This is a genomic window from Telluria sp. LT1R51-2, assembly GCF_059685775.1.
Map to the genome: position 1 here is coordinate 514,395 of NZ_JCASIM010000002.1, position 115,343 is coordinate 629,737.

At 63.9% G+C, this 115,343-nt stretch carries 92 protein-coding genes and 2 tRNA genes (2 of these 94 cut by a window edge); 45 read left to right on the forward strand and 49 right to left on the reverse strand.

Features of this window, described 5'->3' with window-relative positions; all coding sequences use genetic code 11:
• Together AC56LH_RS20500 and AC56LH_RS20505 are read left to right on the forward strand one after the other, a co-directional pair.
• Nucleotides 1-43: the 3' portion of a ClpXP protease specificity-enhancing factor gene (locus AC56LH_RS20500; RefSeq protein ID WP_332531908.1), read on the forward strand. Its footprint begins 464 nt before the window's first position; only the last 43 of its 507 coding nucleotides appear in the window; its start codon lies beyond the left edge, outside the window; the stop codon is at nt 41-43.
• 26 nt (nt 44-69) lie between these two features.
• A tRNA-Thr gene (locus AC56LH_RS20505) sits at nt 70-145 on the forward strand.
• A gap of 22 nt (nt 146-167) precedes the next feature.
• On the opposite strand, the gene AC56LH_RS20510 is transcribed toward AC56LH_RS20505, so the two are convergent.
• Nucleotides 168-1,199, reverse strand: coding sequence for a response regulator (locus AC56LH_RS20510; RefSeq protein WP_499649199.1), 1,032 nt, complete (start codon nt 1,197-1,199; stop codon nt 168-170).
• A 359-nt stretch (nt 1,200-1,558) separates the two neighbouring features.
• Between AC56LH_RS20510 and AC56LH_RS20515 the strand changes: the two genes are divergently transcribed.
• From AC56LH_RS20515 to AC56LH_RS20555, 9 genes are all read left to right on the forward strand, one after another.
• Nucleotides 1,559-2,821: an ABC transporter substrate-binding protein gene (locus AC56LH_RS20515; RefSeq protein WP_499649201.1), complete on the forward strand. Its 1,263-nt coding sequence runs from the start codon at nt 1,559-1,561 to the stop codon at nt 2,819-2,821.
• Between the two features lie 4 nt (nt 2,822-2,825).
• Nucleotides 2,826-3,719, forward strand: coding sequence for a carbohydrate ABC transporter permease (locus AC56LH_RS20520; RefSeq protein WP_499649203.1), 894 nt, complete (start codon nt 2,826-2,828; stop codon nt 3,717-3,719).
• Nucleotides 3,716-4,546: a carbohydrate ABC transporter permease gene (locus AC56LH_RS20525; RefSeq protein WP_183554619.1), complete on the forward strand. Its 831-nt coding sequence runs from the start codon at nt 3,716-3,718 to the stop codon at nt 4,544-4,546. The genes AC56LH_RS20520 and AC56LH_RS20525 overlap by 4 nt, the downstream gene beginning before the upstream one ends.
• Before the next feature lie 5 nt (nt 4,547-4,551).
• Nucleotides 4,552-5,613, forward strand: coding sequence for an ABC transporter ATP-binding protein (locus AC56LH_RS20530; protein WP_499649205.1), 1,062 nt, complete (start codon nt 4,552-4,554; stop codon nt 5,611-5,613).
• Between the two features lie 60 nt (nt 5,614-5,673).
• A complete protein-coding gene (locus tag AC56LH_RS20535; protein WP_499649207.1) occupies nt 5,674-6,732 on the forward strand; it encodes a LacI family DNA-binding transcriptional regulator in 1,059 nt (352 codons plus the stop codon).
• A 132-nt stretch (nt 6,733-6,864) separates the two neighbouring features.
• Nucleotides 6,865-8,229 (forward strand): GH1 family beta-glucosidase, encoded by a 1,365-nt coding sequence (locus AC56LH_RS20540; protein WP_499649209.1) that lies wholly within the window; start codon nt 6,865-6,867, stop codon nt 8,227-8,229.
• A gap of 59 nt (nt 8,230-8,288) precedes the next feature.
• Nucleotides 8,289-10,808: a glycoside hydrolase family 3 protein gene (locus AC56LH_RS20545; RefSeq protein WP_499649211.1), complete on the forward strand. Its 2,520-nt coding sequence runs from the start codon at nt 8,289-8,291 to the stop codon at nt 10,806-10,808.
• The gene (locus AC56LH_RS20550) at nt 10,805-11,788 is read left to right on the forward strand and encodes a glucokinase (protein WP_499649213.1); all 984 of its coding nucleotides are present in this window, start codon (nt 10,805-10,807) and stop codon (nt 11,786-11,788) included. Before AC56LH_RS20545 ends, AC56LH_RS20550 begins: the two co-directional genes overlap by 4 nt.
• A 10-nt stretch (nt 11,789-11,798) precedes the next feature.
• The gene (locus AC56LH_RS20555; RefSeq protein ID WP_499649215.1) at nt 11,799-13,106 is read left to right on the forward strand and encodes a sugar MFS transporter; all 1,308 of its coding nucleotides are present in this window, start codon (nt 11,799-11,801) and stop codon (nt 13,104-13,106) included.
• Nucleotides 13,107-13,440: 334 nt separating this feature from the next.
• Here the strand turns inward: AC56LH_RS20555 and AC56LH_RS20560 are convergent, their stop codons facing one another.
• The 3 genes from AC56LH_RS20560 to AC56LH_RS20570 form a co-directional block, all read right to left on the reverse strand.
• Nucleotides 13,441-14,454, reverse strand: a complete 1,014-nt coding sequence (locus AC56LH_RS20560; protein WP_499649217.1) for a cupin-like domain-containing protein — start codon at nt 14,452-14,454, stop codon at nt 13,441-13,443.
• A complete protein-coding gene (locus AC56LH_RS20565; protein ID WP_499649219.1) occupies nt 14,438-15,148 on the reverse strand; it encodes a SapC family protein in 711 nt (236 codons plus the stop codon). The genes AC56LH_RS20560 and AC56LH_RS20565 overlap by 17 nt, the downstream gene beginning before the upstream one ends.
• A gap of 140 nt (nt 15,149-15,288) precedes the next feature.
• The gene (locus AC56LH_RS20570) at nt 15,289-18,321 is read right to left on the reverse strand and encodes a TonB-dependent receptor (protein WP_499649221.1); all 3,033 of its coding nucleotides are present in this window, start codon (nt 18,319-18,321) and stop codon (nt 15,289-15,291) included.
• Between the two features lie 503 nt (nt 18,322-18,824).
• Between AC56LH_RS20570 and AC56LH_RS20575 the strand changes: the two genes are divergently transcribed.
• A complete protein-coding gene (locus AC56LH_RS20575) occupies nt 18,825-20,411 on the forward strand; it encodes a family 16 glycosylhydrolase (RefSeq protein ID WP_499649223.1) in 1,587 nt (528 codons plus the stop codon).
• Here the strand turns inward: AC56LH_RS20575 and AC56LH_RS20580 are convergent.
• From AC56LH_RS20580 to AC56LH_RS20630, 11 genes are all read right to left on the reverse strand, one after another.
• The gene (locus tag AC56LH_RS20580) at nt 20,394-21,284 is read right to left on the reverse strand and encodes a tetratricopeptide repeat protein (RefSeq protein WP_499649225.1); all 891 of its coding nucleotides are present in this window, start codon (nt 21,282-21,284) and stop codon (nt 20,394-20,396) included. The genes AC56LH_RS20575 and AC56LH_RS20580 overlap by 18 nt on opposite strands.
• Before the next feature lie 16 nt (nt 21,285-21,300).
• Entirely contained in the window at nt 21,301-22,245 is a 945-nt protein-coding gene (locus AC56LH_RS20585; RefSeq protein ID WP_499649813.1) for a type II secretion system F family protein, read from the reverse strand.
• Between the two features lie 7 nt (nt 22,246-22,252).
• Nucleotides 22,253-23,233 (reverse strand): type II secretion system F family protein, encoded by a 981-nt coding sequence (locus AC56LH_RS20590; protein WP_499649227.1) that lies wholly within the window; start codon nt 23,231-23,233, stop codon nt 22,253-22,255.
• Between the two features lie 10 nt (nt 23,234-23,243).
• Nucleotides 23,244-24,590, reverse strand: a complete 1,347-nt coding sequence (locus tag AC56LH_RS20595; protein WP_499649229.1) for a TadA family conjugal transfer-associated ATPase — start codon at nt 24,588-24,590, stop codon at nt 23,244-23,246.
• Between the two features lie 37 nt (nt 24,591-24,627).
• On the reverse strand, nt 24,628-25,803 hold the full coding sequence (locus AC56LH_RS20600) for a CpaE/TadZ family protein (protein WP_499649231.1): 1,176 nt from the start codon (nt 25,801-25,803) through the stop codon (nt 24,628-24,630).
• A gap of 30 nt (nt 25,804-25,833) precedes the next feature.
• Entirely contained in the window at nt 25,834-26,106 is a 273-nt protein-coding gene (locus tag AC56LH_RS20605) for a hypothetical protein (protein ID WP_499649233.1), read from the reverse strand.
• A 14-nt stretch (nt 26,107-26,120) separates the two neighbouring features.
• Nucleotides 26,121-27,650, reverse strand: a complete 1,530-nt coding sequence (locus tag AC56LH_RS20610; RefSeq protein ID WP_499649235.1) for a type II and III secretion system protein family protein — start codon at nt 27,648-27,650, stop codon at nt 26,121-26,123.
• A gap of 20 nt (nt 27,651-27,670) precedes the next feature.
• A complete protein-coding gene (cpaB, locus tag AC56LH_RS20615) occupies nt 27,671-28,522 on the reverse strand; it encodes a Flp pilus assembly protein CpaB (RefSeq protein ID WP_499649237.1) in 852 nt (283 codons plus the stop codon).
• Nucleotides 28,519-29,883, reverse strand: a complete 1,365-nt coding sequence (locus AC56LH_RS20620) for a DUF8689 domain-containing protein (protein WP_499649239.1) — start codon at nt 29,881-29,883, stop codon at nt 28,519-28,521. The genes cpaB and AC56LH_RS20620 overlap by 4 nt, the downstream gene beginning before the upstream one ends.
• A gap of 100 nt (nt 29,884-29,983) precedes the next feature.
• Nucleotides 29,984-30,529: an A24 family peptidase gene (locus AC56LH_RS20625; protein ID WP_499649241.1), complete on the reverse strand. Its 546-nt coding sequence runs from the start codon at nt 30,527-30,529 to the stop codon at nt 29,984-29,986.
• A gap of 57 nt (nt 30,530-30,586) precedes the next feature.
• On the reverse strand, nt 30,587-30,781 hold the full coding sequence (locus AC56LH_RS20630) for a Flp family type IVb pilin (RefSeq protein WP_499649243.1): 195 nt from the start codon (nt 30,779-30,781) through the stop codon (nt 30,587-30,589).
• Nucleotides 30,782-31,143: 362 nt separating this feature from the next.
• Between AC56LH_RS20630 and AC56LH_RS20635 the strand changes: the two genes are divergently transcribed.
• Entirely contained in the window at nt 31,144-32,178 is a 1,035-nt protein-coding gene (locus AC56LH_RS20635) for a GGDEF domain-containing protein (RefSeq protein WP_499649244.1), read from the forward strand.
• Between the two features lie 17 nt (nt 32,179-32,195).
• On the opposite strand, the gene AC56LH_RS20640 is transcribed toward AC56LH_RS20635, so the two are convergent.
• Nucleotides 32,196-33,413, reverse strand: a complete 1,218-nt coding sequence (locus AC56LH_RS20640) for a cyclic di-GMP phosphodiesterase (protein ID WP_499649246.1) — start codon at nt 33,411-33,413, stop codon at nt 32,196-32,198.
• A 201-nt stretch (nt 33,414-33,614) separates the two neighbouring features.
• On the opposite strand from AC56LH_RS20640, the gene icmF reads away from it, so the two are divergent.
• From icmF to AC56LH_RS20665, 5 genes are all read left to right on the forward strand, one after another.
• A complete protein-coding gene (gene icmF, locus AC56LH_RS20645) occupies nt 33,615-36,920 on the forward strand; it encodes a fused isobutyryl-CoA mutase/GTPase IcmF (RefSeq protein WP_499649248.1) in 3,306 nt (1,101 codons plus the stop codon).
• Between the two features lie 54 nt (nt 36,921-36,974).
• Nucleotides 36,975-37,295 carry a hypothetical protein gene (locus tag AC56LH_RS20650; RefSeq protein WP_499649251.1) on the forward strand — a complete coding sequence of 107 codons (321 nt, stop codon included), beginning with the start codon at nt 36,975-36,977 and terminating at the stop codon, nt 37,293-37,295.
• 190 nt (nt 37,296-37,485) lie between these two features.
• Nucleotides 37,486-40,260 (forward strand): XrtA/PEP-CTERM system TPR-repeat protein PrsT, encoded by a 2,775-nt coding sequence (prsT, locus tag AC56LH_RS20655; protein ID WP_499649253.1) that lies wholly within the window; start codon nt 37,486-37,488, stop codon nt 40,258-40,260.
• A 143-nt stretch (nt 40,261-40,403) separates the two neighbouring features.
• Nucleotides 40,404-41,075 (forward strand): GNAT family N-acetyltransferase, encoded by a 672-nt coding sequence (locus AC56LH_RS20660; protein ID WP_258837016.1) that lies wholly within the window; start codon nt 40,404-40,406, stop codon nt 41,073-41,075.
• 77 nt (nt 41,076-41,152) lie between these two features.
• Nucleotides 41,153-42,031, forward strand: a complete 879-nt coding sequence (locus AC56LH_RS20665; protein WP_499649255.1) for a ThiF family adenylyltransferase — start codon at nt 41,153-41,155, stop codon at nt 42,029-42,031.
• A 118-nt stretch (nt 42,032-42,149) separates the two neighbouring features.
• Here the strand turns inward: AC56LH_RS20665 and pepA are convergent, their stop codons facing one another.
• The 9 genes from pepA to AC56LH_RS20710 all read right to left on the reverse strand — a co-directional run bounded on the left by pepA (nt 42,150) and on the right by AC56LH_RS20710 (nt 49,425).
• The gene (pepA, locus tag AC56LH_RS20670; protein WP_499649257.1) at nt 42,150-42,932 is read right to left on the reverse strand and encodes a flocculation-associated PEP-CTERM protein PepA; all 783 of its coding nucleotides are present in this window, start codon (nt 42,930-42,932) and stop codon (nt 42,150-42,152) included.
• Between the two features lie 183 nt (nt 42,933-43,115).
• Complete coding sequence (locus AC56LH_RS20675) at nt 43,116-43,781, reverse strand: class I SAM-dependent methyltransferase (RefSeq protein WP_499649259.1); 666 nt, start codon at nt 43,779-43,781, stop codon at nt 43,116-43,118.
• A 112-nt stretch (nt 43,782-43,893) separates the two neighbouring features.
• Nucleotides 43,894-44,625 carry a GNAT family N-acetyltransferase gene (locus AC56LH_RS20680; protein ID WP_499649261.1) on the reverse strand — a complete coding sequence of 244 codons (732 nt, stop codon included), beginning with the start codon at nt 44,623-44,625 and terminating at the stop codon, nt 43,894-43,896.
• Between the two features lie 152 nt (nt 44,626-44,777).
• Nucleotides 44,778-45,878: a nucleotidyltransferase domain-containing protein gene (locus AC56LH_RS20685; protein ID WP_499649263.1), complete on the reverse strand. Its 1,101-nt coding sequence runs from the start codon at nt 45,876-45,878 to the stop codon at nt 44,778-44,780.
• Nucleotides 45,875-46,792: an HprK-related kinase A gene (locus AC56LH_RS20690; protein WP_499649265.1), complete on the reverse strand. Its 918-nt coding sequence runs from the start codon at nt 46,790-46,792 to the stop codon at nt 45,875-45,877. The genes AC56LH_RS20685 and AC56LH_RS20690 overlap by 4 nt, the downstream gene beginning before the upstream one ends.
• The gene (locus AC56LH_RS20695) at nt 46,780-47,085 is read right to left on the reverse strand and encodes an HPr-rel-A system PqqD family peptide chaperone (RefSeq protein WP_499649267.1); all 306 of its coding nucleotides are present in this window, start codon (nt 47,083-47,085) and stop codon (nt 46,780-46,782) included. Before AC56LH_RS20695 ends, AC56LH_RS20690 begins: the two co-directional genes overlap by 13 nt.
• On the reverse strand, nt 47,063-47,656 hold the full coding sequence (locus AC56LH_RS20700) for a hypothetical protein (protein WP_499649269.1): 594 nt from the start codon (nt 47,654-47,656) through the stop codon (nt 47,063-47,065). Before AC56LH_RS20700 ends, AC56LH_RS20695 begins: the two co-directional genes overlap by 23 nt.
• A 172-nt stretch (nt 47,657-47,828) precedes the next feature.
• Entirely contained in the window at nt 47,829-48,446 is a 618-nt protein-coding gene (locus AC56LH_RS20705; protein WP_499649815.1) for an XrtA/PEP-CTERM system exopolysaccharide export protein, read from the reverse strand.
• A 196-nt stretch (nt 48,447-48,642) separates the two neighbouring features.
• A complete protein-coding gene (locus AC56LH_RS20710) occupies nt 48,643-49,425 on the reverse strand; it encodes a S1 family peptidase (RefSeq protein ID WP_499649271.1) in 783 nt (260 codons plus the stop codon).
• A 396-nt stretch (nt 49,426-49,821) separates the two neighbouring features.
• On the opposite strand from AC56LH_RS20710, the gene AC56LH_RS20715 reads away from it, so the two are divergent.
• The 10 genes from AC56LH_RS20715 to AC56LH_RS20760 are packed head-to-tail and all read left to right on the forward strand — an operon-like array spanning nt 49,822 to nt 62,881.
• Complete coding sequence (locus AC56LH_RS20715) at nt 49,822-51,357, forward strand: XrtA system polysaccharide chain length determinant (RefSeq protein ID WP_499649273.1); 1,536 nt, start codon at nt 49,822-49,824, stop codon at nt 51,355-51,357.
• A gap of 26 nt (nt 51,358-51,383) precedes the next feature.
• Entirely contained in the window at nt 51,384-52,340 is a 957-nt protein-coding gene (locus tag AC56LH_RS20720; RefSeq protein WP_499649275.1) for an XrtA-associated tyrosine autokinase, read from the forward strand.
• Nucleotides 52,333-53,943, forward strand: coding sequence for a TIGR03016 family PEP-CTERM system-associated outer membrane protein (locus tag AC56LH_RS20725; RefSeq protein WP_499649277.1), 1,611 nt, complete (start codon nt 52,333-52,335; stop codon nt 53,941-53,943). Before AC56LH_RS20720 ends, AC56LH_RS20725 begins: the two co-directional genes overlap by 8 nt.
• 17 nt (nt 53,944-53,960) lie before the next feature.
• Nucleotides 53,961-55,004, forward strand: coding sequence for an XrtA/PEP-CTERM system-associated ATPase (locus tag AC56LH_RS20730; protein ID WP_499649279.1), 1,044 nt, complete (start codon nt 53,961-53,963; stop codon nt 55,002-55,004).
• A 5-nt stretch (nt 55,005-55,009) separates the two neighbouring features.
• The gene (locus AC56LH_RS20735) at nt 55,010-55,894 is read left to right on the forward strand and encodes an XrtA system polysaccharide deacetylase (protein WP_183554692.1); all 885 of its coding nucleotides are present in this window, start codon (nt 55,010-55,012) and stop codon (nt 55,892-55,894) included.
• Nucleotides 55,891-56,991, forward strand: a complete 1,101-nt coding sequence (locus tag AC56LH_RS20740; protein WP_499649281.1) for a FemAB family XrtA/PEP-CTERM system-associated protein — start codon at nt 55,891-55,893, stop codon at nt 56,989-56,991. The genes AC56LH_RS20735 and AC56LH_RS20740 overlap by 4 nt, the downstream gene beginning before the upstream one ends.
• A gap of 4 nt (nt 56,992-56,995) precedes the next feature.
• Complete coding sequence (locus tag AC56LH_RS20745; protein WP_499649283.1) at nt 56,996-58,198, forward strand: TIGR03087 family PEP-CTERM/XrtA system glycosyltransferase; 1,203 nt, start codon at nt 56,996-56,998, stop codon at nt 58,196-58,198.
• Entirely contained in the window at nt 58,189-59,763 is a 1,575-nt protein-coding gene (gene xrtA, locus AC56LH_RS20750; protein ID WP_499649285.1) for an exosortase A, read from the forward strand. The genes AC56LH_RS20745 and xrtA overlap by 10 nt, the downstream gene beginning before the upstream one ends.
• Nucleotides 59,764-59,780: 17 nt before the next feature.
• On the forward strand, nt 59,781-60,965 hold the full coding sequence (locus AC56LH_RS20755; RefSeq protein WP_499649287.1) for a TIGR03088 family PEP-CTERM/XrtA system glycosyltransferase: 1,185 nt from the start codon (nt 59,781-59,783) through the stop codon (nt 60,963-60,965).
• Nucleotides 60,966-60,985: 20 nt separating this feature from the next.
• The gene (locus AC56LH_RS20760; RefSeq protein WP_499649289.1) at nt 60,986-62,881 is read left to right on the forward strand and encodes an XrtA/PEP-CTERM system amidotransferase; all 1,896 of its coding nucleotides are present in this window, start codon (nt 60,986-60,988) and stop codon (nt 62,879-62,881) included.
• Nucleotides 62,882-62,921: 40 nt separating this feature from the next.
• Here the strand turns inward: AC56LH_RS20760 and AC56LH_RS20765 are convergent, their stop codons facing one another.
• On the reverse strand, nt 62,922-63,803 hold the full coding sequence (locus tag AC56LH_RS20765; protein ID WP_499649291.1) for a glycosyltransferase family 32 protein: 882 nt from the start codon (nt 63,801-63,803) through the stop codon (nt 62,922-62,924).
• Between the two features lie 201 nt (nt 63,804-64,004).
• Between AC56LH_RS20765 and AC56LH_RS20770 the strand changes: the two genes are divergently transcribed.
• On the forward strand, nt 64,005-65,048 hold the full coding sequence (locus AC56LH_RS20770) for a glycosyltransferase family 2 protein (protein ID WP_499649293.1): 1,044 nt from the start codon (nt 64,005-64,007) through the stop codon (nt 65,046-65,048).
• A 39-nt stretch (nt 65,049-65,087) separates the two neighbouring features.
• Nucleotides 65,088-66,215 carry a glycosyltransferase WbsX family protein gene (locus tag AC56LH_RS20775; RefSeq protein ID WP_499649295.1) on the forward strand — a complete coding sequence of 376 codons (1,128 nt, stop codon included), beginning with the start codon at nt 65,088-65,090 and terminating at the stop codon, nt 66,213-66,215.
• Nucleotides 66,216-66,244: 29 nt separating this feature from the next.
• On the opposite strand, the gene AC56LH_RS20780 is transcribed toward AC56LH_RS20775, so the two are convergent.
• Both AC56LH_RS20780 and AC56LH_RS20785 read right to left on the reverse strand, forming a co-directional pair.
• Entirely contained in the window at nt 66,245-67,234 is a 990-nt protein-coding gene (locus AC56LH_RS20780; RefSeq protein WP_499649297.1) for an NAD-dependent epimerase/dehydratase family protein, read from the reverse strand.
• Nucleotides 67,234-68,598, reverse strand: coding sequence for a UDP-glucose dehydrogenase family protein (locus AC56LH_RS20785; protein WP_499649299.1), 1,365 nt, complete (start codon nt 68,596-68,598; stop codon nt 67,234-67,236). The genes AC56LH_RS20780 and AC56LH_RS20785 overlap by 1 nt, the downstream gene beginning before the upstream one ends.
• A 280-nt stretch (nt 68,599-68,878) precedes the next feature.
• On the opposite strand from AC56LH_RS20785, the gene AC56LH_RS20790 reads away from it, so the two are divergent.
• From AC56LH_RS20790 to AC56LH_RS20800, 3 genes are read left to right on the forward strand one after another with little or no spacing between them, the layout of a single operon-like run.
• Complete coding sequence (locus tag AC56LH_RS20790; RefSeq protein WP_499649301.1) at nt 68,879-70,063, forward strand: glycosyltransferase family 4 protein; 1,185 nt, start codon at nt 68,879-68,881, stop codon at nt 70,061-70,063.
• Nucleotides 70,060-71,217, forward strand: a complete 1,158-nt coding sequence (locus AC56LH_RS20795) for a glycosyltransferase family 4 protein (RefSeq protein ID WP_499582623.1) — start codon at nt 70,060-70,062, stop codon at nt 71,215-71,217. The genes AC56LH_RS20790 and AC56LH_RS20795 overlap by 4 nt, the downstream gene beginning before the upstream one ends.
• Nucleotides 71,210-72,553, forward strand: coding sequence for a putative O-glycosylation ligase, exosortase A system-associated (locus AC56LH_RS20800; RefSeq protein ID WP_499649303.1), 1,344 nt, complete (start codon nt 71,210-71,212; stop codon nt 72,551-72,553). The genes AC56LH_RS20795 and AC56LH_RS20800 overlap by 8 nt, the downstream gene beginning before the upstream one ends.
• A gap of 36 nt (nt 72,554-72,589) precedes the next feature.
• Here the strand turns inward: AC56LH_RS20800 and AC56LH_RS20805 are convergent, their stop codons facing one another.
• Together AC56LH_RS20805 and AC56LH_RS20810 are read right to left on the reverse strand one after the other, a co-directional pair.
• Complete coding sequence (locus AC56LH_RS20805; protein WP_499649305.1) at nt 72,590-73,837, reverse strand: pyridoxal-dependent decarboxylase, exosortase A system-associated; 1,248 nt, start codon at nt 73,835-73,837, stop codon at nt 72,590-72,592.
• A 36-nt stretch (nt 73,838-73,873) separates the two neighbouring features.
• Nucleotides 73,874-75,433 (reverse strand): acyl-CoA ligase (AMP-forming), exosortase A system-associated, encoded by a 1,560-nt coding sequence (locus tag AC56LH_RS20810; protein ID WP_499649307.1) that lies wholly within the window; start codon nt 75,431-75,433, stop codon nt 73,874-73,876.
• 136 nt (nt 75,434-75,569) lie between these two features.
• Between AC56LH_RS20810 and AC56LH_RS20815 the strand changes: the two genes are divergently transcribed.
• On the forward strand, nt 75,570-76,814 hold the full coding sequence (locus tag AC56LH_RS20815) for an aminotransferase class I/II-fold pyridoxal phosphate-dependent enzyme (RefSeq protein WP_499649309.1): 1,245 nt from the start codon (nt 75,570-75,572) through the stop codon (nt 76,812-76,814).
• Nucleotides 76,811-77,845, forward strand: a complete 1,035-nt coding sequence (locus tag AC56LH_RS20820) for a GNAT family N-acetyltransferase (RefSeq protein WP_499649310.1) — start codon at nt 76,811-76,813, stop codon at nt 77,843-77,845. Before AC56LH_RS20815 ends, AC56LH_RS20820 begins: the two co-directional genes overlap by 4 nt.
• Before the next feature lie 15 nt (nt 77,846-77,860).
• On the opposite strand, the gene AC56LH_RS20825 is transcribed toward AC56LH_RS20820, so the two are convergent.
• From AC56LH_RS20825 to AC56LH_RS20845, 5 genes are all read right to left on the reverse strand, one after another.
• Nucleotides 77,861-78,964: an acyltransferase family protein gene (locus AC56LH_RS20825; protein ID WP_499649312.1), complete on the reverse strand. Its 1,104-nt coding sequence runs from the start codon at nt 78,962-78,964 to the stop codon at nt 77,861-77,863.
• A 147-nt stretch (nt 78,965-79,111) separates the two neighbouring features.
• Complete coding sequence (locus AC56LH_RS20830; RefSeq protein WP_499649314.1) at nt 79,112-79,408, reverse strand: hypothetical protein; 297 nt, start codon at nt 79,406-79,408, stop codon at nt 79,112-79,114.
• Between the two features lie 140 nt (nt 79,409-79,548).
• On the reverse strand, nt 79,549-80,553 hold the full coding sequence (locus AC56LH_RS20835; protein WP_499649316.1) for a polysaccharide deacetylase family protein: 1,005 nt from the start codon (nt 80,551-80,553) through the stop codon (nt 79,549-79,551).
• Nucleotides 80,547-82,283: an arsenate reductase/protein-tyrosine-phosphatase family protein gene (locus AC56LH_RS20840; protein WP_499649318.1), complete on the reverse strand. Its 1,737-nt coding sequence runs from the start codon at nt 82,281-82,283 to the stop codon at nt 80,547-80,549. The genes AC56LH_RS20835 and AC56LH_RS20840 overlap by 7 nt, the downstream gene beginning before the upstream one ends.
• Nucleotides 82,280-83,326 (reverse strand): glycosyltransferase family 2 protein, encoded by a 1,047-nt coding sequence (locus tag AC56LH_RS20845; RefSeq protein WP_499649320.1) that lies wholly within the window; start codon nt 83,324-83,326, stop codon nt 82,280-82,282. Before AC56LH_RS20845 ends, AC56LH_RS20840 begins: the two co-directional genes overlap by 4 nt.
• Before the next feature lie 713 nt (nt 83,327-84,039).
• Between AC56LH_RS20845 and AC56LH_RS20850 the strand changes: the two genes are divergently transcribed.
• From AC56LH_RS20850 to AC56LH_RS20875, 6 genes are all read left to right on the forward strand, one after another.
• Entirely contained in the window at nt 84,040-86,379 is a 2,340-nt protein-coding gene (locus tag AC56LH_RS20850; RefSeq protein WP_499649322.1) for a hypothetical protein, read from the forward strand.
• Nucleotides 86,380-86,639: 260 nt separating this feature from the next.
• On the forward strand, nt 86,640-87,563 hold the full coding sequence (locus tag AC56LH_RS20855) for a hypothetical protein (RefSeq protein ID WP_499649324.1): 924 nt from the start codon (nt 86,640-86,642) through the stop codon (nt 87,561-87,563).
• Between the two features lie 27 nt (nt 87,564-87,590).
• On the forward strand, nt 87,591-89,051 hold the full coding sequence (locus tag AC56LH_RS20860) for an oligosaccharide flippase family protein (protein ID WP_499649326.1): 1,461 nt from the start codon (nt 87,591-87,593) through the stop codon (nt 89,049-89,051).
• A 35-nt stretch (nt 89,052-89,086) separates the two neighbouring features.
• Nucleotides 89,087-89,335, forward strand: a complete 249-nt coding sequence (locus AC56LH_RS20865; protein WP_343026025.1) for an acyl carrier protein — start codon at nt 89,087-89,089, stop codon at nt 89,333-89,335.
• A complete protein-coding gene (locus AC56LH_RS20870; RefSeq protein WP_499649328.1) occupies nt 89,332-90,195 on the forward strand; it encodes a hydrolase 2, exosortase A system-associated in 864 nt (287 codons plus the stop codon). Before AC56LH_RS20865 ends, AC56LH_RS20870 begins: the two co-directional genes overlap by 4 nt.
• On the forward strand, nt 90,185-91,024 hold the full coding sequence (locus AC56LH_RS20875; protein ID WP_499649330.1) for a hydrolase 1, exosortase A system-associated: 840 nt from the start codon (nt 90,185-90,187) through the stop codon (nt 91,022-91,024). The genes AC56LH_RS20870 and AC56LH_RS20875 overlap by 11 nt, the downstream gene beginning before the upstream one ends.
• Before the next feature lie 43 nt (nt 91,025-91,067).
• Here AC56LH_RS20875 and AC56LH_RS20880 read toward each other — a convergent pair whose 3' ends face one another.
• From AC56LH_RS20880 to AC56LH_RS20900, 5 genes are all read right to left on the reverse strand, one after another.
• Entirely contained in the window at nt 91,068-92,486 is a 1,419-nt protein-coding gene (locus AC56LH_RS20880; RefSeq protein WP_499649332.1) for a right-handed parallel beta-helix repeat-containing protein, read from the reverse strand.
• Nucleotides 92,483-93,847, reverse strand: a complete 1,365-nt coding sequence (gene prsR / locus AC56LH_RS20885) for a PEP-CTERM-box response regulator transcription factor (protein WP_499649334.1) — start codon at nt 93,845-93,847, stop codon at nt 92,483-92,485. The genes AC56LH_RS20880 and prsR overlap by 4 nt, the downstream gene beginning before the upstream one ends.
• Nucleotides 93,848-93,860: 13 nt before the next feature.
• Nucleotides 93,861-95,933, reverse strand: a complete 2,073-nt coding sequence (prsK, locus tag AC56LH_RS20890; protein WP_499649336.1) for an XrtA/PEP-CTERM system histidine kinase PrsK — start codon at nt 95,931-95,933, stop codon at nt 93,861-93,863.
• Nucleotides 95,934-96,030: 97 nt separating this feature from the next.
• Nucleotides 96,031-97,434: a TIGR03013 family XrtA/PEP-CTERM system glycosyltransferase gene (locus AC56LH_RS20895; RefSeq protein WP_499649338.1), complete on the reverse strand. Its 1,404-nt coding sequence runs from the start codon at nt 97,432-97,434 to the stop codon at nt 96,031-96,033.
• Nucleotides 97,435-98,129: 695 nt separating this feature from the next.
• A tRNA-Arg gene (locus tag AC56LH_RS20900) sits at nt 98,130-98,205 on the reverse strand.
• A gap of 177 nt (nt 98,206-98,382) precedes the next feature.
• Between AC56LH_RS20900 and AC56LH_RS20905 the strand changes: the two genes are divergently transcribed.
• Nucleotides 98,383-99,294: a c-type cytochrome gene (locus AC56LH_RS20905; RefSeq protein ID WP_499649340.1), complete on the forward strand. Its 912-nt coding sequence runs from the start codon at nt 98,383-98,385 to the stop codon at nt 99,292-99,294.
• A gap of 284 nt (nt 99,295-99,578) precedes the next feature.
• Complete coding sequence (locus AC56LH_RS20910; protein WP_499649342.1) at nt 99,579-101,210, forward strand: hypothetical protein; 1,632 nt, start codon at nt 99,579-99,581, stop codon at nt 101,208-101,210.
• 78 nt (nt 101,211-101,288) lie between these two features.
• Here AC56LH_RS20910 and AC56LH_RS20915 read toward each other — a convergent pair whose 3' ends face one another.
• The gene (locus AC56LH_RS20915; RefSeq protein ID WP_499649344.1) at nt 101,289-103,355 is read right to left on the reverse strand and encodes a M13 family metallopeptidase; all 2,067 of its coding nucleotides are present in this window, start codon (nt 103,353-103,355) and stop codon (nt 101,289-101,291) included.
• A gap of 76 nt (nt 103,356-103,431) precedes the next feature.
• Nucleotides 103,432-105,519, reverse strand: coding sequence for a M13 family metallopeptidase (locus AC56LH_RS20920; protein WP_499649346.1), 2,088 nt, complete (start codon nt 105,517-105,519; stop codon nt 103,432-103,434).
• Nucleotides 105,520-106,046: 527 nt separating this feature from the next.
• On the opposite strand from AC56LH_RS20920, the gene AC56LH_RS20925 reads away from it, so the two are divergent.
• Both AC56LH_RS20925 and AC56LH_RS20930 read left to right on the forward strand, forming a co-directional pair.
• Nucleotides 106,047-107,471: a S41 family peptidase gene (locus tag AC56LH_RS20925; protein WP_499649348.1), complete on the forward strand. Its 1,425-nt coding sequence runs from the start codon at nt 106,047-106,049 to the stop codon at nt 107,469-107,471.
• 136 nt (nt 107,472-107,607) lie between these two features.
• Entirely contained in the window at nt 107,608-108,729 is a 1,122-nt protein-coding gene (locus AC56LH_RS20930) for a beta-ketoacyl-ACP synthase III (RefSeq protein WP_332531817.1), read from the forward strand.
• 9 nt (nt 108,730-108,738) lie between these two features.
• Here the strand turns inward: AC56LH_RS20930 and AC56LH_RS20935 are convergent, their stop codons facing one another.
• The 7 genes from AC56LH_RS20935 to AC56LH_RS20965 form a co-directional block, all read right to left on the reverse strand.
• A complete protein-coding gene (locus AC56LH_RS20935; RefSeq protein WP_499649350.1) occupies nt 108,739-110,796 on the reverse strand; it encodes a 2,4-dienoyl-CoA reductase FMN-binding domain-containing protein in 2,058 nt (685 codons plus the stop codon).
• A 56-nt stretch (nt 110,797-110,852) separates the two neighbouring features.
• Entirely contained in the window at nt 110,853-111,308 is a 456-nt protein-coding gene (locus AC56LH_RS20940; protein WP_183554756.1) for a hypothetical protein, read from the reverse strand.
• Between the two features lie 25 nt (nt 111,309-111,333).
• The gene (locus tag AC56LH_RS20945; protein WP_183554758.1) at nt 111,334-111,795 is read right to left on the reverse strand and encodes a DUF2721 domain-containing protein; all 462 of its coding nucleotides are present in this window, start codon (nt 111,793-111,795) and stop codon (nt 111,334-111,336) included.
• 53 nt (nt 111,796-111,848) lie between these two features.
• Nucleotides 111,849-112,805 (reverse strand): prolyl aminopeptidase, encoded by a 957-nt coding sequence (gene pip, locus AC56LH_RS20950; RefSeq protein ID WP_499649352.1) that lies wholly within the window; start codon nt 112,803-112,805, stop codon nt 111,849-111,851.
• Nucleotides 112,806-112,880: 75 nt separating this feature from the next.
• A complete protein-coding gene (locus tag AC56LH_RS20955) occupies nt 112,881-113,831 on the reverse strand; it encodes a hypothetical protein (RefSeq protein ID WP_499649354.1) in 951 nt (316 codons plus the stop codon).
• A gap of 58 nt (nt 113,832-113,889) precedes the next feature.
• Complete coding sequence (phbB, locus tag AC56LH_RS20960) at nt 113,890-114,630, reverse strand: acetoacetyl-CoA reductase (RefSeq protein ID WP_343025740.1); 741 nt, start codon at nt 114,628-114,630, stop codon at nt 113,890-113,892.
• Between the two features lie 102 nt (nt 114,631-114,732).
• Nucleotides 114,733-115,343, reverse strand: the 3' portion of a protein-coding gene (locus AC56LH_RS20965; RefSeq protein WP_183554764.1) for an acetyl-CoA C-acetyltransferase. The gene runs 568 nt beyond the window's last position; only the last 611 of its 1,179 coding nucleotides appear in the window; its start codon lies off the right edge, out of view; it ends in the stop codon at nt 114,733-114,735.

Here is a 115,343-nt window from a genome sequence, read left to right on the forward strand (position 1 = left end):
ACCGAAGAAGGGTGGACGACCGACCCTCACGCGGATCAAATAGCGTATAATTCTTGCTCTAAAGATCACGCCGGCTTAGCTCATTTGGTAGAGCAGTTGATTTGTAATCATCAGGTGGCCAGTTCGAAACCGGCAGCCGGCACCAGCTTTCAAAAAAGCCCATCCTTTCAGGTTGGGCTTTTTTTCTGGACTATCCCCGACGCCTGACCCAGTTCACCATCCCGCGCATCCCACGTCTGCTGTATATCAAGCAACTCCGGCAGCGTCCTGTGAAACACGTCCACCAGCGCCGGATCGAAATCCGTTCCTGAGCGGCCATCCACGTAGGCCACGATTTTGTCGACAGGCCAGGCTTCCTTGTACGGGCGCTGCATGCTCAGGGCGTCGAACACGTCGGCGAGCGCCACCAGGCGCGCTGATTGGGGAATGGCTTCGCCGGCCAGACCGGCCGGATAGCCGCTGCCGTCCCACTTCTCATGGTGATACAACGCTACCTCGGCGGCGAGCTGGAACACATGCGCCGCGCTTTTGCTCAGAATGTCGTAACCGATCTGCGGATGGGTCTTCATGATGGCCCACTCGGCATCGTCCAGTGGACCGGGTTTGCGCAGGATGGACTGGGGAATTCCTATTTTGCCGGTGTCATGCATCGGCGCGGCCAGTTCGAGCTGCTCGCTGTCTTCGGCGCTCCACCCTGCTCCTTTGGCAAGCGCCTTTGCATAGGCGGCCATGCGCCAGATATGCGCACCGGTATCGGTATCGTTGAAATGCCCCGCCTGGCCCAGCATCGAGATGGCCTCGCGGTAACTCCTGGCCAGCAATTCCGCGCGCACCTGGGATAAATGGCTGGCGACGCGCGCGCGCACGATGGGCGGCGAAACAGGCTTCGTGATGTAGTCGACCCCGCCAGCAAAAAACCCTGCGGCTTCGTTCACGGGGTCGGCGTACGCCGTTACGAAAATGACCTGGATGGTCCCGGTCGTATCGCTTTGCTTGATTTTAAGACAGAGATCGTAGCCATTGATGTCTGGCAGGCCGATGTCCAGCAATACCATGGCCGGCCGGTACTTGTGCAGCGCCGCCATCGTTTCAGCCCCGTTGCGGGCAAACACCAGCGTGTAGTCATCGCTGAGCACCTTGCGCATCATGGCCAGGTTGGCGGGCTCATCGTCGACAAGTAAAATGGTCGGGCGACTCATGGGTTGCTGCCATGCGCGATGGTCAGCGCAGTTGAGGTTGCGCCGGCGGGTCGACCCAACAGACCTGCTCGATCAACATGGATGCCGGGGTGTCGTTCACGTGGAAATATTCCTGAATTTCTCAACCTGCCTCCGAAGCGCCGTGCAACCGCCAGGTGCGGCAACCACCTTTTCCGCCGCTTGAAATATTAACTATTACTCTACACGAGGAAGAAAACCATGTGCGTTTTTTCCGCTTCGATCGCTGCCCCAATCCGCAAGTTTAGTTTGACCGTCAATTGACCCGATGCTATAGTCGGGCAAAGCCAATGGTAACGTTTCCAACGTGCCAAAAAAACATGGCACTGAACGGAGACAAGATGGTCAAATCCCGCAACCTGGCAGCAGCCTGCGCATGGTTGTGCGCCGCTGCAGGTGCGCTGAGTATCGTGCTCGGTAGCGCGCCAGCCAGTGCGGCTGCACCGAAAGCAGAAGTCATCCACTGGTGGACCTCCGGCGGCGAATCGAACGCCGTCAAGCAGGTCGCCCAGGCGTTTCGCAATGCCGGCGGCGTGTGGGTCGACAGCGCCATCGCGGGCGGCGACCAGTCGCGCGCCGTCACCATCAATCGCATCATCGGCGGCAATCCGCCGACCGCTGCGCAGTTCAACACGTCCAGGCAGTTCACCGATGTCATCGAGCAGAATATGCTCAACAACGTCGACGCCGTCGCGAAGGCCCAGGACTGGGACCGCATCCTGCCCGAGCCGCTGATCGACGTCATCAAGCACGATGGCCACTACTACGCGGTGCCGCTCAATATCCACATGCAGACGTGGATCTGGTACTCCAAAGCCGCCTTCAAGAAAGCCGGCATCACGCGCGAACCGGCGAGCATGCCCGAACTTTTCGCTGCGCTCGACAAACTGAAGGCCGCGGGTCTCATCCCGCTGGCCCACGGTGGCCAGTCGTGGCAGGAGACCGTGCTGTTCTCGGCTTTACTCGCCAATATCGGCGGGCGCGATCTGTACCTGAAAGTGATCCGCGACCGCGACCAGGCCACGATCCTCTCGCCTGCCTTTCGCGACGTGCTGCTGGCCTTCAAGCGCATGAAGTCGTACGTCGATCCCGGCGCGCCGGGCCGCAACTGGAATGACGCCACCGCGCTGGTCATCAGTGGCCGTGCGGGCTTTCAGGTGATGGGCGACTGGGCCAAGGGCGAATTCACCAACGCCGGCCAGCTACCCGGCCAGCACTATGGTTGCATCGCCGGCCTCAAGCCCGACACGCCGTACCTGATGCAGGGCGACGTCTTTGTTTTCCCGCGCACCGACAAGCCGGACGCCATCAAGGCCCAGCAACTGCTGGCGCAAGTCGTCTCGCAGCCCGCATTGCAGATCGCCTTCAGCAAGCTGAAAGGCTCGATCCCCGTGCGCCTGGATGCCCAGTCCAATGAGCTCGACCTGTGCGCGCAAAAGGGCGTGGCCATCATCAAGGACCGCACGCGCCAGGTCGGCGTGACCGAGGTCTATCTGACGCCCGACCAGAACGGCGCGATGCAGGACATCCTGACCGCGTACTGGAATATGGACACGCGCGTCGAGAAGGTCCAGCGCAGTATTGCCCGCGCCTTGAAGTACTGACGCCATGCACGCATCCCGACTCTCCCGACACCTCAGTCCCCATATCGCCCTGCTGCCGATGGCGCTGACGGTGCTGCTGGCCTACGTCGGCGGCGCGCTGTGGACTCTGCGCACGTCGTTCACCGCGTCGCGCACCTTCCCGTCCGAGAAATTCATCGGCGTGGCGCAGTACGTGCGCCTGTTCGACAACGAGCGCTGGCTACTGTCGCTCCATAACCTGGCCATCTACGGCGCGGTATTCATCGTCGCCTGCATGGTCATCGGTTTTTTGCTGGCCGTGTTCATCGACCAGAACGTCAAGGGTGAAGGCCTGCTGCGCACCGTGTTCCTGTATCCGTATGCGATGTCGTTCATTGCCACGGGCCTCGTGTGGCAATGGCTGCTGGCGCCCGGCAGCGGCATCGAAGGCGCCGTGCGCCAGCTGGGCTTCCCCGGATTTTCGTTCGACTGGATCGTGCACCAGGACCTGGTGATCTACACCGTCGTCATCGCCACCGTGTGGCAGGCCTCGGGCCTAGTGATGGCGCTGATGCTGGCGGGCCTGCGCGGCATCGATCCCGAGATTTACAAGGCCGCGCGGCTCGATGGCATTCCGGCCTGGCGCGTGTATCTGCAGATCGTGCTGCCGATGCTGGGCCCCACCGTGGCAACCGTATTCCTGCTGCTCTCGACCGCCGTCGTCAAGCTGTTCGACGCCGTCGTCGCGATGACGCAGGGCGGGCCCGGCATCGCCAGCGAAGTGCCGGCCAAGTTCATCATGGACCACCTGTTCCTGCGCTCGAACATCGGCCTGGCATCGGCCGGCGCGGTGACGCTGCTGGTGCCGGTGCTGGCCCTGCTCGCACCGTATGCGTATGCGCGCAGCCGCCGCGCGCGCCTGAGCGGAGGCCACGCATGACAGCGCGCCTTTCGCCTGCCCGCATCGGCATCTACGCTTTTCTGCTCAGCGCCGCGCTGTTCTTTTTGCTGCCGCTGTACGTCATGGTCATCACGTCGTTCAAGCCAATGGCCGAGATCAGGATGGGCAATGTGTTCGCCCTGCCCGGCGTGGCCACGCTGGACCCGTGGCGCGCAGCCTGGGGCGCGGTCAGCCAGGGCTTCTGGAATTCGGTGGCGATCGCCGTGCCCAGCACCGTGATCCCGATCCTGCTTGGCGCGATCAATGGCTATGCGCTGTCGTTCTGGCGCCCGCGTGGCGCCAACCTGCTGTTTGGCGTGCTGCTGGCCGGCGCCTTCATTCCGGTACAGGTGATGATTTATCCGCTGGTGTGGATGATGGCGCATGCCGGCGTCTTCGGCTCGCTGCCGGCGATCGTCGTCGTGCACGTCATCTTCGGCATGCCGCTGATGACGCTGCTGTTCCGCAATTACTATGCGTCGGTGCCGCACGAGTTGTTCCAGGCCGCGCGCATCGATGGCGGCGGCTTCTGGCGCATCTTTTTGCAGGTGATGCTGCCGATGTCGCTGCCGATCATCGTGGTCGCTGCAATCATGCAGGTCACGGGTGTCTGGAACGATTACATCCTGGGCCTGGTGTTCGCTGGCCGCGAGAACCTGCCGATGACGGTGCAGCTCAATAACGTGATCAACACCACCACCGGCACCCGCATGTACAACGTGAACATGGCCGCCACCATCCTGACGGCCGCCGTGCCGCTGGTGATCTACTTCATCTCCGGACGCTGGTTCGTGCGCGGTATCGCCGCCGGCGCCGTGAAAGGCTGACCCTCATGTCGAATGTCCATCTGCGCAAACTGTGCATCACCCGCGGCAATAACGAGATCATCCGCGACCTCGATCTGGAAATCGCACCGGGCGAATTCCTGGTGCTGCTCGGCCCATCGGGCTGCGGCAAGTCCACGCTCTTGCACAGCATCGCGGGCCTGATCGACGTCTCGGGTGGCGCCATCGAAATCGGCGGGCGCGACATGAGCCACGCCGATCCGAGCGAGCGCGGGATCGGCATGGTGTTTCAGTCGTACGCGCTGTATCCGACAATGACGGTCGAGAAGAACATGTCGTTCGGCCTGCGCATCGCGGGCACGCCGAAGGCGGAAGTGACGCGCCGCGTGCGCCACACGGCCGAGATGCTGCAGCTGGGCGCCCTGCTGGATCGCAAGCCGGCGCAGCTCTCCGGTGGCCAGCGCCAGCGCGTCGCGATCGGGCGCGCGCTCGTGCGCGAAGCAGGCGTGTATCTGTTCGACGAGCCGCTGTCGAACCTGGACGCCAAGCTGCGCGCCGAACTGCGGCGCGAACTCAAGCTGCTGCACCAGCGCCTTGGCTCGACGATGATCTACGTGACGCACGACCAGGCCGAGGCGATGACGCTGGCCACGCGCATCGTCGTGATGCAGGGTGGCCGCATCCAGCAGATCGGTACCCCGGCGGAGGTGTACGAGACGCCGGCAAACCGCTTCGTGGCCGGCTTTCTCGGTTCGCCGTCGATGAATTTCATTGACGGCAGCATCGATGGGACCGGGCGTTTCAGCGCTGGTGCGGTCACGCTGCAGCTGGCGCGCCCCGTCGCGGCGGGCGCCGTGACGCTGGCCGCGCGTCCCGAACATCTCCGCATCGACGAAGATGGCCCGCTGCAGGCCAGCGTCACGCTGGTCGAACCGATGGGCAATCACCAGGTGGTGTGGCTCGATTGCGCCGGCCAGGCTTTGTCTGCCATCGTGCACGATGCGCGGCCGCTGGCAGCCGGTCAATCGGTGCGCTTTGCGATCGATGCGCAGCGGGTGTCGTTGTTCGACGGGGCGACCGGCAATCGGCTGCAATCAGGGATGCCATAGTCAGATGAATACAGTATGCTTGGCGGTTATTTTGATCCACTCATCGAACAGGAATCGCACGTGGCGACAATCAAGGACGTAGCGCGGCTGGCCGGCGTCGGTCTCGGCACCGCCTCGCGCGTGGTCAGCGGCAAAGGCTCGGTCTCGCCCGCCACGCTCGAGCGCGTGCGCAAGGCGATCGACGAGCTGGGTTTTCGCCCGTCGCACGCGGCGCGCGCCCTGCTGTCGGGCACCAGCCGGATGGTCGGCGTCTACATCCCGGTGTTGTCGGGCACCTTCTACACGCCGATCCTGCAGATCATCGATACCGAACTGCGCGCGGCCGGCCTGCACATGGTGGTGGCGTTTGGCGTGGGCCTGGGCGACGCGCGCAACCAGGCCATCGAGGGCATCGAATTTCTCATCGAGCGCGGCTGCGATGGCCTGATCATGATGAGCAGTGCGCTGACCGATGACGACATCGCCGCGCTGGGCGCCAAGCGCCGCACGATCGTCTCGCTGAACCACGATTTCACCGACCTGCCCGGCCAGTGCTTCACGGTCGACCATGCGCTGGGCGGGCGCCTTGCGGCGCGCGCGCTGCTCGACCATGGCCACCGCGACATCGCCGTCATCGCCGGCCCGAATGCACTGGTCGACAACGTGGCGCGTGTCGATGGCTTCATGCACGAACTGCTGGCCGAAGGCCTCGATACCGACAAGGTCTGGATCGCCGAAAGCGACTTCTCGCCGCAGGGCGGCTGGCTGGCGGCCAAGGCGCTGGTCGAATCGAAGACGCCGTGCACGGCGCTGTTCTGCGCCAACGACGAGATGGCGGTCGGCGCGCTGTCTTACTTCCAGGAAGCCGGCATCAGCGTGCCACGCGACCTGTCGGTGATCGGCTACGACGACACGCCCAGTGCCGAATTCGCGGCGCCGCGCCTGACGTCGGTGCACATGCCGTGGCGCGAGATGACGCTGGCCGGCATCAACGCCCTGCTCAATCGCTGCTATGAGCTGGGGCGCCCGGTGGCGCGCACGTTCCCCGTCAGCGTGACGATGCGTGCATCGCTGGCCAGGGCCGCAGGCAGCAAGGCCAAACCCAAAGCCAAAGCCAAACACGAAGGCAAGAAAACATGACATCGCTGGCGCAGCCAGCACCGGCCGCGCGCGGCCATTTTTTTGGACACGAACTGGAAAGCTTTCCAAATGACTTGGATGTTTTCCCGAACATTTTCATTCAGACCTTATTGACCAGATAGAGCGAAACCCATGACCACTGCCAACCGCCCCGAGCCACAAGCGCCGCAGCGCAGCGATTTTGCCCGCGATTTTTTGTGGGGCTGCGCCACATCGTCCTACCAGATCGAAGGCGCCGGCCGCGACGACGGCCGCGTGGAATCGATCTGGGACCGCTTTGCCGCCACGCCCGGCACCATCCGCGACGGCTCCAACGGCCTGGTCGCGTGCGACCATTACCACCGCTGGCCAGAAGACTTCGATATCGCGCGCAGCATGGGCCTGAATGCCTACCGCTTCTCGATCGCCTGGCCGCGCATATTCAGCGAAGGCGGCGGCGCGCCGAACCAGAAGGGCCTGGATTTCTATTCGCGTCTGGTCGACGGCATGCTCGAACGGGGCCTGCAGCCATGGGCCACGCTGTACCACTGGGACTTGCCGCAAACGCTGCAGGATGCGGGTGGCTGGGAAGACCGGGCGACAATCGATGCCTTCCTTGACTACACCGACGCCATGACGCGCACGCTGGGCGATCGCGTCAAGCACTGGATCACCCACAACGAGCCATGGTGCACGGCGATCATCGGCAACTTCGAAGGCTGGCATGCGCCCGGCAAAACCGACCTGAAGGCCGCGCTGCAGGTCGCGCACAATGTGCTCGTCTCGCACGGCAAGGCAGTGCCGCTGATCCGCGCGAATGTGCCGGATGCGCAGGTCGGCATGGCCGTCAGCCTGCACCCGCTGCGCGCGGCGAGCGACAGCGCCGAGGACAGCGCGGCCAAGGAGCGCCACGACGGCCTGCGCTACCGCTGGTTCCTCGATCCGCTGTTCGGCCGTGGCTATCCTGAAGCCACGCTCGCGCAGGTCGGCGCTGCAGCGCCCGACGTCGCGCCGGGCGACATGGAGGCCATCGCGGTCAAGACCGATTTCATGGGCGTGAATTACTACTTCCCCGAAACCGTCGCGCATGCCGCCGGCCACGCGCCGCTGGACACCAAGGTGCTGCCGCCCACCGAAGGCGAGATCACCGCGATGGGCTGGCCCGTGGTGCCCGAGGGCCTGGCCGAACTCCTGCTGCGCATCGAGAACGACTACCACCCGGGCCCGATGTACGTGACCGAAAACGGTTCAGCCTTTGACGACGTGGTGGGCGCCGACGGCGAGATCGACGATGTGCAGCGCCGCCATTACCTGATGCGCCACCTGGCCTCGCTCAAGGCTGCGATCGACGGCGGCGCGCCAGTCAAGGGCTACTTCGCCTGGAGCCTGCTCGACAACTTCGAGTGGGCCGAAGGCTATCTGAAGCGCTTCGGCCTCGTGCACATCGATTACGCTACGCAGCAACGCCGCCTCAAGAGCAGCGGCAAATGGTACGGCGCCTTCCTGCGCCAGGCATGAATCCCTATGCATGAATCCCAATGCATGAATCCATACAACGACAACGAACGAGACAAACCATGACAGCCACGCTTCGCCCTTCCCTCCTCGCCCTTGCGATCGCCCTCGCCTTGCCTGCCTTCGCGCATGCCGCTCCAGTCGACACCAACCTGGCCGACTGGCCGCGCGTGACCAGCGCGATCAAGAAGGATGCCGCGCTCGAGAAGCGCGTCCAGGAGATCGTCAGCAAGATGACGCTGGCACAGAAGATCGGCCAGATGACGCAGCCCGAGATCAAGACGGCCACGCCGGCCGACGTGACCAAGTACTACCTTGGCTCGGTGCTCAATGGCGGCGGCAGCTGGCCGAACGGGAACAAGGCAGCGAGCGCGAAGGAATGGCTGGCACTGGCGCAGGCGTACCACGACGCGTCGATGAAGACCGACATGGCGATCAAGGTGCCGGTCGTGTGGGGCACCGACGCGGTCCATGGCCACAACAACGTGCCGGGCGCCACGCTGTTCCCGCACAATATCGGACTGGGCGCGGCGCGTAACCCAAAGCTGATGCGCGAGATCGGCGCGGCCACCGCGAAAGCCGTGCGCGCGACCGGCATCGCCTGGGTGTTCGGTCCGACGCTGGCCGTCGTGCGCGACGATCGCTGGGGCCGCACCTATGAAAGCTATGCCGAGCATCCGGAAGTCGTGCGCAGCTACGCGGGCGAATACGTCAAAGGCATGCAGGGCGCGTTCAAGGATGACGCCAACACCATTGCGACGGCCAAGCACTTCATCGGCGACGGTGGCACGAAGAACGGCAAGGACCGCGGCGTGACCGAGGCCAGCGCCGTTGACCTGATCAACATCCATGGCGCCGGCTACGTCCCGGCACTGACGGCGGGCGCACAGACCGTGATGTCGTCGTTTAACAGCTGGACCGACACGGCGGCCGGCGTCGAGCATGGCAAGCTGCATGGCAGCAAAGTGGCGCTCACCGACATCCTCAAGAACAAGATGGGCTTCGATGGCTTTGTCGTCACCGACTGGAACGGCATCGGCGAAGTGAAAGGCTGCCGCAACGACAGCTGCGCCCAGGCGGTCAACGCCGGCAACGACATGTTCATGGTGCCGGACGACTGGAAGGCCTTCATCGCCAACACGATCAAGCAGGTCGAGTCGGGCGAGATCCCGATGGCGCGCATCGACGATGCCGTGACCCGCATCATCCGCGTCAAGCTGCGCGCCGGCCTGTTCGACAAGAGCCCGGCCCAGAATGCGTATGCGGGCAAGGACGATGCGATGCAGGCACGCGCGCTGGCGCGCCAGGCCGTGCGCGAGTCGCTCGTGCTGCTCAAGAACGAAGGCCCGGCCCTGCCCCTGAAGCGCGGTCAGAAAATCCTCGTCGTGGGCAAGAGCGCCGACGAGCTGTCGAACCAGAGCGGCGGCTGGTCGATCACGTGGCAGGGCACCGCCACCACGAATGCCGATTTCAAGAACGCCGACACCATCCTGACGGGTATTCGCGAAGCTGCAGGCAGCGAGAACGTGCGCTTCAGCGTCGATGCGAAAGACGTCGACGTGACGCAGTTCGACGCCGTCATTGCCGTGATTGGCGAGCGCCCGTATGCGGAAGGCGATGGCGACATCCACCCATCCGGGACGCTGCGCCACAGCAGCCGCTATCCGGAAGACCTGGCCGTGCTGCAAGCGGTGGCTGGCAAGGGCAAACCCGTCATCACCGTGATGGTCACGGGCCGGCCGGTGTACGGCAACGACCTGCTCAATCTGTCGGACACCTTCATCTCGGCCTGGCTGCCGGGTTCCGAGGGCAAGGGCGTGTCGGACTTGCTCATCGCAGGCGGCAAGCGTTACGACTTCCGCGGCACGCTGCCGTTCTCGTGGCCGAAGTCGGCCTGCCAGGTCAAGCTCAACGTCGGCGACAAGGAGTACGCACCGCTGTTCGCCTACGGCTACGGCCTGAAGGCGGGCACGCGCTCGAAGCTCGGCAAGCTCGATGAAACGATCCCGCAAGGCGGCTGCAGCGCCGGCAATACGTTCCCCGTGTTCAGCCAGGCCGACCGCACCAGCTTCCCGCTGGCGATCCGCAGCGGCGGGCAAACCACGGTGCTGGGCGCCGACCTGAATGCGAGCTTCACGCTGCCGGGCATCGTCGTGACGACTGCCCAGGTCAACACCCAGCAGGATGCCAAGATGGGCGCCTGGACCGGCCCGGCCACGCTGGAAGCACGCGGCGCGCGCGCCATGGTGGTGCCGGCAGCGGCAGCGAAGGATGGCGCGCTGCGCTTTGACACCATGGTCGCCAAGGCGCCCACCGGTAAGGTGATGCTCGCGATGCGCGAGGGCGCGAACGACACGGCGCTCGATGCCACGAGCCTGTTCAAGCGCCTGGCCGACGGCGGCAAGCACACGGTTTCGATCCCGCTGGCCTGCTTCCAGGCCAAGGGGCTGGACCTGGCCAAGGTCGATACGCCGTTCAGCGTGACCAGCGATGGCCCGTTCACCGCGGCCTTTGCGAACATCGAGATCGCCGGTGGCGCTGCGAAAGAGGCCGATGCCGTGCGCTGCGAGGACCTGAAATGACGGCAGAGGTGACCCACGGCCTGCGGCTGCTGGCCGACATCGGCGGCACCAATGCGCGCTTCGCGCTGCAGTCCGATCCGGCTGGCGGCTTCGATGATGTGGAGGTGCTGACCGGCGCCAGCTACCCGACGCTGGGCGACGCGATCCGCGCCTACCTCGACGGCGCCCGTGCGCGCGGGATGGCGGTCGACAGCGTGCGCCATGCGGCGCTGGCGATTGCCAATCCGGTCGAGGGCGACGAGATCCGGATGACCAACCACCACTGGGCTTTCTCGATCGAGGCGCTGCGGCAGGAACTGGGCTTGACCACGCTGTTGATGGTCAACGACTTCGCAGCGCTGGCGATGGCGCTGCCACACCTGCCGCCGGCCGGGCGCCAGCGCATCGGCGGCGGCATCGAACTACCCAACCGGACCATCGGCCTGGTCGGCCCGGGCACGGGCCTGGGTGTCTCGGGCGTGGTCCCGGCCGGCGGGCGCTGGATTGCGCTGTCGGGTGAAGGGGGGCACGTGAGTTTCGCCCCCGTCAACCGCGACGAGGTGGCGATCCTGGAGGCGCTGTGGAGCGAGTACGGCCACGTCTCGGCCGAGCGCCTGCTGTCGGGCATGGGACTGGAGCTGATCCACTGGGCGCGCACCAGCCGGCGCCTGAAGGCGGCCGACATCACCACGGCGGCCCTCGACGGTTCGTGCCTCGAGTGTCAGGGCTCGGTACGGGTGTTCTGCGCGATCCTGGGCAGCGTGGCCGGCAATGTCGCGCTCACGCTCGGGGCGACCGGCGGCATGTATGTCGGCGGCGGCATCGTGCCGCGCCTGGGCGTGCTGTTCGAGCAATCGGCGTTTCGCGCGCGCTTCGAAGACAAGGGCCGCCTGGGCGATTATCTGGCGCGCATACCGACCTACTTGATTACTGAACAATATCCCGCCTTGCGCGGCGTTTCGGCTATGCTGTCGGATCAAATTTTTAGTCTGCACCAATAACGGAGAGACCATGCAGAATCCCATCCAGACCCCGACCGTGGCCAGTGCAGCGACGGACGGCGAACGCAATACGCATACCGGGGCGCTGTTCATCGTCACCATCCTGTTCTTCATGTGGGGCCTGATCACGTCACTCAACGACGTCCTGATCCCGCACCTGAAATCGATCTACACCCTCACCTACATGCAGGCGATGCTGGTGCAGCTGTGCTTCTTCGGCGCCTATGTCGTCGTCTCGCTGCCGGCCGGCGCGCTGATTCGTCGCCTCGGTTACCAGAACGGCGCCGTCGCCGGCCTGCTGGTCGCGGCCACCGGCTGCGCGCTGTTCTATCCGGCGTCGAACGGCGGCTACGGCCTGTTCCTGTTCGCGCTGTTCGTGCTGGCCAGCGGGATCACGATCCTGCAGGTCGCCGCCAACCCGTACGTCACCGTGCTTGGCCCTGCGCGTACCGCCGCCAGCCGCCTGACGCTCACGCAAGCCTTCAATTCGCTCGGCACCACGGTGGCGCCGACGCTGGGGGGCTTTTTGATCCTGTCGACGGTGGCGCTGTCGGCCGACCAGCTGGCGCTGCTGCCGGAAGCCGAGCGTATGGCGCACCGCGCCGCCGAAGCGGCTGCCGTGCAGGGCCCGTACCTGGGCCTGGCCGCAGCGCTCGCGCTGCTGGCCGTGCTGTTCGCACTGGCGCGCCTGCCGAAGATTGAGTTCCAGGACACCACCACCGCTGCCGTCGACGGCAAGGGCGGCGCGATGGCGTACCGCCACCTGGTGCTCGGCGCGCTGGGCATCTTCCTGTACGTGGGTGCTGAAGTCAGTATCGGCAGCTTCCTGATCAACTTCATCGGCGAGCCGCACATTGCCGGGCTGTCGCATGCCGACGCGGCCCGCTACGTCAGCCTGTACTGGGGCGGCGCGCTGGTGGGCCGCTTCATCGGCTTTGCGGTGATGCGCTACGTCAGCCCGGGCAAGTCGCTGGCCGTGACCGCACTCGGTTCGATGGCGCTGGTGCTCACCGCGATCTTCACCGATGGCAGCCTGGCGATGTGGGCAATCATCGCCGTCGGCCTGTGCAACTCGATCATGTTCCCGACCATCTTCAGCATGGCGCTGCACGGCCTGGGCAAGTTCACGGGCCAGGGTTCGGGCATCCTGTGCATGGCCATCGTCGGTGGCGCGATCGTCCCGTTCATCCAGGGCATCCTGGCCGACTCCATCGGCCTGCAGATCTCGTTCCTGGTACCGGCAGCGTGCTACCTGTTCATCCTGTACTACGGCGTCAAGTACGCCGATCTGCACAAGCAGAAGGTGGTGACGGAATAAACGTCGCCGTCATGATCAACAATGCCCGCACGTGATGCGGGCATTTTTTTGGGCACAGCCGGGGTCAGGTCTGACATTCGGACACGACCTCAGCCTTAGTCACTTCCTGGTGGGCACAGCCGGGGTCAGGTCTGACATTTGGACACGACCTCAGCCTTAGTCACTTCTAATGGCCGATGGCGTCTTGACCAGTATCCGTATGGCCAAGTGCAGCTAGTCCAGAAGAGCGATTGTCCAGGTCGTGTCCAAATGTCAGACCTGACCCCCGCTTTCGACTAGCTCACTGTAGAGATCGTGTCCGAATGTCAGACCTGACCCCGGCTTTTGGTGGATGCTAGCGGTTCAGGCGCTTGAGCAGTTGGGCGCGCATCATGCGCGAGGCGTTGTCGGTCATCGGGTTGAGCAGGCCGCGTGCGCCTGGCGGGATATGCGCTGCTGTCTCGCCGTCGGCTTCGAACACGTAGTGCCGGAACAGCTCGGCCCAGGCCGCGCGCTGCGCCGGCGGCAGGTCGCGCACCGTCATCAGGGCGTGCATCAGCGCGTTGTTGGGCGTGTCCATCCAGTCCGGCGACTGGCGCCACCAGTAATTGACCAGCACATTGACATCGTCCAGCGCCTCGACATGGTGCCACCACATGCTGGGGATGAACAGCGCGTCGCCCGGCCCCAGTTCGGCGCTCTGCGCCTGCGCGAGCGCGTCGGCAAAGCGTGGAAAACGTTCGGGATCGGGCTGTGCGAAATCGACCAGGCTGATGGGCTGGCCGGCCGGCGTCAGGTCGATCGGGCCGATGTACAGGTTGTGCTGCTGCCCTGGCGGGAACAACGTGAAGCGGCGCCGGCCGGCCGCGATGCAGGCCAGGTTGTCCGGCAGGTCGTAGTGGGCGGCGATGCGGGTGCGGTTGCCGATCCAGATAGATGCCAGCGGGTCGCGCGGGCCAAGGTCGACATCGTTCTCGTGCCGGAAGCCCGGCAGCGCGCCGTCGATCGTGGTCGAGCCGACGTAGATGGCAGGCGGCGCCGGCGTGGCCAGGTGCTTTGCCAGTTCATCGAGCACGGCGTCGAGGCGCACGCGCAGCGACTGGAAATTGAAGCCGTCGAGCGCGGCGTTGTAGAAGAAGCGGCCCTTGATGTCGGGCGGGCCGAGCATCGCATTGACCGTGGCATCGCCGCACCAGCGGCGCAGGTAGTCGAGCGCGGCCTGCGGCGACTGGCGGCCTGCCGCCACCACCGGCCAGTGGGCCACCAGGCCGCGCAGCAGCAGCGGCTCGGTCGAGGCCAGAACCGTTGCATCGAGATCGGCCGGCGTTACACCGGCGATCTCGCGGATGGCGTTAGCGGCCGGCAGCATCGCGCTGATTCTTGCGGTCGATCAGGTTGCGGAAGTTCGACAGCGACGCCAGCGCAAAGTAGATCGGGGCCAGGTAGCCGGCGGCGTGCAGTTCGGCGATGGCGCCTGCCCCGAGCGCGCCCAGGCGTTCTTCGTGGATCGTGAAGAAGCCGCCCAGGCGGTGTTGTGCGCCGTTGTCGAATTCCATGTCGAGCACGAACGCATCCAGCAAATCATGGCGCTTGAGCGCTTCGAGAAAACCGATATTGGCCTGCACGCCGTTGTGGATGTTCGACAGCATGGTGCTGACCTTTTCCAGATACTCGGTGTTGCCGCCATGCGGCTTGAACACCGGCTCGCCGTCGGTCGTGCTCACGCGCGGGTGATCGAGGTCGACCTGGATCATCAGCTCCTCGCCATTGCGGCCGATGTAGAACGGCTGGCGCTCGTGCATCCAGGGCACCATCGGCGCATCCCAGCGGCCGTCGTGCAGGAACAGGTTTTCGTCTTCGGTAAAGCCCAGCAGCGCGATCGCTTCGAAGTTCGCGCCGTCTTCGAGCTGGCGGAAGATGATCGGATAGATCCCCTGCAGCGAGCGGAATTCGTCGGCAAAGGTCGGCACCCAGGCGACCTCGCTGCCCAGGCCGGGGCGGTGGCCGGCGATGATGCGCAGGTCCTTGTGTTCGATGTTGTTCAGCAGGGCGATATTGGGCATGGCTGTCTCGTTGTCTTTGTTGGAATCACGCGGTGAAACGACAGCGGCGGGCCGGCTGAAGCCGACCCGCCGCTGCGGTTGCAGGGCCGGTGTGCGGGAAGTCTACTCCCGAATACCGGCGCCGGCCAGACGGTGCGCTATCAGAATTTGTAGCGCGCCGCCAGCATGTAACGTGGACCTGATTGCGTCACGAACAGCACCTGCTGCTTGGTGCGGCCGTGCGTGCGCTGGATCTCGTCGGTCAGGTTGATGCCCTCGAACGACACCGACAGGTTCTTGTTGACGTTGTAGCCGACGCTCAGATCGAGCTGGCCGTACGCTTCGACGTAGTTCGGGTTCGGGCCCGAGCCGTCGAACGTCGACGACAGGAACTCGTCGCGCCAGTTGTAGGCCGCGCGCACGTTCCACTTGTCGTTCTCGAAGATACCCACCAGGTTGGCCGAGTCGCCCAGGCCGACCAGTGCGAACTGCTCGCCCACGCTGCCGTTGTCGTATTTCAGACCCGAATTGACGTAGGTGTAGTTGGCCTGTACGCCGAAGCCGCTGTTGCCGAACATGTGCTGGAGGTTGAATTCCAGGCCGCGGATGTTCGCTTTCTTCTGGTTCGAGTACGACGTGATGCGGAAGTTCGCGACCGGATCGGTGCCGATGGCCGTGATGGTGCCGGTGGCATCGCCCGACGCGTTGTTCGGCCCTGCGACCACACCCGGCTGGCCGTTGAAGTTACGGAAGATGTAGTTGCGGATGCAGGTGGTGTCTGCCGTCGTGCAGCTGCCCAGCGCCGCATTCCAGTAGGCGCCGCCCACTGGCGTACGCACGCCGAACGGCTGGGCGATGATCTGCGACTGGCCGGCGTAGTTCTCGAGCTGCTTGCGGAAGTGGTTGACCGAGATGAAGCTTTGACGACCGTAGTACCACTCGAGCGCCAGGTCGAAGTTCTTCGACTTGACCGGCTCCAGTGCCGGATTGCCCTGCGAACCGGTACCGCCTTCGACGCGCGCCAGCGTGTCGAGCACCTGGCCACCGGCGATCTGGTCGTAGCGTGGGCGGCCGATGGTGTGACCGTAGCTGAAGCGGCCCTTGATGTCGTCGCGCAGGGCGATGTCGGCATCAAAGCTTGGCAGCACGTGGCTGTAGTCGCCTTTCAGGGTGGTGAAGCCGGACTGGCCGAACACCACTGGCAGCTCGTTCTGCGAGACCCAGCTGATCGCGACCGGGGTCGGCACCAGCGCGGTGGAGCTGACGTCCGTCTTCTCGTAACGCACGCCGAGCGAGGTATTGATCGGGTAGCGCGTGTTCCATTCGGTGTTGAACTGCAGGTACAGGCTCTTCGATTTTTCTTCGGTGCGGCGGTCGGTGTCGTAGGTGGTCTTCGGCACATACAGCTGCGGTAGGCCGGACGCCTGCGCCACGATGTCGCGGATCTGGCTGAAGTTGAAGGTGTGGAAGCGGTCGAACAGGGCCGGATTGTTGCTGCCGTTGACCTGGTCGAAGTACTTGCCCAGGCTGTCGACGGTAAACAGGCTGGCCGGATAGTCGGATGCCTGCGTCGCGCCGCCCCAGGTGTCGCGCTGCTGCACCGAGAACGCCGAGCGGTAATCGACCTTGGTCGCGCCCAGGCCGAACTTGACCTCGGAGGCTTCCAGCACTTTCCAGCTGCCGTGCGTCTGGATCTGGTCGACTTCGGTCTTCATGTAGCCGTTCTCGAACACCGAGCCGGTCACCTGCTGCGGCGCACGTGCGTAGTCGGCGCCCTGGATGCTCAGCACCGGGAAGTCCTGCGAGAAGTCGGCGGTGGTGTTGCCACGGCTGAAGCTCGCGGTGCCGATCACGTTGCTCGAACCGAACGGGCTGTCCGGGGTCGATTCGGCCGACGAGCTGTGCGCATCGAGCTCGAAACGCAGCTCGGGCGTGACGCGCCAGACCGTGTTGAAGCCCAGCGATTTGTTTTCGCTCTTGGTCGCAAAGTCCGACACGCCCATCGCGATGTCGGCGTTACCGGCCGGGATGAATTCGGTGTAGGTCAGCGGACCGGCGATCGGGCCGTCGGTCCAGCTGCTCGACGACGGGCCGAAGTTGAACCACGCCGACATGTCATTGCGGCGGGTGTGGATCTTGTTTTCCGAATAGGTGTAATCGAGGGTGCTGGTGATCGACTTGTTCGGTGCGAACTGGAACACGACCTGGCCATTGGTGCGCTCGCGCTGCACGCCGCTCAGGTTGTAGTTCAGGTTCTGCGGGGTCTGGTACAGGTCGGTCGGACCTGGGCGGTTCGTGATCAGCTCCGAGCCTGGCTGGCCTGGCAGCGGGATCGCACCGTAGGTTGCCTGGTCGCCGCGGAACGGGCCCTTCCAGCCATTGGCCACCGACGCGCGGTTGTAGCCCAGATTACGCTCCTGATAGCTGGCCGACAGGCCGATGCCGAAACGGCCATCGGCCGAGGTGTTCGAGTAGATGCCCGAGACTTCCGGCGTGACCTTGTTGCCGTGCTGGAGACCATCCGGCAGGTTGGTGGCCGACGTGTCGTGCACGCCCTTGATGCCGATGCTGGCCTGCATGCCGGGGCGCGACAGCGGACGCGCGGTGATCACGTTGATGGTCGCGCCCACGCCGCCGGTCGGGGTCTCGGCACGGCTCGATTTGTACACCTGCAGCTGCGAGATCGCTTCGGAGGCGATGTTGGCGAAGTCGAATGCGCGGCCATTGCGGTCGCCCAGGTTCGACACCGGCATCTGGCGGCCATTGAGCAGCACCAGGTTGAAGTCGGGGCCCACGCCGCGCACGGTGATCTTCGAGCCTTCGCCGATTTCGCGGTCGATCGACACGCCCGAGATGCGCTGCAGCGATTCGGCCAGGTTCGTGTCGGGGAATTTGCCGATGTCTTCGGCGACGATGCCGTCCACGAAGCCCTGCGCATTGCGCTTGAGGTTCATCGACGATTCGAGACTGGCGCGCAGGCCGGTCACGACGACGGTCTGCGTGCCGTTTTGCGCGGGGCCGGTGATCGATGCGGTGGGATTGCTCGCCGCGTCGACCGCCTGGTCAGGGGCGCTGGTGGCGGTTTCGGCTGGCGGCATGCTGGCCGCTTCCTGGGCAAACGCCGGCATGAACGCCGCGCATGCGCTGGCAACTGCCAGACTGATCAAGGTCTGTTTAGCCTTTGGGTAGTACATGTCTTCTCCTGTTTTTATAAATATGACCGTGCTCAGACACGGTGTCTCCGCCATCCGGATGCGTCGCCGCTGCCCCGGGTACTGCCTTTCAAACCCGGGCGCCTCCTTGCCCGGCGACACGCCACCATGTGGTGCAGCGAGACCGATCGGCTGGTGCCGATGGCCTCGCTGCGTGAATCGCCGGGTGCGCGCTGCACTGTGTCATGTGTCCTCGGCTCCTTGGCGGGTTGCGCCAATCGGGGATCGAAGGGAATTTGTCCGTCGCATGGAAACGTTTCCATGCAGTGAGCTGAATCTTAGAGTTATGAAAATAAATTGTCAACGGAATATTCCGTTACCGCGTCAACAGGGGTGACGTAGTTTTGCAACACTTTGGTGCGCAAGGCACGGCAACCAGGCCGCACCAGCGATGGATGGCGGGCGCACCGTCTGCATTGACGGGATGTGCCTGGCACGCTATAGTCGGCTTGACGTTTTGGTAACGTTTCCAAACTGGAGCATGCATGCACCATTTTCTGGCCTTCTGCGCACGGCGCGTCTACCGCAGCACCCTGCTTGCCACTGTCTGTGTCGCCTGTGCTGCCAGCGCGCATGCTGCCGCGCCAGTGCCGGCGCCCGCATTTGCCTGGCCCGGTGGCGCGCGCGCCGCGGTCAGCCTCGCCTACGACGACGCGCTCGACTCGCAACTCGACAACGCGCTGCCGGCGCTGGACCGCCATGGCATCAAGGGCACCTTCTATCTGCAGCTATCGAGCCCGCCGGTGGCAGCACGTTTGCCTGCGTGGCGCGCAGCGGCTGCCCGCGGTCATGAACTGGGCAACCACAGCCTGTTCCACCAGTGCTCCAGCAAGGGCCAGGATCGCGGCTGGGTCGCTGCGCATCGTGACCTCGCCACGACCGGCCGCGCGCAGATGGTCGACCAGGTCCTGCTGGCCAACACGATGCTCGAAGCGATCGACAGCCGGCGCGAGCGCACCTACACCGCGCCCTGCGGCGACGTGCAGGCGCTGGACGGCGACTACCTGCCGGCACTGCGCCCGGCATTCGTCGCGATCAAGGCGGGCAATGGCCCAGGCGTGCCGGCATCGATGGCAGCGGTCGACCCGTACCAGGTTGCCTCGGTCGGCCCGGTGGGCGCCAGTGGTGCAGAACTGATCGCATTGGTGGAGCAAGCTGTCGCACGCGGCACCATGGTCGCCTTCACCTTCCACGGCATCGGCGGCGACCATCTGAGCGTGTCCACACAGGCGCATGACGAACTGGTGCGCTACCTCGCCGCGCACCGTGACGTGGTCTGGACCGATACGTTCATCAACATCATGCAGCACGTCAGGCAAGAGCAGGCGCGCCTGTCCGGCTGGACGCTCGAATGGAGCGACGAATTCAATGGCGCAGCGCTCGATCGCACGATCTGGACGCTGGAAACGGGCGGGCATGGCTGGGGCAACAACGAGATGCAGTTCTACACAGCGCGGCCCGAGAACGTGCGTGTAGAGGACGGCCACCTCGTCATCGAGGCGCGCAAGGAGCGCTACCAGGGCAAGGATTACACGTCGGCGCGGCTCAAGACAGCCGGCCTGAAAGAGACCCGGTACGGGCGCTTCGAAGCGCGCATCAAGGTGCCGAAGGGCCAGGGCATCTGGCCGGCGTTCTGGATGCTGGGCGCCGACATCGGCAAGGTCGGCTGGCCGCAGAGCGGCGAGATCGACATCATGGAAATCATTGGCAAGGAACCGCGCAATGCCTATGGCACGCTGCACGGGCCGGGCTACTCGGGCGAGCACGCGTTCAGCAAACCGATCGCGCTGGACGGCGCCGACTATGGCGACGACTTCCACGTGTTCGCCATCGAATGGGAACCGCAGGCCATCCGCTGGTACCGCGATGGCGTGCACTACCACACCGCCACGCCGGCTCTCGTAAAAGGCGACTGGGTGTTCGAGCACCCGTTCTTCGTGCTGCTGAACCTGGCCGTCGGCGGCTACTGGCCCGGTTACCCGGACAGCACGACCGCTTTCCCGCGCCGGATGCTGGTCGATTATGTGCGGGTGTATCGCAGGGACGTGACCGGTTCAGCGCAGCGACAGTAACGCCGTTGCACCGGTATCCAGGCGCAGCGCAGTGCCGTAATGCGCCAGGTCGCGGCCCAGCACCAGGCGCAGATTGGCCGGCGTGCTGCGTTCGACTTCCTGCAGGTGAACGCTGCCCACGCGCTGCGCCAGACGCCGGGCTGCATCAACGTGCGCTGCGTCGTATTCGATGCGTGTGTGGCGCACTGCAAACCCGGGCTGGTTCGACAGGCGCGTGACCCGCAGGCCAGGTGCGTCGATCTGGCGCGCCAGCGCGCGTGCCATGCCGGTCACGCCATTACCGTTGCGGATTTCGAGGCGCGCCACGGTCGGCCGTCCGGACGGTGACTGCACCGCAGGCTGCACGACAGGCAAGCTTGCCGGTATGCGGCGCAGTTCCATCATGCCGTCCACGCCGACGTGGATCTGTGCCTGCGCCCAGCCGGGCCGTGGCGCGTCCAGCGCCTGGTCCAGCGCGGCGATGCCGGTCTGGCTGCCGGTTGCAGCAAAGTCCGCGCGCAAGTCGTGCTGGCGCAGCGACGCCGCCTGGCGCAGCATCTGCTGCGCGCGTGCACCCTGCCCCAGCGCGGCCAGCGCCTCGCCCAGCAACTGCCACGAATCTGCCACCAGCGGGTCGAGCAGGCAGGCTTGTTCCAGTGCCGTGCGGGCAGCGTCGTAATCGCCACTGCGCAGATACGCGTTGCCAAGGTTGACAAACCGCTGGGCGGCGTCGGGTTCGGCGTCTGCTTGCAGCGCTGCATCCAGGTCGCGCCAGATGGCGCTCGATGCAGGCGCGGCGTCGCCTGGCGCCTGCAGCGGCGCGCACGCCACGAGGCCGGCGCACAGCCATGCCAGCCGGATGAACCGGGTGCTACGGTGAATGGTCGGGCGCATGGCGGACTCCTTGGGTTCAGCGCGCGCTGGCCAGCGCGCTCATGGCACGGGAAATCTGGATCGCCGCCGGTCCCAGAAGGACCATCATCAGCGTCGGAAAGATGCAGAAGATCAGCGGGAACAGCAGCTTGAGGCCGATGCGCGCGGCCGTTTCTTCGGCGATCATGCGCCGCTTGTGGCGCAGGTTGTCGGCATACACGCGCAGTGCATCGCCCACGCTGGTGCCGAAACGTTCGGACTGGATCAGCATGGCGACCAGGGTGTCGACATCGTCCACGCCCGAACGCAGCGCGAAGTTGCGCAGCGCCTTTTCCTTGGTGAAGCCGGCGCGCATTTCCATCAGCACGATCTGCATTTCCTGGGCCAGCAGCATGCTCTTGATATGGATTTCGGCGGCCACCTTGACCAGGGCGCGCTCCAGGCTCAGGCCCGCCTCGACGCATACCGTCAACAGATCGAGCGCATCGGGAATGGTCTCGAAGATCTCGCGCCGGCGCCGTTTGATGCGACGCGCCAGCACGGCGTTGGGCAGGTAGTAGCCAAGCGCGGCGCCACCCAGCAGGATCATCAGCATCATGCGGCCCGATGTCCCGCTGCGCCACAGCAGCATGGGCGCGAGGACAGCGGGCGCCAGCAATGCCAGCGTGGTCTTGGCCGCAAAATAGAGGGTCGGCGCTGCCGGATTGCGCCAGCCGGCGTTCATGAACCGGGTGCGCAGCGTCGATTTTTCCCAGCCTTCCTCGGGAATCGACAGCCGGGTGAGCGGGCGGGCAACGCTGGCGATCCGCTCGATCCAGCGCAGGCGCGGCACGTCGCCGGCGCCCGACGGGGCGCGCTGGCCGAGAAACTGGCGCAGGCGTTCACGCAAGGCGACCGGGGCAAACAAGGCCAGCCCGACCCAGCACAGTGCGCAGACAACGACGAACACCACCAGCAGGAATATCAGTTGGGTGATCTTCATCATGGCCTCACACGCGGATGCGGATGGTCAGGCGCAGCCACAGCACGCCGACGATGATCATGCCCAGGCCGTACCACAGCAGCCGCTCGCCGCTCGGATCGGTCCACAGCATGCTGACGTAATGCGGGCTGCTGACCGTCATCACGCCCATCACGCCAAATGGCAGCAGGCCCAGAATCCAGGCCGACATACGGCCTTCGGCGGACAGCACCCGTACCTGGGCCACGAGTTTGAGGCGCGCGCGGATGATGCCGCTGATATTGCCGAGGATTTCGGCCAGGTTGCCGCCCGAGTCGCGCTGGATCAGCACCGCGATCACCAGGTAGCGCAGGTCGGTCAGCGGAATGCGCGCGGCCAGGCCGTGCAGCGCTTCGTTCATCGGGACGCCATAATTGATTTCTTCGCGCGCGATCCGAAATTCGCCGGCCAGCGGCTCGGGCAGTTCATTGCCGACGATCTGCAGCACATTGATGAACGAGTGCCCGGCGCGCAGCGCGCGCGCGATGAAGTCTGCCGCCTCCGGCAACTGGTGCTCGATGCGGATCAGGCGCCGGCTGCGCATCCGGTGCAGCAACCACCAGGGCAGGCCCGGGCTGGTTACGCACAGCACCAGGCGCGCCGGCAGGGGCAGCGACCAGACGGCGCACGCCACCAGGACCGTGCTCACGCAGCCAAAAGTAGCAGCGATGAAGTGGCTGACCGTCCAGGTGGCCCCGGCCTGCACCAGCAGCGCATCGATGCGCTGGGCCAGGACCGCCCGGTGCAGCAGCCGGTCGAGGGCAGGCTGGCGGCTGAAGGGGCGCTGCTTGAGGATGGAAATGCGTTCGCCCGAGCGGCTCTGCGCACCGCCGGACATCACCTGCAGGCGGCGTGCAATGCGGCGCGCTGCGGCGCCGCGGGTACTCATCCACCACAGGTAAAACCCTTCGACAGCCAGGATGACAGCGGCGAACAGCACCACGACGAACGCATAGAACAGGGTGTCCATGAGCGATCCTTCAATCAAACACGCGGTCGGGATCGAACGCGTCGTCCGGCACCGGCACCCCGAACAGCCGGAGGCGGTCGGCAAAACGCGGCCGCACGCCGGTGGCGCTGAAGTGGCCAAGCACCCTGCCCTGCGGATCGACACCGCGCTGTTCGAAGCGGAAGATCTCCTGCATCGAGATGATCTCGCCTTCCATGCCGGTGATCTCCTGCATGCTCACCAGCTTGCGCGTGCCGTCGGTCAGGCGCGATACCTGCAGCACCACCGTCACCGCCGAAACGATCTGCTGGCGGATCGCGCGCGGCGTCAGGTTGACCGCGGCCATGCTGACCATGTTTTCCAGGCGCGAGAGCGCATCGCGCGGCGTGTTCGAGTGGATCGTGGCGAGCGAGCCCTCGTGCCCCGTGTTCATCGCCTGCAGCATGTCGAGCGCCTCGGCGCCGCGGACCTCACCCAGGATGATGCGGTCGGGTCGCATGCGCAGTGCGTTGCGCACCAGCGCGCGCTGCGTGACTTCGCCCTTGTCCTCGATGTTCGGCGGTCGCGTTTCCAGGCGCACGACATGCGGCTGGCGCAGTTGCAGCTCGGCCGCATCCTCGATCGTCACGACGCGCTCGCTGGCCGGGATGAACCCCGAGATCAGATTGAGCAAGGTGGTCTTGCCGCTGCCCGTACCGCCCGAGATCAGGATGTTGACCTTGGCCGTGCCCAGGCCCTCGATCACCTGGATCATCGGCGGGGCCATGCTTTTGTATTCAAGCAGGTTCTGTACCGTCAGCGGACTGCCGCCGAAGCGGCGGATCGACAGGATCGGCCCGTCCACGGCCAGCGGCGGAATGATGGCATTCACGCGTGAGCCGTCCGGCAGGCGCGCATCGACCATCGGGCTCGATTCGTCGACCCGGCGTCCCACGCGCGAGACGATTTTTTCGATGATCTTCATCAGGTGGGCGTTGTCGTGGAAGGTGACATCGGTCAGTTCGAGCTTGCCGTAGCGTTCGACCCAGACCTTGCTGGCGGTGTTGACCAGGATGTCCGAGATGGTCGGATCTGCCAGCAGCGGCTCGAGGGGGCCGAAGCCCAGCATCTCGTGCTGGATGTCGAGCACCAGGTGATGGCGCTCGTGCTGGTTCAGCACGATGCGTTCGTCTTCGATGATGCGCTGGACCAGCAGCGCCAGTTCGTGCTTGAACTGTTCGGCGGTCAGGCGCTTCAGGCGCTCCAGGTCGATCCGGTCGAGGATCATCTGGTGCATCAGCTTCTTGAGCTCCTGGTAAGCGTGGTTGGGCGCTTCGTGCGATTCGGCGCCGGTCGGGCGCTCGGGGTCGGGCAGCGCAAGGCGTTCGCGAAGGGACATCGATGTCTCCAGAGCGTGATTGAAGCGGGGGGACGGGTCAGTCGTCGTGATCCTGGCGCCCGAACAGGCGCCCCAGCAGGCCGCGGCTTTCGTGGACCCGCTGCGCGGTCACCAGTTCGACCAGGTCGGCCAGGCTGCGCGCGGCGGCGCTCGAGCGCGACAGCTGCAGCACCGGCACGCCCTGGTTCACCGAGTCGGTGACCGCGATGTAATCGTTGGGGAAGGTGTGCACCACTTCGCAGCCCAGCGCCGCGTGCAGGTCCTGCAGGCGCAGCTTGCCGCCCTTCTCGTAGCGGTTGACGATCAGGCGGATGTTGTCGAGCACATAGCCGAGCGAGCGGAAGATGTCGAGCAGGCGGCGCGCATCGCGGATGTCGGGCAGCGCCAGTTGCAGCAACGGATAGATGGTGTCGGTCGCGTCCAGCGCGCGCAGCGACACCGCATCGATCTGGCGCCCGACGTCGAGCAGCACGTAATCGTAGTGCTGGCGCGCCACGCGCAGGATGGTGTCGATGTGTTCGGGCTTGGCCTGCCGTTCGTGGGCCGGATCGTCGGCCGCCGCCAGCACGCCGAAGCCGGGCGTGACGTGCACCAGGCACGATTCGAGAAACGGTCCGTCGATGCGCGCAATCTGGGCGCACACGTCCGACATCGTCATGGCCGGTTTCTGGTCCGACACGTACAGGGCAGCGTCGCCGAACTGGCCATGCAGGTCGACCAGTAGTACCTTCTTGCCCGCCAGCGTGGCCAGCGCATAGCCGAAATTGGTCGAGATAAAGGTGGCCCCGCTGCCGCCCTTGCAGGCAATGAATGCCAGCACCTTCCCGTCGCGCATGGTCGACATGCCGGCGGCGCTGGCGATGCGGTCCATCGCCTCATGGAAGGCGCGGTGCACCAGCGGCAGTTGCAGCAGCTCGCGCACGCCGGCGCGCATTGCGGTGATCAACAGGTCGGGCTGGTGCTGGGTGGTCAGCAGCATCAGTTGCGACGTCGGATACTGGCGGCCCAGGCGCTCGAGCAGGTTGGCTTCGGACGGTTCGAGGTTGCTGGCATCGACGATCACGAGTTGCGGCGCATCGGGATCGGGCCGGTCAAGCGCTTCGCGCAGGCCGGCGCGGGTTGCGGCCACCTGCATGGGCGGCACGCGCGCGGCGCCCTGGGAAGCCAGTTCCGCATACAGGTGGCTGTCGCAGCTGATCAGGAGCGCTCTCATGAAATCCTCGATATGGGTGTAGCCGCGCGCTCAGTGCGAACGAATCATGGGCGCCGGCTGGCCGGTGTCCGGTTGTGCGAACGAGCGCTCATAGTTGTCGATGGCGGCGCGCGCTGCCGGTCCACTGAGCCCCGCCGCGGGGTGGCGGATGCTGCCTGCCGCCGGGTCGATCGTCTGCGCGGCCAGGTTGGCGCGGGTGGCCGCACCGAACTGGTTGTCCCAGTTCGGCGTGCCCGAGACGCAGCCTTGCGCGCCGCCGGCGAGCAGCGCCAGCGCTGCCCAGCGTGTGAATGTGGATGCCATGCTGCTCTCCTGGTTCAGTGCGGGGTCGCCGGCGCCGGCGCCGGTGCGGAGGGAACGGGCGTGGTGCCAACGGCAGGCGCACCTTCCAGACGCCCGCCGAGCAGCACGCCGGCGCGTGACGGCACGTCGAAACGGTCGGTGGGCAAACTCAGGCTGCCGGCCGGCAGCGGCTTGACCAGGCGCGCCGTGATCACGAACACCAGTTCGCTGCGCTCCTGCTGGAAGTCGGTGCTGCGAAACAGCGCGCCCAGCACCGGCACGTCGCCCAGTCCCGGCAAGCCTTTCAGATTGGCGACCAGGTTGTTGCGCACCAGGCCACCGATGGCGAAACTCTGGCCGTCATGCAGCTGCACCGTGGTGCTGGCGCGGCGCGTGGTCAGCAGCGGCATGATCGCGGTGCCGGCAATGCCGGCGGCGCTGATGCCGATCCCTTCGCGCGACAGCTCCGACACCTCTGGCGCGACCTTCAGGTTGATCAGTCCGCCACCGAGCACGGTCGGGGTAAAGCGCAGGCCGACGCCGAATTCCCGTTCTTCCAGCGTCACCTTGTTGTTGTCCTGCGCCACCGGGATGAAGAATTTGCCGCCGGCGAGGAACGCGCCTTCCTGGCCGCTGAGGGCCAGCACGTTCGGTTCGGCCAGGATACGCACCAGGCCATCGAGCTTGTCGGCGTCGATGCCGAAGCGGTTGCCGTTGGATTTCAGGCCAGCCAGACCCCCGCGCGCCAGACCGCTGAGAAAATCGCTGGCCAGCGTGGTGGTCCAGCTGCCCGACCCGAAGCTCAGGCGGATCCCGCTTTCAAGCCGCTCGAGCAGCGTGCGCGCGACTTCGGCCACCTTGACCTCGAGCTGCACCTGCTGGGGCGCGCTGACTGCCAGCAGGTTGACCACGCGGGCGCTGGCGCCACCGGCGCCGGCAGCCGCGCCGCTGCTGCTCCCTTTGTCGACCAGGATCACGCCGTCGGTCGCGTTGTCCTTGTCGGGCGCCGGCAATGGGCGCAGCGGGCGGCGCACGTAAGCGCCAGCCAGTTCCACCGCGCGGTTGACCGCGCTGGCGTCGCTGACGGTGCCGGTCAGCACCAGCGTGTCATTCGCGGCCAGCACCCGGATCTGCTTCTCGTCCGGCATGGCCGCGCCCAGCATGGCCTGCAGGCCGCCCGGGTCCATCGCGACCGTGATGTCGATCACGCTGCACAAGCCGCTGCGGCCCTGCACGATCATATTGGTGGTGCCGACATCGACGCCGGCGATGTACAGCGTGTCCGGCGCGACCAGCATCGCCTGCACCACGGCCGGGTTGCCGACGCTGCGCCGGCGCACCGCTTCGGGCAGGCGCAGCATGGTCGACTTGCCCATCTGGAGCGCCATGACGGCGGGCCGGGCCGCCTCGCCCTGGCAGCCGGTGTCCAGGCGCAGGTCAGGCCGGGCTGCCGTGCCGGGTGCTGCGGTTTTCTGGGCGACCGGTGCCGCCAGCGCCAGGGCGCTCACACCTGTCAGCATGGCTGCAAGACAAACGCGCAGTGCGCTCGTGGGATGTCGGTGCATGATCGGTCCAATCGTAGACATCAGAAGCACTCCTGCGATGCGTGCAGGCCGTTGATGACGCTGATGCAGTTCCGGTGCTGTACCGGCAGCGGCGCCCGCACCTGCTGCAAGCGTGGCCGTGCTGGCAGCGCTGCGCGCAGCACGACCGGCGCCGCGGGTGGCGCCGGCAGCAGGTTCTCTTTGGTGGCGCCGGTGGTGGTGGTGGCGGCCGGGTCGATCTGGTTGCGCAGCGCGAGCGACAGCGCGCCGACGCTGCGCGCCAGGTCCAGCTTTTCGGCCTGTTCGGGCGTCACTTCGAGCGTGACGGCATTGACGACCTTGGGCTTGGTCTCGTCGCGGCCCACTTCCTGGGCCACCGCCAGCACCAGGATGCGCTCCAGGACGATCTTCGAGATGCTGTGCGCACGGGCCTGCGGGGCATTCGGATCGGGCGCCGTCTCGGTACTGACGATGATGTCGACATAGTTGCCCGGCAGGGCGAAGCCGGCCACGCCGATCACGTCATTGACGCGCACCGTGATGGCGCGCTTGCCTTCGGCGATCAGGGCCGACAGGCCACCCAGCGTGCCGGCCGGGGCCAGCTTGGCTTCGCTCACCGGCTCGCCGGCGAGCAGGCTGCTGCGCAACACCCGTCCGTTCAGCGCCTTGGGATCGGTGAACGCCCCCTTCGGCACGCTGGCGGTGGGCCAGTCCACCACGATAAACAGCGCCGGGTTGAGACGCTGACCAATGTCGATGTCGCTGCCCGCGACGACGATCCTGCCAGCCGTGGCCACCGGCGCATTGAGCAGCCAGCGCGCGGCCAGCGCCACGGCCAGCAGGCCAAGCAGCACGGCCAGCGCCATCATGATCATGGCTCGTTGATTTTTCATGCTGCGTCTCCTTCGCCGAACAGGCTGTTCCAGGCGCGGGTCAGGCCATCGACATCACAGCGTGGCGCCTGACCGGTATAGCCGGCGAAGTCGGCGATCCGGCCCAGCAGCTCGTGCGGATAGGCGGCCAGCAGCGCGCGCCCGGTGCGGCGGTGCAGGTGCTCGATCAGGAAGGCGATCGCGCTGTCGTCGAGATCGATCCGGCGCAGCCGCGCCTGGCGCCGCAGCAGTGCGCGGTAGCTGTGCTCCGACAGCGGGCCGACCGGAATCCGGTAACCGATGCGGCGCAGGCAGGCGTCGTCGAGCACCGCCTCGGGCGCGAGGCTGGTGATCAGCACCAGACTGACATCGAACGGCAAGGCGTGGGTGGGGCCACCCGGCACCGTGACATGGTCCTGGCCCGCTTCCAGCGCGCCGAGCCAGCGGTGCAGCAGTTCGCCCGGCGGCACGCGCTGGCAACCCAGATCGTCCACCACCAGCAAGCCGTTGTTGGCCAGGATGTGGGGCGGCGCGCGCAGCACGCCGCTACCGGGGTCGCTGCGCAGCTCCAGCATGTCGCGCGCCAGCTCGGGCCCCACGTGCACCAGCGGACGCTGGCTCAGGGCCCAGCGTGCATCGCTGCTGCGACGCTCTTCCAGCGCGCGCGCGTGCAGCGGGACGGGATGCAGCGCCAGGTCGTGCAGCGCGATGATTTCATGGTTCACCAGCACCGCATACGGCACCGCGATCGGGTCCTGGCGCAGGCGTGCCAGCTTGCGTGCCAGCGTCGTCTTGCCGCTGCCGGATGGACCGTACAGCAGCAACGGGCGGCCCGAATGCAGTGCCGCGCCGATCTGCTCGCGAATGGCCGGCGCCAGGCCGTCGCCGTCGAGCAACGCATCGAGCTCGGTGCGCGTGACGCGCGCTGCATCCGGCTGGCGCTGCGACTGGCGCGTGACCACGGCGCGCCACGCCGCCAGCGTCACCGGCGCCGGGCCGACATAGCGCGATTCGGCCAGGTATTCGCCCGCCGCGCGCTGGCCCGGGACGGTCAACTGATAATGCACATCGAGGTCGCTGTCGCCCGAATACGCCACCTCGGCCTGCTGCGCGCCCACCAGCGCCTGCAGCACTTCGCGCAGCACGCTGACCGACAGGCGCAGGCGTCCGGTCAGCCTGGACAAGGGCGACTTGCCGTCGGCATGCAGAGTCTTGATCACGAGCGCCGTCACCAGGCGCGCGTCGAGCCCCGTATCGCGCACCGTGCGCGGCTGACGCGGCAGCACTGCAGCAAGATTGCCATCCGCATCAAAACCCGGCGCAGACAGGGGCAACGATGCATCCGGTCCGGTCAGCGCGGCGGCCGATAACACTCCGATCATGACGTCTCCTGCTGCTGAAGTTGGTTTTGGGAAAACCTCGATTGATTCTAACGAGCATCTATTTGCGCTACTTGATGCCTGACAAGAGCGGCCAAGGCGGTCAAGCGAGGTGTGTGGCGCCGTAACGGCCGACCAGGTGCACGATCGTTCCTGCCGCAATGGCCACGCCATAGGGAATCGAACCCGCGCTGGGGCGGCCGCCGTTATCCGGGCTCGGCAAGCGTTGCAAGCGCAGCAGGATGGGCAGCAACATGGCCCACAGATTGGACAGGGCCAGGCGCAGCCGCCCTTTGACAATCAGTACAACGAGCACCATTACCCCGCCTGCGCACCAGGCCAGGATGGCGATGCGCAGCGCGTCGCCCGCGCCGGTGAAGACGCCGACGGCGGCCATCATCTTGACGTCGCCGGCAGCCATGCCGCGCAGCAGATAGAACGGCAGCAGCACGGCCAGGCCGGTCGCGCAGCCGCCCAACGCGGATAGCAGCGCCGTCACTGGCTGGGGTGACAGCAGGTGCAGCAGCAGCGCGCCGAGTACGCCAGCGAGCAGCAATGAATTGGGAATGCGCCGACTTTCCAGGTCCTTGATCGCGGCGGCCGTCACCAGCAGCAGCAGCAGCGTGTCGAGGTAGGGTGCGATATCCATGATCGGCTCCAGAAAAAATGCCCCCCGGGCCGGACTGCGACCCGGGGGGCACATGGATTACGGTGCAGTCGGGTTAGCGGCGCTCAGCTGATCCCGAATGTACTCGAACGTTTCCTTGATACCAGTGCCCACCTCGCCAGCCACGGTGGCCATTGCGACGCCGATGAGTGCAGCGATCAGGCCATACTCAATGGCAGTCACACCGTTCTCATCCGCGATGAAGGCTTTGATGGCGGAGGTAATCGTGCTCATGACAATACTCCTTGTAGTGGTTGATAAAGTACTGGCTGCGACCGGGCCCGGTCGCCCCTGCTGACTAACTTTGTGCCAGTGAATTGACTATAAGTATTAGTGCCGTGCGGCAATTTGATGATGCTCAGTTTTCCTTGTGGAAATGTTTTTGCTTGAGGAAACGTAAGGCCCAGGCGCCAACGCACGATGACCCGATAAAGCAGGGTAAAAATCACCAAGAATAGTTGCCGCTAGTACAAAAAAGCATTATGCTGCTTCGCTTGGCCGCTGGAAAAAGCGGCATCTCCGGCCCGGTTGCGCGTCATGCCACGCCACATGCAGGGTCTTCTTCTTTCGCGCTTGCCTGGCCTGATAACAACGACATGGATTCCCTGCTGCGACACATGGTGGACATGACTGGCCACCGCGATCACACCATGCTCGACATCTCCGTGGTGTCGGCGGTCCAGGAATTGTCAGGCGCGAGCCAGACCCGGGTGTTGGGTATTGCCAGCGTCGGCGGCCAGCAGTTCGTGCGCTCGCGCGCCTGCATCCAGGCGGGCGGCGTCGCTTGCCCGGAAGAGCCACAAGACAGCGGCCCGGGCGAACCAATCGCCACCTATCCGGAACTCGATGCCTGCCTGCGCCAGCACGCCACGCGCGCCGAGGGCGTGGGGGCCGATGGCCTGCGCCGCCTGTGGTTGCCGATCTGGTTCGGCGAGCGGGCCGATACCTGCCTCGAGATCGCCCACGACAGTCCATTCACGCCGGAAGCGCTGTACATGGTCAGTGGCATTGTCAGCGTGTACCGCAATTTCCAGAATTTGCTCGACTACAGCGAACGCGATTCGCTCACGGGCCTGCTCAACCGCAAGACCTTCGACGATCAGCTGGCGCGCATGCTGCATGCGACGGACGTCGAACCGGTCATGCCGGGCGTGGCCGAAAGGCGCGCGCAGCACGGGGCAGAACAGCAGTGGCTGGCCGTGGTCGACGTCGACCACTTCAAGACCGTCAACGACCGCTTTGGCCACCTGTACGGCGACGAAGTCCTGATCCTGATCGCCAACCTGCTGCAATCGTCATTCCGTACGCAGGACCGGGTGTTTCGCTTTGGCGGCGAAGAGTTTGTGGTGCTGCTGCGCTCGACGACGCTGGAGAACGCGCGCCGCATCATCGAGCGCTTTCGTCTCGATGTCGAAAGCCACCACTTCCCGCAAGTGGGGCAAGTCACCGTCAGTGTCGGCTTTACCAGCGTCAGCGCGGCCGATTCGCCGGTCGTTACGCTGGGCCACGCCGACCAGGCGCTGTATTTCGCCAAGGCCAATGGCCGCAACCGCGTCTGCCACTACGAAGCGCTGGTCGAGGGCGGCCTGCTGCAGACCGTCACGACCAACGACACCGCCGAATTCTTCTGAGCGCGCGTCGTGTGCGTTCAGGCCACCTGCATGAAACGCAGCGGTTCGACCTGCCACTTCTCGGCCGACTCGTGACGCACGATCCGGTCGCCGCCACCGAAGCCCAGCGGCCGTGACAGATCGACGGTCTCGGGTTTGATGTAACGCTGCTGCCTGGTGTGGAAGAACACGTTGACCTTTGGCGTCAACAGGCTCGTTTCGTGCGGCTCGACCACCACGCCCAGGCGCCCCGACTCGAGCAGCACCAGCGTGCCGACCGGGTAGATCCCGACGCAGCGCATGAATTCCTGGACCAGGGCGGGATCGAAGTGGAATTTGCTCCACTCGTACAGCTTGCGCAGCGCTTCGGCCGGCGCCACCCCCTTGTGATAGCAGCGCTCGGATGTGATCGCGTCGTACACGTCGACGATGGCCGCCATCTGCGCCAGCTCGCTGATTGCGCTTCCGGCCTGCGCATCCGGGTAGCCGCTGCCGTCGCGCCGCTCGTGGTGGTGCAGCGTGATGTCCAGAGGAATGGCGCCGATGCCGGGCGTGCGCAGCAGAATGTCGTGGCCATCGCGCGGATGGCGCTTGATGATGGCGAACTCGGCGTCGGTCAGGCGCCCTGCCTTGTTGAGAATCGCATCCGGCACCAGCGCCTTGCCGGTGTCGTGCAGCAGGCCGCCGATGCCGGCCTGGTAGATGCGCTCGTCATCCAGATTGCGTGAGCGGCAGAACGCCACCAGCAGCGTGCACACGCTCACCGAATGCAGGAACGTGTAATCGTCCTTGTTCTTGATCTGTAACAGGCCGAGCAAGGCGCCCGCGTTGCGCAGGATCGATTCGGTGATGTTCTGCACGACCGGGCCCACCTCGTCGAGGTGGACGACCTTTCCCAGCCGCGCGTCCTGCATCACCGTGCGCACCACGCCCACCGCTTCGCGCCGCACCGTGGCCGCGCGTTGCAGTTCCTCGCCAACGGAGATTCGTACCCGGCTGGTCGCGGTGGTGGCCAGCGCCGTCACTTCGGCTTCGGTGGCCGCCTGCGCCTGGGCCAGCGTCGGCGCGTCCACGTCCATGCCGCGGCCGCAATCGATCACGACGCCGTGGATGCGCGCGTCGCGGATCTTCTGGATTTCGCTCTCGCAGGTCAACAGGAACTGACTGCGCACGAAGGGATGCTCCATCCAGCCACAATCGAGATCGTGGATGAACATGCCGACCCTGAGTTGTGACGCATCCACTTTTTTCAACATCTGACGTAGCCTCTGGTAACCAAGCGCGGACGGTGTGCTCGCGCTATGCAGGAAGTATACCAAATGATTGCATTTAATCACTTAATGTTATCTTTAGTAAACTTCATAAAACCGGTTCATTTGTTCACAGCTTGACGTTAACGTTAACGTCAGATACCGTACCAGCACTCCTCGTCCTCCCGCCTACAAGGACTGCTCGCCATGAACGATACAACTGCCGCCGCCACGCTGGCTGCCCCCGCCCCCGCCACTCTGCAACTGGCCAACAAGGTGCGCTTCGTCACCGCCGCCTCGCTGTTCGACGGCCACGATGCGTCGATCAACATCATGCGGCGCATCCTGCAATCGAACGGGGCCGAGGTGATCCACCTGGGCCACAACCGCTCGGTCGACGATGTCGTCACGGCGGCACTGGCCGAAGACGCACAAGGCATCGCCATCTCGAGCTACCAGGGCGGCCACGTCGAATACTTCAAGTACATGATCGACCTGCTGCGCGAGCGCGGCGGCGCGCACATCAAGGTGTTCGGCGGCGGCGGCGGCGTGATCGTCGCGCACGAAATCGACGAACTGCATGCGTATGGCGTCACCCGCATCTTCAGCCCCGAAGACGGCCAGCGCATGGGCCTGGTCGGCATGATCCACGCGATGCTGCAAGCGTGCGACGTCGACCTGTCACCGTACGCCCCGACCACGCTGGCGGCGCTGCAGCAGGGCGAGCTGGCTGCGCGCCACCGCCCGCTGGCGCAGCTGATCACGGCCCTGGAAAACGACAAGGTCGACGCCGCGCTGCGCGCGCAGATCCTCGAACACGCCGCGACGCTGCGCGTGCCGACGCTGGGCATCACCGGCACCGGCGGCGCGGGCAAGTCGTCGCTGACCGATGAACTGATCCGCCGCATCCGCCTCGATCAGGGCGACCACCTGAACATCGCCGTGATCTCGATCGACCCGTCGCGCCGCAAGTCCGGCGGCGCGCTGCTGGGCGACCGCATCCGCATGAATGCGATCAGTCCGTGGAACGGCCAGACGCGCGTGTTCATGCGCTCGCTGGCCACGCGCGACGCCGGCTCGGAAATCTCGCAGGCGCTGCCCGACGTGATCGCCGCCTGCAAGGTGACCGGGTTCGACCTCGTGATCGTCGAGACGTCCGGCATCGGCCAGGGCGACGCCGCCATCGTGCCGCACGTCGACACGTCGATGTACGTGATGACGCCCGAATTCGGCGCCGCCTCACAGCTCGAAAAAATCGACATGCTCGATTTCGCCGACTTCATCGCCATCAACAAGTTCGACCGCAAGGGTGCGCTCGACGCGCTGCGCGACGTGGCCAAGCAGTACCAGCGCAACCGCGAACTGTGGAGCCAGAGCCCGGACCAGATGCCGGTGTTCGGCACCCAGGCCTCGCGCTTCAACGACGACGGCGTGACGGCGCTGTACCACGGCCTGCTGCCAAGGCTGGCGGCGCTCGGCCTGCCGATCGATGCGAGCAGCCTGCCCGCGCCGGCGCTGCGCTACTCGAGCGGCAAGAACGTGATCGTGCCACCGGCGCGCAGCCGCTACCTGGCCGAGATCGCCGACACCGTGCGCGGCTACCACCGCCACGTGGCGCGCCAGGTGAAACTCGCACGCGAGCGCCAGCAACTGGGCGAATCGAAGCGCATGCTGCTGGCCGCCGGCCAGGGCGCTGCCACAAGCGATGCGCTCGACGGCCTGATGGCCGAACGCGACAACGCGATGGATGGCGAAGCCAAGAACCTCGTGGCTGCCTGGCCGGCGCTGCAGGCCGCGTACGCCGGCGACGATTACGTCACGCACGTACGCGACAAGGAAATCCGCACGCGCCTGGTGACCAAGACCCTGTCGGGCAATCCGATCCGCAAGGTCGCGCTGCCGCGCTTTGAAGACCACGGCGAAATCCTGCGCTTTTTGATGCTCGAGAACGTGCCGGGCGCGTTCCCTTACACGGCCGGCGTGTTCCCGTTCAAGCGCGAAGGCGAAGACCCGACCCGCATGTTCGCCGGCGAAGGCGACGCCTTCCGCACCAACAAACGCTTCAAGCTCGTCTCGACCGGCATGGACGCCAAGCGCCTGTCGACCGCGTTCGATTCGGTCACGCTGTACGGCGCCGACCCGGCGCTGCGGCCCGATATCTACGGCAAGGTCGGCAACTCGGGCGTGTCGATTGCCACGCTGGACGACATGAAGGTGCTGTACGACGGCTTCGACCTGTGCAGCCCGTCGACGTCGGTGTCGATGACGATCAACGGCCCGGCGCCGACCATCCTGGCGATGTTCATGAATACGGCGATCGACCAGCAGATCGACAAGTTCGCGCACGACAACGGCCGCCAGCCCACGCCGGACGAAAGCGAAAAAATCCGCGCCTGGGTCCTGACCAGCGTGCGCGGCACCGTGCAGGCCGACATCCTGAAGGAAGACCAGGGCCAGAACACCTGCATCTTCTCGACCGAGTTTTCGCTGAAGGTCATGGGCGACATCCAGGAATATTTCGTGCGCCACGGCGTGCGCAATTTCTACTCGGTGTCGATCTCGGGTTATCACATTGCCGAAGCGGGCGCCAATCCGATCTCGCAACTGGCGTTCACGCTGTCGAACGGCTTCACGTTCGTCGAAGCCTACCTGGCGCGCGGGATGCACATCGACGACTTCGCGCCAAACCTGTCGTTCTTCTTCTCGAACGGGATGGACCCGGAATACACGGTGCTCGGGCGCGTCGCACGCCGCCTGTGGGCGGTGGCCATGCGCGAGCGCTACGGCGCCAACGACCGCTCGCAAAAGCTCAAGTACCACATCCAGACATCGGGCCGTTCGCTGCACGCGCAAGAGATCGACTTCAACGACATCCGCACCACGCTGCAGGCGCTGATCGCGATCTACGACAACTGCAATTCGCTGCACACCAATGCCTACGACGAAGCGATCACCACGCCGACCGACGAATCGGTGCGCCGCGCCCTGGCCATCCAGCTGATCATCAACCGCGAGTGGGGGCTGGCCAAGAACGAGAACCCGAACCAGGGCGCGTTCATCATGGACGAACTGACCGACCTGGTCGAAGAGCAGGTGCTGCAGGAATTCGAGCGCATCGCCGAACGCGGCGGCGTGCTGGGTGCGATGGAAACCGGCTACCAGCGCGGCAAGATCCAGGAAGAGTCGATGCTGTACGAGCACCAGAAGCACGACGGCACGCTGCCGATCATCGGCGTCAATACCTTCCGCAATCCGAAAGGTTCGGGCGCAGCGGCGACGATCGAACTGGCACGTTCGACCGACGACGAAAAGCAGTCACAGCTGCAGCGCCTGGACGCCTTCCACTCGCGCCACGCCGATGCCGCGCCGGCCGCGCTGGCCGCCCTGCGCCAGGCCGCCATCGACAACCAGAACGTGTTTACGCACCTGATGGACGCCGTGCGCGTGTGCTCGCTGGGACAGATCACGACGGCGCTGTTCGAAGTGGGTGGGCAGTACCGGCGTAATATGTAATCACGCTGTCGGCAAACGGCCTAGAATGACTCAGTCCACACCACGGAGTCATGCATGCCGATCCGTCCCGCACAGCTGTCTGCACTGATGCGCGAAGTCGAACAGGAAGACCCGATCGACTTCGCCGACCTCCCCTTCCCCGAAGACGAACTGCGCGACCTCGTCGCCAATCACCTGTGCGAGATGGCGGCGGCGATGGACAACTTCAGCCATGAAGATCGCCTAATGACACTGCTTGCCGTCTCGGCCAAGCTGGTGCTGGAAAACCTCGTGCTGCATGTGCAGTTATTGCGGCGGCATGGCTTGCCGGTGGGTGAGCATGTCGATGCTTTGCTGCAACGCCTGCGCAGCGATCCAGGCAGCAATTCGGGCTGAACGGCGCTGCGCCGGTGGCCTGCCATCTTTGTAACAATTGCTCTCACTTTTTTGCTGTTACCGGCGGCTGGAATTTGCAACAATCGCATCCGTTTGTACGTTGGCGCCGCTATTCCTTCAGGTATTATTTGTTGTTGAGGAATTTCGCTATCTGGCGAAACAACGAACTCCATTGCCTGAGGAATCCCACATGTCGCGCCACGCTACCAAGCTTACTCTTACCGCCCTGCTGTCCGGCGCCATCCTGGCCGCTGGCCTGTCCGGTTGCAACCGCACCCAGTCGACCGAGACCCTGCTGGCCGAAGCCACCGAATATCAGCAAAAAGGCGATATCAAGGCGGCGCTGATCCAGCTGAAGAATGCCGTGGCAAACAGCCCGGAAAACGGCGAAGCGCGCATGGCGCTGGGCTCCCTGCAATTGTCGACCGGCGATGCTGTGTCGGCTGAAAAAGAATTCGGCCGCGCCCGTTCGCTGGGTATCCCGGCAGCGCGCGTGCTGCCACTGCTCGGCCAGGCGCTGACGCAGCAGGGCAAGTTCAAGGAAGTGCTGACCGAGATCACGCCCGAAGCGGCGACCGGTTCGGCTCCACTGCTGAGCCTGCGCGCCGATGCGCTGCTGGGCAGCGGCAAGCCGGATGAAGCGCAGCAGGCTTATGCCGCCGCGCTGGCGGCCAATGCCAGTTCGGGCGAGGCCTTGATGGGCATGGCGCGTATTGCCGCCGCCAAAGGCGACCGGGAAGCAGCAACGCGCTACGTCGAGGACGCGGTTGCCAAGGATCCGAAGAATCCCGAAGCCTACATGATGCGCGGCTCGATGCTGCGCATGATGAACAAGCCGGACGAAGCCCTGGCGGCGTATGACCAGGCGCTCAAGCTGAAACCGGATCACCGTGGCGCCCACATTGAAAAGGCGTACGTCGAGATCGCCCGCGGCAAGTTCGACGCGGCCAAGATCGAAGTCGAGGCCGCCGAAAAGAATTCGCCGGGCAGCCTGCTGGTGGTGTACACGCGCGGCCTGTACGAATTCTCGCAAGGTAAATACTCGGCCGCGAAAGATGCGCTGGCCAAAATCCTCAAGATCGCCCCCGATCACCAGCCGAGCATCCTGCTGGCCGGCGCATCGGAGCTGAATCTGGGCGGCACCCAGCAGGCCGAGCAGCACCTGCGCAAGTACCTGCAAAGCAATCCGAACAATGTCTATGCACGCAAGCTGCTGGCCCAGGCACAACTGCGTAATTCGCAGCCAGCCGATGCTGCCGCAACCCTGGCGCCTGCGCTGAAAGACGCGCCGCAGGATGCACAACTGCTGGCGCTGGCAGGCGAGTCGTACATGCAGGTCCGTGACTTCGACAAGGCCAGCAGTTACCTGCAGCAAGCCGCCACACTGGCGCCGCAGGCTGCCGCCGTGCGCACTTCGCTTGGCCTGTCGCGCCTGGCACAGGGCGACCAGGCGCGTGGCCTGAGCGAACTCGAAGCGGCTGCCACGCTCGATCCGAAATCGCTCCAGGCCACGATGGCCCTGGTCCAGACCGAGATGGGCATGAAGCGCTATGACCGGGCCGAGGCTGCCGTTGCGTCGCTTGAGAAGCAGCAGCCGGACAGCGCGCAGGTGCAGCAGCTCAAGGGCGCCGTGTACATGGTGCAAGGCAAGAATGCGCCAGCACGCGCCGCGTTTGAAAAAGCCGTACAGCTGCAGCCAACGTTCCTGCCGGCCGTGACCAACCTCGCGCGTCTGGACATGCAGGAGAAAAAGCCGGACGCTGCCAAGGCGCGCTTCACGGCCTTCCTCGAGAAGGACAAGAACAATGCCGACGCAATGGCGGCACTGGGTGAGCTGGCGCTGCTGCAAAAGAACACCGCCGAAGCCACCACCTGGTTCGAGAAAGCCAGCACGGCCAATCCGGAAGCTACAGCCCCGGCACTGAAGCTGGGCGCTCACTACCTGCGCACCGACCAGGCGCCGAAAGCACTGGCGCTGGCGCGCAAGTTCCAGACGACGAACGCGACCGATGCCGGCGTGCTCGAACTGCTGGGTCAGTCGCAGATCGCCACCAAGGATTTGAACGGTGCGCTCGATACCTACAGCAAGCTGGCCAACGTGTTGCCGAAATCGGCGCCCGCGCAGATTCGCCTGGCCGAGGTACAGCGCTTGCTCAAGAACGACAGCGAAGCCGCAGGCCACATCAAGCGTGCGGTTGACCTGCAGCCTGATTTCATGCCCGCGCGCCTGATGCAGGTGGACGCGGCAATGCGTGCCAAGCGCCCGGATGACGCCCTGGCAGCGGCGCGCCAGACGCAGCAGGCCGCGCCAAAAGCGCCGATCGGCTTCGTGCTCGAAGGCGACATCCTGATGAGCCAGCAAAAGAGCGCACCAGCCCTGCTGGCGTACGAGAAGGCCCTGGCGCTCGCACCATCGTCGGAACTGACCGCCAAGGTGGTCCAGGCGATGCAGGCAGGCGGCAAGAGCAAGGATGCACTGGCGCGCGGCGAAAAGTGGCTGGCCCAGAACCCGACCGATGCACGCATGGCGCTGATGGTTTCCGAAATCAATATGGCGGGCAAGGATTACAAAGCGGCTATCTCCCGTCTGGAATCCGTGCAAAAGACGGCGCCTGAGAACCCGCTGGTGCTGAACAACCTGGCCTGGGCTTATCAGCAGGTGAAGGATCCACGCGCGTTGGCAACTGCAGAGCAGGCGTTCAAGATCGCCAGCGACAATCCAGGCGTGATGGACACGCTGGGCTGGATGCTGGTTGAGCAGGGCAATGTCGCACGCGGCCTGCCGCTGCTGCAGAAAGCCAGCACCCAGGCGCCAAATGCGATGGAGATCCGTTATCACCTCGCCCAGGCGCTGAACAAGAGTGGCGACAAGGCCGGTGCCAAGCGCGAGCTTGACAAGCTGCTGGCAGCGAACGCGCCATTCGCGCAAGCCGATGAGGCACGCGCGCTGCTCAAGACGCTGTAATGTGGCACGCCGCCGCACGCTCTCATTCAGCTTGCGGCGGCCTGATTGACCTTTGCATGCAGCATCCTGGCGGTGATATTTATTCATCCTATCGAACGCTCAATTTATTGATGTCCAGATAAGATGTCACTACACAGATAAGGATGTTTATCGTGAACGACGATTCATACGGAATCCGGCTTACCGATACGTCGGACGGTCGTAACTCGGCCAGCATGCTGATCAACAGGATGTACGCCTGGCGCGGCTACTCCGGCGATCACCAGCCAAGCAACGACCCCAATCGCATCACGCTGACCGCCACCGACAAGGGCGACGTGGTCGGCACACTCAGCATCGGCATCGATTCCGAGGTCGGGTTGATGGCCGATGAAGTCTTCGGCGCCGAGCTGGACGCCCACCGCGCCAACGGCGCGCGCCTGTGCGAGTTCACCAAGTTTGCGTTCGACCCGTCGGTACGCTCGAAAACCGCGCTGGCCAACGTGTTTCATCTGGCCGTCATCTACGCCCGCGACATGCATGGCTGCACCGACATCATCATCGAGGTCAACCCGCGCCATCGCCGCTTCTACGAGCGCATGCTGGGGTTCCGCAAAGAGGGCGAGCTCAAGATCAACACGCGGGTGGATGCCCCGGCCTACCTGCTGCGCGTGAATCTCAAGTACGTTACCGAGCAGATCAGCATTTTTGGCGGCACTTTTGCCGCCGATGGTGAAACCGAAGAGCGCTCGTTCTACCCGTACTTCTTTTCGCCCCGCGAGGAACGCGGTATCATCAACCGCCTGCTGCGCATGGATGAGTCACATCCGGCATAAGCACCTGCATCGCCGGTACGCGCCCTGCCCTTCCTGCGGCGCCGACCATCTCGTCCCTACTTTTTCGCAATGTCCCCATGAGCAATCCGTTCCAGTACGAGCAGGCGTTTTCACGCAATATTGGCTGGGTTACACCCGCCGAACAGCAGCAGTTGCGTGGCAAGCGCATTGCCATTGCGGGCGGCGGTGGCGTCGGTGGCGTGCATCTGCTGACGCTCGCCCGCCTGGGCGTCACGCGCTTTCACATTGCCGACTTCGACACGTTCGACATCCCCAACTTCAACCGCCAGGTGGGCGCCATGATGTCGACCGTTGGCCAGCCCAAGGCCGACGTGCTGGCGGCCATGGCGCGCGACATCAATCCCGACATCGAGATCAAGATCTTTCCCGAGGGCGTCCATGGCGACAATCTCGACGAATTCCTCGCCGGTGTCGACCTGTACGTCGATGCGCTCGACTTTTTCGCCTTCGATGCACGCCAGCAGACCTTTGCTGCGTGCGCACGGCTCGGCATCCCGGCCACCACTGCCGCGCCGCTGGGCATGGGCGCCGCCCTGCTCAACTTCATGCCGGGCAAGATGACGTTCGAAGAGTATTTCGGCTGGGGCGATTTGCCGGAGCAGGAAAAAGCGATCCGCTTTGTGGTTGGCCTGGCGCCGGCCGGTCTGCACCGCAACTACCTGATGGTGCCGGGCTCGGTGAACTTCGCCGAGCGGCGCGGCCCCTCGACCTTCATGGCCTGCCAGCTGTGCGCCGGCATCATCGCCACTGAATCGCTCAAGATCCTGTTGGGGCGTGGCGACGTGCTGGCCGCACCCTGGGGCATGCAGTTCGATGCCTATCGCAACAAACTCAAGCGCACATGGCGACCGGGCGGCAACCGCCATCCGATCCAGCGCCTGGCAATTGCCATCGGCCGGCGCCAGTTTGCGCGCATGGCGGCTGCCGGTCGCTGAACGACGGCACGCCGGCGCGCGGCGCCGGTGAATCGCGGGACGAAAAAAAACCACTGTCGATACCGGCAGTGGTTTTTTATTGCTTTCGAACAGGGCCTGCGCAGCAGGCCCGTGGTTCTTAGGCAGCTTTCTTGTTGCGACGACGTGCTGCGTACAGACCCAGCATGCCCAGGCCCAGCAGGCCAACCGATGCTGGCTCTGGCACTTCAGCTGCGTTTTCGAACACGACGTCCAGCGAACCGTTGATGGTCTGGGTGCCCGATGGGGTGAAGTTGTTCAGCTGACCCGACTGGAACGACATCGAGTAGAACGGGTTAGGCAGGACGAAGAAGCTGCTGCCGGCTTCGGTCAGAGCGAACGAGCTCGATGCACCGAAGCTGCCGCAGTTGATGCCGTTGCCGCTTGGGTTGCCTGGGTTCGAGCAGGTGCTCAGCATTGGGTTCAGGGTGCCCTGGCCAGCCAGTGGGTTACCCGAGCCCAGCAGGACGTTGCCGCCTGCGACGCCCAGCGTGGTGTCCATGAACAGGTCCAGGCTACCGGTGCCTGGCTGGAAGTTGAACGTGGTGGTCGAGCCGCTCACCGAGTAGGTGCCGCTTGCCGAGTAGTTAGCAAACAGGCCGTAGTTTGCGCCCAGGCCGGTCTGGAAAGCTTCGTACGCGGTGTTGCCACCGTTGCCGACGAACTGGCCAGCAGTCCACACCAGCGAGACGTTGAACGTACCATCTTGATTGAAGGTCGCGGTTTCGGTGTAGTTACCGGTGATCTTGTCAGCAACGAAGTTTGCCTGTGGACCGACTGGATCGACGGTGAACGAATTGAACGGGGCTGCTGCGGCAGTACCGCTGAAGATGGTTGCAGCTGCGATCGATGCGGCGACGATGGTTTTCTTAAAAGCGTTCATTTCGTAAATCTCCTGGGTTGTATGGGGTACTGCTCACGAGGCTATATAAGCAATCACCGTGCCAGCTCAAGAGATTTGTTTTAAATCAAACAGTTAGAGATTTTTATTGAGCCAGATCAAATACTACTGTAAAAAATACCGACAGCATATTTACGGCCTCAAAACGTTGCTGTGGGAGCACTCCTACAAGGGCTTGCGCACGACGACATTCCACGTATTTCCGGATGTGAACTCCGAGTGAATCTCGTAACCCGCTGCCAACATTTTGGCGCGTAGTTCTTCCACATGGAACGGGCTGTAGAGAATCCCCTTGCGGATACCCCAGTCGTTGATCTTCTGTGCGGCCCAGCGCAATGGCCCGAATCCGGTGGGGTACAGCAGGACGTTCGCCGCCATTGTGCCGCCCGGCTTGAGCACGCGCAGGATGTCGCGCAGCGCACCATCGATCGTCGGGAAACAGTGGATCGAATTGGCGATATTGGCGGTGTCGAAGCGATTGTCGGCAAACGGCAGCTGGGCAGCATCGGCGTGCTGCACCTGGACTTGGGGATTGTTGGCAAAACGGCGCTTGGCGCCGGCCAGCATCGATGGCGCGTAGTCGATGCCGGTGACCTTTACTTGCGGGAGCTTGCGGCGCCGGCGCCAGTTCAGCACCATTTCGAGCAGGGTCCCGGTACCGCATGCCACTTCCAGGTGGTCGGGCCCGAAGTTCGGTCCGAAGAAGCGCATCTGGGTGCCGATTGTGCTGTTGTAGGCAAAGGTCAGAATGAAGAAGCCGCGCAGGTCATACCACCACGGTTCAGAGGAATAGGCTTCGGCGATTTCATCCCGGGTCTTACCTGTCGTCATGGAGCATCCTCAATGTGATAAACACGAAGCGCTGAATATAGGACGTTCCTGCCAGGCAGGCAAGTACAAATACTGAGGGGAAAGTGCGGGGCGCGTGCCCCTGCAACAGCGCTTAGCCGAGCGCGCGCAGGCGGTTGATGATGCCGGCCTCTTCGCGCTGCGAAAAGAACCACGGAAACAGCGAGCGTTCACCGACCGCCTTGTCCTGCATGCCGCCCCACTTGGCGACCTGTTCGGTACCGAACGCGGTAGCGGCGCTCAGCAGCACCGCTGGCGCCTGCACGCGTGGATTGGGCCGTGATTCGCAGACAGTCTGGAAGCCCAGCATGGCTTCGTAAAAACGGCGATGACGCGGATTGACCTCGATGAAGATGTGGCTGCAATGATTCAGGTCGCGCGCATAAATCAGGGCCACGTGAAACAGCGACGCCAGCACGGCCTTTGACTTGATGGCCGGATCGACGGCAAGCTTGATGATTTCGCAGACCTTGCCGGTCCCGCGCTGGGTATCGATATAGTCGGCGAATACCTGGTCGGCCAGCAGGCCGATGTCGGAATCCAGGCCAAGGCTCAGCGTGCCGAAGACCTGGCCACGGTCCGACGCCGTCAGCGTGATCCGGTTGGGGTCGTTATTGATCTGGTGGTTGCCACTATAGCCGCGCCATGCATACATCTTGCTGATAAGCATGCTTGCGGAGTTGCGCTGGGTATCGATGTCGGCAGCGCGAATCCCGAACACACGTTCGTTGATGGTAACGTCAATGATGCTCGGATTGTCATCCGCGGCTGAGTCATCGCCACCAAGCCCGGTACACGGGATGGCTGGCACTAATGTCTCGATCATGTACGTTCTCCTGACGGTATCGACGCGTCGTACAGCGACGACAATGTAGTCATCATAGCATCGATAATTGTTCTAATGCTAATTTTATTGACAAAATGAATTTAAATTAATGGATTTGCTATGCAACTTCCCTTAGAGCAAAGAGTAGCAGGTCAAGCGGCCTCTGCGGTACGTGGCGATACGAAAGCCTTGTGAAACAAGTGGCGCGTGAGCAACACCATGGGCATGCGAAGCCAGTTTCCGCGCACATACAAGGCGAAATGGGCAGCACCGTCGAAGCGCGCCACGCAGTCGGGATGCGGCGGCACCAGCGCGCGCGTGAACAGCGCATCCATCAGCGCCAGCACGGGCCGGGACGGCGCAAACGCCTCGGCGGCGACCATGACTGACGCCGGTACCGGGGTGCCGAACGTGCGGCTGGCATGGCGCAGCGCATAGAACATCGGACGGGTGAGTTCCAGCGCAACGGCGCGCGCGACCAGGCCATCCCAGAAGCCGGGCTCGGCGCCAAAGTGCGTCGCCAGGCGATGCATGTCGAACAGGTCGCGCAATCCCTGATCGAATTCGCCGCCAAAGAACAGGTGCACGGCGCTGTGCAGGAACATGTCGTGCGGTGACAACGTGCACACGCCCAGCGCGCCAAGATCGCCCGGAATCGGCCGCGCGGCCGCGCGCAGCAGAGTCGGGTCGGGCCGCACCGGCGCCGTTTCGGGCAGGATCGCATGGTGGACGTCGATGGCATTGCCACGCCGCAGGTGCACCATGGGCGGCAGCTCATGCATCCAGGTGCGGTAATAGCGCTGGTCGTAGGCATCGTGGTGGGTGCTGGCCCAGCCATGCACCATCAGCGCGTTTTCGACGTCGTCCAGCTGGTCCTTGGGTACAAGGATGTCGATGTCCGAAAACAGCCGGCCACGGCCGGATGGCAAGCCGGCCATCGCGTACGCGGCACCTTTGAGCAGAATCAGTGGCAGGCCCAGCTGGGCCAGGTCACTGCGGATGCGCTCGACTTCGTAGCCTGTCAGGCGCCGATGGCGCAGTGCGACGATGCGCGCCGCTTCCAGGTGCTCGCGCGGCTGCGGCGGCACGTCGTCGAGCAGGCCGTGCTCCTCAAGCAGGAAAACCAGGATCGCGCCGACGTTGGCGCTGTTGGCCTGGCGCAGCAAGCGGTCCCAGCCCGGCAGGTCAAGCAGCCGGACCCGGCCGGGCGCCGACAGCACCTCGACCAGCAGCGATGGCGCGCGCGCCGTCATGGCGTCACTCCCGCCAGGCGGTCGAACAGCGCGATCGCTTCGTCCAGCTGGCTATAGCAGAATTCGTGACCGTCGGCGCCTTCGACCAGATCGGCCAGGCAATCGAAGCCGGCAGGGCCGAGCACGAAATAGTTGAAGGCGTTCTCTGCCACCCGAATGAACAATTGCCCCTTGGACATCGGGGTGAGCGTGGTCGCGGCGCCGGCCTCGTAGCGGGGAAACACGATATGACGTGCGCGCGCAACGTCGCCAACCTGCGCCACGCTCGTCGCTGGTGCCTTCATGTGCGCGATCGTGCCCTTGTTGGTGCCCGGTACCGAAGGGCCAAGCAAGGCATCGGGCGCAAACGCGCGGATCACGTCGATCGAGGCATTCTTGAGGCTGACTGGCCGCGCGAGCGGCACGAGCATGCCATCGCTGCGCCGGATCAGCGTCAGTTCGTCCGACAGCAGGCGCCAGCCGCGGCAGACCAAGGCAGCGCACAGTGTGCTCTTGCCCGAGCCGGGCGGGGCCGGCAGGATGATCGCGCAGCCATTGCGCTCGATGACGGCGGCATGCACGATCAGGTAGCGATGCGCGCGGTTCGAGACGCACCAGTTCATGACCCATTCGAACATCGGCCAGGCCTGCGCCACCGGCAACGGGGCGAACGGCTCGCGGCCGTCATGGTCGAAGCGGACCTGCGGGTGCCACCAGCGGCGCAGGCCGCTGCTCTGGCGCAGGCGCACCTGGAAATCGGCAAAGCCGCCCGGCTCCTCGATCAGGTTGTCGCGATACATCAACCCGATGCCATCGGCGACCAGGGGAATATTCGATTGGATTCGGCTGACAAACGGTCCGGTGCGCAGCAACAGACCAGGGCCGCCCAGGCGCCGCACCAGTTCGGCACGGCCCAGATCGGCTACAAGAGACATGGTTCGATCAGATTCAGGGAGGACAGTTGTTCGAGCAGCTCGGCCACATCATGGGCCAGCGTGGCGTCGTCGACTTCGAAATGTTCGCGCAGGATTGCCGCAAGCGCCGCTTCAGGCGTGGGCGTGATATCCATGTGTTGCAGCACGACCAGCGCCTCGGGAGTCAGCAGGTGGGTAGCACCTGACACTTCGTTGAACAGGACGACATCGTCCTGCCACTGGCGGTAATGCAGAACTGCAGGGCCCGGACGACGCCAGGCCCCTGCGTGCTCACTCGCCGTGGACAGCGACAAGGTATTGCCTGACCTGATGGATATTCCAGGAAACGCTGGCATTGACCTTGTACATGCCCGTGTTCTTGAGTTCGTTCCACATGCGTTGCAGCGTCAGCACGTCGAGAAAGTCGATGCGGCGCGAAATGACGTTCAGGTAGGCCGTGCACAGGTGCTTGCCGATGTACGAGTACTGGGCATCGAACGTCGACGTCATGACCTCGGCCATCGAGCAGGCGTAATAGGTTTTCTCGAAACGCTTTTCATTGCATTTGAAGATGTCGGCGAACCGCTTGGTCTTGTTGCATGGCCAGCTGCGCTGGACATGGCACCAGTTCGATGGCGACAGCGGATTGCAGCGCTGCTCGGTGGCCACGTTGCTGTTCAGGCCAGCCGAGTGGAAGGCCGATGCCGACTCGCACACGAAACCGGTTTTCTGCAGCGTCGCATGGCTTTCGAGCGTCATCAGCACACCCGCCGCGCCCAGACCGGCTTTGGCCAGACGGCGGCGCGTGACGCCATGCTGGGGCATCGCTGGCGGGATGGAAGGGTGTTGCGGCTCGTTACCGCTTTGTTGCTGATCGTTAGCCACGGCTAGTCCTCGAATTCAATTACGACACAGGTCACAGAGCAAGTTTCGTGCCCTTGAAATTCCTGTAGGAATATTCTTACTTAAAACAACTACTTAGACGCTTGTCAAGCACGATTTTACACTGCATTGCACAGGCCAAGCCGCGGCAGTGTAAGAATAATCGACAGGCTTTTTAGAAGAAGCTCTCTGGAATGACCAGGATATCGCCTGGGCGCATCATGATGTTGGCAGAGATATCGCCATCCTTGATCAGGTCATCAAGGCGGACTGGCAATTTCTCTTGCTTGCCATCGACCGTGCGAATGATGCTGGCCTTGTTACCCGATGCAAATTCGGTCACGCCACCAACGGCAATGACGACATCCATCACCGACATTTCGCGGCGATACGGCAGTGCCTGCGGACGCGCCGCCTGGCCGATGACGCGGATCTGGTCAGTAAAGTTGCCAATGAAGTTGGTCACGATCACCGTCACGACCGGTTGCTGGATGAACTTGGCCAGCGCACCCTCGATATCGCGCGCCAGCTGGGTCGATGTCTTGCCGGCAGCCGGCAGATCTTCGACCAGCGGGGTCGTGATCTTGCCATCAGGACGCACTGGCACCGTCATCGACACCTCAGGGTTGCGCCAGACGATGATGTTGACGCTGTCGCCAGGGCCAATCAGGTAATCCGGATTGATCGGCGCCATCGCGGCGGTGCTTGGCGGCGGCGGCGTCGCGCAGCCTGCCAGGATCAGCATGCAGGCAGCAGCGCCAGCGGCGACCAGGTGTTTCGTCAGTTTTGTCATCATCGCGTTCATCCCTTGCATGCACCGTAACCCACCTGCCTGCATGGTTTACCGCGCGAATCAATAATTGTTATTTCGCCATCATGGCCTGCGCTATTGTAGCGCAGTCCGTGGTGGGAACAAGCCATGCACAATTGAAATACTTTGTTGTTGCAAGTTCAACACGACAGCATGTCAGGCGCATGACGGGGCCAGTTTAGCGTTCCAGTAATTCCTGGATATGACGAACCGGAATCGCATACGTGATGCCGCTCGGCGCAGTGATGGCCGTCTCTTTCAGGCCCTTCACGAACACCATATTGATCACGCCCAACACCTGCCCGGTCTCGGGGTCGTACAGCGGACTGCCGCTGTTGCCCGGATAGGCAGTGCCATCGAGCTGATAGATACTGAACGGCGAGCGTTGCAACTGGACCACGGCGCGTGCATCGAGCTTGCGCGCATTGAGTGACGGCTGCATCACCGGTGTGATCGCCGCCAGCAACGCGCGGTGCGTGGCCGGATACAGGCCCAGCACCATGCCGAGCGGGAAACCGGTAAATGCCAGTGCCTGCCCCTCGGCCGCCATGCTGGCGTTGCCTAAACGCAACGCTGGCAGTGGCGTTCCCTCGAGGCGCAAGTGTGCCAGATCGTGCTGGCGATCGAGCCCGACCAGTTGCGCCGCCCGAAAACGCACACCGGCGCCGTCCGGCACCACGATTCCCAGCTTTTCCAGCTTGGCACCGTCGAGCTCATTGGGCACCACGTGGGCATTCGTGATCACGCTCAAACCATCACCGACGACGAACCCGGTCCCGCTGAATACGATGGCCGGGCTGCGGGTCTGCATCTGGGTGCCGATGCCGACGATCGAGGGCTTGACCGCCGCCACCGTCTGCGGCAACGTGGCCGCTGTTGCAGGCGCCATCATCACGCCAGGCCCCATCAGGATGGCCACGGTGAGGGCCGTCAGTTTTCTTCCAAACAATCTACGCATCATCAAACGATCTCATTGGGTTGCAGTTGCACGATGGAAGCAATCGTACGGCCCCTTTCGGTTTTTAGCCATTACAATAAGGACCTTTGAATTTCAGCAACATCTTTTGCGTCGCCTGCGAAACACTCCTGCGCCACGCAATCATGCCAAAAAATACAACAAGCGGTTTCGCTAAATGTTTGCGATAATGCAACAATTAAGCATCCTGTAATGAAATTCACTTAAGATTTTTCTCTGGCTGTTTGCTCGGGTGTTGCAAACAGACGGTATCGTTTACCCAGAATCGCTGGATTTTCTAACCTGCAATTGCAATTGCTCAGGGTACAAGCGATCATGCACTTTGTTTATTTGTGAGCCTGGTTTTTTGCAGACCGGGACCTGACCGGCGAGACTGATACGATGGCTGAAATTACTTCCCAGATTCTTAACCTCCTCAAAGCCATCGGCAAATACCGCTGGCATGCGGTCATCATCGCCTGGGTGGTGGCGCTGGCCGGCTGGCTGGTTGTCTACAAGTTGCCCAACCAGTATGAAGCGTCGGCGCGCGTGTATGTCGATACCCAGAGCATCCTCAAGCCACTGCTGTCGGGCATGACCATGCTGCCGAACCTGGAGCAGCAGGTCCTGTTCATGCGCCGTACCCTGATCAGTCGTCCGAACGTCGAGCGCGTGGTACGCGAAGTCGATCTCGACATCAAAGCAACCGACGCCAAGCAAATGAACAAGCTGGTCGATGACATGATGGCCAACATCAAGATCGCCGGTACCGAGCGCGATGACATCTACACCATCAGCTACACCGGCACCAGCGCCCGTGAAGGCAAGGACGTGGTCCAGGCCTTCCTGACGATCTTCGTCGAAGGCAGCTTCGGCAACAAGAAGCAGGACTCCGAAAAAGCGGTGCAGTTCATCGACGACCAGATCCGCAGCTACGAAGAGCGCCTGGCTGCTGCCGAGAACAGCCTGAAGGAATTCAAGATCCGTCACATCGGCATGTTGCCAAGCGAAGGCGCCGACTACGGCACGCGCATGGTCGCCACCAACGAAGGCCTGAGCCAGGCACGTCTGGAGCTGGCCGAGGCCGAGCAGGCACGCAATGCAATCCGGCGCCAGATTTCCGGTGGCAGCGGCGGCGGCAAGGGCACGCGTCCCGCGCCGATCTTCGTCGATCCAGAGCTGGATGAGCGCATCGCCAACGTCAACAAGACGCTCGATACGCTGCGTACCCAGTACACCGAACAGCACCCCGACATCGTCGCCAACCGCCGCCTGCTCGAGCAACTGCGCGAGCGCCGTGCCGAAGCTGCCAAGAACACCAAGCCGAGCATGGATCCGGGCGCCAGCTACAGCCCGATGCTGCAGCAGCTGACCGTGCAACTGTCCGATGCCGAAGCGCGCGTCGCCTCGCTGCAGGCCCGGGTGGCCGAATACAGCGGCCGCGTCGGTCGTCTGCGTGGCCAGGGCGAGCAAGTGCCCGAGATCGAAGCCCAGCTGGCACGCCTGAACCGCGACTACGAAGTCAATCGCGAAAACTACCAGAAGCTGGTGGCGAGCCGCGAGTCGGCCAAGCTGTCGGGCGACCTCTCGTCGGCCACCGACATGCTGACCTTCCGCGTCATCGATCCACCGACCGCGCCTGCCACGCCGAGCGGCCCGAACCGCATGCAGCTGTTCTCGCTGGTCTTCGTCGCCGCCCTCGCCGCCGGCCTGGCCGGTGCGTTCCTGCTGAGCCAACTGCGGCCGACCTTCCTCAGCCAGGCTACCCTGCGTGAAGTCACGGGGCTGCCGATCCTGGGCTCGGTCAGCATGAACTGGACCGCTGAACAGACAGTGCTGCGCAAGCGCCGCCTGTTCGCCCTGGCCGCTTCGGTGCTGCTGCTGTTCGGCATGTACGGCGCCGGCGTCGCTGCCATCATGATCCGCCCGACGATGTAAGGCCGGTTGGCCACCAAGGAGCAAATGTGAGCATTATCGAAAAAGCGGCCAGCCGCATCGACCAGCAGCGCCAGAACGCTGCTGCCACCCCCGCCGCCGTGATCGTGGCGGATACGCAAGAGCCCATCACCCCGGATGCCGGCTACGTGCCAGCGCGCTCACCGGAGCAGGCAGCTGCCGCGGCGGCGCCAGTGGTCACGCCGGCAGTTGCCGCGACCACGACTGAGACGACTGGCGCGACCAGTGGCCGCTACAGCACCCGCCGCATCGAACTGGACCTGGCGCGCATGCGCGAGCTGGGCATGGTGACCGCGGCCGGCGGCCGTACGAACCTGCTGGAAGAATTCCGGATCATCAAGCGTCCGCTGCTCAAGCGCGCGTTTATCGAGCGCGGCCCGAAGGACAACCCGGGCAACCTGATCATGGTCACCAGCTCGCTTCCTGGCGAAGGCAAGACCTACAGCGCGATCAATCTGGCGATGAGTATCGCGATGGAGCTCGATCACACGGTGCTGCTGGTCGATGCCGACGTCGCGCGCCCTTCGGTGCTGCGCACGCTCGGCCTGCCGGCCCAGCGCGGCCTGATGGACATCCTGCTCGACGACAAGCTCGACCTGGCGGATGTCATGCTGCGCACCAACGTCGATACGCTGTCGATCCTGCCAGCGGGTACCAGCACGCCACGTGCCACCGAGCTGCTGGCCAGCTCGACCATGACGGCGATGGTGCACGAACTCGCGCACCGCTATCCGGACCGCGTGATCATCTTCGATTCGCCGCCACTGATGCTCACCAGCGAATCGCGGGTGCTGGCCAGCCACATGGGCCAGATCATCGTCGTGGTGGAAGCCCAGACCACGACCCAGCACGCGGTCAAGGAAGCGCTGCAGCAGCTCGAAGGCATGGCCAACGTCAATCTCCTCTACAACAAGACCAGGGATATTCCGGGCATTGAAGAAACGTATGATTACCACTATGGCTAAAGGGCGCAAAGGCCGTTGCGCACCGCGCCTGGCGCCACTGGCCGCGGCAGCGATGCTGCTGGCCGCATGCCCGGCGCAGGCCGAATGGCGCATCACGCCGACTCTGCTCGTCAGCGAAATCTGGACCGACAACGTCAACCTCACCGAAGACCAGTTCGCATACAGCGACCTGATCACCCAGGTGTCGCCGGGGATCACGCTGTCCAACCGCAGCCGGCGCCTGACGGTCGACGCCACTGCCCAACTGCACGGGTTTGCCTACCTGCACGACAGCGACAGACGCGATCTGGCCGATCCGGGCGTGATTGGTGCAGCAGACAGCACGTCGAACACGCAGCGCTCCTACAGTGGAAACCTGAAAGGCGAGGTGCTGTCGGATCTGTTCTTCGTCGAGGCGACGGCGTCACGCGGCCAGCAGAGCCTGTCGGCATTCGGTCCGCGCACGGGCAACGACCTGTACTCGAACCGCAACCGTACCGACATCGACACCTGGAGCATCAGCCCCTATCTGACGCACCGCTTCGGCAGCTTTGCCTCGGGCGTGCTGCGCTACACGCGCGATTCGGTCGACGGCGGCGACGCGGTCGGCTACAGCAACACGGGCGGTGACACCATCCAGGCAACGCTCACCAGCGGCGCATCATTCCGCACCGTCGGCTGGGGCTTGACCTACGTGAAGCAAAAACTGGGCGGGGCCACGTACGGCGACTCGACCAATGAAAACCTGGCCGCCAACCTGCGCTACATGCTGAACTCGCGCTGGTCGCTGCTGGCCAATGCCGGCTACGACCGCTACCAGTACGAAGGCATGGGCGGTGGCGACCAGGGCGCCAGCTGGTCACTGGGCTTTGCCTGGTCGCCTTCGCTGCGCACGAATGTGCAGGCAACGCTCGGCCGCCACTTCTATGGCACCACCGGCACCTTGTCGGCGTTGCACCGTTCCCGTCACACGACCTGGAATATCAGCTACGACGATCTCGTGACGACGGCGCGCGAGCAATTCCTGATGCCGTCGACATTCGATACGGCCGGGCTGCTCAACAGCATGTTTGCCACGGCCTATCCCGATCCCGTCGAGCGCCAGCGCATCGTGGCAGCCTATATCCAGACCAACGGCCTGCCACCGTCGCTGACCGACAGCGTCAATTTTCTGAGCAACCGCTTCGTGCGCCAGAAATCGCTGCGCGCATCGATGGCGTACACCAAAGGCATCAGCAACGCGGTGGTGTCGGTGTATGCCAGCAACCGCAACGCCTTGTCCTCCCAGCAAAGCGACAGTCAGCTGCTGGGCGTCGGCCAAAGCAATCTGAACGATAACGTGCGACAGCATGGCCTCGACGCGAGTTATACCTATCGACTCAGTTCGCGTTCCAACCTGACCGCCGGCTACGGCTTCAACCAGAGCGACTCCCGTTCGGGCGGCTTCGAAGACCTGCAGCGCACGCTGAGCGTTGGTATCTCGCGCCGTTTTGGCGATCTGCTTGCCACGGCTGACCTGCGCCGCCGCACCGGCAACGTTGGGCGCTTCACCACCGAGGCCGGCTCCAGCAGCGGCACCTATACCGAGCACGCCATGGTGGCGAGCCTGTCCATGCAGTTCTAAAAGCTACGACAATCACGATGTACGAATCCTATTATGGCCTGTCGGCCAAGCCATTCCAGCTACGCCCCGACCCGCATTTCTTCTATGGCTCGAAAGGCCACAAGCGCGCGATGGCGTACCTCGAGTACGGCCTGTCGCAGGGCGAAGGCTTCATCGTCATCACGGGCGAAGTCGGCGCCGGCAAGACCACGCTGGTGCGCAACCTGCTCGGTCACCTGCCGCTGGACCAGATCATCGCCGCGCACATCGTCAACACCAGCCTCGATCCCGAAGACACGCTGCGCATGGTGGTCTCGAGCTTCGGTCTGCCGTACGAAGGCCAGAGCAAGGCCGAGCTGCTCAACCGCCTCGAACAGTTCCTGCGCACGGTCGACCGCCAGGGCAAGCGCGCCCTGCTCGTGATCGACGAAGCCCAGAACCTCAATGCCCGCACGGTCGAAGAACTGCGCATGCTGTCGAACTTCCAGACCGACGAACGTTCGCTGCTGCAGACGTTCCTGCTTGGCCAGCCCGAGTTTCGCGCCACCCTGCACAGCCCCGGCATGCAGCAGCTGCGCCAGCGCGTGATCGCCAGCTATCACCTGGGGCCGATGGATGCGGCCGAGACGCGCGCCTATGTCGAGCACCGCCTGAGCACCGTCGGCTGGCAGGGCACACCGTCGTTCGACGATGGCGCGTACAGCGCGATCTACGCCTACAGCGGCGGCATTCCGCGCAAGACCAACACGCTGATGGACCGCGTGCTCCTGATGGGCTACCTGGAAGAACTGCAGGCGTTCACCGAAGCGCACATCAACGACGTGGTGCGCGACATCTCGGAAGAATTCGACGCGCCGGACAGCGGCGACCTGGCCGATGCGCACGCCGACCAGGCAACTGGCGGCAGCCACGCCGGCGAGCTGCAGCCGGGCGAGCGCCGCGCCAGCGTCGAGCAGCTCGACGAACGCATGATGCGCCTCGAGAAATCGATCGTGTCGGTGCTGTCGATCCTGAAAAAGATCGCGGCCACGCCACCGACTGCCTCCGGCGCTGCGCCACACCACCCGGACCACCAGGAATAACCGCCATGAAAATGACCGCTCCCGCAGCCCGGCCGCGTCCAGCGCCGGGTGAAAAAATCCGCAATGCGATGACCTGCGACGTAGAAGACTACTTCCAGGTATCCGCGTTTGCCCCGTACATCGACCGCGACAGCTGGCCGACGCGCGAATGCCGCGTCGAAGCCAATATGGAACGCATCCTCGCGCTGTACGAGCGCGAAGGCGTGCGCGCGACCTTCTTCACGCTGGGCTGGATCGCCGAACGTTATCCCGCCATGGTGCGCCGCATCGTCGAGGCAGGCCACGAACTGGCCAGCCACGGCTATGGCCACCTGCGCGCCTCGGACCAGAGCCGCGCCGAATTCGACAACGATATCCGCTCGGCCAAGGCGCTGCTGGAAGACATCGGCGGCCAGGCCGTCGTCGGCTACCGCGCACCGAGTTTTTCAATCGGCCACGGCAATCTGTGGGCGCTCGACGCACTGCACGAAGCGGGCTACAAGTACAGCTCGAGCATCTACCCGATCGCGCACGACCACTACGGCATGCCCGACGCGCCGCGTTTCGCGTTCTACCCGAACGGCCCGGACGGCATCCTCGAAGTGCCGATCACCACGGTGAAGATGGCTGGCCGTCACCTGCCGGCCGGCGGCGGCGGCTACTTCCGCCTGCTGCCGTACGCGCTGTCGCGCTGGATGATGGAAAAGGTCAACCGCGAAGACGGCGAGTCGGCCCTGTTCTACTTCCACCCGTGGGAAATCGACACCGACCAGCCGCGCCCCGACGGCCTGGGCGCCAAGGCGAAGTTCCGTCACTACGTCAATATCGACCGCATGGAGCGCCGTCTCGAACAGCTGGCGCGTGACTTCAAGTGGGACCGCATGGACCGCATCTTCCTGGACAAGCCATGAATTCGATCATCGAAGCGGCGCAGGCCCGGCGCGCGGCGCCCGTCGCCGCGGCTGCCGGTCCGCAGACGCTGCATTTGATGACGCCGCAAACCGCGGCGCGCTGGGATGCGTTCGTCCGGGCCTGCCCGCAAGCGACGTTCTTCCACCTGTCCGGCTGGCAGTCCGTGATCGAGCAATCGTTCGGCATCAAGACCTGGTTCTACTTCGTCGAGCAGGACGGCCAGATTCAGGGCGTGCTGCCGCTGGCAGAGATCAAGAGCCGCCTGTTCGGCCATTCGCTGGGCGCGATGCCGTTTTGCGTGTACGGCGGCGTGGCCGCCATCGACGACGGCGCGCGCGTGCTGCTCGATGGCGCGGCCGATGCGCTGGCGCGCAAGCTCGGCGTGGGCCACCTCGAATACCGCGCCATGGAGCGCGCGCACCCGCATGACCCAAGCTGGCTGACCAAGGAACTGTACGTCACGTTCCGCAAGGAGATCAGCGCCGTCGATGACGAGAACCTCAACGCCATCCCGCGCAAGCAGCGCGCGATGGTGCGCAAGGGGATCAAGCTGGGCCTGAAGGGCGTGGTCGAGGACAACGTCGACAATATGTTTACGGCGTATGCCCACAGCGTGCTGCGCCTGGGTACACCGGTGTTCCCGAAGAAGTACTTCGCGCTGCTGCAGAAGACCTTTGGCGCCGAATGCGAAGTGCGCTCGATCTACACCAGCGACGACCGCCTGGTCGGCTCGGTGCTGTCGTTCTACTGGCGCGACGAAGTCGTGCCCTACTACGGCGGCGGCATGGACCTGGCGCGCGAAGTGGCGGGCAACGATTTCATGTACTGGAACCTGATGCAGGCCGCCGCGGCGCGCGGTTGCCGCCTGTTCGACTTCGGCCGCAGCAAGCTGGGTACCGGCGCCTACGACTTCAAGAAGAACTGGGGTTTTGTTGCCACGCCGCTGCCGTACGAGTACAAGCTGTACGCCACCGATGCGCTGCCGGACAACAATCCGCTGAACCCGAAGTACCAGTTGTTCATCAAGGTATGGAAAAAGCTGCCGCTGCCGGTGGCGAACTTCATGGGCCCTTACATCGTGCGCAACCTGGGCTGACAACGTGCAAGACCTGCTGCTGCTGATTCACCGCATCCCGTACCCGCCCAACAAGGGCGACAAGATCCGCTCCTACCACCTGCTCAAGCACCTGGCGCGCGACTACCGCGTGCACCTGGCCACGTTCGTCGACGATGCCGACGACTGGCAGCACGTGCCGACGGTGGAGGCGCTGTGCGCCAGCAGCCATTTCGCCCCCCTCAACCCGCTGCGCGCCCGCGTGCGCAGCCTGGGCGCGCTCGTGAAGAACCGCTCGCTGTCGCTCGACTACTACCAGGATGCCGGCATGGCGCGCTGGGTCGACCAGACGGTTGCCACGCACGATATCAAGCGCGTGATGGTGTTCTCGTCGCCGATGGCGCAATACGCCGACAAGCTGGGAGATGCGCGGCGCGTGATCGACTTCTGCGATGTCGATTCCGATAAATGGCGCCAGTACGCCGAGAAAAAATCGCCGCCAATGAGCTGGCTGTACCGGCACGAAGCGCGCCAGTTGCTGCGTTACGAACGCCAGGTCGCCAGCCAGTACGACGCGTCGCTGTTCGTCTCCGCGCCCGAAGCCGATTTGTTCCGCAAGCTGGCACCGGAAAGCGTCGCGCGCATCGGTCACTTCAGCAACGGCGTCGATACCGACTACTTCTCGCCCGAGCACGCGTTTGCCAGCCCGTACGCCGCCAGCGAACGCGCCCTGGTGTTTACAGGCGCGATGGATTACTGGCCGAACGTCGACGCGGTGCAGTGGTTCTGCGACGAGGTCTTCCCTGCCCTGCGCGCGCAGGATCCGGCACTGGCGTTCTACATCGTCGGCTCGCGTCCGAATGCCCAGGTCCAGGCGCTCGCCGCCTTGCCGGGTGTGACCGTGACCGGCACCGTGCCCGACGTGCGCCCGTATATCCGCCACGGCTGCGTGGCGGTGGCGCCGCTGCGCATTGCGCGCGGCATCCAGAACAAGGTGCTGGAAGCGATGGCCATGGCCACGCCGACGGTGGTCTCGCCACAGGCGCTCGAAGGCATCGATGCGGCGCCGGGCAGCGAACTGGCGGTGGCCGACGGCGCGCCGGCCTGGATCGCCACCGTGAGCGCGCTGCTGGCGCGCCAGCACGAACAGAACGCAAGCATGGGCCGCGCCGCACGCGCGCGGGTCGAACAGCACTATAGTTGGCCAAGCAACCTGGCCTGCATCGAGGAGCGACTGGAATGCACGTGACACCCCCATCCGGCATTGCCGGCGCCAATCTGGATGCCGCTCCGACCCCGTTGGCGCGCTCGAGCGCCATGCTGATCGCGCTGGCATTGCTCGCGCCCTTCTTCCTGTATCTGGGCACCGCCGAATCGCTGGTCGCGATCTGGAACAGCTCCGAGACCTTCGCCCACGGCTACGCCATCCTGCCGATCACTCTGTGGCTGATCTGGCGCCGGCGCGACGTGTTCGATGCAATTCCGGCGCGCCCGTGGGCGCCGGCGCTGCTCCTCCTGGCGGTGCTGGGCGCCGGCTGGCTGCTGGCGCGCATGGGCGAAGTGCAGGTCGTGATGCAGTACGCGTTTGTCGCGATGTTCCCGATCGTGGCGCTGGCCATGCTCGGCCCGCGCCTGGCCGGGGCGCTCGCGTTTCCGCTCCTGTTTCTGCTGCTGGCGGTGCCGTTCGGCGAAGTGTTTGTCGCCCCGCTGATCAACCTGACCGCCGACTTCACCGTGTGGGCCGTGCAGGCCACCGGCATCCCGGTGCTGCGCAACGGCACCCGCTTCGACCTGCCGACCGGCTCGTGGTCGGTGGTGGAAGCCTGCAGCGGTGTGCGCTACCTGATTTCGTCGGTCACGCTGGGCTGCCTGTACGCCTACCTGACCTACCAGTCGACCAAAAAACGTTTGCTGTTCATCGCGGTGTCGATCGTCGTGCCGATCATCGCCAACGGTCTGCGCGCCTACATGATCGTGATGATCGGTCACCTGTCGGGCATGGAACTGGCCACCGGCGTCGACCACCTGATCTATGGCTGGGTATTCTTCGGCCTGGTGATGCTGCTGATGTTCTGGATCGGCAGCTTCTGGCGCGACGATGATCCGCTGCCGGCGGCCGAATTGCCGGTGGCCGCGCGTACCCGCCGCGATGGCGTGCCGCCGGTCAGCACGGCCCGCATGGCGGCCATGTGCGCCGCCGTGGTGGCGCTGGCCGCGCTGTGGCCGGGCTTTGCCCGCTACAACGATGCGGCCAATCTCAATCCCCAGCCGGTACAGCTGACGAGCGTGGCGGTCGGCTGGCCACAGGCGGCGCCATTTACCGGCTGGACGCCGCGCTGGGTCGCGCCGGACGCCACGTACCGCGCCACCTTCCGCAACCCCGACGCCGCGGTACCGGTCGCGCTCGACATCATGTACTACCGCAACCAGCGCAACGGCAAAGCTTTGATCAGCTCGATCAACATGCTGGCCGCTTCCGACGATGCCTGGCATGCACTGGGCGGCTCGGCGCGCAGCGAAACGATCGACGGCAAGCCGGTCACGCTGCGCGAAACGCGGATGACGGGCCCTGGCGGCCAGTTCCTGGTGTGGCAATGGATGTCGATCGACGGCCACCTGACCTCGAACAACTACGTCGGCAAGCTGCTGCAGGCCCAGGCCAAGCTGCGCTTCCGCGGTGACGATGGCGCTGTCGTGCTGCTGTCGGCGCCGGTGGGCGACAACCCTGACGCCGCGCGCGCTGCACTGCGCGCCTTCATGACGGTGCAGGGCCAGGCGATCGAGCGTGCCATCGAGCACGCGCGCACGCATTGAACGGGAACGCACGGAACATGCACAGTGATCTGGCGGTGTTGAATGCCCAGCGGCCCCTCGTGGTTCACCTCGTGTATTCCCTCGATGTGGGCGGGCTGGAAACGCTGCTGGTCGACTGCATCAACCGCATGCCGGCCGAAAAATACCGGCATGCGGTGGTCTGCCTGACCCGCTACAGCGCGTTCGCGGACAAGATCACGCAACCGGGCGTCGAGCTGTATGCGCTGAACAAGCCCCCCGGGAACGGATTGGGCGTGCACGTCGATTTCTGGAAGCTGATGCGGCGCCTGCGGCCGACGATCCTGCACACCTACAACCTGTCGGCGATGGAGTACTGCTTCACGGCGGCCACCGCTGGCGTACCGGTGCGCATCCACGCCGAGCATGGCCGCGACGCGTCCGATCCGCATGGCCTGAACCCCAAGCACAACTTCCTGCGCCGCCACCTCGCGCCGTTCATCGACCGCTATGTGCCGGTGTCGGACGACCTGCAGCGCTGGTTCAGCGAGGTTGTCCGCATCCCGGCTGCCAAGAACCACCTGATCAAGAACGGCGTCGATACCGACCGCTATGCCCCGCGCGCGCAAGCGGCGACGGCCGCGCCGTGGAGCGCCGACGACATCGTCATCGGGGCAGTCGCGCGGGTGCAGGACGTCAAGAACCACGCCAGCCTGGTGGCCGCGTTTGCGCTGCTGCGCGAGCGCCTGCCGGCCCTGCGCGACCGGCTGCGCCTGTCGATCGTCGGCGACGGCCCGTTGTTCGGCAAGATCCAGGCGCAGGTCGCACAAGCCCGCCTGCAGGATGTCGTCTGGCTGCCCGGCGCACGCGCCGACGTGGCCGATCTGCTGCATGGCTTTACCATCTTCGCCCTGCCCTCGCTGGCCGAAGGCACGCCCGTGTCGCTGCTCGAAGCGATGGCGTGCGGCCTGCCGTCGGTGTGCTCGCGCGTGGGTGGCATCCCCGAAGTCGTCGTCGATGACGTGCATGGTATCTTGGTCCCGGTGGAGGTCGACGCATTAGCCGACGCGCTCGCGCGCTACGTCCAGGACCCGGTCCTGCGGGCGCGCCATGGCGCAGCTGCCCGTGCGCGCATCGAAGACAAATACAGCATGGCCGCCATGCTCGGCGCGTACACCGCGCTGTACGACGGCCTGTGTGCGCGCAAGGCGTCGGCGCGGCTGCGTCCCATCGTCAACTCTTAACTTCAGCGGAACCAGACAGCATGTGCGGAATAGTCGGCATTTTTGATACCCTCGGCAACCGGGAAATCGACCGCGCGGCCCTGGGCCGCATGAACGAAAGCCAGCACCACCGCGGTCCCGACGAGGGCGAGCTGTATCTCGAACCGAGCATGGGCATGGGCCACCGCCGCCTGTCGGTGATCGACCTGGCCAGCGGCCAGCAGCCGATCGTCAACGCCGAGCGCGATGTGGTGATGGTGTTCAACGGCGAGATCTACAACTACCGCGAGCTGCGCGTCGAACTGGAGGCGCTGGGCTTTGTCTTTCGCACCAAGTCGGATTCGGAATCGCTGCTGCACGCCTACCAGGCCTGGGGTCCGGACTGCGTGCACCGTCTGCGCGGCATGTTCGCGTTCGCGATCTGGGATCGCAAGAAGCAGACGATGTTCCTGGCGCGCGACCATGTCGGCGTCAAGCCGATGTTCTACTCGCTGCTCCCGAATGGCCTGTTCGTGTTCGGCTCCGAGCTGAAATCGATCATGACCCACCCCGAGCTGTCGCGCAAACTCAATCCGCGCGCGGTCGAGGATTACTTCGCGTTCGGCTACGTGCCCGAGCCGCACACCATCTTCCATAACGCCTACAAGCTGGCGCCCGGCCACCGCATCGTGATCAAGGCCGGTGCGCGCGAGGTCACGCCCGAACAGTACTGGGACGTGCCGTTCAAGCGCGCCCCGCAGCGGCCGATGCAGGAAATCGAGCAGGAGCTGATCGAGCGCGTGCGCGAGTGCGTGCAGAGCCAGACCGTGGCCGACGTGCCGCTGGGCGCGTTCCTGTCGGGTGGTGTCGATTCGAGCGCGGTCGTGGCGATGATGGCGCAGAATAATCCCGATCCCGTCACCACGCTGTCGATCGGCTTTGACGATCCGGAGTACGACGAATCGAAGTTCGCCAATGAGGTAGCGACGCGCTACGGCACGATCCACCACGCGCAGATCGTCGACAAGGACGACTACGGCCTGATCGACACGCTGGGCCACCTGTACGACGAGCCGTTCGCCGACAGCTCGGCGATTCCGACCTACCGCGTGTGCCAGCTGGCGCGCAAGCACGTGACGGTGTCGCTGTCGGGCGACGGCGGCGACGAAAGCTTTGCCGGCTACCGCCGCTACCGCTATGCGATGGCCGAGCAGCGCGTGCGCGACAAGGTGCCGGCCAGCCTGCGCAAACCGGTGTTCGGCATGCTCGGCAAACTGTATCCGAAGGCCGACTGGGCGCCGCGCATGTTCCGCGCCAAGACCACGTTCGAGGCGCTGGCGCGCGACACGGTCGAGGGCTACTTCCACGGCGTGTCGATCATGCCCGACCGCGTGCGGGCGCAGTTGTTCTCGGATTCGTTCAAGCGCGAGCTGCAAGGCTACAGCGCGATCGAAGTCTTCCTCGGCCACGCTGCAAAATCGCCGACGGACGACCCGCTGTCGCTGATCCAGTACCTCGACTTCAAGACCTGGCTGCCGGGCGACATCCTGACCAAGGTCGACCGCGCCGCGATGGCGCACTCGCTCGAGGTGCGCGTGCCGCTGCTGGACCATACGTTCGTGGAATGGGCGTCCGGTCTGCCGCCGGACATCAAGCTCGGCGGTGGCGAAGGCAAGTACATCTTCAAGAAGGCGCTCGAACCGTACCTGTCGCACGACGTGCTGTACCGCGCCAAGAAGGGTTTTTCGATTCCGCTGGCCGCCTGGCTGCGTGGCCCGCTGCGCGAGAAGCTGCGCGCCGCGGCGCTGTCGCCGCTGCTGCTCGACACCGGCATGTTCAACGAAAAATTCTTGCGCGAGATGGTCGACCAGCACATCGCCGGCAGCAAGGATTACAGCGCGCCGTTATGGTCGGTATTGATGTTCGAGACGTTCTTGCGGGTGAGCTGCAACCGGTAACGGTTGCGCCCGACGGTTAGGCTCAGTGCTTGCGCTGCGCTCAGCCCGTACTGGCGTGACGCCGGGCACGCAGATCATGCACCCATTGTGCGAACCGGTAGAAATGGTTGAGTTGTTGCTTGAGAAAACCCAGCTTGATCAGTGAATGCGTTTGCAGCGAATAGTGGGATTTGAACGCGGTCTTGTGTGAATCCTGTTTCAGGACGGTGTATTCCAGGCCCAGGTCGCGTTGGCTGTCGACCAGCCGGTGCGGGTGCTGCGCCAGCATCCGGTGAATTGCCAGCGAATAGGCAATGGGCCCGGTCACACGCAGTACGCCCGGCTTGCCGGTCCCGTGCAAACCGGGAATATAGGTATCGATGTTGGCCAGCACGTTGTCGATGACGGAGCGCAGGAAAGGATGGCCGGGCGAAGCAGCGATGTACCACTGCTGGAATTCGCGGCCACCGAATCCACGCAATTCGTAATGCTTGCCCCAGACATCGTAGCCGTCGTTGTCGTTGTTCCACTCCGACAGCAAGAACTGGTCTTGTGGCAGCAGCACGGCATCGAGTGGCCTGGTGGCGGTACTTTTTATGTCGAGATACACGCCGCCGACCTTGTACAGCAGCAGATAGCGGAACAAATCGGCACGTGCAGCACCGTAGCGCGGATCGATCCGCTCAAAATAAGCCAGTACTTCAGGTGGATAGTTTGCTGAAATAAATTTGATGATCGCAGCATCGTCGTAAAAACGGTATTCCCAGCCAGGATTGAGTTGCTTGAGTTGATCGACGTTCTTTTGTAACGCCTCGGGCAATTCCGGATTGTAGAAAGTCTGGTGAATAATGCGGGGAATCATTGCCTCTGCCGGCACCTCGGGAAATACCCGTTTCTGCGGTGCGAGATTCAAGGATGGAAACAGGATCGTTTTGATGGACATAATCGTTATTCTGAAATTCAAGCAATACGTTGTTGCGAATAAGGGATGCAAAGCATGGGATTCATGCCTACCCTAGCATCAACCGCCTGCTACTGCAATCGAATTTTGTGCGCGGGCGAATCGCTGGAATAGGCAGATTGATTCAAGTGCGGTGCAGCGCGTGAGCGAGCGCCGGCAAGATTTTTGTAGTATGGCTGTCAAATGAAACTGCAGATTCTGGATGCTGACGGGATTCCAGATTATCTCAACCGCTATTTAAACTGTCTGGTATTCATGGAAATTTGTTTAGTTATTCCCAGTTACAATCGGGCAGATCTGATTGGCGCCACGATCGAGAGCGCGTTGAATCAGACTCGGCCATTTGCACAGATCATTGTCGTCGACGATGCATCGACCGATCATACGCTCGAGGTCCTGAAGCAGTTTGAAGATCGCATCACGGTCATTGCAGCATCCAAGAGCGGCGTGCAGCGCGCACGCAATATGGGTGTCGAGCACGCGAGCACGCCCTATGTCACGCTGTGCGATTCCGATGACCTGCTCACGCCCGACCACGTCGCCATGGTGCATGCCTGGCTCGAGGCCAACCCGGATTGCGATGCCGTCTATACCAACCATCAGGTATTTACCGGCGACGACATACAGAAAGACACGTTTTCGCGGGCGCCGGCCGGCTTTTTTGACGGCAGCCGCCGCGCAACCAACTTTACTGCGGACATACCGGATTTATACGCCAAGACCAGCCAGTTCCAGCTGCTTCTGGTGAGCGGCGTGACGTTGAAAAAATCGTTTTACACGCGTATTGGCGGGTTCGATCCGGCATTCGATGGCGTACCGTCCGAGGATTGGGAATTCTCACTGCGTGTTGTCAACGCAGGTAACGTCGCGTTGTGCATGGCGCCGATTACCCTGATCCGGCGTCACCCTGGTAATGAATCGAAAAGCAAACTGCGCCAGCGCCTGGGTGAAATCGCCGTGCTCGAGCACGCCAATTTGCACCACGGCCGACCGCAAGCCGATCGCACCACATTCAAGTCGATGATCGACCACCACCGCCTGTGGGCGTTCGAAGAAGCGTTTGGCCGGAAAAAACTGGCACTGGCTGCCTGCATTTTCCCGTTATTGGGAAAACATAACGATTCAATGAAGTTTCGCATCAAAAGCATCTTGATCAGGGCCTATATGGTCGTCACAAATTTCTCGCCATTGCCGCCCCAGCGCCAATATAAAGACGCGATTGAATAACCCGATCTCGACTATTTTTAATTCTTATCTGGACGCCCCATGACTGCAATGCCACGGCTCATCACCTTTTATCTGCCCCAGTACTATCCGGTTCCGGACAACGACAAATTCTGGGGCAAGGGTTTTACCGAATGGACCAACACCGCCAAGGCACGCCGCCGGTTTCCGGGGCATTACCAGCCCCACGTGCCGGCCGACCTGGGGTTCTATGACTTGCGCGTGGCGGAAACCCGCCAGGCGCAGGCTGACCTTGCGCGGCAATACGGCATCGAGGGCTTCTGCTATTACCACTACTGGTTCGGCAACGGCAAACGTGTGCTGGAGCGCCCATTCGCCGAAGTGCTCGCATCGGGCGAACCGGACTTCCCGTTCTGCCTGTGCTGGGCCAACGAGACCTGGAGCGGCGTCTGGCACGGTGCCGAGAACCGCGTACTGATCGAGCAGACCTACCCTGGCGCCGAAGATGACCAGCGCCATTTCGATTCCCTGCTGCCGGCATTCAACGACCGGCGTTACATGAAGGTCGATGGCAAACCCATCTTCGTCGTGTACCGCCCGTTCAAGATCACCGACACGAAAGCGACGATTGCACGCTGGCGCGAGATGGCCGCCAGGGCCGGACTGCCGGGGATTTATTTCGTGGGTGTCTGCAGTGGGGACCAGCCGAATCCCGAAGATTTCGGATTCGATGCGTCGATCTACAACGCGAATGCGCCATTGCGTGCATGGGGCAGCTGGAAAAATCCCGTCACGCTCTTCAAGCATGCGGCGTATCGCCGGCTGGGTGTGCCGACCATTCACGACTACGAAAAGTCGATCAAGTACTTCCTGCCCGATGCGCTGCCGGCGACACGTTATCCGTCGGTCATCAACAGCTGGGACAACACGCCACGCAGCGGCGTGCGTGGCCTGGTACTGACAGGCGCAACGCCGCAGCTGTACGGCAAGGCGCTCAAGAAAGCTTTCGACCTGACGCGTGACCGCGTCCAGGGCGCGGATGCCCGCCTGGTGTTTTTGAAGTCATGGAATGAATGGGCCGAAGGCAACCACCTGGAACCGGATCTGCGCGACGGTCACCAGTATCTGGAAGCGATTGCAATCGAACTGAAGCGGGAGAAAGAGCGCCTGGGACAGACAACGATCAGCGATCCTGTCACCCAGGCCTAAGACGCAAACATCAACCCGGCGCCGCGCCATCAGGCGCGCGTCGGCGCCCAGTCGCGGTACCAGGTCCAGAAGTTGGCCAGGCCCGTCGCCAGCGGCGTGGTGGGCGCAAAGTCCACCCAGGCCTTGAGCTTGGCGATCGATGCATGCGTGGCCGGCACGTCGCCCGGCTGCATCGGCAAGAATTCCTTGCGCGCTTCGACGCCCATCACGGACTCGAGCGTGCGGATGAATTCGAGCACCTGCACCGGATTGTGGTTGCCGATGTTGAACACCGTATGCGGCGCGCTGGTTGCCGTTGCCGGCGTTGGCTTGAACAACAGGCGCACCACACCTTCGACGATGTCGTCGATATAGGTAAAGTCGCGCGTGAGCAAGCCTTCGGCGAACACGGGAATCGTGGCGCCACGCATCATTTTCTCGGCAAAGCTGAAATACGCCATGTCGGGCCGGCCCCACGGACCGTACACCGTGAAGAAGCGCAGGCCGGTGGCCGGCAACTTGAACAGGTGGCTGTACGAGTGCGCCATCAACTCATTGGACTTCTTGGTGGCGGCGTACAGCGACACAGGCGCATCGACCTGGTCATCCTCGCTGAACGGGACCTTGGCATTGTTGCCATACACGCTGCTGCTGCTGGCGTACAACAAGTGCTCGATCGTCCCCTGGCGGCAGGCTTCGAGGATATTCCCGAAGCCCACCAGGTTCGACTGGATATACACGGACGGATTGTCGATCGAATAGCGCACGCCGGCTTGCGCCGCCAGGTGCACCACCAGCTGTGGCCGCTCACGCTCGAACAGTGCGGCAACCTGGGCTGCATCGCTCAGTTCGACTGTGTGGCAGACGACGCCGGCGGGTGCGAGCAGCACGCGCACCCGGTCATGCTTGAGGCGCGGATCGTAGTAATCGTTGAAGTTATCGCAGCCGACGACCTGATGGCCCATGGCCGCCAGGCGCGCGGCCACGAAACTGCCGACAAAGCCGGCAGCGCCAGTCACGAGGATCCGCTGGGCTGGCATCAGACGGCCGTCCGGCTGACGCGACCAATCCCTTCGTAGGCCAGACCGGCAGCAGCGACGACCGCTGGATCATAGATGTTACGGCCATCGAAGATCGCCTTGTCGCGCAGGATGGTCGACAGGCCAGCGAAGTCCGGTGCACGGAATTCTTTCCATTCGGTGACCAGGACCAGCGCATCGGCGCCTTCGGTCGCCGCGGCGGCCGAGCTGACGATCGTCAGCATGGATTCGACGCGCGCAGCGCCGTGCTCGCGTTCCAGGACGCGCAGCGCTTCGCTGCTGGCGACCGGATCGTAGGCGCGCACGTGGCAGCCGGCGTCGAACAGTTCCTTGAGCAGCACCAGGCTTGGCGCTTCACGCATATCGTCGGTGTTCGGCTTGAACGACAGGCCCCACACAGCGATCGTCTTGCCCTTGAGGCCCTCGACGCCGCCGTAGAAGCGCGTGAGCTTCTTGAACAGCACGTTTTTCTGGTTGTCGTTGACCAGTTCGGTCGCTTCCAGGATATGCAGCACCTGGCCATGGTCGCCACCGGTCTTGACCAGTGCCTTGACGTCTTTCGGGAAGCACGAACCGCCGTAGCCCATGCCGGCGTACAGGAACTGCGAACCGATGCGCGGGTCCAGGCCCATGCCGTGGCGCACGGCTTCGATGTCGGCGCCCAGCACTTCAGCCAGGTTGGCCAGCTCGTTCATGAAGCTGATGCGGGTGGCCAGCATGGCGTTGGCAGCGTACTTGGTCAGCTCGGCGCTGCGCACGTCCATCTCGACCAGCTTTTCGTGGTTGCGGCTGAATGGTGCGTACAGCTGGCGCATCAGCTTGGTTGCGACGGTGTCGTCGCTGCCGACGACGATGCGGTCAGGCCGCATGAAGTCGTCGATGGCCGCGCCTTCTTTCAGGAATTCGGGATTGCTCACGACCGAGAACGACAGCGTGCTGCCGCGCTTGTCGAGCTCGCCCTGGATGGCGGCGCGCACCTTGTCGGCGGTACCGACCGGCACGGTCGACTTGTCGACCACGACGACCGGCTTGTCGATGCGCTGACCGATCGAACGGGCGGCGGCCAGGATGTGGGTCAGGTCGGCGCTGCCGTCTTCGTCAGGCGGGGTGCCGACGGCCAGGAACACGCAATCCGCGTGCGCGACGGCTTCGTCGTAGCTGGTCGAAAACAGCAGGCGGCCTGCTTTGGCGTTGCGCTCGACCATGTTGTCGAGGCCAGGCTCATGAATCGGAATAACGCCGTTCTTGAGCATTGCAATTTTTTCTTCGTTGACGTCGAGACACAGTACAGTGTTGCCGACATCGGCGAAGCAAGCGCCTGAAACGAGCCCGACGTAGCCGGTGCCAATGATGGTGATCTTCATGATTTATATTGGGGAACTAGGTAACGGAAAAATAGAACCGGGCAGAGCAGCACGGCGAACCAGGCTATTTTTCCACAGATTGGAAAATAATTGCCACACGTAACAAATGCGTACAAAACTTGAATTATAGTATCATGGTTGTCAAAAATTTATGCGTTTCGCGTTCAATTGTGCTGCCCTAGAGCAAAATTTTTCGCATAATCACGACATTGCAGTTCAACACTTCCACTCCCGGACCGACGCGTCCGGCGGTGCACCGATCAGCACCTGGCACGACACGATGAAGTTACTCACCTTTAGCACCCTGTATCCCAATTCACAGCAACCGAACCACGGTATCTTCGTGGAGACCCGATTGCGCTATCTGATTGCCAGCGGGCAGGTCGAGTCACGTGTCGTGGCGCCAGTGCCATGGTTTCCCCTCAAGGGGGAGCGCTTTGGCCATTATGGCACTCTGGCCAAGGTACCGCGGCACGAGACACGCAACGGTATCGACGTCACGCACCCGCGCTATCTGGTGCTGCCGCGTGTGGGCATGAACGTCACGCCGTACACGCTGGCGCATGCGGCCAAAAAGGAGATCGGCCGCATCCTCGACGGCGGCTACGACTTCGACGCCATCGACGCGCACTATTTTTATCCGGACGGCGTGGCGGCCGTGATGCTCGGCAAATACTTCAACAAGCCGGTGGTGATCACGGCGCGCGGTACCGACATCAACCTGATTCCCCAGTTCGCACGGCCACGCCAGCTGATCCTGGATGCGGCGCGCGACGCCGACGGCATCATCACTGTGTGCAAGGCGCTCAAGGACGAGATGGTCGGGCTGGGTGTGTCGCCTGACAACATCACGCCGCTGCGCAATGGCGTCGATCTCGAGCGCTTTGCGCCCATCGACCGCGCCGCCGCACGCGCCGCCGTCGGGCTGGTGCCGGGGCGCTTCACGCTGCTGTCGGTGGGCCTGCTCGATCCGCGCAAGGCGCACGACCTGATCATCCGCGCCCTGCCCCAGCTGCCGGACGTCGACCTTTTGATCGCCGGCATTGGCCCTGAAAAAAACAACCTGGAACGCCTGGCGCGTGAATTGAACGTGCAGGACCGTGTCAAACTGCTGGGCAGTGTGCCGCAGACCGAACTGAAAACGTATTACAACGCCGCCGACACGCTGGTGCTGGCGTCGAGCCGCGAAGGCTGGGCCAATGTGCTGCTCGAAAGCATGGCGTGCGGCACGCCAGTCGTGGCCAGCAATGTCTGGGGTACGCCCGAAGTGGTGGCGGCGCCTGCCGCCGGCGTCCTGATGCCGCAGCGCACTCCCGAAGGCCTGGTCGCGGCGCTGCACCAGTTGCGCGCCAACTACCCGGCGCACAGCGCCACCCGCCGCTACGCCGAAGACTTCGGCTGGCAACCGACCACCCAGGGCCAGATCGACCTGTTCCACTCCATCTTGGCGAGAAAAGCCGCGTGAAAATCCTTTATCACCACCGTACCCGTTCCAAGGACGGCCAGTACGTCCACATCGAAGAAATGATCCGCGCGCTGCGCGCCGAAGGCCATGAAGTCGTGATCGTGGCGCCGCCGAGCGCCGAAACCGAATCGTTCGGCGCGGATGCCGGTCCGGTCGCCTGGCTCAAGCGCCATGTGCCCAAGACGTTCTACGAACTGATGGAGCTGTCGTATTCGCTGGTCGCCTACCGCCGCCTGGCCAAGGCGGTCAAGCAGCACCGTCCGGACGTGCTGTATGAACGCTACAACCTGTTCCTGCCCTCGGGCATCTGGCTGGCGCGCAAGTACAAACTGCCGATGCTGCTGGAAGTGAACGCCCCGATCCTGGAAGAGCGCACCCGCTACGACGGCCTGGCGCTGACCAAACTGGGCCGCTGGTCGCAGGCGTATGCCTGGCGCAACGCCGACATGGTGCTGCCGGTCACGCACGTGCTGGGCGAGATCGTGCAGGCCTACGGCGTGCCACCCGAGCGCATCGACGTGATCCCGAACGGCATCGACCCCGAGCGCTTCGCCGGTGCGCCGGACGTGGAGCAGGCCAAGCGCGCGCTGGGCCTGCAGGATGTGCTGGTGCTGGGCTTTACCGGTTTCGTGCGCGACTGGCATGGGCTGGACAAGGTGATCGATCTGATCGCGCAAGACCCGCCGGAAGCACGCCGCCACCTCTTGATCGTGGGCGACGGCCCCGTGCGCGCCACGCTCGAGCAACAGGCGCGCGACCTGGGCATCGAACACCGCGTGCAGTTCACCGGCATCATCGGGCGCGACGACGTGGCGCGTTACGTGGCGGCGTTCGACATTGCACTGCAACCGGCTGTGGTGAAGTATGCTTCACCATTGAAGCTGTTCGAATACCTGGCGCTGGGCAAGGCGATTGTCGGTCCGGACCAGCCGAATATCCGCGAAATCCTGCGCGCCGACCATAACGCCGTGCTGTTCGATCCGGATACCCCGGGTGGCCTGGCCGGCGCGGTCAAGCGTTTGTGCGACGATCCGCTGCTGCGCGCCCGCGTTGCGCAAGGCGCGCGCGACGCCATCGACGAGCAGCAGCTGACGTGGCGCGCCAATGCGCGCCGCGCCGTCACCCTGTTCGAAAGGTTGATCCAGCGTGCGTGACCTTATCCTGTTCCTCGCCTTCGCGGGGATCATGCCATTCATCTTCAAGCGGCCCGTCGTGGGCGCCATGGCGTACGCCGTGGTCAGCCTGATGAACCCACACCGCCTGACCTTTGGCTCGGCGCAGAATTTCCCGTTTGCGATGTATCTGTGTCTGGCGACGCTGGCTGCGATCCTGATCTCGCGCGAGCAGAAGAAGATCCCGATGACGGCGCCGGTGGTGGTGATGCTGCTGTTCTTCATCTGGTACACCATCACGACCATCTTCGCGCAACTGCCGTTCCAGGCGTGGAACTACTGGGACCGCTACGCCAAGACCATGCTGATGGTCTTCGTGACCGTCATGACCGTGCGTACGATGCGCGACGTCAAGGTGCTGGCGCTGGTAACCGCGCTGTCGCTGGGCTTCTGGGGTTTCAAGAGCGGCATCTTCGTGATCTTCAGCGGCGGCGGCGAAGGCTTGCGCGGCCCCATGAACAGCTTCATCAGTGACAACAATACGCTGGCGCTGTCGATGGTGACGATCACGCCGCTGCTCGTCTACATGACGACCCGCGCCCCGAACAAGTGGGTCAAGCGTGCGGCGCTGAGCATGGTGGTGCTGACCATGCTGGCGGCGATCGGTTCGTATTCGCGCGGCGCGTTGCTGGGCACGTTCGCCATGGGCTTTTTCCTGTGGCTCAAGTCGACCCACAAGTTCAAGACCGGCCTGGCCTTCGTGCTGATCGTCCCGATCGTGTTCGCCCTGATGCCGCCCGAATGGACCGGCCGCATGAACACCATCCAGACCTACGACGAAGATGCGTCGGCGACCGGGCGCATCAATTCCTGGTATTTCGCAGCAAATATCGCCAACCATTTCGCCCTTGGCGGCGGACCGGGCGTGTTCTCGCCACAGATGTTCATGCTGTACGCACCGAATCCCGAGCGCTATTACGATGCCCACAGCATCTACTTCCAGGTGCTGGGCGAACAGGGCTACATGGGACTGGCGATTTTCCTGACCATGTTCGTGGTGGCATGGCGCTGCGGCGGACGGGTAATCCGCCATTGCCGCGGCAAGGAAGACCTCGCCTGGGCACTGATGCTGGCCCGGATGTGCCAGGTGAGCATCATCGGCTATCTTGCCGCAGGTGCGTTCCTGACGATGGCGTATTACGACCTGATCTACTACATCATCGCGATCCTGGCGTGCCTCGACAAAGTATTGATCCGGGCGCCGCAGAAAGACGACGTGCCGCCGATGCGCCTTGTGTTCATCGAACGCTATCTGGCGCGCCGCACGGCGAAAAAAACGGCGCGGGCGGCCATGGCGCGCCCGCGCAGCGGCACCTGAGCCGCAGGTCAGTCTCAGGTGGGCGTTAGGCCAGCCTCAGACCAGCACTTCCAGCGCCGCCGGATGGCCGAGAAAACCGGCCGGGCTGGCGCTGGCGCCGTACGCACCCGACTGGAACACCACCACCAGATCGCCAACGCGGGCGTGGGCCAGTTCCATACGCTCGGCCAGGATGTCGAGCGGCGTGCACAGCGGGCCGGTGGCCGATGCCGGGCCACTGTCCGGCGCATCGTTCTGTGCATTCATGCGGTTGCCGATCGCCACCGGATAATTCTTGCGGATCACCTGACCCAGGTTGCCTGATGCCGCCAGGTGATGGTGCATGCCACCATCCAGCACCAGGAAGACCTGGCCGCGCGAGACCTTGCGGTCGATCACGCGCGCCACGTACACGCCCGCTTCACCGACCAGATAGCGGCCCATCTCCAGCGCCAGGCGCGCCTGCGGCAGCGCCTCGGCCAGGCGCGGCAACCAGGCTGCCAGGTGCGCGCCCATCGGCGCCGGATCGAGGCGCTGTTCACCCGGGAAGTACGGAATGCCCAGGCCGCCGCCGATATTCAGCTGGCGCACGGCCAGCGGGCTCTCGCCGGCCAGTTGGATCGCCAGTTCGATGCTGCGCGACTGCGACTCGATGATGGCATCCAGGCGCAGGCTCTGCGAACCGCTGTAGATGTGGAAACCTTCGAAATCCACACCCAGCGCTGCCGCCTGGCGCAGCACGTCCGGCGCCTGCTCGGCGTCGATGCCGAATGGCTTGGCGCCCCCGCCCATGCGCATGCCGGACGACTTGAGTTCGAATTCGGGATTGATGCGCAGCGCCACGCGCGGCGCGATGCCCAGCAGATCGCCGATGCGCGCCGCGTTGTCGAGCTCATGCTGCGACTCGATGTTCAGGCAGGCGCCGGCAGCAATCGCCTGGGTCAGCTCGCCCTCGAGCTTGGCCGGGCCGGCAAAGCTGATGCGGGCCGGATCGATCCCGGTGTTGAGCGCGATGGCCAGCTCGCTGCCCGAGGCCACGTCCAGTCCGTCGACCAGGCCCGCCATATGCTGCACCAGCGCCGGCATCGGATTGGCCTTGATCGAATAATGCAGCGCGACCTGCGGCGGCAGGATCGCGCGCAGACTGGCCACGCGCGCGCTGCACAGGGCGCGGTCGATCGCGTAGAACGGCGTGCGGCCGACGCGCTGCGCCAGGCGCGGCAGCGGAATGCCGCCGACGTGCAGAACATCGTCGACGACCGGAAAATAGATCTGGGGAGCGTGCTGGGGCTTGGTGCCGGTCATGGGCTTGCGGTCAATACAAAGAAATTGGCGCCGGCGCTAGCCGGCCTGGAGGGTATGGCGGAGCAGGTTGCGGTCGATCTTGCCGTTCGGATTGCGCGGCAGTGCCTCGGTGCGCAGCACGATCTGCGCCGGCACCATGTAGGCCGGCAGCCGGCGCTTGCATTCTGCCAGCAATGCGGCGCGGTCGACCAGACCGGGATCGGCCACGGCCACGGCGACAATGGCCTGCCCCAGCGTGGCGTCGTCGACGCCGAACACCGCGACTTCACTGACCAGGCCACTGGCGTGCAGCACGCTCTCGACCTCGGTCGGGCTGATGCGGTAGCCGGAGACCTTGATCATCTCGTCGCTGCGGCCAACAAAATACAAAAAGCCTTCGGCGTCGCGGCGCACGGTGTCGCCCGACCAGACCGCCATTTCGGGCAACGGCAATGCCGGGTCCTGGCCGGGCGCCGGGCGAAAGCGCAGCGCCGTGCGCGCCGCATCGTTCCAGTAACCGAGCGCTACCAGGGCGCCACGGTGCACCAGTTCGCCCGGTTCGTCGGCGTCGCACAGCGTGCCGTCGGGCCGCACGACCAGCACCTCGGCATTCGGGATCGCGCGCCCGATCGAGCCGGGCCGGCGCGCCACTTCAGCGGGCGGCAGATAGGTCGAGCGGAACGCCTCGGTCAAGCCATACATCAGGAAGATGGCCGTGTGCGGCAGCGCCTGCTGCAGGGCCTCGACGGTCACGACCGGCATCGCGCCGCCCGAATTGGTGATGAAGCGCAGCGAGGTATCGGCCGGCCAGGCCAGGCGTGCCAGTGCGATCCACAGCGGCGGCACGGCGGCCAGGCCGGTGATGCGGTGCTCGCGCACGGCAGCAACGATATCCTTGGGGAACAGGTAATTCATGAGCACCACCGACGCGCCGCGCAGGAAGGCAGTCGTAAGCTGGCTCAGGCCATAGTCGAAACTGAGCGGAAGCACCGCCAGCAAGCGCTCCGACGCGGTGATGGCGAGGTAGTCGGCAACGCTGGCGGCGCCGGCGACCATGTTCCGGTGCGACAGCACCACGCCTTTGGGCGCGCCGGTGCTGCCGGAGGTGTACAGGATCGCGGCCATGTCAGTGTCGATGCGGCGATGCGGAACGCGCGCGTCCGGCGGCGCCTGCAATGCAGCCCAATCCAGCACCGGCAAGTCCGGTGTGCTGGTCAAAGCGCCTTCGGTGACCAGCACCGTCTGCAAGGCCGGGCATGCCGCCAGCACGGGCGCCAGCTGTACCAGGCGCTCGGGCGTCGTCACCAGCAGGCGCACGCTGCAATCGGCCAAGATGTAGGCCACCTGGTCGGGCTTGAGCAGCGGATTGACGGGCACGAACACGCAGCCGGCAGCGGCCGCGCCGAACATCGCGGCCACGTTCTCAATACGCTTTTCCATGTACACGGCCACGCGTTCGCCCGGCTGCAGGCCGCGCGCCAGCACCAGCGCAGCCATGGCCGTTACCTGGCTGGCCAGCTCGCGGTAGGTGCAGCGCTGCGCGCCGTAGACCAGGGCCTCGGCGTCGGGCATGCGTGCTGCGCTGTCAAAGATGCTGTCGTGGATCAGGTGATTCATCGCGCTCCGGGCCCTTGCCCGCTGGGAAATGGATGAGACATGGCGCCGCTGGCGGCACCCGTCATCTTACCAGTTCGCGCCCATGCGTTGGAGAAACACTGCCCGTTGGGTGTGTGGGGCGTCATGGTATATTTCGATGATGCCGAGTATACAACCCAGCGTTCCCGTTCGTCGCCTGATCCCGTCCGTTCCCGTGCTGTCGCTCGCCGCCTTTCGTGACGGAGCGGATGCCGGCCGCGCGCTGCCGTCGCTGCTCGACAATGCGCAGACGCGGCTCGTCACCAGCGGGCGCATCGCCATCGGCCTGGCGCTGCGCGCGCTGGGGGTGGGCGCCGGCGACCTGGTGCTGGTGCCGGCCTATCACAGCCCGTCGATGATTCCGCCAGTGCACTGGTGCGGCGCCGACGTCGTGTTCTACCGGGTATTGCCGGACACCTGCGCCGATCTGGCCGACATCCAGGCCAGGCTGGCCGAACACCCGGGCATCAAGGCCATCATGGTCACCCATTTTTTCGGCATCCCGCAGGATCTGGCGCTGCTACGCGCGCTGTGCGACGCGCGCGGCATCGGGCTGCTCGAAGACTGCGCCCATTGCTTCTTCGGCGAGCGTGACGGTGTCGCGGTCGGCAGCAGCGGCGACTACGCCATCGGCAGCAGCATGAAGTTCTTTCCGATCCACGAAGGCGGTTGCCTGGTATCGCGGCGGCACGCGCTTGACACGCACTTGCACTCGGCCGGCATCGGCTTCGAGGCCAAGGCTGCACTGGCAGCTCTGGAAACCAGTTTTTCCTATGGCCGCCTGCCCGCGCTGCGCGTGATCCTGGCCCTGCCCTTGCGCGCCAGGACGCTGCTCTGGAATGCCATGAAGGCCGCGCGCGCGCCGGCTGGCGCAACTGGCGCAGCCACCACGGCCAGCCTGGCGCCCTCGTCGTCGGACAGCAGTTTCAGCTTCGATCCGCACTGGGTCGACAAACGCTCGTCGTGGTTTTCGCGGCTGACACTGCGGCTGGCGTCCCATGCACGGATCGTGGCGCGGCGCCGCAGTCACTATCTGGCTTTGCACGAGGCGCTGCAGGACGCGCCAGGCTGCCGGCCGCTGTTTTCCGCCTTGCCGGCCGGCGCCTGTCCGTGGGTGTTTCCGCTGCTGGTCGACGAGGCCGACGCGGTGGCCGAACGGCTGGCGCAGGCCGGTGTGCCGATGGTGCGCTTTGGCGCCACGCTGTGGCCGGGCGTCGACGCCACCGTCTGCGCCACCAGCGTCGAGCTCGGGCAGCGCATGATCGCCCTGCCCTGCCACCAGGCCCTGCGCAGCACCGAACTGACCTGGATGATCGCCACCGTGCGTCAGGCGCTGCAGGCAAGCGCAAAGGTCGCGGCATGAGCTGGACCGTGGTGCCGGCCAGCCAGTTCAGCGCGCAGATGGCGCGCTGGGACGCACTGCACGCGGCCAGCGCAGCGTCACCGCTGCTGGCCACCGACTTTGTCGCCGCGCTGCTCACCAGCTTCACCGATGGCCGCGAACTGCTGGCATGGCATGACACAAACGGGGTCACGGACGCGATGACGATCCTGAGCCCGGGCGGCGTCGGCGTCTGGCACACCTTCCAGCCCTCCCAGGCGCCGGTGGGCCTGTGGCTGCAGCGCGATGACGGGTCGCCGGCTGCGCTGCTGCGGCCATTGCTGGCCCGCCTGCCGGGACCGGCGCTGCTCGTTGGCCTGACCCAGTGCGATCCGATGCTCATGGCGCGCCCGGCGGATGGTGCCTGCGTGCGCACGGCCGACTATATCCGCACCGCACGCATCACGCTGCGCGGCGCCGGCGGCTTCGACGCGTTTTGGGAAGCGCGCGGCAAGAACCTGCGCAGCAATCTCAAAAAGCAGCGCAACCGGCTGCGCCAGGACGGCGTCACGCCGCGCCTGGAAATATGCCGCGCGCCCGGACAGATGGCGCAGGCCGTGGCCGACTACGGCCGGCTCGAGGGCAGCGGCTGGAAAGCGGCTGGCGGCACCGCCGTCGACGCCGCCAATGCGCAGGGCCACTTTTACCGCGTTATGCTCGAAGCGTTTGCCGCGCGCGGCGCCGCCAGCGTCTACCGTTACTGGCTGGGCGACCAGCTCGCCGCAATGGATTTGTGCGTGGAAGGCGGCGACTGCATCGTGGTGCTCAAGACGGCCTACGACGAGCAGCTGGCCGGCCAGTTGTCGCCAGCGCTGCTGATGCGCGAAGAAGCGTGCCGCCAGCTGTTCGACGATAACCGCTTCGGGCGGATCGAATTCTATGGCCGCGTCATGGAATGGCATCTGCGCTGGACCGATGAGGTGCGCACGATGTACCACCTGAACGGCTACCGGTGGCCCGGTCTGGCGCGGCTGCATGCGATGCGCAAGCCGGTGCCGCACAGCGCCGCCTGACGGCCTGCCGCCGCCTCAGTCGGGGCTGATCGGCGCCACCGGGACGACGACCGGTCCGATGGGCCCCGTGGCCGGGCTCGCCACGTCCTGGTCGACTGGCTGACGCCGGCCCATCCGGATCAGCGGCAGTTCGAGGTACTGGTAAGAGAAGTGCGCCAGCAGGATCACCATGCCAAGCAAACCGAACACCACCAGTGGCGACGCAAAGCCATGGTTCGCAGTCGCCACTTGTTGCCACAAATAGATGGTGTACGAAATCTGTCCCAGATAAGCGAGCAGCGCATTGCCAAACAGCGCGCGAATGGATGGCCGTGCCAGCGGGGTGCCAAACACGACTGCACAAATGATCACGGGTGCAATGAGCGGATAAATGATATTCATCAGCCATGCCGGCAGCGCCACAAGGTGCACGCCGATCAGCAGCGCGATACCGGCGCACCAGAATGCAAAAGGTAATCGTTTGAGCAGCGGGCCCAGGCTGTTTTCATACAGCGCATACACACAGCCCCACAACATGAAAGAAAAAATCGATACATATAATGCCAGCTGTGGTTGCGCTGCCACGTGCGCAGATAAAACGATGGCAAGCAGCGCGCCGATGACGGGCAGGATTGTGCGTCGTTTCCGGGCCATTCCCAAACCAACGAACAGCATCGGGAACACCAGATAAAACTGTTCCTCGAAAGCCAGGCTCCACGTATGGCCTGCGTACCAGCCACAGTTTCCCAGCAAATTGATATTGCAGAGAAATGCTGCGGATTGGGCGAATTGGGGCGCGGTCATCTCGATGCTGCCCGTTTGGACCAGCACAGCGAGAAACAGCAGATACAGCATCAGTGGCGGCACGATACGCAGCACGCGGCGCAGATAAAAATAGCGCATGCTGACCGCGCCGTGAACGCTGACTTCTTTCACCATGCCCCTGCAGATGACATAGCCGCTGATGCAAAAGAAGATTTGCACGCCCAGTGTGCCCAGAGGATGAACACGCCAGATCAGCCCTGGCAGCACCCTGTGATAAATCGGATGGCTATATTCGATGATGTGAGAAAGAATAACGAGGAAAATTGCAAAGAATCTCCATGCATCGATATAAGGAAGACGATGAGTGTTTTTCATTGTTCTGCAAGGAGAATGTGAAAGGGTCTGACAGCAAGCACATGAACCAGATCTGCAACGACCAGCCCAGGCCAAACGCCGAATCGGTTCGCCGGGAATGCAACAAAAACGACAGTCAGAAAAAAACAGGGAGAAACCAAGTAGTAATTATATTGCGAATAAAACAATATTGGCAAGGATCATTATAGATTGCTTTTTTATTAAAAATATGCCATCTGATTCATTGCGCATAACGCTGCCTGCAAAACCACGCTTTGCGTCTGCTCGAAAATGACCATGCCGGGTCTGCCGATAAAACAGGCGAACGAAAAGATACAATGTTCCTTCTTCGATAAAAAGAAACCCGTCGCTCTGGTGGTCAAGGAAAATGGCGGAATAATCCGATGGAAATCGGGTGCCAACAACTTCAAATGTTACATTGACAGTGCTTGTTGATGCTGCCAAACCATTGCATAAACACGATGCGGAAGCGCGATGCAGAATCGGATTGCCGCCATTGGCATCACGGTCGTGACCAGATGAAAGTGTGGTGTAAATGCTGCACCCGCAGCGCGTTGCTGCAGGTGCAAGGGAGTAGAGACCGTTCAGGCCTGCAGGCGCGCCGCCAGCCCTGTGATGCTCATGAATTCGCCGCCCAGCTCGTCACGGAACCACGTGCAGTAGTCGTGCACGGTCGCAATGAAGCGCTGCAGGTCGGCGTCGGTGCGCACATACGGCGTATGGCCGGGCACCATCGACGGGCTGTGATACGTCAGCGAAAACACTTCGCAGCCGGCGCCGCGCAGCGCGCTGCTCAGGCGCCGCAGTTCGGCGCCGTTGGCCGCTTCGGGGCTCAGGCGGATGCGCTCGAGGGCGCCGCTGCGCGACAGGATACCGCCCATGCGCAGCTTGCGCGCCCAGCCTTGCTGCGCCATCTCGTACAGCGCCGGGCCCTGCGCGCGTAGCCAGCCCGTATAACCGGCCGTGTTGGGCAGCTCGAGCAGCCTGCGGCCGCCCGCTTCGAACGTGTACGGGTGTTCGTCATAGGCACGGAAATCCGGGCCGCCATCGTCGGTAAAGGCCGTGTAAGGCACCACGCTGGCATCGATCTGATAGCCCAGATCGGCAATCGATTCGGCCGTGTGCGCGCCCAGACCATAGCGCCCGGCCTTGAACGTCGTCGGCGCGCGGCCGAACGAGCGTGTGATGGCGTCGGTCAGCTGGCGCAGCTTGTCGTACTCGAGCTGACGCGGCAGATTGCCGGCATACGAATGGAAAGTCGAGACCTCTTCGTCGTGCGGTGGCGAGACCCACGGATGCAGGTGGGTGCCGATTTCACAGCGCCCCGCCTCCATCATGCCGCGCAGCACGGCCACCGAAGCCGGCGTGGTCGCCACCGGCCAGTCGATCACGTAGGTCGGCACGATGCCCAGGCGGTCGTAGACCCGCTCGTGCATCAAGGGCTGGCCCGCGATCGAACTCGTGCCGACGCTGGCGCGGTCGAAGGGCTTGGTCCAGTCGAATTCTTCCTCGGTGTCGATCACGACGACCAGGACAGGACGGGCGCCGGCGCCCAGGCGCGCCGGAAGATGGCTGGTTTTTCTTAGCATGGACGGGAGTCTCGTACTGGGTTGGCCGATACCGGCGCTGCCTGCGCGAGTGCGGTGAGGCACTCGTCGATGCGGCCATAGGTCGCATTGAACGTGCTGGCATCCTTGCCTTCGGGGTCGAGGATCTGGCAGTCGCTGCCGGCCGCGGTACAGGCCTGACCAAGCAGAAAGACGCGGTCCCTGAGGTCGGGATAACGTGCCGCGATGCTCTCGAGATTGATCTGGTCGAAGACGATCACCAGATCGGCCGCTTCGAGCATGGCGCGGCTGGCGTGGCGCGAACGGTGTGTCGACATGTCGACGCCCCGCTGCGCCGCCGCCGCGATGGCCACGGCAGGCGAACCACGCCGGTTACGGGGCAGCATGCCTGCCGAATCGAACTGCGCACTGGCGCCAAACAACTGGCCTGACTTGAGATGGGCATAGCTGCTGCGATTGATGTTCCCCTGGCAGACATACAGCACGTTCAGTGGCCGGTTCGGGTTGGCGGCAAACAGGCTGGCCATGCGCGCCGACAGGGATTGGCCCGCCTGCGCCGTGGCGCGCCGCTTGAAGCGGCCGCCGACGAGTTCGCGCAGTTCTTGCCAGCCGGGACCTGCATCGTCGAGCACCAGGGTGTCCTGGTGCTCCCTGCCAATCAGCACGCGGTGGAAGCTCCAGCCCCAGGCCAGACAATGCAGCGCCAGGCGGACCGGGCGGCGTGCCAGGCGGGCGGCGCCTGCCCTCGCCTGCCACATGTCGAGGATCAGGTTGCGACAATAGCGCCCCGCCGGGTAGTCCACCGGCGTGGTCGGCTCGCCCAGCGCCAGCAGGCGATACAGGCGGTACGGGAAATCAACGCCGATCGACACCGGCAGCGGCAGCGAGCCCCACGGGCGCGCATTCACCTCGATCAGGATCCAGCCATCCGTGGCGGGATCGACCTTGAATTCGAACATCGCCAGGCCCGTGTAGCGGCTGGCGCGCACCATGCGTTCGACCGCAGCCAGACGTTGCGGATCGAGCGGCGCGCTCTTGCGGTAATAACTGCTGCCGTTCATCTCATGCGCGCGGTGGTGCTCGAACGCCTGCAGCACGGCGCCATCGTGGCACAGCACCGACACGCCCAGGCCGAAGCCGGGGAACATCTGTTCCAGCAGGATCGGTCCGGCGCCATGGTCGTGGCGCGCCAGCCAGGCGGCCAGTTCGGCGCGCTCACCGATGATGCGCGTGCTGGTGCGCACGTACAGTTCCGGCATCGCGTACGACATCGGTTCCTTGATCACGACCGGCAAGCCGAATTCGGCCGCGATGCCGTCGGCCGTGTCGCTAACGGCGAGCAGGCGGCCGGGCGCGACCGGCACGTCGACCGACTGGGCCAGCGCACGCGTGCGCACCTTGTCGAAGTAGATGTCGAGTGCCTCGGCCGATGGAATCGCCAGTGGGCAGAAGGCCCCCAGCGCATCACGGTGCAGGCACAGCGGCAACAGCCCGCGCTCGTCGCACGGCACGACCAGTGAAAAGTCATGCTCACGCAGCAGCGCCAGCACGGCGTCCAGCCAGGCCTGGCCGCCGTCGAGGTAGTACGGCAGGAAATGGGTCGCGTGGATGTAGCGCGACGCCAGCGCCGGCGCCCGGAAATCGAACGGCGCCACGTGGACTTCGAGCCCCTGGCGCCCGAGCGAGCGCACGGTCGACAGGAAGCTGCGCGTGTCGTCGCCGATCACGAGGACCTTGTTCTTGATGCTCATGCCTGGCCCTTGCGCAACAACTGACGGCAGCCAAGCGCTGCCGTATACAACGCCCATTTGAGGGACACGCGCGCGGCCAGCGCACGGCGGGCATATTGCCAGCCCAGCGCGTGCTTGCCTTCGCTTGACCAGTAGCGCGACAGACGGCGCAGGATATCGCCTTCATACGACAGGCACAGCGCGCGGATTGCCGTGCTGTCGACCTTCATCGCGATATGCTGCGAGACGAGCGCCGACAGCAGCCAGCGCTCGGCCTCGGAAAAGCGGCGCGAGAGGTTGTTCTGGCGCGACGGGTCAGGCACGTTGTGCTGGGCGACGACGTCGGGATTGAAGAACACGGCGCGCGCCGCATCGGCTGCGCGCCAGAAGAAATCGCGGTCTTCTTCATATGACGTGCGGGTCCAGAAGCCGCCGATCGCCTGGGCGGTCGCACGGCGCAGGGCCAGGATATTCAGTTGGGCAAAGCCGCCGGCGCGCACCAGTTCAGCCAGTGGAATCCGGTAGCCGCGCGCATGGGTGCGCGGGCGGCCGGCAACCATCCCGACCAGGGCCGGCAACCAATCGGCGCGCTCGGTGGCGCCCAGATGCGAGACGGCGATCTGGTTGGCGATGTACAGGTCGACGTCTGGCAGGCTGTCGAATACGTCGACCATCGCGGCCAGGTGGGTGTCGCCCGTCCAGAAATCGTCGTCATCGCAGAAGGTGATGAGGTCGCCCGTCGCTGCGTCGATGCCGGTGTTGCGTGCAATCGATGGGCCATAACCCGGCCCGCCTGCGGTACCCAGTTCGATGACACGGAAACGTTCGTCCAGGCGGTCGAGCATGGCGGCACATGCCTGACGGCTTGCCGCGTCGGAACCGTCGTCGACCACGATCACTTCGAACGCATCGAACGTCTGGCTGCGCATGCGCATGAGCATCCGTTCGAGCAGGGCGTGCCGGTTGCGCGTCGGGACAATGACCGAAACACGGCATCCGGGAAGTGGATCACGGCGTGCCAGAAGGCTGCTTTCAGTGGGACGGTCGGTAGCGCGGGATGACAATTCTTCGCCTTCGGTGCGTTAGAGTGCGGCAGGCCAGCGCCGCGGAAAGAATCTTGCCATCCTAACACACACGGAACCCGGCACACATGATTCGCGCGGCGTGGACGGGCAGTGCAGTACACGGTCGCGACCGCCAAATCACCTCAGCATGAAGTGGCGTATCGGGAGATGATGCATAAAAAATTTACCGCATATTCACACACCGGCAATAACAATAAATAAATTACTGTTTCCTATAATTAACTGTCAGTGCAATTAATACAATTGACTAAATTGATTATCTTAAGCGCGTCCGGTGGAATAGATAATCACATGAACGAATGATCAAGAATTCTCATTAGAAAATTTTCTGATTAATCGTGGTAGTTATGGAACACCATGATTCATGCCTGTTTGATTACCCGCCAGAAGCGCCGTCTCCAGCGGCGCCGCCCAGTGCGGACGGCCTCTACCCCTCATTTTTGGAATGGACATCAGCGATGACGCATTGCACATCTTTTAATTCGTATGGCTGTTCATCAATTAAAGCGTATTTGCGCTTGACACATCGCTATTTAATTATTGCATTACTCGCGTTAACTGTTGTTTTCGTGTGGAAACAAATCGGAGTTGGGGAGAATCAGAAGACACAAATGATGGATCAGGGTAAAGTTAAGTTCTTCGAAGAAATTCTTTCCTTGGCGAATCAATTGCCCAACTACACGAATTCTCATATGAACACTCTGACTACATTTGCTGCGAGCGACGAAACGAATTTCGCGCTGCACCCTGCTCAAGTGCTCGTGCGCAGCACCAGCACCCGGATCATCACCGCCATGTGCACCGTTATGCTGACCGCCTGCGGCGGCGGCGGCGGCGGTGGCGATGTCATCAGTGACACGACCTCGCTGGCCAAGACGGTGACTGCTTTCACACCAAAGACTGCCACGCCTGCCACCGGCACGCCAGTCTCGCCAGCCACGCCAAGCGACCAGGCGACTGGCTTGACGCCACTCGTGGCCGGCGAGCTGGTGACCGACTTCAGCATCCAGAACACCGGCGCAGCCCAGAAGCAGGTGCCATTCACGTTTGGCCAGGTCATCATGCAAGGCCAGATGAACGTGAAAGAAGGTCTGGCAGCCAAGTTGCCAGACGGTACCCTGCTGCGCCTGCAAACCGACATCAAGGCCACCCACGCAGACGGTTCGGTACGCCACGTGGTCGTGTCCGGCGTATTGCCGGAGCTGGCCGCCGGCCAGACGCAGACTCTGCAGCTGGTCAAGTCGTCCACGTCGCTCAAGAGCAGCGAAACCGTGCAGACCCTGGCCAAATCGGGCCTCACCAGCACAGTGACCATCACCCTCAATGGCGAAAAATACACCGCGTCGCTGGCGGACGCGCTGGTTGCCGACACGGCGCCACGCAACTGGCTGTCCGGCAATGTGGTCAACGAATGGCACTTGAACGCGCCGCTGAAAAACGCGGCCGGCGTGACGCAATCGCTGCTGACGGCGCGGTTCGACGTGCGCTGGTATTCGGGTCTGGGCAAACAGGCGCGGGTCGATGTCGTGGTCGAAAACACCAAGACGTTCGTTCCTGGCGGTAAATTGACCTATGACGTGAATGTCGAAGTCGGTGGCCGCTCGGTCTATGCCAAGTCGGCACTGACCCATTATCACCATGCGCGCTGGCATCAGGCGGGTTGGTGGGACGCCGCGCGCGTGCCGGTCATGGACGTGAAACTCAATGGCGCCTACATGATTGCCACCAAGGCCGTCTCGAACTACGACAGCCGAGTGGTGCCGTCGAATAATGAACTGAACAACATTGCCGGGCGTATCACGGCCGACAACACCGGCCCCATGACGATCGGCCCGATCGTGGCGTACATGCCGACTGCGGGTGGCCGGGGCGACATCGGTCCGCTGCCAACCTGGTCGGTGATGTACCTGCTGTCGATGGACAAGCGGGCACGCAATGCGATGATGGCCGCAGCCGATGGCTCGGGCAGCTGGTCGATTCACTACCGTGACGAAAAAACCGGCTACCCGGTGCGCACCGATAACGATGCCAACAAGAACATCACGACGCACTGGAACCTGCGTGAATCCGGTCCTTTGCCGGTGCCGCGTTACGTCAACAACAACGGCGCCCTGGGCGATACGCCGTTCGAAGCCGATACGGCGCACCAGCCATCGCTGGCCTACCTGCCGTATCTGGTGACGGGTGACTATTACTATCTGGAAGAGCTGCAGTTCTGGGCATCGTCCAACCCGCTCGGCACATCGCCAGGCAATCACGGCGACGGCAAGGGCCTCGTCCGCTGGCAACAACTGCGCGGTCAGGCCTGGTCGCTGCGCACGCTGGGTCACAGTGCTTACATCACGCCGGACAATCACCCTCTGAAGGCGTACTTCACCAAGCAGCTCGAGAACAACCTGGACTTCTACCATGCGACCTATGTCGTGGGGAATCCGAACAAGCTGGGCGTGTACGACGGCTCGGGTGAAAATGCCTTCCAGGTCGATGCCTCGGCGCCATGGCAGGACGACTTCCTGACCTGGAGCTTCGGCTACCTGTCCGAACTGGGCTTTGCCAAAGCAACCCCGATCCTGCAGTGGAAAGCGAAATACTCGGTTGGCCGCATGACGGCGCCAGGCTACTGCTGGATCCAGGGCGCCGCCTACGGCCTGAAGTTCCGCGATTCGCCAAGCACCCCGATCTACGACAGCTTCGAAAAGTTGTACAAGGCTAACTATGACGGCAATGATTACTACAACGACGATGGCCGCAAATTCACGCATGCCAGTGGCTTGAAGTACATCGATCAGCCGTGCAACAGCCAGGCCCAGGTCGACTACCTGACGCTGGCCCACGGCTTCCAGTGGCAGAAGGGGCGCATGACCGGCTATTCCGACTCGTCGATTGGCTATCCGTCCAATATGCAGCCAGCCCTGGCAGTCGCCGTGGCCGCGGGCATCCCGAATGCCACCGAAGCATGGGCGCTGCTGGCTGGCCGTAGTGCACCACCGTACTACCCGGATGCACCGCAGTGGGCCATCGTGCCACGCTAAGCGTCCCCTAGCAGGTTTTCTGGCCGGGCCTTCGGATACACCGAACGCCCGGCCAGTGCGCATCCGGGCGGCGCAAATGATCGCCTGGTTGCCGTTACCTTTCGATCACAACAATCTCGACCGGGTACCGCGTGTGGTGGTCGTTGCAGCTTATAATGTCATGCGTATTAGCAAGAAATACACTGGTTAGTGTGTTTTTGCCAATGTTCAAGAAACAGGCGTCGAGCCTGAAGCTATTGTCAAATCAGGAGTTTGTGTACATGTCGTTGATGAACAGAGTCATCCAGCGAGTCAAGCGCGATTATTTCAAGGGCCGACACCACAAGGTGGCCCTGAAGATCATGGAAACCAAGCCTGCTCCACGGGGTGATCTGCCCTTCATGCTGCTGTCGATGGTGCAAGCGCGCGACGTCCACGTCTATCTGGTTGCTGTCAAATCGTTCATCCACTTCCTCAATCCGCAGCGCATCGTGGTGGTCTGCGATCCGTCGATCAACGAAGCCGATCGCGCTGTGCTCAAGCAGCACGTGCCGCATATCGAGCTGCGCCGCGCCGATGAATTCACGCACCCGGACATCCCGCGCGGCGGCACCTGGGAGCGCCTGTTCGCGATCTCGGAATACGTGCGCGACAATTATGTGATCCAGCTCGATGCCGACACCCTGACGGTCCAGCCCATCCCCGAAGTGCTCGAGGCCATCCGCGCCGGCAGCGGTTTCGTGCTGGGTGAAATGCCGGACACGCCAGTGCGTTCGCTGCAGGCAACGCGCGAAAACGCTTTGCCGTGGATCAAGCCTGGCGCCCACATCCAGGGGATCGTTGAAACCGAAATGGTCTCGGTCGGTCTGCCGGACAATGCCCGCTACATCCGTGGCTGCTCCGGGTTCTCCGGTTTTCCGCGCTCGGACACGATGCGCGAGACGATGCTCGACTTTTCGCGCCGGCTGGGTGGCAAGTTCGGCGAGCGCTGGCGCGAGTGGGGCACCGAACAGATCACGTCCAACTACGTCGCATCGAACATGCCGGGCACACGCGCATTGCCGTTCCCGAAATACGCCACCCCCGACATGGCGACCGCCGACACGGCATTCTTCCACTTCATCGGTTCGATGCGTTTCCTTAATAACAAGTATGAAGTGACGTCCCGTCAAGCCATTGGCCTGATCAGTGGCGTCCCCGCATAGTCCGATCGTCACCTGGTAACACGCTGTATGGTAAATCTGCGCCGCTCGCTGGTCATCAACTTCTTCTCCTCGTCCGGCGCAGCACTCCTGCAATTCATTGTCAGCGTGCTGCTGGCGCGCATGCTCAGCCCCAGCGAAATCGGTGTCTATTCGATGACGGTGGTGTTCGTGAACCTGGCCCACGTGTTCCGGGACTTCGGGGTATCGACCTACCTGCAGCGTGAGTCGGTACTTACACCAGACAAGATTCGCTCGGCCACCGGCGTCGTGTTTACGACCTCGTGGCTCATCGCCACCATCATGTTCCTGGCCAGCGGCTGGATCGGGCGCTGGTTCAACGAGCCCGAGATCGTGCCGGTCATGCAGGTGCTGGCCATCGGCTTCCTGTTCATTCCATTCGGCACGGTCACCAATGCGTTGCTCACCCGTGAATTTGCCGCCGAAAAGCAGGCCATCGTGATGGCCGTGGGCACCTCCAGTTTCTGCATCAGCTGCCTGGTCCTGGCCAAGCTGGGCTTTGGCAGCATGAGCCTGGCCTGGGCGAACCTGATCAATATCCTGGCCTGCGCCATCGCGTACATCCCGCTGCGGCCGAAAGACATGCCATGGACCCCGTCGTTCCGGCACTGGCGCGGCGTGGCCCACTTCGGCCTGGGCTCGCTGCTGACCAGCTGCACCGTGGCGATCAACAATGCCATTCCCGACATCCTGCTGGGCAAGCTGGGCTCGGCGCGCCTGGTTGGCCTGCTCAGCCGTGCAAATTCGACGGTGACCATTTTTACCTATGTCGCCGGCTCGACCGTCAATTACGGCGCCGTGTCCTATCTGGCCCAGACCTACCACCGTGGCGAATCCCTGATCCCGACCATGAGCCGGGCGACGGCGCTCCTGACCGGCGTCGGCTGGCCGGCGCTCGCGCTCACAGCCCTGCTGGGCCATGAAATCGTACTGGCGCTGTACGGCGCGACCTGGCTGGCCAGCGTGCCGGCAATCCTGCCGCTGACGATTGCTGCAGCAGTGGGCATGACCTTCAACTACATCCACCCGGCCATCGTCGCGATTGGCCGGCCGTACCTGAGTGCGATCCCGGTCCTGGTCACGCTGGCCACCCGGATCGGCTTCGGCGTGGCCCTGTTCGACGGCGGCCTGACCGGCTTTGCCTGGGCCCTGTGCTGGGCGTCGCTGGCCGCCACGCCGATCGTCATCATGCAGCAGCAGCGCTACTTCCACTGGGGCCTGATCCCGTTATTGCGCGCCATGGTGCCAAGTGCCTGGGTGGCGGCCGGCACGGCGGCGGCGGGCGCGCTGCTCAATCTGGTCATTCCCGCCGACTGGCCGGCGCTGGTGCGCCTCCTGGTGATGCTCACGCCACTGGCCCTGTTCTGGTACCTGATGCTGCGCGTTACCCGCCACGAATTGCTGGACGAGGTGCACCGCATGGCCGCCACGGTCAAGATGAGACTGGGTCGGCTGCTACCGACTGTATAATTCGATCAAGGTTCCTCCAGACGAGAATGACGATTATGTACTTCGACGAAGTAAAGACCATCCTGATTGATGTGCTGGCCCTGGGTGAGTCGGGTCAGCACCTGAGCGAAGATTCGCCCCTGCTGGGCAGCCTGCCGGAGCTCGATTCGATGGCCGTGGTCAGCCTGATCGGCGCCCTCGAAGAACGTTTCGGCATCGCCATCGACGACGACGACATCAGCGCCAGCACCTTCGCCACCCTGGGCACGCTCGCTGCGTTTGTCGCGCAGAAGCAGGCCGAATGACAGCCAGCCAGGTTACGCCCCCTGCCGAGCCGTTCTTTTTAAAGATCGGTGCAGGCCAGCGCTTTTGCCTGTTTCATCCGCCGCACGGTCCATGCCGTGGTGCGGTGCTGTACGTGCCGCCGTTTGCCGAAGAAATGAACCGATCGCGCCGGATCGCGGCGCTGCAGGCGCGCGAGATGGCGGCCCTGGGCTATGGCGTGCTGCAACTCGACCTGTACGGCTGCGGTGACAGCAGCGGCGACTTCGGCGACGCACGCTGGGCCATCTGGAAAGACGATCTGGCGGCCGGCGCGCACTGGCTCGAGACGCGTCTTGGCCAGCCGCTGCTGCTGTGGGGCCTGCGCCTGGGCGCCCTCCTGGCGCTGGACTATGCGCGCACCGCGCAGCACCCGGTCAAGGCGCTGATCCTGTGGCAGCCGGTGCTGAGCGGCTCGGCCTACCTGACCCAGTTTTTACGCCTGCGCACCGTTGGCGCGCTGCTGGCCGAGGGCGCGTCCGGGAACACGGGTACCGCCGCCCTGCGCGCCTCGCTGCAGGCGGGCGAAACGCTCGAGATCAGCGGCTACGACCTGGCGCCGGCACTGGCCGCCGCCATCGACGCGCTCCCGGCGCTCGAAGACTTCACGCCGGATTGCCCGGTGCACTGGTTCGAAGCGCTGGGCATGACCGGCCAGGGCGCCTCGCCCGGCGTGTCTCCCGGCGCAGCACGCGCCAGCGCCGCCTGGCTCGAGCGCCAGGTCGACCTGACGCTGCACCAGGTGCAGTGCCCGCCCTTCTGGACCACCCCCGAAATCACGATCTCGCCCGCCTGGCTGGCCGCCACGTCGACAGCATTGCAGGAACCCGCGCATGGACATTGAAGAACGGGTCGTGACCTTCGAGTGTCAGGGCGACAGCCTGTATGGCGTCGTCAACCTGCCCGAAACGCCGGGCACGCGCGCCGTGCTGGTGGTGGTGGGCGGGCCGCAATACCGCGCCGGCAGCCACCGCCAGTTCACGCTGCTCGCGCGCAGCCTGGCCATGAACGGGATCGCCGCCATGCGCTTCGATTACCGCGGCATGGGCGACAGCGAAGGCGCCGAGCGCGCATTCGGCGACGTGCAGGACGATATCGCCGCGGCCATCGATGCGTTCATGGCAGCCGTTCCCGGCGTGCGTGAAGTGGTGTTGTGGGGCCTGTGCGACGGCGCCTCGGCCGCCATGATGTACGCGCCGCTGGACGCGCGCGTGAGCGGCGTGGTGCTGCTCAATCCATGGATCCGCACGCCCGACAGCATCGCGCGCACCACGCTGCGCCACTATTACCGCGACCGCCTGGTCGACCGCGCCTTCTGGGCCCGGGTGCTGCGCGGCAGCTTCAACTACCAGCGCTCGCTGGCTTCGATGTTCCAGCTGGTGCGCACCGCGTTCGGCTCGGGGACAGCGCCGCGGACCACACTGGCCCTGCCGGACCGGATGCACGCCGGCCTGCATGCGTTCAGCGGCCGGGTGCTGGTGATCATCAGCGGCGCCGATCTGACCGGCCGCGAATTCTGCGACCTGGCCGAGGCCACGCCGAAATGGCGCCAGCTGCTGCAATCGTCGCGCGTCACCCAGTACCGGATCGACCGGGCCGACCACACGTTCTCACGCCGCGTCTGGCGCGACCAGGTGGCACAATGGACCGGCACCTGGCTGCACAGCTGGTAATACAGCTGGTAATACAGCTGATAACGCAGCTGGCAAGCGCCGCTCAGCGGACCTGGCGCGCCAGGCAGCCGCTAAAATCATCGAACGCGCCATAGGTGGCGCTGCGGCCGCGCTTTGCACCGCACAGATCGATGCCACCGACCGCGCTCCCGTCGCGCTCGGGTACCCCGCCCCGCCACGCCAGATCGCCGCTGCCAGGTTCCGCGAACAGGCTGCGCACCGGGTGGTAGCCGACATAACTCTGCCACAGCGCCGTGCTGCGGTTGTCTTCCAGATGCAGCAAGCCGCCGTCGCGGCTGCGGATCGCGCCATCGACCAGATTGCCGTCCAGGCGCGCACTGCTGGTGGCATAGCGCACGTCGATCCCGCCCGTATCGAGCAAGGTGTTGTCCACGACGCTGCTGCGCGCTGCGCTGTTGAGATAAATGCCGACGTCCGAACAGCCCATCACGAGATTGGCGCGCAGTGTGCCTTGTTCCTGCTCGGTGATGCAGCGCCCGTCGCGGCACACGGCCGCGCCGGTTCCGCCGCCGCCCAGCGACAGGCCCACCCGCTGGCCCGGCCCGCGCAGCGTGCGCTCGCACCACACCAGATTGCGCTCGAAGACGTTGCCGCTGCCAGCGCCCTTGGCGAACGCGCCATAGCTGACCATATCGCCCTCGCCCTTCAAAAAATCGCTGATCAGGTTGGCGCGGATCGTCCAGCCGTTGGCGGCGACGAGGTCGATCGGCGTGACCGGGTTGGAGGTCTGGCGCACGCGCGTCGCCGTCAGCGTGTTCTGTTCGATCAGGCCGTCGTCCGGGAAGCGCCCCTGTTCGCCGTTGATCTTGATGTGGGCATTGAAGTCCGTCAGCGTGTTGTTGCGCGCGACGAAATGGCTGGCCGCGCCCACCACGTGGAACGCGTGCTCGCAGTAGCGATCCTCGGCGCATACGCCGCGGATGGCCAGGTTCTCGAAACGCCAGTGCGGCGCCTTGACGCGAAAGCCTTCGACCAGATCGAACTCGAGCTGCACGCTGCCTGGCTGTGCCGCCCGCACGACAATCGGGAGACCGGCGCGGCCAGGGCGATTGACGTCGAGCGGCGCGCCGCCGAACCGGTACACGCCCGGCAGCAGCGTGATCGTGTCGCCCGGGTTGGCCTGCGCCAGCGCCGCACGCAGCGCGTCCGGCGTGGCGACCGCAATCGTGCCGGCAGCATCGACGCCGACCGCGCCCGGTTGCGCACCCAGCGTCACCGCAAGCGCAGCCGGCAGTGCCGGTTCGCCCCGATCGAGCCGCAGCAGCAGCGCCGCACTGGCCTGCCCCGTCTTGACGATCATCGGGTTGTGGCCGCTGGTGCGTTTTTCGATGTACGGCGCCAGTGCGCGCGGCGTGACGCCCACCCGTTCGACCAGGTACGCCGCACCGATGGTACCCACCGCCAGCAGCGCAAGGGCGCCGGCCACCGCCTTGCCCATCATGTGCTGCTCTTGATGCCGTGGCGGTTCATCAGGTCATACATCGTCGGGCGGCTGATCCCCAGCATTTCCGACGCCTTGACGATATTGCCGTCCACCCGCGCCAGCGCCTTCACGATGGCGCCCTGCTCGGCCTCATCGCGCACCTGGCGCAGGTTCAGCGGTTCCTCGACCGGCGTGTCGCCTTCGGGCAGACCCAGGTCGTCGGCCACGATGGTCGGCCCATCGGCCATGATCACGGCGCGCTTGACGCAGTTTTCCATCTCGCGCACATTGCCCGGCCAGGCGTAGCCTTCGATCGCCGCGATCGCGTCCGGCGAAAAATGCAGCGTCGGGCGCGACTCCTGGGCGCAGAACTTGTTCTTGAAGTGGTGCGCCAGCAGGGCCGCATCGCCCTGGCGGTTGCGCAGCGGCGGAATCGTCACGACAATCTCTGACAGGCGGTAATACAAGTCTTCGCGGAAGCGCCCGGTGCTGCACAGTTCCTTGAGCTTCTGGTGGGTGGCGCAGACGATGCGCACGTCGACGGCGATTTCTTCGTGGCCGCCGATACGCTCGATCACACGCTCCTGCAAAAAGCGCAGCAGCTTGGCCTGCAGCGCCATCGGCAGGTCGCCCACTTCATCGAGGAAGAAGGTGCCGCCGTGGGCCAGTTCGACCTTGCCCTTGGTCTGCTTGGCTGCGCCGGTGAAGGCGCCTTTTTCGTAGCCGAACAACTCGCTCTCGAGCAGGTTCTCGGGGATCGCGGCGCAGTTGATGGCCACGAAGCGCTCCTTGGCGCGCGGCGAAATCGCGTGCACCGCGCGCGCCAGCACTTCCTTGCCGGTGCCCGATTCGCCCAGCAGCATGACCGAGGCCGAGGTTGGGGCGACCTTCTCGATGCTGCGGCACAGCTTGAGCATGCCGGGGTCACGGCTGATCACGCCAGCCATCGGCGAATCGGCCTGGCTGGAGGACATGCGGCGGTTTTCTTCCTGCAGGTTGTGCAGGAAGAACGCGCGCTGGATGACCAGATTGAGCACTTCCGGCTCGGGCGGCTTCTGGTGGAAATCGTAGGCGCCCATGGCGATCGCCTTGACCGCATTGGCGCGGTCCTGGTTACCGGTGAGGACGATCACGCGCGTCTCCGGCGCCAGCGCCAGGATCTGCTGCAGCGTGGCCAGCCCTTCGGTCGAGCCATCCGGGTCGGGCGGCAGGCCCAGGTCCATCGTGACCACGGCCGGCTCATGGCGGCGGATCTGCGCCAGCGCGCTTTCGCGGTCGTCGGCGACCACCACGTCATAGGCGTCGAAACTCCAGCGCAGCTGCTTTTGCAGGCCCGGGTCGTCTTCGATGATCAGCAGTTTCGGTTTATTTTGGCTCACGGTTATCCTTTCATCACGCAGCGCGCTCGTTGGCCTCGCGGTACAGCGGCAACGTGACGGTAAATGTGCTTCCCTGCGCAGGCACGCTGGTCAATGCCAGCGCCCCGCCCAATTCGTGGATGTATTCCCGGCTTTCGAACACGCCGATGCCCATGCCGGCCGGCTTGGTCGATTCGAATGGCTTGAACAGCCGCTCGCGGATGAACTCCTCGCTCATGCCGGCGCCGGTATCGGCCACGGTCACGGCGACCTCCGCGCCCGCGCGGGCAACCGAGACGCTGACACGGCCGCTGCGCGGCGTGGCTTCGATCGCGTTCTGGATCAGGTGGCCCAGCACGCGCTCAAGGCGCTCGCCATCGGCCAGCACCAGAAGGCCCGCATCGACCACGTCCAGCACCGGATGCGGCTCGAACGCACTCTTGAGCGCAATCGCCTGGCGCACCACGTTCTCGACGCGCAGCGGCAACGGCCGTTCCGGCGCATCGTTGCGGCTGAGCTTTTGCAGCATCATTTTCATCTTGTCGACCGAGTGTGTCACGGTATCGAGCATATCGCGCTGGAACTCGGGATTGTCGCGATGCCTTTCGGCGTTCGCGTTCATCAGCGACAGCTGGGCCACCAGGTTTTTCAGGTCGTGCACGACGAAGGTCGACATGCGGTTGAACGACTCGAACTGGCGCGCCACCATCAGCTCGTTGGCGGCATCCTGCTGCGCCAGATAACTGGCAGCCTGGCTGCCGGCGATTTCGAGCAGGTCGAACACTTCCCAGTTCAGCGACACGGGGCTGCGCGCATCCTGCAGCACGACGAAGCCGAACAGCTTGCCATGCATGATCAGGGGCACTACCAGCCAGCCGCGCGGAAACGCGACGAGCCACGACGGCAACACCAGCTCGCCGTATTTTTCGGGCAGGGCCGCGTATTCGCGCAGGTCGATCACCCACTGGGTGGTTTCCAGGAAGTGGCAGAAATTCGAATCGGCCGGCTCGGTCGCAGTGCTGGTGGCTTGCCACCCCGCCACCGGCTGAAAGTGGCCGCCATCGCCGTCGCGGCGCTGCCACAACACGCCCCCCGGACTTTCGACCAGTGCGCCAACCGCCTCGATCGCACGCTCGCCGATGTGGGTGCTGTCAGACGACAGGGTGCGCGTGAAGCGCATCCATTCTTCGCGGTAGTCGTAGCCGTAGCTGTAGAAATGCTTGCTGATGAAGACCTTGAGCCAGGCGCGGAAGGTGCCCGAGAACAGGGTGCCGGTCAGCAGCAGCAAGGCGCCGCACAGGAAGGCAACCTGCATCACGCCGCCCCAGCTGCCGCCAAAATAGCGCAGGTAGTAGCCGGCGAACCCCATCGCCAGCAGGTAGATGGCCGAGCCGAACAGCGCAGTCGAATGGAACATCACGCGGCGCGACAGCACCAGCGCGTTGGAGCGCGACGTGCTGCGCTTGACGGCGGTGCCGATCAGCGGCATCGCCAGTGCATTGACGATACCGCGCGCGGCCCAGGTGTCCGGGTGCATGTCGTGGAACAGCATCGCCTGGCTGTACATGTAGAAGTCGTAGGCAAACATCGCGCCAATGCCCAGGCACGCGAACTTGATGGCCCAGCGCTCCTGGATCGTCTTGTTGCGGTAGACCTGCTCGACGAGCAGCATGCCGAGCACCGCCTGGCACACGCGCGCCGTGACGTTGGGCAGCAGGCCGCCTTCGAGGTTGAGCATCAGGTCGGTCCGCACCAGCACCGTCACCAGCAGCAGGATCCCATAGCAGACGGCGCCGATGAAGATGGGCGTGCGCAGGCTGAACGGCCAGCGGCTGGCCGGATCGCGCGAGTTGCCCAGCAACAGCAGCAGCACGATGCACCAGGCGGCGCTGCGCAGGATTTCGAGGGTGTCTGTCCAGACCGACCACAACTCGTGGCCGGTGGCGGCCTGCCCGGCCAGTGAGGCGGACCAGAGCGCGGTGAATCCGCACGCGAGGGCGATGGCGGCAACCTGCGTGCGGCCGCGCCAGATGGTGAACAGCAGGCCGATCAGCAACAAGAAACCGATGGCGGCGACGCTATAGCTATAGACGGCAATGGTGGTCAACGTATGCCATCCATGAAAACGACCATTGAAAAATTCGGGACAGAAACGTTAAAGCCGGCGACCTGCAGTGCGCACACCACAGGTCGATCCGGGATGATCAGCGTCCGCTACGGAACAGCACGACCTTGAGCGTATTGATCAGGATGAGTACGTCCAGGAACAGGCTGTTGTTCTTGACGTAGTAGAGGTCGTACTGCAATTTCTGCAATGCATCCTCGGCCGACGATCCATAACCATAACGCACCTGCGCCCAACCGGTAATGCCTGGCTTGATGCTATGACGGACATTGTAATATGGAACCACTTCGATCAGCTGCTCGACGAAGTAGGCGCGCTCGGGGCGCGGGCCAACGAACGACATGTCACCCTTGAACACGTTCAGGATTTGCGGCAGCTCGTCGATCCGGGTCTTGCGCATGAAGTTACCGACACGCGTCACGCGCGGATCGTTCTGGGCCGCCCACTGTGGCGTACCGCCTTTTTCGGCATCGGCACGCATGCTGCGGAACTTGTGCACGCGGAAAATCTTGCCATCCTTGCCGACCCGCTCCTGCGAATAGAACACCGGGTTGCGGTCTTCCAGCCACACGGCCAGCGCCGCGCCCAGCATGATCGGGAACGTCACGGCCATGATCAGGGTGCTGCAGATCAGGTCAAACCCGCGCTTCATGAAGGTACGGATAAAGCTCTGATCAAAGCCACCGCCGAATACCAGCCAGCTCGGCTGCAGCGAATCGACGCGGATCTGGCAGGTTTCGCGCTCGAAGAATGTGGCGGCATCGGTCACCTTCACGCCTTGCAGCTTGCAGTCGAGCAGTTCCTTGATCGGGAAGCTGCCGCGCCGATTCTGCACCGACACCACGATTTCCTGCGCGCCGTACTGGGTCGCCATCTTGACGAGCGAGTCGCCTTCACGCACCTTGAGTACATCGGCGGCCGGCACGCACATCTCGTCGCTGCCCACCGGAATGAAGCCGACGACCTTGTAGCGGTGATAGCTGTTCTTGTTGACGGCCAGGTCGCTGCACTCCTTGGCCAACGCACCGTTGCCCAGGAACAGGATGCGCGACTGCATCAGGCGCAATTCGGATGTCTTGAAGAAGATGATGCGCGCGATGAAGATCCCGGCCGCAGCAAGGCCAAAGCCCAGCAGCAGGATGCCGCGACCGAAGTACAGGTCGGGGGCGACGTAGAACACCAGCGTCAGGATCAGGAAGCCCATCAGGAAGGCCGGCATCAGCTTCATGAAGAACGGATGGCGCAAGCCTTCGTCGAAATCGAGCTGGTACATGCCCATGGCGCTCATGCTGAAGCTGACTGCCACGGCAAATGCGACGGCCGACGCCAGGAAGTGATCGAACTGGTCGTGCGTGAGCGGTGCGCCGATGTCGAGAAAACGCATGGCTGCGCCTGCATAGGCGGCGCCCAACAGGATCAATATTTCCACGAATAGCAGGACGAAAACGATCTTCGACACGTAGTGGTTAGAGATCCGAAACATGTTATTCCCCAGAATTGATGATTACGCTTACTGCATGCCGAGATGCCGAATGCACGCGTCGTACACCCGCTGCACCACCGTTGCCTGTGTTGGCAGTTACTAACTTCTTCGATTAATTGTCAACCAATACAACGGCAACCACACGAAACGTTACACGTTGAAATACGCGCATGGGTTCCTGACGACACCGCCTTACAGCGGGTAACCTGGCAACGCCATGAAGACGAGGTCAATCTGGGAAATTATTCCATGATCCGACGTCGCAATGAATTTCTTGCAAGATCAACATCATTTTTAAGTTATTGTTTTGACATATTTTTAACATTCAATATAGCATGGAAACACCTGGCCACTCAACGACAGGCTGCTGTCCCGTCAGCTTGTTGCAACACGCACCCGACTACAGTCTGTGAGTTCGTCAGTACAGTTGCATCAAAAGACAACATTAGTTCCCATATGCAATAAAGTCGAGGGATTTTAGCATTGACCGTGCATAAAGCCACGCAAAGACTGTAATCGTGCGCTATAGATTTCAGAATAATTTGATGAACAACAACGACATGCAGGCAGGACGTGGCCAATAAGACACAGCGGAACCTGAACTGATATGGGAGTGACAAGAAGAAATACGACTGCCGGGCAAGCGTCACAACATAACGCCAACGACGGGGAAACATGATGGCAAGATGCCAAATTGGTGCGGCTGGCTGGAATCGAACCAGCGACCCTTGGCTTCGGAGGCCAATACTCTATCCACTGAGCTACAGCCGCACTGGCAAGCGTAGCGAAGGATACAGTCTTTCGTCGAGTACGTCCATGGGCAGCGGCGGAAAAACCCTGGCATCAATACAGGTTTACACTATAATAAGATGCTCGACGGCACTTGCAAAAAAGCCACTAGATCGCAGCGCCTCAGTGGCCGGTTTTTTTAATTGAATTAAGGAAATCATGAGCGACGCACAGCACGACCACGAATCCCTCATTCGTACGCCAAAACAGCTCGTGGTTGCTGTCGCGGGGTTCTTCCTAGTTATTGTCCTCGGCATCATCCTGCTCGTTACCTTCGTCACCAATGCGTCGACCACCGGCGCTGGCAGCAATGCCCAGAGCGCCGAAGCGATTGCCGCGCGCATCCGCCCCGTCTCCGATGCAGGTTTCACACTGCGCGACGCCAATACGCCACGTGTCCTGCTGGCAGGTGGGGCCGTGTACACGGCCACCTGCGCCGCCTGCCACGACAGCGGCATGGCCGGCTCCCCCAAGACGGGCGATAAAGCGGCCTGGGCGACTCGCCTTGCGCAGGGTTACGATACGCTGGTCACGCACGCGATCAACGGGATCCGCGCCATGCCGGCCAAGGGCGGCAACCCGGATCTGGATGATCTCGAAGTGGCGCGCGCCGTTGTCTTCATGACCAATCAGAGTGGCGCCAGCTTCAAGGAACCGGTTGCGCCCGCCCCTGCTGCTGCCCCGGCCACCTCGGCTGCGGCTGACGCTGCCACGGCGACTGCTGGTGCAGCGGTCGCTGCAGCCCCGGCAGCCGCCGCACCCGCAGCGGCTCCAGCGCCGGTCGCGAGCGCGCCAGTCGCTGGCCCGGCCGTGGCCAGCGCCGATACCGGCAAAAAGGCGTACGACACGGCATGTTTCGCCTGCCATGGCGCCGGTATTGCAGGCGCGCCCAAGTTTGGGGACAAGGCGGCGTGGAGTGCGCGTATCGGTCAAGGCTCCTCGGTCTTGTATGACCACGCCATCAAGGGATTTCAAGGGAAAGCCGGTGTCATGCCGCCAAAAGGTGGCTCAGCGCTTCCTGACGCCGATGTCAAGGCTGCCGTGGACTACATGGTGGCGGCAGTCAAATAAGCATTGCCAACACCCGCAAACAACAAAGCGCCGCATGCGGCGCTTTTTGTTTATCTGGCAGTTTTAGTTCCAGCTCAGCATGACAGCCTGCCAGAAACATACTGATCGTGTATTAATTGAACAATTCGTTGTGTTTCTTTTAAACCTCCATATTTATCATATATGTCATGTTGATTTAAAAGTAAAGTAACAATTGCTTACAAAACGGAACAAATAAATACCTTATCCTGCACAGCCTCCAGTCGAAATAAATTCCTATCGGAATCTTTACAGGATCAGTACACATGTCCCTCCGTTCAAAATCTGCCGTGCCTGCTTCGTGCCGCTTGTCAGCCATTTTCCTCGTAACGCTCGCCGCAGCCAGCGGCGCTTCTGCCGCCACTCTGTCAGTGGGACCAGGAAAAACCTACGCTGCGCCCTGCGCCGCTTTTGCCAAGGCACAGTCCGGCGATATCATCCAGATCGACGGCGGGAAAACCTATAGCGGTGACGTGTGCGCCATCAGCGCCAGCAACCTGACCATCCGCGGCGTGAATGGCCGGCCCAAGATCGACGCCGCCGGCAAGAACGCGCAAGGCAAAGGGACATGGGTTGTCCAGGGTAATAACACCACGGTGGAAAACGTCGAAATGGCCGGCGCAGCGGTGCCAGACCGCAATGGCGCCGCAGTACGCGTAGAAGGCACCAACTTCACGCTGCGTTCGTCGTACCTGCACGATAACGAGAACGGCATCCTGACTGGCGCCAATGACAACAGCAGTATTGTCATCGAAAACACCGAATTTGCTGCCAACGGCCGGGGCGATGGTTACACCCACAATGTCTATATCGGCCACGTCGGCAGCCTGACGTTCCGCTACAACTATTCACACGACGCCAATGGCGGCCACAACCTCAAGTCGCGCGCCAGCGTCAACACGATCAACTACAACCGCTTCTCGAGCAGCACCGGCAAACCGAGCTACGAGATCGACCTGCCAAATGCCGGTACCTCGTATGTCATCGGCAATGTGATCCACCAGCCGGCCAGCCACAACAACCCTGGTTTGCTCGCCTATGGCAATGAAGGCGCAAGCAATCCCAAGCAGGATCTGTATGTGGTGAATAATACGTTCCTGAACGACGACAGCGTGCGTGGCACCTTCGTGCTGGTCGGCGGTAGCGTGACGACGCCAGTTCTGCTGCAAAACAATATCTTTGGCGGTACCGGTGCTGCGACCAACCAGGCCAATGCCATCGACCGGACCAACTTCCGCTCGCTCGTGCCAGGCTTTATCAACCGCCTGCTGTTCGATCTGCATCCGATCGCTAACGTGCTGGTGATTAACGCCGGTTCGGTGCCGGGCGTGTCGGCAGCCGGCGTGTCGTTGACGCCAGTGGCCCAGTACAAGCATACGGCGTCGGGCGAGACCCGCACTGCGGCAAGCGCACGCGATATCGGTGCCTACGCGGCGCTGACTTCGGGCGGTACCCCGGCGCCAGCGCCGACGCCGTCGCCATCCCCGTCCACCTGGACCACCTGCGCCAACGAAAACGCCACCTGCGGTTTCAGCGGCACGCGTGAAGTACGTTATGGCGCGGGCAATTCCTGGGTCGTTAAAGTCTTCACCAACAATGTCCAGTGCTCGAACGCCGTGTTCGGTGATCCGATCGAAGGCACGGTCAAGACCTGCAGCTATGCCGGTACCGCGTCGACCGCACCGACCCCGGCGCCGACCACGCCCGTAACCTGGACCGCATGCGCCGCAGAAAACGGCACCTGCTCGTTCACCGGCACCCGCGACGTGCGCTACGGCGTGCCGGGCGCCTATGCCACCAAGGCGTTCACGACCCGCACCGCCTGCACCAATGCGGTGTTCGGCGATCCGATCGAAGGCACGGTCAAGTCGTGCAGCTATTCGAGCCAGGCGCGCTGATCGCAGCAGGGTAACGGAAACAACAAGGGCCGCGAAAGCGGCCCTTGTTTTATATACGCAGTAGCCTGCGCTGCAGGCTTACCAGATGATCACGCGATCTTTTGGCGCCAGGTACATCTTGTCGCCGGCCTTGACCTTGAACGCCTCGTAGAAACCAGGCTGGTTCTTCAGCGTGCCGTTGGCGCGGTACTGCGCCGGTGAGTGCGGATCGGTCTTGATCTGCGCGATCTGCGCCGGTTCACGCATCTTCGTGCGCCACACCTGGCCCCAACCCATATAGAAGCGCTGGTCGCCAGTCAGGCCATCGATCACGGGCGCTGTTTTGCCCTTGAGCGAGATCTTGTAGGCCTTGTAGGCAATCGCCAGACCCGAGTTGTCGCCGATGTTTTCGCCGAGCGTCAGTTCGCCATTGACGTTGTACCCTTCAAGCGGGCTGAACGCGGCGTACTGGGCGATCAGGGCCTTGGTCTTTTCGCCGAAACGCTTGCCGTCTTCTTCGGTCCACCAGTTGCGCATATTGCCGTCGCCGTCGTACTGCGAACCCTGGTCATCGAAGCCGTGACTGATTTCGTGGCCGATCACGGCGCCGATGCCACCGTAGTTGACCGCGTCGTCGGCCTTTGCATCGAAGAATGGCGGCTGCAGGATCGCGGCCGGGAACACGATTTCGTTCAGTTCCGGGTTGTAGTAGGCGTTGACGGTTTGCGGCGTCATGCCCCACTCGTCGCGGTCGATCGGTTTGCCCAGTTTGTTCAGTTCGCGGTTGTATTCCACATCGCGCGAGCGCATCACGTTGCCCACCAGGTCATCGCGCTTGACAGTCAGCGCCGTATATTCCTTCCACTTGTTCGGGTAGCCGATCTTCGGCGTGAACTTGGCCAGCTTGGTCTGCGCTTCCTTCTTGGTCGCCGGGCTCATCCAGTCGAGCGTGTCGATCGAGTCCTTGTAGGCCGCCAGCAGGTTATTGACCAGCACTTCCATGCGCGCCTTGCGCTCGGCCGGGAAGTGGTCTTTCACGTACAGCTTGCCCACGGCATCGCCCAGGCTGCCTTCGAGTGTCGAGACGCCGCGCTTCCAGCGTGGTTCGAGTTCAGGAATACCGGCCAGCGTGGTGCCGTTGAACGAGAAGCGCTGATCGACGAAGGCTTTCGACAGGTAGTTCGCATAGCTGTTGACGGTCTGGAATTGCAGGTACGCTTTCCAGGTCGCCAGCGGCACGCTGTTCAGGACGTCGGTAAAACCTTTCAGGTAGGTCGGCTGGCTGACGATCAGGTACGTTGCCTTGCCCTGCAGGCCCGAGGTCTTCAGCCACGTGTTCCAGTCGTAGCCTGGTGCCAGCGCAGCCAGCTTGCTGAACTCGACCTTGTTGTAGGTCTTGATCGGATCGCGGTTCTCGACCTTGGTCCACTGCACCTTGGCCAGTCGGGTTTCCAGGTCGAGGATCGCTTTCGCGTCAGCGGCCGCGGTCTTGCTGCCGGCCAGCGCCAGCATCTTCTCGATGTGCACCTGGTACTTGGCGCGCACGTCCGCCAGCTTGGCGTCGTCCTGCTTCAGGTAATAGTCGCGGTCGGGCATGCCCAGGCCTGACTGGTACAGGTCGGCGACGTACTTGGTCGAGTCCTTGGCATCCTGGTGGATGAAGAACGTGAACGGCACGGTCACGCCAGCGCGATTCAGGTTAGCGAACAGCGCCGGCAGTTCGGCCTTGCTCTTGAGCGCGGCGATCTTGTTCATCTCGCCCTTGAGCGGCGTGGCGCCCAGTTGCTCGAGGCGTGCTTCGTCCATGTAGCTGGCGTAGAAGTCACCGATCTTGCGCGCCTCGCTGCCGGCGGCGGCGTTCTTGTCGGCGGCCGTGCGCTCGATAATCGCGCGCAGTTGCGGCAGCGTGTCGTCGCGCAGCTGGTGGAACGCGCCCCAGGTCGACTTGTCGGCCGGGATCTCGACGGTCTTGAGCCACTTGCCGTTGAGGTGTTCGAAGAAGTCGTCCTGCGCGCGCACGGACGGTTCGATGTATTGCGTCGCAATGCCGGACGACAGGCCGGCCGGTGCGGTGGCCGCGGTGGCCTGGGCCTGGGCCAGCGCCATCGGCGCAATGAACGACGTGGTCAATACCAGCGCTGCTGCGCTGATCAGTTTTCGTTGCATGGTATCTCTCTTTATTAGTTTGTGAGTGCAATGCAAAAGGCCGGCGCTCGTGACGCCGGCCCCTTGTCATGGAACCTTACCAGATGATGACGCGGTCTTCAGGCGGCAGGTACATCTTGTCGCCCGGTTTCACGTTGAACGCCTCGTAGAACTCGGGCATGTTCGACACGGTGCCATTGGCGCGGAACTGGCCCGGCGAGTGCGGATCGGTTTTCACCTGGTTGATCTGCTGGGCTTCACGCATCTTCGAGCGCCACACCTGGCCAAAGCCCATGAAGAAGCGCTGGTCGCCCGTCAGGCCATCGATCACCGGCGCCGGCTTGCCGGCCAGCGACAATTTATAGGCCTTGTAGCCGATCGACAGGCCGGCGTTGTCGCCGATGTTCTCGCCCAGCGTCAGCTCGCCATTCACGTTGTAGCCCGGCAGTGGCGCGTAGCCGTTGAACTGCTTGACCAGCTTGTCGGTGCGGGCCTTGAAGGCGGTGCGGTCTTCTGCCGTCCACCAGTCGCGCAAATTGCCGTCGCCATCGGACTGGCTGCCCTTGTCGTCGAAGCCGTGGCCGATTTCGTGGCCGATCACGGCGCCGATCGCCCCGTAGTTGACCGCGTCGTCGGCGCGCATGTCGAAGAACGGCGGCTGCAGGATCGCGGCCGGGAACACGATTTCGTTCATCGTGCTGCGGTAGTAGGCGTTGACCGTCTGCGGCGTCATGCCCCACTCGGTATGGTCGATCGGCTTGCCGAGCTTGTCGATGTTGTAGTTGTAGGCAAAGGTCGACGCACGCATCGCATTGCCCACCAGGTCATCGCGCTTGATCGTCAGGCGCGAGTAATCGCGCCACTTGTCCGGATAGCCGATCTTCGGCGTGAACTTGGCCAGCTTGGCGCGCGCTTCCTTCTTGGTAGCAGGGCTCATCCAGTCGAGGTTGTCGATCGACTGGCCGTAGGCGATGATCAGGTTCTTGACCAGCTGTTCCATACGTTCTTTGCGCTCGGCCGGGAAATGCTCGGCCACGTACAGCTTGCCCAGTGCCTCGCCCAGCGTGTCTTCGACGGTCGCCACGCCGCGCTTCCAGCTCGGCCGCTGCTCGGCCACGCCGGTCAGCGCGGTGCCGTAGAACGCGAAGTTCTCGTCGACGAACGCCTTCGACAAGTACGGCGCGTATTCGCGCAGCAGTTGCCATTCGAAGTATGACTTGAGCGTGGCCAGGTCGGTCTTGGCCAGCAGCGCATCGAAGCCCGTGAAGTAGCTTGGCTGGTTGACGATGATGGTGTCGATCTTGTTGCCCACGCCGGCGGCGGCCAGTGCGCCTTTCCAGTCGTAGCCCGGCGCCAGCTTGGCGAGCTCGGCGACCGTCATCTTGTTGTAGCGCTTGACCGGGTCACGGTTCTCGACCTTGGTCCACTGAACTTTCGCCAGATCGGTTTCGAAGTCGACGATTGCCTTGGCCTGTGCGGCGGCGTTCTTTTCGCCGGCCAGCGTCAGCATCTTCTCGACATGCACCTGGTACTTGGCGCGGATCTCGGCCAGCTTGGCGTCGTCCGCCTTCAGGTAGTAGTCACGGTCGGGCATGCCCAGGCCGCTCTGGCTGATATAGGTTGCGTGGCGGGTCGACTCGCGCATGTCCTGGCCGACGTAGATGCCGTACGGGCTGACCACGCCGATCTTGGCCAGGTGAGCGGCCAGCGCCGGAATGCCCTTCTTGTCCTTGAGCGTGCGGATGCGCGACAGTTCACCCGTCAGCGGCTTGTAGCCGAGCGCTTCGCGGCGCGCGTCGTCCATGAAGCTGGCGTACAGGTCGCCGATCTTCTTCGCTTCGGTGCCCATCTTCGCACCCGTGTCCTTCTGCGCCGTCTCGATGATCGCCAGCAGTTGCGGCGTGGTGTCTTCGCGCAGCTTCATGAAGGTGCCCCAGCTCGAGCGGTCGCCCGGGATCTCGGTCTCTTTCAGCCACTTGCCGTTCAGGTGCGTGAAGAAATCGTCCTGCGGACGCACGCTGTTGTCGATGTACTGGGTATCGATGCCGGAAATCACGCCGGCCGGTGCTGCGGCGGTTGCTGGAACAGCGGCGGCGACCGCAGGCGCGGCGTCGGCGGCCATGGCCGGTGCGGCAAAGGCTGCCGCCAGGGACAGGGTCAGGGTACTCAGGAGAAGTCGCTTCACGGATAAGTCCTTGGTTGCTAAGTGTTCGCAGGAATAAACAGCATCTGACCGGTCGCGCCTGCTGCGTGCCGGCAAAGGAACATTCTAGCGGGTGGACTTGCAACGGCGTTGGCCGTGGTCATTTTTTTACTTTTCGATACACGCAGACGGGTGAATATCGCGTATGCATGTGTTGGTGGGTGACAACAGGATGACACAGGCAAAAAAAATCCCGCAGCATGAAAGCCGCGGGACAAGACCACTTCAAGAGTGGAGAGAGAGAAAAACTAGCCACGACTATAGGTGCGCACTGTTGTACCGAGCGCCACTCTTACATTTGCTTACCCTCGCTAACGGCGTGTAACAAATCACTATTTGGCGCATTTGAGCCGATGTCCTGTATTTCACTCAAGGTTTTGAGAACAGGTCCGTGCCATGAGGGTAGCCAACAACAGCGCGCGAACCGGTTTATACTCCGCTTGCGCAACCTCAGGCCGATCGCAGCGCCTCGGGTTCCACGACCGGCGCGCGCTGCCACAATGGATCACATGGGTTCCACCTTCAAGAATGGTTGCCTGATCGGCCTGGGCGTCATTGCCGGCGTCGGCCTGACGATGCAGTTTTCCGCCCTTTCCTTCAAACCGTCGCTCGAATCGAGCATGCCGGTGGCCGAGTTGCGCGAACTGGCCGACGTCGTCGGCATCATCAAGACCAGCTACGTCGAACCGGTCCAGGACAAGGCCCTGCTGTCGCAGGCGATCACCGGCATGGTGGCCTCGCTCGATCCGCATTCGGCCTACCTCGACGCGCGCGCGTTTCGCGAACTGCGCGAAGGCACCGAAGGCCGCTTCGTCGGCCTGGGCATCGAGATCAGCGTCAGCGAAGACGGCTACATCGAAATCATCAGCCCGATGGAAGATTCACCGGCCTACCACGCCGGCATCAAGGAAGGCGACCTGATCACGCGCATCGACGGCCACCCGGTGCAGGGCACGCCGATCGACGAGGCCATCAAGCGCATGCGCGGCGAACCGGGCACGCGCGTGACGCTGACGGTCGTGCGCAAGTCGGCGCCGGCACCGCTCACCATCACCGTCGAGCGGCGCGAGATCGTCCAGAAAAGCGTCAAGGCAAAAATGGTCGAACCGGGTTACGCGTGGCTGCGCGTGGCGCAGTTCCAGGAGCCGACCGTGGACGACATGGCAGCCAAGCTGCAGGCGCTGTATCGCCAGGACCCCGACCTGAAAGGCCTGGTGCTCGACCTGCGCAACGATCCCGGCGGCCTGCTGCAGGGCGCGATCGGCGTGGCCGCTGCATTCTTGCCGAACAACGCCGAAATCGTCTCGACCAACGGCCAGCTCGCCGACTCGCGCCAGCGCTTCTATGGCCGGCCCGAGTTCTATATGCTGCGCAGCGGCGCCGACCCGCTGGCAAGCCTGCCACCGGCGTTCAAGAAGCTGCCGATGGTGGTGCTGGTGAATACCGGCTCGGCCTCGGCCTCCGAGATCGTCGCCGGCGCACTGCAAGACTACAAGCGCGCCGCCATCCTCGGCAGCCAGACCTTCGGCAAGGGCTCGGTGCAGACGATCCGCCCGATCGGCGGCAATGCCGCCGTCAAGCTGACCACGGCGCGCTACTACACCCCGGCCGGGCGCTCGATCCAGGCGCGCGGCATCCTGCCCGATGTCCCGGTCGATGAATATTCCGACGGCGATGGCCTGAACGCCCTGCGCATGCGCGAAGCCGACCTGCAGCACCACCTGACCAATGGCGGCGGGGCCGAAGTCGCCACGCGCGAGGACGACATCGAAGAGCAGATGCGGCTCCTGAACGCAGCGCGCCAGCGCAAACCGCTCGATTACGGCAGCGCCGACGACTTCCAGCTGGCCCAGGCGCTGCGTCACCTGAAGGGCCAGCCGGTGGTGCTGTCCGGCCGCGCCAATGGCACGACGCTGGCGCGCCAGGGGCGCTGAAGGTATGGCGCTGCAGTCTGGCTCCCGCCCGGCTTTCTGCCCGGGTTTCTACCCGATTCCCACGCTCGCGCCGAGCGTGTAGAATCGGCGCATCTTGCGGCCAAGCGGCCTTATTTTCCTTGAAAGTTTCCTGAACATGATACCTGTCGTCATCAGCGGCACCGGCCTGTTTACGCCGCCGCATTCCATCTCGAACGACGAGCTGGTGACCGCCTTCAACGCCTACGTCGACCTGCACAACGCCGAACACGCGACTGCCATCGCCGCCGGCGAGGTGACGGCGCTCGAGCCGTCGAGCAGCGGCTTCATCGAAAAAGCATCCGGCATCCAGTCGCGCTACGTGATGGAAAAGAGCGGCATCCTCGACCCGGCCCACATGACGGCGCGCATCGCCGACCGTCCGGACGACCAGATTTCGCTGCAGGCCGAGATGTGCGTGGCTGCTGCGCGCGAAGCGCTGGAGCGCGCCGGCAAACAGGCACACGACATCGACATGGTGCTGGTCGCCTGCAGCAATATGCAGCGCGCCTACCCGGCGATGGCCGTCGAAGTGCAGGAAGCGCTCGGCATCGACGGCTTTGGCTTCGACATGAACGTGGCCTGTTCGTCGGCCACGTTCGGCATCGCCACCGCCGTGGATGCGGTACGCGGCGGCCGCGCACGCGCAGTCCTGGTGCTGAATCCCGAAATCACCAGCGGCCACCTGAATTTCCGCGACCGCGACAGCCACTTCATCTTTGGCGACGCCTGCACCGCGATCATCATCGAGGCGCAAGCCACGGCCACCGGTGCGCACCAGTGGGAAATCCTCGACAGCCGCCTCAAGACGAGCTTCTCGAACAATATCCGCAACAACTTCGGCTTCATGAACCGCTTCGACGAAGCCGGCGTTGGCCTGCCCGATAAGCTGTTCCGTCAGCAGGGCCGCAAGGTGTTCAAGGAAGTGTGCCCGATGGCGGCCGAGACGATCAAGGACACCCTCAGCGCTGCCGGCCTGGGCACCGACGACGTGGCGCGCTACTGGCTGCACCAGGCGAACCTGAACATGAACCTGCTGATCGTGCGCATGCTGCTGGGCCGCGACGCCGAACCCGGTGAAGCGCCAGTCATCCTGGACAGCTACGCCAACACGTCGTCGGCCGGTTCGATCATTGCGTTCCACAAATACCAGGATGACCTGGCGGCCGGCACCAATGGCGTGATCTGCTCGTTCGGCGCGGGCTACTCGATCGGCTGCGTGGTGGTGCGCAAGCTGTAAGCGCCAGCCTTACAGGCGCGCGGCCAGCTCGAACCCTTCGCGGATCGCGCGCTTGGCGTCCAGCTCCGCCGCCAGCGCGGCGCCGCCGATCTTGTGGAAACCCGGCCCGCCGCTGCTACTGCTACTGCTGCTGCCAGCGGCCTCGGCCGGCATCAGATCGGCCAGGCTCTCCTGCCCCGCGCAGACCACCACGTTATCCACCGCCAGCACGCGGGCCTGTGCACCGACCGTGATGTGCAGGCCCGCGTCATCGATGCGGTCGTACTGCACACCCGCCAGCATCGTCACGCCGTTGCGCACGAGCGTCGCGCGGTGCACCCACCCTGACGTCTTGCCCAGCCCCGCCCCCGGACGCGTGCTCTTGCGCTGCAACAGCCAGACCTGACGCGGCGGATGCGGCGCCACGGGGGCCGTCAAACCGCCGGCCGCAGCCACCATTGGATCGACGCCCCACTCGCCCATCCAGTGCGCGGGCGTCATTGGCAGCGCCACCTGCGGGTCGTGCACGAGGAATTCGCCCATGTCGAACCCGATGCCGCCGGCGCCGATGATCGCCACGCGTGCACCGACCGGGCGGCCATCGCGCAGCACGTCCAGGTAACTGAGCACCATCGGATGGTCGATGCCGGGAATGGCCGGCTTGCGGGTGCGGATGCCGGTGGCGACGACGACCTCGTCGAAGCCTTCGGCCAGCAAGGCCTCGCGCGTGACGACCGTGTTCAGACGCACGTCGACGCCCAGTAGCGCCAGGCGGCGCCCGAAATAACGGATCGTTTCGGCGAATTCTTCCTTGCCCGGCACGCGCATCGCGACATTGAATTGGCCGCCGATGCGGTCCAGCCCATCGAACAGCGTCACGCGGTGCCCCCGCTCGGCCGCCACCGTCGCTGCCGACAAACCAGCGGGGCCGGCGCCTACCACCGCGATCCGGCGCGGCTGCGCAGCAGGACGGATCACCAGTTCGGTCTCGTAGCAGGCGCGCGGATTGACGAGACACGTGGCGCGCTTGTTCGAGAAGGTGTGGTCCAGGCACGCCTGGTTGCAGGCGATGCAGGTGTTGATCTGGTCCGCGCGGCCGCCCGCCGCCTTGTTCACGAATTCAGGATCGGCCAGAAACGGCCGCGCCATCGACACCAGGTCGGCGTCACCGCGCGCCAGCAGGGCTTCGGCCTCGTGCGGCATATTGATGCGGTTCGAGGCCACCACCGGGATGCTCACCGCGGCCCGTAAGCGGCCCGCCACCTGCGCGAACGCGGCGCGCGGCACCGACGTGACGATGGTCGGGATGCGCGCCTCGTGCCAGCCGTAGCCGGTATTTAAAATCGTCACGCCGGCAGCCTCCAGGGCTTTCGCCACCAGCACCACCTCGTCCCACGTGTTGCCGCCGTCGACCAGGTCGAGCACCGAGTGGCGGTACATCAAAATGAAGTCCGGCCCGACGGCGGCGCGGATCCGGCGCACGATCTCGACGGCCAGGCGCATGCGGTGTTCGATCGGCCCGCCCCACCCGTCCGTGCGGCGGTTGGCGCGCGCGCACAGGAACTGGTTGAGCAGGTAGCCTTCGCTGCCCATGATTTCCACACCGTCGTAACCGGCCTTTTGCGCCAGCCGCGCGCAGCGCACGTAGGCGGCAATCGTCGACTCGATGCCGGATTCAGAAAGCGCTTTGGGCTTGAAGCGCGAGATCGGCGACTTCAGGTTCGACGCCGACACGACGAATGGCTGGTAGCCGTAGCGCCCCGCGTGCAGGATCTGCAGCACGATCTTGCCGCCCTCTTCGTGCACGGCGCGCGTGACGCGCCGGTGGTTCGGCACGTCGCCAAGAAAATTGAGCGTGCCGCCGAACGGCAGCAGCCAGCCCTGGCGGTTGGGCGAAATGCCGCCGGTGACGATCAGGCCGACGCCGCCACGCGCGCGTTCGCGGTAGAACGCGGCGAGCTTGCCGTAGTTGTAGAAGCGGTCTTCGAGCCCGGTATGCATCGAGCCCATGATCACGCGGTTCTTCAGCGTGGTAAAACCCAGGTCGAGCGGCGCAAGCAGGTGCGCGTAGGCAGAAGAGATAGTCATCGCGGCATTACACCGCGATTTTGTCGAGCCGTGCGTCTAAACACGGCTGACGGGTGTTACGCGAGGTGGCTGTCGCGGTCGCGCAGCTCGGCGAAGCTCTCGATGCTGCCGATCTTGACGACGATCGGGTTCAGGCTCGCGCCCGGCGACATCGAGCGCCATGCGAACTGCCATTCCTTCTCGCGCGCCTGGCCCGCGCTCTTGGTGAACGCGGCGCCCAGCGGCGACCGGCTGCCGTATTCGATGGCGCCGTCGATGCCGGCCCAGTTGGGCAGCATGCGCTGCACCGCGCGGTGCAGGCGCTCGCCGAATTCTTCGCTATTGTGGATCACCAGGCATGCGTCGCTCGGCGTGATGATGTCGAACAGGGCCTTGTCCCAGGCGGTGGAAAACGACAGGTTCAGAAAGCCGCCGCTGGGCTCGAGGCGAAACTGGCCAAGGCGCAGCGAATTTTCAAGTTCGGTGCGCAGTGCGTAGCGGTGCAGGGTCGGGGGGCGTTGGTAGTCGTGCATGGGATTCTTTCTGGCCGCACCCGCCTTACGGCAGCGGTGCCGGCGGTTGCTGCATCATGATTTGCTGGTGCTGCATGCGCATGAAACGCGACGAAATGAAAATCTCGCGCAAAAAATAGACGAAGCTGCTGATCAGGGCCAGCATCGCCAGCACGAAGCTCGCGGCGATGTACTGGTCGAGCGGGATGCCGGTGGTGTCGCCCGCGAACAGCATCGCGATGACGACGCACACCAGCAGGCCGCAGGCGGTGCTGGAGGCAATCGCGAAGTTGATCAGGTGCGAACGCTGGTACAGCAGTTCGAGCTCGCTGGAAAACTCGGTATTGGGGCTGACCTTGAGCCGGTCTTCGAGCACGCGCGTGCGGTCGATGATGCGGGCCAGCCGGTTGGTCAGCACGGTCAGTTTGGTGGCCACGCCGGTGAGCAAAAATACGGGTGCGATGGCCAGCTGGATGACGTGGCCGATGTCGCTGATCTGGATATTCATGAGAACAAGCTGGTCTTGATGTTGTGTGTCTGGCGTAGTTTAACAGCCGCCGCTCATTCGAAGCGCCGGTGGTGCTTGAACTGTTCGGTGGCCGTGACCAGTGCGCGCGCGATGCCGGTTTCGAGCGCGCCGTGGCCGGCGTCGGGAATCATCTGCAGCGTCGAGCCGGGCCAGGCCCGGTGCAGGCGCCAGGCCGACAGCGGCGGGCAGATCACGTCGTAACGGCCCTGCACGATCACGGCCGGCAGATGCGCGATGCGCCCGACATCGCGCACCAGCTGGTCTTCGTCCAGGAACGCGCCGTTGACCATGTAGTGTGCCTCGAGCCGCCCCACGCCCAGGTCGAGCGTGTCGCTGGCGGCTTCTTCGGGCTGCGGCAGCAGAAAGACGCGGCGGCCTTCGAAGCGGCTCCAGGCGCGCGCGGCCGGCCAGAACACATCGGGGTCGTGGCACAGCAGGCGGCGTGCATAGGCGCCCAGCAGGTCAGCGCGTTCTGCCAGCGGGATCGGCGCGACGAATTCGTCGTACAGTTCGGGATAGAACCAGCGCATGTCGTTGATGAACCAGTCGACTTCGGCGCGCGTGCACAGGAAGATCCCGCGCAGCACGAAGCCCAGGCAGCGCTCGGGATGCGCCTGCCCGTAAGCCAGCGCCAGCGTCGAGCCCCACGAGCCGCCGAACACGAGCCACTGCTTGATGCCGAACAGCGCGCGCAGGCGTTCGATGTCGTCGATCAAGAGTTGTGTCGTGTTGTTGCGCCACTCGCCCAGTGGCGTCGATTTACCGGCGCCGCGCTGGTCGAACAGGATCACGCGATAGGCCGCGGGATCGAAAAAGCGGCGGTGCTGCGGCGACAGCCCGGCACCGGGGCCGCCGTGCAAAAACAGCACGGGAATGCCATCCGGGTTACCGACTTCTTCCCAGTAGATCGTGTGCAGTTCGTCGACCGCCAGCATCCCGCTGCGAAGCGGCTGGAGCGGCGGGAACAGCGACGGCGGCGTGGCTGGCATGGGGGCTTTGACGGTCAGTGAACGGGAAAATCGATTGTAACGTACGGGCATGCGATGCAGAAGCAGACGGCACGGTCACGCCGCCTGGCCCAGCACCCAGCCTTCCCAGCGCCCCACCTGCGCGTCAAGCGGCGGGCCTTCGGCGCGGTGGCCGTCGACCACGTCGAGCATGCCGCACAGGCCGACCAGCGCATCGAACCGGTCTTCGCCGCTGGCGTGGGTACCGAAGCCGTCACGGATCGCATCCGCGAGGCCTGGCGCCTGCGCATGCCCGCGCTGCGCCAGCCAGTCGAGCAATGGCGGCGCAACGGATGCGCGTCCGGCCTGGCTGCGCTTGCTCCACACGGGCCGGCGACCGATGCCCAGCCGGTGGTAAGTGTCGCCCGGGTAGGTCTCAGCCAGGATCGTGCGCTCGCCACCGAGCAAGTCGTGCAGCGCGCCGTCAAACGGCCACAGCGCGATGCGCGCGCCTTGCGGCTGCAGCACTTCGCGCCAGCCGGCCAGCGCCGCCTTGCCAACCTGGTTGCCGCCCAGTGTCCAGAACAGGCTGCACGCGGCGGGACGCTGGTCGGTCTTGCGTTCGCAGGCGCGCAGCAGGTCGGCGGCCTCGGCATGGCCCAGGCCCGTCAGCAGATGCTCGCGCCGCCGGCCACCTGGCCGCACCGGGTAAAACGGCCGGTGGATGCCGATATCGGCGCGGTCATCGCAGACCTCGAACCAGCGGTCCCAGGCACCGCTGCCGACAGTGGCCAGCAGCTCGGCAAAATTCGCCAGTCCCGTCGCCGCGCCATATGCCGCCGGCACACCAATCGGGAAGTCGACGCCCACCAGCACCGGCCCTGGCGCCTTTGAACGCGCCGCCAGCCGATCCAGGAACGTGGCGGTGACGCCCACTGGCTCGGGCAGGCCGATCTGCCAGCCGGCGCTGCCTGCATCGCGCAGCGCCACCGCCATCCAGCGCTTGCCAGGGTGGATGCTCCAGTCGCAGTGCGCAATCACGCGTGGCGATGACAATGCGTGCGTCACGTCGGCCCCAAAAGAAAAAAGCCGTGTCGCCACGGCTTTAGAACGCTATCCAGCGTGATCAAGACATGTGCTGGCCGCCATTGATCGCGATATTCGCGCCCGTGACGAACGCTGCTTCATCCGACGACAGATACGCAACCAGACCGGCGACTTCTTCGGGCTTGCCGAGGCGGCCCATCGGGATTTGCGGAATGATCTTGGTTTCCAGCACTTCGCTCGGGATGTCCATCACCATCTTGGTGCCGATATAGCCCGGCGAAATGGTGTTGACGGTGACGCCCTTGCGCGCCACTTCCAGCGCCAGCGCCTTGGTGAAGCCGTGCATGCCGGCCTTGGCCGCCGAGTAGTTGGTCTGGCCGAACGCGCCCTTCTGGCCGTTGACCGACGAGATATTGATGATCCGGCCCCAGCCCCGCTCGACCATGCCATCGCAGACCGGCTTGGTCATGTTGAAGACGGAGTCGAGGTTGGTCTTGATCACGGCGTCCCAGTTGACCTTGTCCATTTTCTTGAACGTCATGTCGCGCGTGATGCCGGCGTTATTGACCAGCACATCGACCGGACCGACGTCGGCGATCACCTGGCGCACGCATTCCTGGGCCGCATCGTAGTCGGAAACGTCGCAGGCATAGGCCTTGAAATCCAGACCCTGCTCGCGCATGGCGCCGAGCCAGCCCTCGACCTTCGTATTACCCGGCGAAAAAGTGGTGACGACCTGGTACCCCAGTGCGGCCAGCTTGATACACACCGCTTCGCCCAGGCCGCCCATGCCGCCGGTTACTAACGCTACTCTAGCCATTGTCTTCTCCAGTTTTATTGTTGGTTGCTACTCGAAACCGGCGACGGCGCCGGCGCCCGTTCTGGCCGCCCCCGCACGTCACCGCGTCGGATACTGAAAGCGTCAGTCGCGCTCGATCGCCAGCGCCACGCCCATGCCGCCGCCGATGCACAGACTGGCAAGACCCTTCTTGGCGTCACGGCGGATCATTTCGTGCAGCAAGGTGACCAGCACGCGCGCACCGGAAGCGCCGATCGGGTGGCCCAGCGCAATGGCGCCGCCATTGACGTTGATCTTGGACGTGTCCCAGCCCATTTCCTTGTTCACGGCAACGGCCTGGGCAGCGAAGGCTTCGTTGATTTCCATGAGGTCGAGGTCTTCGTGGGTCCAGCCGGCCTTTTTGAGGCACAGCTTGGACGCCGACACCGGGCCCATGCCCATGATCGCCGGGTCCAGCCCGGACGACGAGTAGGCCTTGATGCGGGCCAGCGGGGTCAAGCCCAGCTCGCGTGCTTTGGATGCGCTCATCATGATCACGGCGGCGGCGCCGTCGTTCAGGCCCGACGCATTGCCGGCAGTGACGCTGCCTTCTTTATTGAAGGCGGGCCGCAGGCTGGCCAGCGCTTCGATGGTGCTGCCCTGTTTTGGATACTCGTCGGTATCGAAGACGGTGGTGCCTTTTTTGGAGACGATCTCGATCGGGATGATCTCGTCCTTGAAGCGGCCTTCTTTTT

What these genes read in the sequence shown, in the direction of transcription:
- AC56LH_RS20510 (WP_499649199.1), bottom strand. Translation starts at nt 1,199, where the DNA reads ATGAGTCGCCCGACCATTTTACTTGTCGACGATGAGCCCGCCAACCTG.
- AC56LH_RS20515 (WP_499649201.1), top strand. Translation starts at nt 1,559, where the DNA reads ATGGTCAAATCCCGCAACCTGGCAGCAGCCTGCGCATGGTTGTGCGCC.
- AC56LH_RS20520 (WP_499649203.1), top strand. Translation starts at nt 2,826, where the DNA reads ATGCACGCATCCCGACTCTCCCGACACCTCAGTCCCCATATCGCCCTG.
- AC56LH_RS20525 (WP_183554619.1), top strand. Translation starts at nt 3,716, where the DNA reads ATGACAGCGCGCCTTTCGCCTGCCCGCATCGGCATCTACGCTTTTCTG.
- AC56LH_RS20530 (WP_499649205.1), top strand. Translation starts at nt 4,552, where the DNA reads ATGTCGAATGTCCATCTGCGCAAACTGTGCATCACCCGCGGCAATAAC.
- AC56LH_RS20540 (WP_499649209.1), top strand. Translation starts at nt 6,865, where the DNA reads ATGACCACTGCCAACCGCCCCGAGCCACAAGCGCCGCAGCGCAGCGAT.
- AC56LH_RS20545 (WP_499649211.1), top strand. Translation starts at nt 8,289, where the DNA reads ATGACAGCCACGCTTCGCCCTTCCCTCCTCGCCCTTGCGATCGCCCTC.
- AC56LH_RS20550 (WP_499649213.1), top strand. Translation starts at nt 10,805, where the DNA reads ATGACGGCAGAGGTGACCCACGGCCTGCGGCTGCTGGCCGACATCGGC.
- AC56LH_RS20555 (WP_499649215.1), top strand. Translation starts at nt 11,799, where the DNA reads ATGCAGAATCCCATCCAGACCCCGACCGTGGCCAGTGCAGCGACGGAC.
- AC56LH_RS20560 (WP_499649217.1), bottom strand. Translation starts at nt 14,454, where the DNA reads ATGCTGCCGGCCGCTAACGCCATCCGCGAGATCGCCGGTGTAACGCCG.
- AC56LH_RS20565 (WP_499649219.1), bottom strand. Translation starts at nt 15,148, where the DNA reads ATGCCCAATATCGCCCTGCTGAACAACATCGAACACAAGGACCTGCGC.
- AC56LH_RS20570 (WP_499649221.1), bottom strand. Translation starts at nt 18,321, where the DNA reads ATGTACTACCCAAAGGCTAAACAGACCTTGATCAGTCTGGCAGTTGCC.
- AC56LH_RS20575 (WP_499649223.1), top strand. Translation starts at nt 18,825, where the DNA reads ATGCACCATTTTCTGGCCTTCTGCGCACGGCGCGTCTACCGCAGCACC.
- AC56LH_RS20580 (WP_499649225.1), bottom strand. Translation starts at nt 21,284, where the DNA reads ATGCGCCCGACCATTCACCGTAGCACCCGGTTCATCCGGCTGGCATGG.
- AC56LH_RS20585 (WP_499649813.1), bottom strand. Translation starts at nt 22,245, where the DNA reads ATGAAGATCACCCAACTGATATTCCTGCTGGTGGTGTTCGTCGTTGTC.
- AC56LH_RS20590 (WP_499649227.1), bottom strand. Translation starts at nt 23,233, where the DNA reads ATGGACACCCTGTTCTATGCGTTCGTCGTGGTGCTGTTCGCCGCTGTC.
- AC56LH_RS20595 (WP_499649229.1), bottom strand. Translation starts at nt 24,590, where the DNA reads ATGTCCCTTCGCGAACGCCTTGCGCTGCCCGACCCCGAGCGCCCGACC.
- AC56LH_RS20600 (WP_499649231.1), bottom strand. Translation starts at nt 25,803, where the DNA reads ATGAGAGCGCTCCTGATCAGCTGCGACAGCCACCTGTATGCGGAACTG.
- AC56LH_RS20605 (WP_499649233.1), bottom strand. Translation starts at nt 26,106, where the DNA reads ATGGCATCCACATTCACACGCTGGGCAGCGCTGGCGCTGCTCGCCGGC.
- AC56LH_RS20610 (WP_499649235.1), bottom strand. Translation starts at nt 27,650, where the DNA reads ATGCACCGACATCCCACGAGCGCACTGCGCGTTTGTCTTGCAGCCATG.
- cpaB (WP_499649237.1), bottom strand. Translation starts at nt 28,522, where the DNA reads ATGAAAAATCAACGAGCCATGATCATGATGGCGCTGGCCGTGCTGCTT.
- AC56LH_RS20620 (WP_499649239.1), bottom strand. Translation starts at nt 29,883, where the DNA reads ATGATCGGAGTGTTATCGGCCGCCGCGCTGACCGGACCGGATGCATCG.
- AC56LH_RS20625 (WP_499649241.1), bottom strand. Translation starts at nt 30,529, where the DNA reads ATGGATATCGCACCCTACCTCGACACGCTGCTGCTGCTGCTGGTGACG.
- AC56LH_RS20630 (WP_499649243.1), bottom strand. Translation starts at nt 30,781, where the DNA reads ATGAGCACGATTACCTCCGCCATCAAAGCCTTCATCGCGGATGAGAAC.
- AC56LH_RS20635 (WP_499649244.1), top strand. Translation starts at nt 31,144, where the DNA reads ATGGATTCCCTGCTGCGACACATGGTGGACATGACTGGCCACCGCGAT.
- AC56LH_RS20640 (WP_499649246.1), bottom strand. Translation starts at nt 33,413, where the DNA reads ATGTTGAAAAAAGTGGATGCGTCACAACTCAGGGTCGGCATGTTCATC.
- icmF (WP_499649248.1), top strand. Translation starts at nt 33,615, where the DNA reads ATGAACGATACAACTGCCGCCGCCACGCTGGCTGCCCCCGCCCCCGCC.
- AC56LH_RS20650 (WP_499649251.1), top strand. Translation starts at nt 36,975, where the DNA reads ATGCCGATCCGTCCCGCACAGCTGTCTGCACTGATGCGCGAAGTCGAA.
- prsT (WP_499649253.1), top strand. Translation starts at nt 37,486, where the DNA reads ATGTCGCGCCACGCTACCAAGCTTACTCTTACCGCCCTGCTGTCCGGC.
- AC56LH_RS20660 (WP_258837016.1), top strand. Translation starts at nt 40,404, where the DNA reads ATGTTTATCGTGAACGACGATTCATACGGAATCCGGCTTACCGATACG.
- AC56LH_RS20665 (WP_499649255.1), top strand. Translation starts at nt 41,153, where the DNA reads ATGAGCAATCCGTTCCAGTACGAGCAGGCGTTTTCACGCAATATTGGC.
- pepA (WP_499649257.1), bottom strand. Translation starts at nt 42,932, where the DNA reads ATGAACGCTTTTAAGAAAACCATCGTCGCCGCATCGATCGCAGCTGCA.
- AC56LH_RS20675 (WP_499649259.1), bottom strand. Translation starts at nt 43,781, where the DNA reads ATGACGACAGGTAAGACCCGGGATGAAATCGCCGAAGCCTATTCCTCT.
- AC56LH_RS20680 (WP_499649261.1), bottom strand. Translation starts at nt 44,625, where the DNA reads ATGATCGAGACATTAGTGCCAGCCATCCCGTGTACCGGGCTTGGTGGC.
- AC56LH_RS20685 (WP_499649263.1), bottom strand. Translation starts at nt 45,878, where the DNA reads ATGACGGCGCGCGCGCCATCGCTGCTGGTCGAGGTGCTGTCGGCGCCC.
- AC56LH_RS20690 (WP_499649265.1), bottom strand. Translation starts at nt 46,792, where the DNA reads ATGTCTCTTGTAGCCGATCTGGGCCGTGCCGAACTGGTGCGGCGCCTG.
- AC56LH_RS20705 (WP_499649815.1), bottom strand. Translation starts at nt 48,446, where the DNA reads ATGACAAAACTGACGAAACACCTGGTCGCCGCTGGCGCTGCTGCCTGC.
- AC56LH_RS20710 (WP_499649271.1), bottom strand. Translation starts at nt 49,425, where the DNA reads ATGATGCGTAGATTGTTTGGAAGAAAACTGACGGCCCTCACCGTGGCC.
- AC56LH_RS20715 (WP_499649273.1), top strand. Translation starts at nt 49,822, where the DNA reads ATGGCTGAAATTACTTCCCAGATTCTTAACCTCCTCAAAGCCATCGGC.
- AC56LH_RS20725 (WP_499649277.1), top strand. Translation starts at nt 52,333, where the DNA reads ATGGCTAAAGGGCGCAAAGGCCGTTGCGCACCGCGCCTGGCGCCACTG.
- AC56LH_RS20730 (WP_499649279.1), top strand. Translation starts at nt 53,961, where the DNA reads ATGTACGAATCCTATTATGGCCTGTCGGCCAAGCCATTCCAGCTACGC.
- AC56LH_RS20735 (WP_183554692.1), top strand. Translation starts at nt 55,010, where the DNA reads ATGAAAATGACCGCTCCCGCAGCCCGGCCGCGTCCAGCGCCGGGTGAA.
- AC56LH_RS20740 (WP_499649281.1), top strand. Translation starts at nt 55,891, where the DNA reads ATGAATTCGATCATCGAAGCGGCGCAGGCCCGGCGCGCGGCGCCCGTC.
- xrtA (WP_499649285.1), top strand. Translation starts at nt 58,189, where the DNA reads ATGCACGTGACACCCCCATCCGGCATTGCCGGCGCCAATCTGGATGCC.
- AC56LH_RS20755 (WP_499649287.1), top strand. Translation starts at nt 59,781, where the DNA reads ATGCACAGTGATCTGGCGGTGTTGAATGCCCAGCGGCCCCTCGTGGTT.
- AC56LH_RS20760 (WP_499649289.1), top strand. Translation starts at nt 60,986, where the DNA reads ATGTGCGGAATAGTCGGCATTTTTGATACCCTCGGCAACCGGGAAATC.
- AC56LH_RS20765 (WP_499649291.1), bottom strand. Translation starts at nt 63,803, where the DNA reads ATGTCCATCAAAACGATCCTGTTTCCATCCTTGAATCTCGCACCGCAG.
- AC56LH_RS20770 (WP_499649293.1), top strand. Translation starts at nt 64,005, where the DNA reads ATGAAACTGCAGATTCTGGATGCTGACGGGATTCCAGATTATCTCAAC.
- AC56LH_RS20775 (WP_499649295.1), top strand. Translation starts at nt 65,088, where the DNA reads ATGACTGCAATGCCACGGCTCATCACCTTTTATCTGCCCCAGTACTAT.
- AC56LH_RS20780 (WP_499649297.1), bottom strand. Translation starts at nt 67,234, where the DNA reads ATGCCAGCCCAGCGGATCCTCGTGACTGGCGCTGCCGGCTTTGTCGGC.
- AC56LH_RS20785 (WP_499649299.1), bottom strand. Translation starts at nt 68,598, where the DNA reads ATGAAGATCACCATCATTGGCACCGGCTACGTCGGGCTCGTTTCAGGC.
- AC56LH_RS20790 (WP_499649301.1), top strand. Translation starts at nt 68,879, where the DNA reads ATGAAGTTACTCACCTTTAGCACCCTGTATCCCAATTCACAGCAACCG.
- AC56LH_RS20805 (WP_499649305.1), bottom strand. Translation starts at nt 73,837, where the DNA reads ATGACCGGCACCAAGCCCCAGCACGCTCCCCAGATCTATTTTCCGGTC.
- AC56LH_RS20810 (WP_499649307.1), bottom strand. Translation starts at nt 75,433, where the DNA reads ATGAATCACCTGATCCACGACAGCATCTTTGACAGCGCAGCACGCATG.
- AC56LH_RS20815 (WP_499649309.1), top strand. Translation starts at nt 75,570, where the DNA reads ATGATGCCGAGTATACAACCCAGCGTTCCCGTTCGTCGCCTGATCCCG.
- AC56LH_RS20820 (WP_499649310.1), top strand. Translation starts at nt 76,811, where the DNA reads ATGAGCTGGACCGTGGTGCCGGCCAGCCAGTTCAGCGCGCAGATGGCG.
- AC56LH_RS20825 (WP_499649312.1), bottom strand. Translation starts at nt 78,964, where the DNA reads ATGAAAAACACTCATCGTCTTCCTTATATCGATGCATGGAGATTCTTT.
- AC56LH_RS20835 (WP_499649316.1), bottom strand. Translation starts at nt 80,553, where the DNA reads ATGCTAAGAAAAACCAGCCATCTTCCGGCGCGCCTGGGCGCCGGCGCC.
- AC56LH_RS20840 (WP_499649318.1), bottom strand. Translation starts at nt 82,283, where the DNA reads ATGAGCATCAAGAACAAGGTCCTCGTGATCGGCGACGACACGCGCAGC.
- AC56LH_RS20850 (WP_499649322.1), top strand. Translation starts at nt 84,040, where the DNA reads ATGAACACTCTGACTACATTTGCTGCGAGCGACGAAACGAATTTCGCG.
- AC56LH_RS20855 (WP_499649324.1), top strand. Translation starts at nt 86,640, where the DNA reads ATGTCGTTGATGAACAGAGTCATCCAGCGAGTCAAGCGCGATTATTTC.
- AC56LH_RS20860 (WP_499649326.1), top strand. Translation starts at nt 87,591, where the DNA reads ATGGTAAATCTGCGCCGCTCGCTGGTCATCAACTTCTTCTCCTCGTCC.
- AC56LH_RS20865 (WP_343026025.1), top strand. Translation starts at nt 89,087, where the DNA reads ATGTACTTCGACGAAGTAAAGACCATCCTGATTGATGTGCTGGCCCTG.
- AC56LH_RS20870 (WP_499649328.1), top strand. Translation starts at nt 89,332, where the DNA reads ATGACAGCCAGCCAGGTTACGCCCCCTGCCGAGCCGTTCTTTTTAAAG.
- AC56LH_RS20875 (WP_499649330.1), top strand. Translation starts at nt 90,185, where the DNA reads ATGGACATTGAAGAACGGGTCGTGACCTTCGAGTGTCAGGGCGACAGC.
- AC56LH_RS20880 (WP_499649332.1), bottom strand. Translation starts at nt 92,486, where the DNA reads ATGATGGGCAAGGCGGTGGCCGGCGCCCTTGCGCTGCTGGCGGTGGGT.
- AC56LH_RS20895 (WP_499649338.1), bottom strand. Translation starts at nt 97,434, where the DNA reads ATGTTTCGGATCTCTAACCACTACGTGTCGAAGATCGTTTTCGTCCTG.
- AC56LH_RS20905 (WP_499649340.1), top strand. Translation starts at nt 98,383, where the DNA reads ATGAGCGACGCACAGCACGACCACGAATCCCTCATTCGTACGCCAAAA.
- AC56LH_RS20910 (WP_499649342.1), top strand. Translation starts at nt 99,579, where the DNA reads ATGTCCCTCCGTTCAAAATCTGCCGTGCCTGCTTCGTGCCGCTTGTCA.
- AC56LH_RS20915 (WP_499649344.1), bottom strand. Translation starts at nt 103,355, where the DNA reads ATGCAACGAAAACTGATCAGCGCAGCAGCGCTGGTATTGACCACGTCG.
- AC56LH_RS20925 (WP_499649348.1), top strand. Translation starts at nt 106,047, where the DNA reads ATGGGTTCCACCTTCAAGAATGGTTGCCTGATCGGCCTGGGCGTCATT.
- AC56LH_RS20930 (WP_332531817.1), top strand. Translation starts at nt 107,608, where the DNA reads ATGATACCTGTCGTCATCAGCGGCACCGGCCTGTTTACGCCGCCGCAT.
- AC56LH_RS20935 (WP_499649350.1), bottom strand. Translation starts at nt 110,796, where the DNA reads ATGACTATCTCTTCTGCCTACGCGCACCTGCTTGCGCCGCTCGACCTG.
- AC56LH_RS20940 (WP_183554756.1), bottom strand. Translation starts at nt 111,308, where the DNA reads ATGCACGACTACCAACGCCCCCCGACCCTGCACCGCTACGCACTGCGC.
- AC56LH_RS20945 (WP_183554758.1), bottom strand. Translation starts at nt 111,795, where the DNA reads ATGAATATCCAGATCAGCGACATCGGCCACGTCATCCAGCTGGCCATC.
- pip (WP_499649352.1), bottom strand. Translation starts at nt 112,805, where the DNA reads ATGCCAGCCACGCCGCCGTCGCTGTTCCCGCCGCTCCAGCCGCTTCGC.
- phbB (WP_343025740.1), bottom strand. Translation starts at nt 114,630, where the DNA reads ATGGCTAGAGTAGCGTTAGTAACCGGCGGCATGGGCGGCCTGGGCGAA.